The organism is Paraniabella hibiscisoli, from assembly GCF_022512515.1.
GTDB lineage: Bacteria > Bacteroidota > Bacteroidia > Chitinophagales > Chitinophagaceae > Niabella > Niabella hibiscisoli.
Window position 1 is genome coordinate 1 of the sequence record NZ_JAKWBK010000001.1, and the last position, 113,632, is coordinate 113,632.

At 42.4% G+C, this 113,632-nt stretch carries 141 protein-coding genes, 1 tRNA gene and 12 pseudogenes (1 of these 154 cut by a window edge); 67 read left to right on the plus strand and 87 right to left on the minus strand.

Annotation, left to right across the window (positions count from 1 at the left end; translation table 11 throughout):
• The 10 genes from MKP07_RS00005 to MKP07_RS00050 all read left to right on the plus strand — a co-directional run.
• Window positions 1-260, plus strand: a 260-nt coding sequence (locus tag MKP07_RS00005) for an NADH-quinone oxidoreductase subunit H (RefSeq protein ID WP_240844428.1), incomplete at its 5' end; no start/stop codon positions are given.
• Between the two features lie 287 nt (window positions 261-547).
• Window positions 548-1,039 (plus strand): NuoI/complex I 23 kDa subunit family protein, encoded by a 492-nt coding sequence (locus tag MKP07_RS00010; RefSeq protein ID WP_240844429.1) that lies wholly within the window; start codon window positions 548-550, stop codon window positions 1,037-1,039.
• Between the two features lie 4 nt (window positions 1,040-1,043).
• A complete protein-coding gene (locus MKP07_RS00015; protein ID WP_240844430.1) occupies window positions 1,044-1,544 on the plus strand; it encodes an NADH-quinone oxidoreductase subunit J family protein in 501 nt (166 codons plus the stop codon).
• 130 nt (window positions 1,545-1,674) lie between these two features.
• On the plus strand, window positions 1,675-1,893 hold the full coding sequence (gene nuoK / locus MKP07_RS00020) for an NADH-quinone oxidoreductase subunit NuoK (protein WP_240850589.1): 219 nt from the start codon (window positions 1,675-1,677) through the stop codon (window positions 1,891-1,893).
• A gap of 52 nt (window positions 1,894-1,945) precedes the next feature.
• Window positions 1,946-3,190 carry an NADH-quinone oxidoreductase subunit L gene (nuoL, locus tag MKP07_RS00025; RefSeq protein ID WP_240844431.1) on the plus strand — a complete coding sequence of 415 codons (1,245 nt, stop codon included), beginning with the start codon at window positions 1,946-1,948 and terminating at the stop codon, window positions 3,188-3,190.
• 32 nt (window positions 3,191-3,222) lie between these two features.
• On the plus strand, window positions 3,223-3,843 hold the full coding sequence (locus MKP07_RS00030) for a hypothetical protein (protein WP_240844432.1): 621 nt from the start codon (window positions 3,223-3,225) through the stop codon (window positions 3,841-3,843).
• Window positions 3,844-4,040: 197 nt separating this feature from the next.
• Entirely contained in the window at window positions 4,041-5,402 is a 1,362-nt protein-coding gene (locus MKP07_RS00035; RefSeq protein WP_240850590.1) for a complex I subunit 4 family protein, read from the plus strand.
• Window positions 5,403-5,412: 10 nt separating this feature from the next.
• Window positions 5,413-6,714: an NADH-quinone oxidoreductase subunit N gene (locus MKP07_RS00040; protein ID WP_240844433.1), complete on the plus strand. Its 1,302-nt coding sequence runs from the start codon at window positions 5,413-5,415 to the stop codon at window positions 6,712-6,714.
• Window positions 6,715-7,017: 303 nt separating this feature from the next.
• Window positions 7,018-7,434, plus strand: coding sequence for an ABC transporter permease (locus MKP07_RS00045; protein ID WP_240844434.1), 417 nt, complete (start codon window positions 7,018-7,020; stop codon window positions 7,432-7,434).
• Window positions 7,434-8,294 (plus strand): ABC transporter permease, encoded by an 861-nt coding sequence (locus MKP07_RS00050; RefSeq protein WP_240844435.1) that lies wholly within the window; start codon window positions 7,434-7,436, stop codon window positions 8,292-8,294. The genes MKP07_RS00045 and MKP07_RS00050 overlap by 1 nt, the downstream gene beginning before the upstream one ends.
• A gap of 11 nt (window positions 8,295-8,305) precedes the next feature.
• On the opposite strand, the gene MKP07_RS00055 is transcribed toward MKP07_RS00050, so the two are convergent.
• Genes MKP07_RS00055 through MKP07_RS00065 form a run of 3 tightly spaced genes read right to left on the minus strand, consistent with a single transcriptional unit; the run spans window position 8,306 to window position 10,060 of the window.
• Complete coding sequence (locus MKP07_RS00055) at window positions 8,306-9,007, minus strand: LytR/AlgR family response regulator transcription factor (protein ID WP_240844436.1); 702 nt, start codon at window positions 9,005-9,007, stop codon at window positions 8,306-8,308.
• Between the two features lie 10 nt (window positions 9,008-9,017).
• Window positions 9,018-9,590 carry a sensor histidine kinase gene (locus tag MKP07_RS00060; RefSeq protein WP_240844437.1) on the minus strand — a complete coding sequence of 191 codons (573 nt, stop codon included), beginning with the start codon at window positions 9,588-9,590 and terminating at the stop codon, window positions 9,018-9,020.
• A 35-nt stretch (window positions 9,591-9,625) separates the two neighbouring features.
• Entirely contained in the window at window positions 9,626-10,060 is a 435-nt protein-coding gene (locus MKP07_RS00065) for a hypothetical protein (protein WP_240844438.1), read from the minus strand.
• Between the two features lie 37 nt (window positions 10,061-10,097).
• Here MKP07_RS00065 and MKP07_RS00070 point away from each other — a divergent pair, with 37 nt between their 5' ends.
• The 7 genes from MKP07_RS00070 (at window position 10,098) to MKP07_RS00100 (ending at window position 15,070) form a co-directional block, all read left to right on the plus strand.
• Window positions 10,098-10,532, plus strand: a complete 435-nt coding sequence (locus MKP07_RS00070) for a hypothetical protein (RefSeq protein WP_240844439.1) — start codon at window positions 10,098-10,100, stop codon at window positions 10,530-10,532.
• A gap of 130 nt (window positions 10,533-10,662) precedes the next feature.
• Window positions 10,663-11,523: a TonB-dependent receptor plug domain-containing protein gene (locus MKP07_RS00075; RefSeq protein WP_317235910.1), complete on the plus strand. Its 861-nt coding sequence runs from the start codon at window positions 10,663-10,665 to the stop codon at window positions 11,521-11,523.
• On the plus strand, window positions 11,424-12,626 hold the full coding sequence (locus MKP07_RS00080) for an outer membrane beta-barrel family protein (protein WP_240844441.1): 1,203 nt from the start codon (window positions 11,424-11,426) through the stop codon (window positions 12,624-12,626). Before MKP07_RS00075 ends, MKP07_RS00080 begins: the two co-directional genes overlap by 100 nt.
• Before the next feature lie 169 nt (window positions 12,627-12,795).
• Window positions 12,796-13,176, plus strand: coding sequence for a hypothetical protein (locus tag MKP07_RS00085; protein WP_240844442.1), 381 nt, complete (start codon window positions 12,796-12,798; stop codon window positions 13,174-13,176).
• Window positions 13,177-13,220: 44 nt separating this feature from the next.
• Window positions 13,221-13,703, plus strand: coding sequence for an acetyl-CoA carboxylase carboxyltransferase subunit beta (locus MKP07_RS00090; RefSeq protein WP_240844443.1), 483 nt, complete (start codon window positions 13,221-13,223; stop codon window positions 13,701-13,703).
• A 95-nt stretch (window positions 13,704-13,798) separates the two neighbouring features.
• Window positions 13,799-14,245 carry an SsrA-binding protein SmpB gene (gene smpB, locus MKP07_RS00095; RefSeq protein ID WP_114789530.1) on the plus strand — a complete coding sequence of 149 codons (447 nt, stop codon included), beginning with the start codon at window positions 13,799-13,801 and terminating at the stop codon, window positions 14,243-14,245.
• Window positions 14,246-14,338: 93 nt separating this feature from the next.
• The gene (locus MKP07_RS00100; protein WP_240844444.1) at window positions 14,339-15,070 is read left to right on the plus strand and encodes a DUF481 domain-containing protein; all 732 of its coding nucleotides are present in this window, start codon (window positions 14,339-14,341) and stop codon (window positions 15,068-15,070) included.
• Between the two features lie 12 nt (window positions 15,071-15,082).
• Here the strand turns inward: MKP07_RS00100 and MKP07_RS00105 are convergent, their stop codons facing one another.
• From MKP07_RS00105 to MKP07_RS37340, 10 genes and pseudogenes are all read right to left on the minus strand, one after another.
• Window positions 15,083-15,730: an MgtC/SapB family protein gene (locus tag MKP07_RS00105; protein WP_240844445.1), complete on the minus strand. Its 648-nt coding sequence runs from the start codon at window positions 15,728-15,730 to the stop codon at window positions 15,083-15,085.
• Between the two features lie 58 nt (window positions 15,731-15,788).
• Entirely contained in the window at window positions 15,789-18,323 is a 2,535-nt protein-coding gene (locus MKP07_RS00110) for a DNA gyrase/topoisomerase IV subunit A (protein WP_240844446.1), read from the minus strand.
• Window positions 18,324-18,346: 23 nt separating this feature from the next.
• Window positions 18,347-18,808 (minus strand): IS200/IS605 family transposase, encoded by a 462-nt coding sequence (gene tnpA, locus MKP07_RS00115; protein WP_240844447.1) that lies wholly within the window; start codon window positions 18,806-18,808, stop codon window positions 18,347-18,349.
• A gap of 461 nt (window positions 18,809-19,269) precedes the next feature.
• Window positions 19,270-19,640, minus strand: a pseudogene (locus tag MKP07_RS41855) (DUF4260 domain-containing protein).
• Window positions 19,640-19,918: a DUF3658 domain-containing protein gene (locus tag MKP07_RS00125; protein ID WP_317235911.1), complete on the minus strand. Its 279-nt coding sequence runs from the start codon at window positions 19,916-19,918 to the stop codon at window positions 19,640-19,642. Before MKP07_RS00125 ends, MKP07_RS41855 begins: the two are co-directional and overlap by 1 nt.
• A complete protein-coding gene (locus MKP07_RS00130; RefSeq protein ID WP_240844448.1) occupies window positions 19,915-20,493 on the minus strand; it encodes a DUF1835 domain-containing protein in 579 nt (192 codons plus the stop codon). The genes MKP07_RS00125 and MKP07_RS00130 overlap by 4 nt, the downstream gene beginning before the upstream one ends.
• Window positions 20,494-20,587: 94 nt before the next feature.
• Window positions 20,588-21,118, minus strand: coding sequence for a toprim domain-containing protein (locus MKP07_RS37325; protein ID WP_317235733.1), 531 nt, complete (start codon window positions 21,116-21,118; stop codon window positions 20,588-20,590).
• Window positions 21,073-21,426 carry a hypothetical protein gene (locus MKP07_RS37330; protein WP_262919083.1) on the minus strand — a complete coding sequence of 118 codons (354 nt, stop codon included), beginning with the start codon at window positions 21,424-21,426 and terminating at the stop codon, window positions 21,073-21,075. Before MKP07_RS37330 ends, MKP07_RS37325 begins: the two co-directional genes overlap by 46 nt.
• A complete protein-coding gene (locus tag MKP07_RS37335) occupies window positions 21,423-22,214 on the minus strand; it encodes a DNA topoisomerase IV subunit B family protein (RefSeq protein ID WP_317235734.1) in 792 nt (263 codons plus the stop codon). The genes MKP07_RS37330 and MKP07_RS37335 overlap by 4 nt, the downstream gene beginning before the upstream one ends.
• A gap of 5 nt (window positions 22,215-22,219) precedes the next feature.
• Window positions 22,220-22,501, minus strand: a complete 282-nt coding sequence (locus MKP07_RS37340; RefSeq protein ID WP_262919084.1) for a hypothetical protein — start codon at window positions 22,499-22,501, stop codon at window positions 22,220-22,222.
• A 526-nt stretch (window positions 22,502-23,027) separates the two neighbouring features.
• Between MKP07_RS37340 and MKP07_RS00140 the strand changes: the two genes are divergently transcribed.
• Window positions 23,028-24,011: a bestrophin family protein gene (locus tag MKP07_RS00140; protein ID WP_240844449.1), complete on the plus strand. Its 984-nt coding sequence runs from the start codon at window positions 23,028-23,030 to the stop codon at window positions 24,009-24,011.
• A 1-nt stretch (window position 24,012) separates the two neighbouring features.
• Here MKP07_RS00140 and MKP07_RS00145 read toward each other — a convergent pair whose 3' ends face one another.
• A complete protein-coding gene (locus MKP07_RS00145) occupies window positions 24,013-24,432 on the minus strand; it encodes a type II toxin-antitoxin system VapC family toxin (RefSeq protein ID WP_240844450.1) in 420 nt (139 codons plus the stop codon).
• Between the two features lie 8 nt (window positions 24,433-24,440).
• On the minus strand, window positions 24,441-24,698 hold the full coding sequence (locus MKP07_RS00150) for a DUF6364 family protein (RefSeq protein WP_240844451.1): 258 nt from the start codon (window positions 24,696-24,698) through the stop codon (window positions 24,441-24,443).
• A 278-nt stretch (window positions 24,699-24,976) separates the two neighbouring features.
• Between MKP07_RS00150 and MKP07_RS00155 the strand changes: the two genes are divergently transcribed.
• The 10 genes from MKP07_RS00155 (at window position 24,977) to MKP07_RS00195 (ending at window position 33,251) form a co-directional block, all read left to right on the plus strand.
• Window positions 24,977-25,795, plus strand: a complete 819-nt coding sequence (locus MKP07_RS00155) for a 3-hydroxyacyl-CoA dehydrogenase family protein (protein ID WP_240844452.1) — start codon at window positions 24,977-24,979, stop codon at window positions 25,793-25,795.
• Window positions 25,796-25,818: 23 nt separating this feature from the next.
• Window positions 25,819-27,330: an enoyl-CoA hydratase/isomerase family protein gene (locus MKP07_RS00160; RefSeq protein WP_240844453.1), complete on the plus strand. Its 1,512-nt coding sequence runs from the start codon at window positions 25,819-25,821 to the stop codon at window positions 27,328-27,330.
• Between the two features lie 384 nt (window positions 27,331-27,714).
• A complete protein-coding gene (locus MKP07_RS00165; protein ID WP_240844454.1) occupies window positions 27,715-28,074 on the plus strand; it encodes a hypothetical protein in 360 nt (119 codons plus the stop codon).
• Complete coding sequence (locus MKP07_RS00170; protein WP_240844455.1) at window positions 28,071-28,757, plus strand: hypothetical protein; 687 nt, start codon at window positions 28,071-28,073, stop codon at window positions 28,755-28,757. Before MKP07_RS00165 ends, MKP07_RS00170 begins: the two co-directional genes overlap by 4 nt.
• Before the next feature lie 10 nt (window positions 28,758-28,767).
• The gene (locus tag MKP07_RS00175) at window positions 28,768-29,172 is read left to right on the plus strand and encodes a ribosomal maturation YjgA family protein (RefSeq protein ID WP_240844456.1); all 405 of its coding nucleotides are present in this window, start codon (window positions 28,768-28,770) and stop codon (window positions 29,170-29,172) included.
• A 60-nt stretch (window positions 29,173-29,232) separates the two neighbouring features.
• Window positions 29,233-29,478: a hypothetical protein gene (locus tag MKP07_RS41860; RefSeq protein ID WP_394803517.1), complete on the plus strand. Its 246-nt coding sequence runs from the start codon at window positions 29,233-29,235 to the stop codon at window positions 29,476-29,478.
• Window positions 29,418-29,972: a hypothetical protein gene (locus tag MKP07_RS00180; protein WP_240844457.1), complete on the plus strand. Its 555-nt coding sequence runs from the start codon at window positions 29,418-29,420 to the stop codon at window positions 29,970-29,972. The genes MKP07_RS41860 and MKP07_RS00180 overlap by 61 nt, the downstream gene beginning before the upstream one ends.
• Before the next feature lie 98 nt (window positions 29,973-30,070).
• Window positions 30,071-30,451 carry a hypothetical protein gene (locus MKP07_RS00185; RefSeq protein ID WP_240844458.1) on the plus strand — a complete coding sequence of 127 codons (381 nt, stop codon included), beginning with the start codon at window positions 30,071-30,073 and terminating at the stop codon, window positions 30,449-30,451.
• Window positions 30,452-30,615: 164 nt separating this feature from the next.
• Window positions 30,616-32,484, plus strand: coding sequence for a hypothetical protein (locus MKP07_RS00190; RefSeq protein ID WP_240844459.1), 1,869 nt, complete (start codon window positions 30,616-30,618; stop codon window positions 32,482-32,484).
• 101 nt (window positions 32,485-32,585) lie between these two features.
• Window positions 32,586-33,251, plus strand: coding sequence for a M10 family metallopeptidase domain-containing protein (locus MKP07_RS00195; RefSeq protein WP_240844460.1), 666 nt, complete (start codon window positions 32,586-32,588; stop codon window positions 33,249-33,251).
• 30 nt (window positions 33,252-33,281) lie between these two features.
• Here MKP07_RS00195 and MKP07_RS00200 read toward each other — a convergent pair whose 3' ends face one another.
• The 21 genes and pseudogenes from MKP07_RS00200 to mraZ all read right to left on the minus strand — a co-directional run bounded on the left by MKP07_RS00200 (window position 33,282) and on the right by mraZ (window position 51,471).
• Window positions 33,282-34,013, minus strand: coding sequence for a TIGR01777 family oxidoreductase (locus MKP07_RS00200; protein ID WP_317235912.1), 732 nt, complete (start codon window positions 34,011-34,013; stop codon window positions 33,282-33,284).
• Window positions 33,953-34,210, minus strand: a complete 258-nt coding sequence (locus MKP07_RS00205; RefSeq protein ID WP_240844461.1) for an NAD-dependent epimerase/dehydratase family protein — start codon at window positions 34,208-34,210, stop codon at window positions 33,953-33,955. The genes MKP07_RS00200 and MKP07_RS00205 overlap by 61 nt, the downstream gene beginning before the upstream one ends.
• A gap of 182 nt (window positions 34,211-34,392) precedes the next feature.
• Window positions 34,393-36,354, minus strand: a complete 1,962-nt coding sequence (gene ftsZ / locus MKP07_RS00210; RefSeq protein ID WP_240844462.1) for a cell division protein FtsZ — start codon at window positions 36,352-36,354, stop codon at window positions 34,393-34,395.
• A 187-nt stretch (window positions 36,355-36,541) separates the two neighbouring features.
• Window positions 36,542-37,930, minus strand: a complete 1,389-nt coding sequence (ftsA, locus tag MKP07_RS00215; protein WP_240844463.1) for a cell division protein FtsA — start codon at window positions 37,928-37,930, stop codon at window positions 36,542-36,544.
• Entirely contained in the window at window positions 37,927-38,094 is a 168-nt protein-coding gene (locus MKP07_RS00220) for a hypothetical protein (protein ID WP_240844464.1), read from the minus strand. Before MKP07_RS00220 ends, ftsA begins: the two co-directional genes overlap by 4 nt.
• A 197-nt stretch (window positions 38,095-38,291) precedes the next feature.
• Window positions 38,292-39,335 carry a cell division protein FtsQ/DivIB gene (locus MKP07_RS00225; protein ID WP_240844465.1) on the minus strand — a complete coding sequence of 348 codons (1,044 nt, stop codon included), beginning with the start codon at window positions 39,333-39,335 and terminating at the stop codon, window positions 38,292-38,294.
• 42 nt (window positions 39,336-39,377) lie between these two features.
• Entirely contained in the window at window positions 39,378-39,977 is a 600-nt protein-coding gene (locus tag MKP07_RS00230; protein WP_262919085.1) for a glutamate ligase domain-containing protein, read from the minus strand.
• Window positions 39,944-40,381 carry a Mur ligase family protein gene (locus MKP07_RS41865; RefSeq protein ID WP_262919533.1) on the minus strand — a complete coding sequence of 146 codons (438 nt, stop codon included), beginning with the start codon at window positions 40,379-40,381 and terminating at the stop codon, window positions 39,944-39,946. Before MKP07_RS41865 ends, MKP07_RS00230 begins: the two co-directional genes overlap by 34 nt.
• A gap of 117 nt (window positions 40,382-40,498) precedes the next feature.
• A pseudogene (locus MKP07_RS41870) lies at window positions 40,499-40,764 on the minus strand (Mur ligase domain-containing protein); the annotation flags it as partial.
• A 1-nt stretch (window position 40,765) separates the two neighbouring features.
• Window positions 40,766-41,209: a UDP-N-acetylglucosamine--N-acetylmuramyl-(pentapeptide) pyrophosphoryl-undecaprenol N-acetylglucosamine transferase gene (locus MKP07_RS00240; protein WP_240844466.1), complete on the minus strand. Its 444-nt coding sequence runs from the start codon at window positions 41,207-41,209 to the stop codon at window positions 40,766-40,768.
• Window positions 41,210-41,256: 47 nt separating this feature from the next.
• Complete coding sequence (locus MKP07_RS00245; RefSeq protein WP_317235913.1) at window positions 41,257-41,811, minus strand: UDP-N-acetylglucosamine--N-acetylmuramyl-(pentapeptide) pyrophosphoryl-undecaprenol N-acetylglucosamine transferase; 555 nt, start codon at window positions 41,809-41,811, stop codon at window positions 41,257-41,259.
• Window positions 41,812-41,847: 36 nt separating this feature from the next.
• Window positions 41,848-43,064: pseudogene (locus MKP07_RS00255) on the minus strand (FtsW/RodA/SpoVE family cell cycle protein).
• A gap of 169 nt (window positions 43,065-43,233) precedes the next feature.
• Window positions 43,234-44,358, minus strand: a complete 1,125-nt coding sequence (murD, locus tag MKP07_RS00260; RefSeq protein WP_317235915.1) for a UDP-N-acetylmuramoyl-L-alanine--D-glutamate ligase — start codon at window positions 44,356-44,358, stop codon at window positions 43,234-43,236.
• Window positions 44,330-44,569 (minus strand): hypothetical protein, encoded by a 240-nt coding sequence (locus MKP07_RS00265; protein ID WP_240844468.1) that lies wholly within the window; start codon window positions 44,567-44,569, stop codon window positions 44,330-44,332. The genes murD and MKP07_RS00265 overlap by 29 nt, the downstream gene beginning before the upstream one ends.
• Before the next feature lie 2 nt (window positions 44,570-44,571).
• Window positions 44,572-45,852, minus strand: a complete 1,281-nt coding sequence (gene mraY, locus MKP07_RS00270) for a phospho-N-acetylmuramoyl-pentapeptide-transferase (RefSeq protein ID WP_240844469.1) — start codon at window positions 45,850-45,852, stop codon at window positions 44,572-44,574.
• Window positions 45,853-45,921: 69 nt separating this feature from the next.
• On the minus strand, window positions 45,922-47,385 hold the full coding sequence (locus MKP07_RS00275; RefSeq protein ID WP_240844470.1) for a UDP-N-acetylmuramoyl-L-alanyl-D-glutamate--2,6-diaminopimelate ligase: 1,464 nt from the start codon (window positions 47,383-47,385) through the stop codon (window positions 45,922-45,924).
• A gap of 40 nt (window positions 47,386-47,425) precedes the next feature.
• Window positions 47,426-49,120 (minus strand): penicillin-binding protein, encoded by a 1,695-nt coding sequence (locus MKP07_RS00280; RefSeq protein WP_240844471.1) that lies wholly within the window; start codon window positions 49,118-49,120, stop codon window positions 47,426-47,428.
• Window positions 49,117-49,557 (minus strand): hypothetical protein, encoded by a 441-nt coding sequence (locus tag MKP07_RS00285; protein ID WP_240844472.1) that lies wholly within the window; start codon window positions 49,555-49,557, stop codon window positions 49,117-49,119. Before MKP07_RS00285 ends, MKP07_RS00280 begins: the two co-directional genes overlap by 4 nt.
• A gap of 40 nt (window positions 49,558-49,597) precedes the next feature.
• Window positions 49,598-49,936 carry an FtsL-like putative cell division protein gene (locus MKP07_RS00290; RefSeq protein WP_240844473.1) on the minus strand — a complete coding sequence of 113 codons (339 nt, stop codon included), beginning with the start codon at window positions 49,934-49,936 and terminating at the stop codon, window positions 49,598-49,600.
• 58 nt (window positions 49,937-49,994) lie between these two features.
• Complete coding sequence (gene rsmH / locus MKP07_RS00295) at window positions 49,995-50,987, minus strand: 16S rRNA (cytosine(1402)-N(4))-methyltransferase RsmH (protein WP_240844474.1); 993 nt, start codon at window positions 50,985-50,987, stop codon at window positions 49,995-49,997.
• A gap of 34 nt (window positions 50,988-51,021) precedes the next feature.
• Complete coding sequence (gene mraZ / locus MKP07_RS00300) at window positions 51,022-51,471, minus strand: division/cell wall cluster transcriptional repressor MraZ (RefSeq protein ID WP_240844475.1); 450 nt, start codon at window positions 51,469-51,471, stop codon at window positions 51,022-51,024.
• A gap of 431 nt (window positions 51,472-51,902) precedes the next feature.
• Between mraZ and MKP07_RS37355 the strand changes: the two genes are divergently transcribed.
• From MKP07_RS37355 to MKP07_RS00310, 3 genes and pseudogenes are all read left to right on the plus strand, one after another.
• The gene (locus tag MKP07_RS37355) at window positions 51,903-52,358 is read left to right on the plus strand and encodes an S-adenosylmethionine:tRNA ribosyltransferase-isomerase (RefSeq protein ID WP_262919086.1); all 456 of its coding nucleotides are present in this window, start codon (window positions 51,903-51,905) and stop codon (window positions 52,356-52,358) included.
• Window positions 52,355-52,917, plus strand: a pseudogene (locus tag MKP07_RS37360) (S-adenosylmethionine:tRNA ribosyltransferase-isomerase). Before MKP07_RS37355 ends, MKP07_RS37360 begins: the two are co-directional and overlap by 4 nt.
• Window positions 52,918-52,961: 44 nt before the next feature.
• Window positions 52,962-53,123, plus strand: a complete 162-nt coding sequence (locus MKP07_RS00310) for an S-adenosylmethionine:tRNA ribosyltransferase-isomerase (protein ID WP_240844476.1) — start codon at window positions 52,962-52,964, stop codon at window positions 53,121-53,123.
• 60 nt (window positions 53,124-53,183) lie between these two features.
• Here MKP07_RS00310 and trxA read toward each other — a convergent pair whose 3' ends face one another.
• The 3 genes and pseudogenes from trxA to MKP07_RS00320 form a co-directional block, all read right to left on the minus strand.
• Complete coding sequence (gene trxA, locus MKP07_RS00315) at window positions 53,184-53,504, minus strand: thioredoxin (protein ID WP_114789562.1); 321 nt, start codon at window positions 53,502-53,504, stop codon at window positions 53,184-53,186.
• 151 nt (window positions 53,505-53,655) lie between these two features.
• A complete protein-coding gene (locus MKP07_RS41875; protein WP_394803518.1) occupies window positions 53,656-54,042 on the minus strand; it encodes an MFS transporter in 387 nt (128 codons plus the stop codon).
• Window positions 53,936-54,972, minus strand: a pseudogene (locus MKP07_RS00320) (MFS transporter). The gene MKP07_RS41875 and the pseudogene MKP07_RS00320 overlap by 107 nt, the downstream one beginning before the upstream one ends.
• Before the next feature lie 188 nt (window positions 54,973-55,160).
• Here MKP07_RS00320 and MKP07_RS00325 point away from each other — a divergent pair.
• The 3 genes from MKP07_RS00325 to MKP07_RS00335 are packed head-to-tail and all read left to right on the plus strand — an operon-like array spanning window position 55,161 to window position 56,228.
• The gene (locus tag MKP07_RS00325) at window positions 55,161-55,427 is read left to right on the plus strand and encodes a hypothetical protein (protein WP_240844477.1); all 267 of its coding nucleotides are present in this window, start codon (window positions 55,161-55,163) and stop codon (window positions 55,425-55,427) included.
• Window positions 55,376-55,870 carry a hypothetical protein gene (locus MKP07_RS00330; RefSeq protein WP_240844478.1) on the plus strand — a complete coding sequence of 165 codons (495 nt, stop codon included), beginning with the start codon at window positions 55,376-55,378 and terminating at the stop codon, window positions 55,868-55,870. The genes MKP07_RS00325 and MKP07_RS00330 overlap by 52 nt, the downstream gene beginning before the upstream one ends.
• 13 nt (window positions 55,871-55,883) lie before the next feature.
• On the plus strand, window positions 55,884-56,228 hold the full coding sequence (locus MKP07_RS00335; protein ID WP_240844479.1) for a hypothetical protein: 345 nt from the start codon (window positions 55,884-55,886) through the stop codon (window positions 56,226-56,228).
• Here MKP07_RS00335 and MKP07_RS00340 read toward each other — a convergent pair whose 3' ends face one another.
• Window positions 56,229-56,636, minus strand: coding sequence for a hypothetical protein (locus MKP07_RS00340; RefSeq protein ID WP_240844480.1), 408 nt, complete (start codon window positions 56,634-56,636; stop codon window positions 56,229-56,231).
• 226 nt (window positions 56,637-56,862) lie between these two features.
• On the opposite strand from MKP07_RS00340, the gene MKP07_RS00345 reads away from it, so the two are divergent.
• The 3 genes from MKP07_RS00345 to MKP07_RS00355 all read left to right on the plus strand — a co-directional run bounded on the left by MKP07_RS00345 (window position 56,863) and on the right by MKP07_RS00355 (window position 58,503).
• Window positions 56,863-57,198: a hypothetical protein gene (locus MKP07_RS00345; RefSeq protein WP_240844481.1), complete on the plus strand. Its 336-nt coding sequence runs from the start codon at window positions 56,863-56,865 to the stop codon at window positions 57,196-57,198.
• Between the two features lie 166 nt (window positions 57,199-57,364).
• A complete protein-coding gene (locus MKP07_RS00350) occupies window positions 57,365-58,000 on the plus strand; it encodes a hypothetical protein (protein WP_240844482.1) in 636 nt (211 codons plus the stop codon).
• Window positions 58,001-58,074: 74 nt separating this feature from the next.
• Window positions 58,075-58,503: a CBS domain-containing protein gene (locus MKP07_RS00355; protein ID WP_240844483.1), complete on the plus strand. Its 429-nt coding sequence runs from the start codon at window positions 58,075-58,077 to the stop codon at window positions 58,501-58,503.
• Here the strand turns inward: MKP07_RS00355 and MKP07_RS00360 are convergent.
• The 7 genes and pseudogenes from MKP07_RS00360 to MKP07_RS41880 all read right to left on the minus strand — a co-directional run bounded on the left by MKP07_RS00360 (window position 58,500) and on the right by MKP07_RS41880 (window position 63,243).
• Complete coding sequence (locus tag MKP07_RS00360) at window positions 58,500-59,687, minus strand: carboxypeptidase-like regulatory domain-containing protein (protein WP_240844484.1); 1,188 nt, start codon at window positions 59,685-59,687, stop codon at window positions 58,500-58,502. The two genes, MKP07_RS00355 and MKP07_RS00360, sit on opposite strands and share 4 nt — an antisense overlap.
• Window positions 59,688-59,802: 115 nt before the next feature.
• Window positions 59,803-60,444: an alpha/beta hydrolase gene (locus MKP07_RS00365; protein ID WP_240844485.1), complete on the minus strand. Its 642-nt coding sequence runs from the start codon at window positions 60,442-60,444 to the stop codon at window positions 59,803-59,805.
• Between the two features lie 107 nt (window positions 60,445-60,551).
• Window positions 60,552-60,932 carry an ACT domain-containing protein gene (locus tag MKP07_RS00370; RefSeq protein WP_240844486.1) on the minus strand — a complete coding sequence of 127 codons (381 nt, stop codon included), beginning with the start codon at window positions 60,930-60,932 and terminating at the stop codon, window positions 60,552-60,554.
• Window positions 60,933-61,015: 83 nt separating this feature from the next.
• Entirely contained in the window at window positions 61,016-61,876 is an 861-nt protein-coding gene (locus MKP07_RS00375; protein ID WP_240844487.1) for an aspartate kinase, read from the minus strand.
• Window positions 61,877-62,160: 284 nt separating this feature from the next.
• The gene (locus MKP07_RS00380) at window positions 62,161-62,394 is read right to left on the minus strand and encodes an Ldh family oxidoreductase (RefSeq protein ID WP_240844488.1); all 234 of its coding nucleotides are present in this window, start codon (window positions 62,392-62,394) and stop codon (window positions 62,161-62,163) included.
• Entirely contained in the window at window positions 62,385-62,720 is a 336-nt protein-coding gene (locus tag MKP07_RS00385) for an Ldh family oxidoreductase (protein ID WP_240844489.1), read from the minus strand. Before MKP07_RS00385 ends, MKP07_RS00380 begins: the two co-directional genes overlap by 10 nt.
• A pseudogene (locus MKP07_RS41880) lies at window positions 62,720-63,243 on the minus strand (Ldh family oxidoreductase). Before MKP07_RS41880 ends, MKP07_RS00385 begins: the two are co-directional and overlap by 1 nt.
• Window positions 63,244-63,389: 146 nt before the next feature.
• Between MKP07_RS41880 and MKP07_RS00400 the strand changes: the two are divergent.
• Window positions 63,390-63,641 carry a GlsB/YeaQ/YmgE family stress response membrane protein gene (locus MKP07_RS00400; protein ID WP_240844492.1) on the plus strand — a complete coding sequence of 84 codons (252 nt, stop codon included), beginning with the start codon at window positions 63,390-63,392 and terminating at the stop codon, window positions 63,639-63,641.
• An 85-nt stretch (window positions 63,642-63,726) separates the two neighbouring features.
• Here MKP07_RS00400 and MKP07_RS00405 read toward each other — a convergent pair whose 3' ends face one another.
• Window positions 63,727-64,170: a single-stranded DNA-binding protein gene (locus MKP07_RS00405; RefSeq protein ID WP_240844493.1), complete on the minus strand. Its 444-nt coding sequence runs from the start codon at window positions 64,168-64,170 to the stop codon at window positions 63,727-63,729.
• 234 nt (window positions 64,171-64,404) lie between these two features.
• Here MKP07_RS00405 and mnmA point away from each other — a divergent pair, with 234 nt between their 5' ends.
• Together mnmA and MKP07_RS00415 are read left to right on the plus strand one after the other, a co-directional pair.
• Window positions 64,405-65,508 (plus strand): tRNA 2-thiouridine(34) synthase MnmA, encoded by a 1,104-nt coding sequence (gene mnmA / locus MKP07_RS00410; RefSeq protein ID WP_240844494.1) that lies wholly within the window; start codon window positions 64,405-64,407, stop codon window positions 65,506-65,508.
• Between the two features lie 207 nt (window positions 65,509-65,715).
• On the plus strand, window positions 65,716-66,456 hold the full coding sequence (locus tag MKP07_RS00415; protein WP_240844495.1) for a hypothetical protein: 741 nt from the start codon (window positions 65,716-65,718) through the stop codon (window positions 66,454-66,456).
• A gap of 49 nt (window positions 66,457-66,505) precedes the next feature.
• Here MKP07_RS00415 and MKP07_RS00420 read toward each other — a convergent pair whose 3' ends face one another.
• Together MKP07_RS00420 and MKP07_RS00425 are read right to left on the minus strand one after the other, a co-directional pair.
• Complete coding sequence (locus tag MKP07_RS00420; protein WP_240844496.1) at window positions 66,506-67,411, minus strand: ribonuclease Z; 906 nt, start codon at window positions 67,409-67,411, stop codon at window positions 66,506-66,508.
• Between the two features lie 31 nt (window positions 67,412-67,442).
• On the minus strand, window positions 67,443-67,826 hold the full coding sequence (locus MKP07_RS00425; protein WP_240844497.1) for an STAS domain-containing protein: 384 nt from the start codon (window positions 67,824-67,826) through the stop codon (window positions 67,443-67,445).
• 180 nt (window positions 67,827-68,006) lie between these two features.
• On the opposite strand from MKP07_RS00425, the gene MKP07_RS00430 reads away from it, so the two are divergent.
• From MKP07_RS00430 to MKP07_RS00455, 6 genes are all read left to right on the plus strand, one after another.
• Window positions 68,007-68,861, plus strand: a complete 855-nt coding sequence (locus MKP07_RS00430; protein ID WP_240844498.1) for a Clp protease N-terminal domain-containing protein — start codon at window positions 68,007-68,009, stop codon at window positions 68,859-68,861.
• On the plus strand, window positions 68,858-69,337 hold the full coding sequence (locus MKP07_RS00435) for a hypothetical protein (RefSeq protein WP_240844499.1): 480 nt from the start codon (window positions 68,858-68,860) through the stop codon (window positions 69,335-69,337). Before MKP07_RS00430 ends, MKP07_RS00435 begins: the two co-directional genes overlap by 4 nt.
• On the plus strand, window positions 69,334-69,513 hold the full coding sequence (locus tag MKP07_RS00440; RefSeq protein WP_240850597.1) for a UvrB/UvrC motif-containing protein: 180 nt from the start codon (window positions 69,334-69,336) through the stop codon (window positions 69,511-69,513). Before MKP07_RS00435 ends, MKP07_RS00440 begins: the two co-directional genes overlap by 4 nt.
• Window positions 69,510-70,532, plus strand: coding sequence for an AAA family ATPase (locus tag MKP07_RS00445; RefSeq protein ID WP_240844500.1), 1,023 nt, complete (start codon window positions 69,510-69,512; stop codon window positions 70,530-70,532). Before MKP07_RS00440 ends, MKP07_RS00445 begins: the two co-directional genes overlap by 4 nt.
• Window positions 70,533-70,775: 243 nt before the next feature.
• Window positions 70,776-71,237, plus strand: a complete 462-nt coding sequence (locus MKP07_RS00450) for a hypothetical protein (protein ID WP_240844501.1) — start codon at window positions 70,776-70,778, stop codon at window positions 71,235-71,237.
• A gap of 83 nt (window positions 71,238-71,320) precedes the next feature.
• Window positions 71,321-71,725: a hypothetical protein gene (locus MKP07_RS00455; RefSeq protein WP_240844502.1), complete on the plus strand. Its 405-nt coding sequence runs from the start codon at window positions 71,321-71,323 to the stop codon at window positions 71,723-71,725.
• A gap of 94 nt (window positions 71,726-71,819) precedes the next feature.
• Here MKP07_RS00455 and MKP07_RS00460 read toward each other — a convergent pair whose 3' ends face one another.
• From MKP07_RS00460 to MKP07_RS00485, 6 genes are all read right to left on the minus strand, one after another.
• On the minus strand, window positions 71,820-72,089 hold the full coding sequence (locus MKP07_RS00460) for a M28 family peptidase (protein WP_240844503.1): 270 nt from the start codon (window positions 72,087-72,089) through the stop codon (window positions 71,820-71,822).
• Between the two features lie 5 nt (window positions 72,090-72,094).
• Entirely contained in the window at window positions 72,095-72,244 is a 150-nt protein-coding gene (locus MKP07_RS00465) for a hypothetical protein (RefSeq protein WP_240844504.1), read from the minus strand.
• 26 nt (window positions 72,245-72,270) lie between these two features.
• Complete coding sequence (locus MKP07_RS00470) at window positions 72,271-72,495, minus strand: M28 family peptidase (RefSeq protein WP_240844505.1); 225 nt, start codon at window positions 72,493-72,495, stop codon at window positions 72,271-72,273.
• Between the two features lie 56 nt (window positions 72,496-72,551).
• The gene (locus MKP07_RS00475; RefSeq protein ID WP_240844506.1) at window positions 72,552-73,307 is read right to left on the minus strand and encodes a zinc-binding metallopeptidase family protein; all 756 of its coding nucleotides are present in this window, start codon (window positions 73,305-73,307) and stop codon (window positions 72,552-72,554) included.
• Between the two features lie 198 nt (window positions 73,308-73,505).
• Window positions 73,506-73,724, minus strand: a complete 219-nt coding sequence (locus MKP07_RS00480; protein WP_240844507.1) for a DinB family protein — start codon at window positions 73,722-73,724, stop codon at window positions 73,506-73,508.
• The gene (locus MKP07_RS00485; protein WP_240844508.1) at window positions 73,712-73,885 is read right to left on the minus strand and encodes a hypothetical protein; all 174 of its coding nucleotides are present in this window, start codon (window positions 73,883-73,885) and stop codon (window positions 73,712-73,714) included. Before MKP07_RS00485 ends, MKP07_RS00480 begins: the two co-directional genes overlap by 13 nt.
• Window positions 73,886-74,246: 361 nt before the next feature.
• Here MKP07_RS00485 and deoC point away from each other — a divergent pair, with 361 nt between their 5' ends.
• Complete coding sequence (deoC, locus tag MKP07_RS00490) at window positions 74,247-74,711, plus strand: deoxyribose-phosphate aldolase (protein ID WP_240844509.1); 465 nt, start codon at window positions 74,247-74,249, stop codon at window positions 74,709-74,711.
• A 305-nt stretch (window positions 74,712-75,016) separates the two neighbouring features.
• Window positions 75,017-75,394, plus strand: coding sequence for a hypothetical protein (locus tag MKP07_RS00495; protein ID WP_240844510.1), 378 nt, complete (start codon window positions 75,017-75,019; stop codon window positions 75,392-75,394).
• 3 nt (window positions 75,395-75,397) lie between these two features.
• Here the strand turns inward: MKP07_RS00495 and MKP07_RS37365 are convergent, their stop codons facing one another.
• From MKP07_RS37365 to MKP07_RS00505, 3 genes are read right to left on the minus strand one after another with little or no spacing between them, the layout of a single operon-like run.
• Window positions 75,398-75,961 (minus strand): 4-alpha-glucanotransferase, encoded by a 564-nt coding sequence (locus tag MKP07_RS37365; protein ID WP_262919088.1) that lies wholly within the window; start codon window positions 75,959-75,961, stop codon window positions 75,398-75,400.
• Window positions 75,958-77,733 (minus strand): 4-alpha-glucanotransferase, encoded by a 1,776-nt coding sequence (locus MKP07_RS00500; protein WP_262919089.1) that lies wholly within the window; start codon window positions 77,731-77,733, stop codon window positions 75,958-75,960. Before MKP07_RS00500 ends, MKP07_RS37365 begins: the two co-directional genes overlap by 4 nt.
• Window positions 77,706-78,083, minus strand: coding sequence for a carbohydrate-binding module family 20 domain-containing protein (locus MKP07_RS00505; RefSeq protein WP_240844511.1), 378 nt, complete (start codon window positions 78,081-78,083; stop codon window positions 77,706-77,708). Before MKP07_RS00505 ends, MKP07_RS00500 begins: the two co-directional genes overlap by 28 nt.
• 439 nt (window positions 78,084-78,522) lie before the next feature.
• Here MKP07_RS00505 and MKP07_RS00510 point away from each other — a divergent pair, with 439 nt between their 5' ends.
• The 4 genes from MKP07_RS00510 to MKP07_RS00525 all read left to right on the plus strand — a co-directional run bounded on the left by MKP07_RS00510 (window position 78,523) and on the right by MKP07_RS00525 (window position 80,642).
• Window positions 78,523-78,777 (plus strand): hypothetical protein, encoded by a 255-nt coding sequence (locus tag MKP07_RS00510; RefSeq protein ID WP_240844512.1) that lies wholly within the window; start codon window positions 78,523-78,525, stop codon window positions 78,775-78,777.
• Window positions 78,774-79,040 carry a hypothetical protein gene (locus MKP07_RS00515; protein WP_240844513.1) on the plus strand — a complete coding sequence of 89 codons (267 nt, stop codon included), beginning with the start codon at window positions 78,774-78,776 and terminating at the stop codon, window positions 79,038-79,040. Before MKP07_RS00510 ends, MKP07_RS00515 begins: the two co-directional genes overlap by 4 nt.
• Window positions 79,041-79,160: 120 nt before the next feature.
• Window positions 79,161-79,805 carry an LVIVD repeat-containing protein gene (locus MKP07_RS00520; protein ID WP_317235916.1) on the plus strand — a complete coding sequence of 215 codons (645 nt, stop codon included), beginning with the start codon at window positions 79,161-79,163 and terminating at the stop codon, window positions 79,803-79,805.
• Window positions 79,806-79,808: 3 nt separating this feature from the next.
• Complete coding sequence (locus MKP07_RS00525; protein WP_240844515.1) at window positions 79,809-80,642, plus strand: hypothetical protein; 834 nt, start codon at window positions 79,809-79,811, stop codon at window positions 80,640-80,642.
• Window positions 80,643-80,717: 75 nt separating this feature from the next.
• Here the strand turns inward: MKP07_RS00525 and MKP07_RS00530 are convergent, their stop codons facing one another.
• From MKP07_RS00530 to MKP07_RS00575, 12 genes and pseudogenes are all read right to left on the minus strand, one after another.
• Window positions 80,718-81,554, minus strand: coding sequence for a sugar phosphate isomerase/epimerase family protein (locus tag MKP07_RS00530; RefSeq protein ID WP_240844516.1), 837 nt, complete (start codon window positions 81,552-81,554; stop codon window positions 80,718-80,720).
• A gap of 67 nt (window positions 81,555-81,621) precedes the next feature.
• Entirely contained in the window at window positions 81,622-81,954 is a 333-nt protein-coding gene (infC, locus tag MKP07_RS00535) for a translation initiation factor IF-3 (protein ID WP_240844517.1), read from the minus strand.
• Window positions 81,921-82,256, minus strand: coding sequence for a translation initiation factor IF-3 (locus MKP07_RS00540; protein WP_240844518.1), 336 nt, complete (start codon window positions 82,254-82,256; stop codon window positions 81,921-81,923). The genes infC and MKP07_RS00540 overlap by 34 nt, the downstream gene beginning before the upstream one ends.
• Before the next feature lie 248 nt (window positions 82,257-82,504).
• Window positions 82,505-85,167, minus strand: a pseudogene (locus MKP07_RS40815) (efflux RND transporter permease subunit).
• 58 nt (window positions 85,168-85,225) lie between these two features.
• A complete protein-coding gene (locus tag MKP07_RS37380; protein WP_262919091.1) occupies window positions 85,226-85,639 on the minus strand; it encodes an efflux RND transporter permease subunit in 414 nt (137 codons plus the stop codon).
• Between the two features lie 125 nt (window positions 85,640-85,764).
• Window positions 85,765-86,031, minus strand: a complete 267-nt coding sequence (locus tag MKP07_RS37385; protein ID WP_317235737.1) for an efflux RND transporter periplasmic adaptor subunit — start codon at window positions 86,029-86,031, stop codon at window positions 85,765-85,767.
• 23 nt (window positions 86,032-86,054) lie between these two features.
• Window positions 86,055-86,819: an efflux RND transporter periplasmic adaptor subunit gene (locus MKP07_RS00550; protein ID WP_262919092.1), complete on the minus strand. Its 765-nt coding sequence runs from the start codon at window positions 86,817-86,819 to the stop codon at window positions 86,055-86,057.
• A 28-nt stretch (window positions 86,820-86,847) separates the two neighbouring features.
• Window positions 86,848-87,381: a TolC family protein gene (locus MKP07_RS00555; protein WP_240844519.1), complete on the minus strand. Its 534-nt coding sequence runs from the start codon at window positions 87,379-87,381 to the stop codon at window positions 86,848-86,850.
• The gene (locus MKP07_RS00560; protein ID WP_240844520.1) at window positions 87,279-88,196 is read right to left on the minus strand and encodes a TolC family protein; all 918 of its coding nucleotides are present in this window, start codon (window positions 88,194-88,196) and stop codon (window positions 87,279-87,281) included. Before MKP07_RS00560 ends, MKP07_RS00555 begins: the two co-directional genes overlap by 103 nt.
• Window positions 88,197-88,453: 257 nt before the next feature.
• A pseudogene (locus MKP07_RS41885) lies at window positions 88,454-88,710 on the minus strand (His/Gly/Thr/Pro-type tRNA ligase C-terminal domain-containing protein).
• Complete coding sequence (gene thrS / locus MKP07_RS00570; protein WP_240844522.1) at window positions 88,656-89,534, minus strand: threonine--tRNA ligase; 879 nt, start codon at window positions 89,532-89,534, stop codon at window positions 88,656-88,658. Before thrS ends, MKP07_RS41885 begins: the two are co-directional and overlap by 55 nt.
• Entirely contained in the window at window positions 89,525-90,388 is an 864-nt protein-coding gene (locus MKP07_RS00575; protein WP_240844523.1) for a TGS domain-containing protein, read from the minus strand. Before MKP07_RS00575 ends, thrS begins: the two co-directional genes overlap by 10 nt.
• Window positions 90,389-90,558: 170 nt before the next feature.
• On the opposite strand from MKP07_RS00575, the gene MKP07_RS00580 reads away from it, so the two are divergent.
• The 13 genes and pseudogenes from MKP07_RS00580 to MKP07_RS00640 all read left to right on the plus strand — a co-directional run bounded on the left by MKP07_RS00580 (window position 90,559) and on the right by MKP07_RS00640 (window position 100,033).
• Window positions 90,559-91,254, plus strand: coding sequence for an outer membrane beta-barrel protein (locus MKP07_RS00580; RefSeq protein WP_240844524.1), 696 nt, complete (start codon window positions 90,559-90,561; stop codon window positions 91,252-91,254).
• Between the two features lie 140 nt (window positions 91,255-91,394).
• Entirely contained in the window at window positions 91,395-91,655 is a 261-nt protein-coding gene (locus tag MKP07_RS00585) for a two-component regulator propeller domain-containing protein (protein WP_240844525.1), read from the plus strand.
• Window positions 91,652-93,730 carry a ligand-binding sensor domain-containing protein gene (locus MKP07_RS00590; protein ID WP_240844526.1) on the plus strand — a complete coding sequence of 693 codons (2,079 nt, stop codon included), beginning with the start codon at window positions 91,652-91,654 and terminating at the stop codon, window positions 93,728-93,730. Before MKP07_RS00585 ends, MKP07_RS00590 begins: the two co-directional genes overlap by 4 nt.
• Window positions 93,724-94,035, plus strand: a complete 312-nt coding sequence (locus tag MKP07_RS00595; protein WP_240844527.1) for a histidine kinase — start codon at window positions 93,724-93,726, stop codon at window positions 94,033-94,035. The genes MKP07_RS00590 and MKP07_RS00595 overlap by 7 nt, the downstream gene beginning before the upstream one ends.
• Complete coding sequence (locus MKP07_RS00600) at window positions 94,032-94,340, plus strand: sensor histidine kinase (RefSeq protein ID WP_240844528.1); 309 nt, start codon at window positions 94,032-94,034, stop codon at window positions 94,338-94,340. The genes MKP07_RS00595 and MKP07_RS00600 overlap by 4 nt, the downstream gene beginning before the upstream one ends.
• Window positions 94,341-94,432: 92 nt before the next feature.
• On the plus strand, window positions 94,433-94,723 hold the full coding sequence (locus MKP07_RS00605; protein WP_240844529.1) for a hypothetical protein: 291 nt from the start codon (window positions 94,433-94,435) through the stop codon (window positions 94,721-94,723).
• Between the two features lie 5 nt (window positions 94,724-94,728).
• Window positions 94,729-95,358: a response regulator transcription factor gene (locus MKP07_RS00610; protein ID WP_240844530.1), complete on the plus strand. Its 630-nt coding sequence runs from the start codon at window positions 94,729-94,731 to the stop codon at window positions 95,356-95,358.
• Window positions 95,359-95,422: 64 nt separating this feature from the next.
• Window positions 95,423-96,250, plus strand: a complete 828-nt coding sequence (locus MKP07_RS00615; RefSeq protein WP_240844531.1) for a hypothetical protein — start codon at window positions 95,423-95,425, stop codon at window positions 96,248-96,250.
• Between the two features lie 23 nt (window positions 96,251-96,273).
• Complete coding sequence (locus MKP07_RS00620) at window positions 96,274-96,975, plus strand: hypothetical protein (RefSeq protein WP_240844532.1); 702 nt, start codon at window positions 96,274-96,276, stop codon at window positions 96,973-96,975.
• Between the two features lie 121 nt (window positions 96,976-97,096).
• On the plus strand, window positions 97,097-98,164 hold the full coding sequence (locus tag MKP07_RS00625) for a hypothetical protein (protein WP_240844533.1): 1,068 nt from the start codon (window positions 97,097-97,099) through the stop codon (window positions 98,162-98,164).
• 332 nt (window positions 98,165-98,496) lie between these two features.
• Window positions 98,497-99,407: pseudogene (locus MKP07_RS00630) on the plus strand (serine hydrolase domain-containing protein).
• Window positions 99,408-99,435: 28 nt separating this feature from the next.
• Window positions 99,436-99,864 carry a hypothetical protein gene (locus MKP07_RS00635; RefSeq protein WP_240844534.1) on the plus strand — a complete coding sequence of 143 codons (429 nt, stop codon included), beginning with the start codon at window positions 99,436-99,438 and terminating at the stop codon, window positions 99,862-99,864.
• Window positions 99,812-100,033, plus strand: a complete 222-nt coding sequence (locus MKP07_RS00640; protein ID WP_240844535.1) for a hypothetical protein — start codon at window positions 99,812-99,814, stop codon at window positions 100,031-100,033. The genes MKP07_RS00635 and MKP07_RS00640 overlap by 53 nt, the downstream gene beginning before the upstream one ends.
• A gap of 73 nt (window positions 100,034-100,106) precedes the next feature.
• On the opposite strand, the pseudogene MKP07_RS00645 reads toward MKP07_RS00640, so the two are convergent.
• From MKP07_RS00645 to MKP07_RS40830, 11 genes and pseudogenes are all read right to left on the minus strand, one after another.
• Window positions 100,107-100,382 (minus strand): annotated as a pseudogene (locus MKP07_RS00645) (hypothetical protein); the annotation flags it as partial.
• Between the two features lie 58 nt (window positions 100,383-100,440).
• Window positions 100,441-101,394: a coiled-coil domain-containing protein gene (locus MKP07_RS00650; protein ID WP_240844536.1), complete on the minus strand. Its 954-nt coding sequence runs from the start codon at window positions 101,392-101,394 to the stop codon at window positions 100,441-100,443.
• Between the two features lie 47 nt (window positions 101,395-101,441).
• The gene (locus MKP07_RS00655) at window positions 101,442-103,637 is read right to left on the minus strand and encodes a chromosome segregation SMC family protein (protein ID WP_240844537.1); all 2,196 of its coding nucleotides are present in this window, start codon (window positions 103,635-103,637) and stop codon (window positions 101,442-101,444) included.
• Between the two features lie 353 nt (window positions 103,638-103,990).
• Window positions 103,991-104,569 (minus strand): GNAT family N-acetyltransferase, encoded by a 579-nt coding sequence (locus tag MKP07_RS00660; RefSeq protein ID WP_240844538.1) that lies wholly within the window; start codon window positions 104,567-104,569, stop codon window positions 103,991-103,993.
• Window positions 104,570-104,667: 98 nt separating this feature from the next.
• A complete protein-coding gene (locus MKP07_RS00665) occupies window positions 104,668-105,636 on the minus strand; it encodes a M23 family metallopeptidase (protein ID WP_240844539.1) in 969 nt (322 codons plus the stop codon).
• A complete protein-coding gene (locus MKP07_RS00670) occupies window positions 105,633-106,136 on the minus strand; it encodes a GNAT family N-acetyltransferase (protein ID WP_240844540.1) in 504 nt (167 codons plus the stop codon). The genes MKP07_RS00665 and MKP07_RS00670 overlap by 4 nt, the downstream gene beginning before the upstream one ends.
• Window positions 106,137-106,201: 65 nt before the next feature.
• Window positions 106,202-107,398, minus strand: a complete 1,197-nt coding sequence (locus MKP07_RS00675) for a hypothetical protein (protein WP_240844541.1) — start codon at window positions 107,396-107,398, stop codon at window positions 106,202-106,204.
• A gap of 39 nt (window positions 107,399-107,437) precedes the next feature.
• Entirely contained in the window at window positions 107,438-108,055 is a 618-nt protein-coding gene (locus MKP07_RS00680) for a hypothetical protein (RefSeq protein ID WP_240844542.1), read from the minus strand.
• Between the two features lie 89 nt (window positions 108,056-108,144).
• Window positions 108,145-109,643, minus strand: a pseudogene (locus MKP07_RS00685) (APC family permease).
• A 90-nt stretch (window positions 109,644-109,733) separates the two neighbouring features.
• Window positions 109,734-109,961, minus strand: a complete 228-nt coding sequence (locus MKP07_RS00695) for a hypothetical protein (RefSeq protein WP_240844545.1) — start codon at window positions 109,959-109,961, stop codon at window positions 109,734-109,736.
• 9 nt (window positions 109,962-109,970) lie between these two features.
• Window positions 109,971-110,286, minus strand: a pseudogene (locus MKP07_RS40830) (DNA-3-methyladenine glycosylase I); the annotation flags it as partial.
• Between the two features lie 95 nt (window positions 110,287-110,381).
• Here MKP07_RS40830 and MKP07_RS00710 point away from each other — a divergent pair.
• Window positions 110,382-110,456 (plus strand) — tRNA-Val (locus MKP07_RS00710).
• 362 nt (window positions 110,457-110,818) lie between these two features.
• On the opposite strand, the gene MKP07_RS00715 is transcribed toward MKP07_RS00710, so the two are convergent.
• From MKP07_RS00715 to MKP07_RS00730, 5 genes are all read right to left on the minus strand, one after another.
• On the minus strand, window positions 110,819-110,962 hold the full coding sequence (locus tag MKP07_RS00715) for a hypothetical protein (RefSeq protein WP_240844547.1): 144 nt from the start codon (window positions 110,960-110,962) through the stop codon (window positions 110,819-110,821).
• Window positions 110,959-111,129, minus strand: coding sequence for a MarR family winged helix-turn-helix transcriptional regulator (locus MKP07_RS40835; RefSeq protein ID WP_317235917.1), 171 nt, complete (start codon window positions 111,127-111,129; stop codon window positions 110,959-110,961). Before MKP07_RS40835 ends, MKP07_RS00715 begins: the two co-directional genes overlap by 4 nt.
• Before the next feature lie 175 nt (window positions 111,130-111,304).
• On the minus strand, window positions 111,305-111,805 hold the full coding sequence (locus tag MKP07_RS00725; RefSeq protein WP_240844548.1) for a GNAT family N-acetyltransferase: 501 nt from the start codon (window positions 111,803-111,805) through the stop codon (window positions 111,305-111,307).
• Window positions 111,806-112,186: 381 nt separating this feature from the next.
• Complete coding sequence (locus tag MKP07_RS41890; RefSeq protein WP_394803608.1) at window positions 112,187-112,357, minus strand: methyltransferase domain-containing protein; 171 nt, start codon at window positions 112,355-112,357, stop codon at window positions 112,187-112,189.
• Between the two features lie 86 nt (window positions 112,358-112,443).
• Window positions 112,444-112,965 (minus strand): inorganic phosphate transporter, encoded by a 522-nt coding sequence (locus tag MKP07_RS00730; RefSeq protein ID WP_317235918.1) that lies wholly within the window; start codon window positions 112,963-112,965, stop codon window positions 112,444-112,446.
• Window positions 112,966-113,511: 546 nt separating this feature from the next.
• Between MKP07_RS00730 and MKP07_RS00735 the strand changes: the two genes are divergently transcribed.
• A protein-coding gene (locus tag MKP07_RS00735; protein WP_240844549.1) for a hypothetical protein crosses the window boundary here: on the plus strand, window positions 113,512-113,632 show its 5' portion. It continues 53 nt past the right edge of the window; 121 of the gene's 174 nt are visible here — the first part of the coding sequence; the start codon lies at window positions 113,512-113,514; the stop codon falls past the right edge of the window.

A 113,632-nucleotide genomic window follows, 5' to 3' on the forward strand; every position in this document is an offset into this window, starting at 1 on the left:
CCCTGTATTTCGGTGGCTACGATATTCCATTTGTAAATGAAGCTTCATGGGGTATTTCACAAAACCTCCTGGCCTTTATCAGCTTTGCTGTATTAATGATAAAAGCCTGCTTCTTTGTATTTGTGTTCATGTGGATCCGCTGGACCATCCCACGTTTCCGTTTCGACCAGCTGATGCATTTAGGATGGAAAAGATTAGTACCGCTTGCTTTGGTGAATATGCTTATTACAGCGCTGGTGGTATTATGGTTACAAAAATAAGTTGACGGAGGACAGGCATTAGCTGACAGAAAGAGAACAAGGGAAAGCAGGATAATGTATACTGTGTTGTAGCAAAATCTGGCTGGTGACAAAGATTATTGAAAGTTAGTGTAGACAAGATGATAAATATTAGATGATTAGGCTATCAACCGTCATCTAAATACTAACAACTGAATTATATTTGCGAAAATTTAAAATACTTCTCGAAAACTAATGGGTATTCAATATACAAATAGAGCCAAACCGGTAGATCGCAGCCCCATGACCTTTGTGGAGCGCTTATACCTTTGGAATATTTTGAAAGGAATGGGTATTACGTTGAAACACTTTTTTCTAAAAAAGCTACAATTCAATACCCTGAAGAAACCAGACCTTTTAGCAAAGTATTTCGTGGTCTGCATATCCTGAACAGGGATGAAGAGGGGCGTGAAAACTGCACGGCATGCGGGCTTTGCGCCGTTGCTTGCCCTGCCGAAGCCATTACTATGGAAGCGGCAGAAAGACAGGAGGGAGAAGAGCATTTATACCGTGAAGAGAAGTATGCGGCCAAATATGAGATCAATATGCTGCGTTGCATTTTTTGCGGCTATTGCGAAGAAGCTTGTCCTAAAGATGCCATTTATCTTTCTCAAACATTTACCCCATCGAATTACGACCGCAAAGGTTTTATTTATAAAAAAGACGACCTGTTAATTCCGAATCCTGTAACAGAGCCAGAGGCTTACCAAAAGGCATTAGGAACTATTAATAAGGAAAATAAAAAAGCGGAAGCTATTTAAGGGCATGAGCATTACACAAATATTATTCTGGATTCTTACAGTGGCTGCTTTGTTAAGCGCCATCATGGTAGTAAGCAGCAAAAACCCTGTGCACAGTGTACTGTGGCTGGTTGCAACCTTCTTTGCCATATCAGGTCACTATATTTTACTGAATGCCCAGTTCCTGGCAGTGGTAAATATTATTGTTTATGCCGGCGCCATCATGGTTTTATTCCTTTTCGTGATTATGTTGATGAATCTGAATAAAAGCGCAGAGCCCATTAAGAACCGCTGGTTGCAAATTGTTGGAATAGTATCAGGAGGTTGTTTACTATTGGTTTTAGTAGCTGCTTTAAAAAATACAGAAGTTGCTAAAAATATAGCAGAAGTAAATACCGGAGACGCAGGCCTTATCAAAACGCTGGGTAAAGAGTTGTTTACCACTTTTGTTGTGCCATTTGAAATAAGCAGTATCCTGTTCTTAAGCGCAATGGTAGGTGCCGTGGTGATTGGTAAAAAAGATTAAAATCGTACATCGAACATTAAGTTATGCCTATTAATTATTATATCGTTCTTTCATTGGCATTATTCAGCATCGGAATAGTGGGGTACTCACCCGCCGCAATGCTATAATAGTGTTTATGTGCATTGAGCTGATGTTGAACTCAGTGAACCTTTTATTAGTTGCCTTTTCCAAAATGCAGGCCGCCAAGGACGCTGCGGTGACAGTTGCCGGAACAGACGGCCAATTATTTGTATTCTTTATAATGGTGGTAGCAGCAGCTGAAGTAAGTGTGGGATTAGCTATTATCGTTATGATGTATCGCAATATTCACTCGGTGGATATTAATTTTTTAAACAGACTAAAACATTAAGATAGCCTCTTGTTCTCTAAAGAGACGCTGAGGTTAGGCTAAATACTACCAAATGAACATGCAACTACTCTTAATACCATTATTGCCTTTGATCGGATTTTTACTAAATGGCTTATTAAGAAATTATTTGTCGAAAGGAGTGATCGGATTAATTGGTAGCGGTTCCATTTTAGGATCGTTTATTTTGAGCATCCTGGCTTTTATGCAGGTACGTTCAGGAACCATTGTTACGGCCGAATACTTTGAATTCATTAAAATAGCAGGCTTACGTATTCCTTTCGCGTTCCAGGTAGATCAGTTAAGTTCTATTTTCCTTTTAGTGATCACCGGTGTAGGCTTTCTGATCCATGTGTACTCTACCTCTTACATGCATGAAGAGAAGTCTCATCATTTTGCACGATACTTTGCTTATCTCAACCTGTTCGTTTTCTCTATGCTTTTACTGGTAATGGGTTCGAACTTTGTGATTATGTTCATTGGCTGGGAAGGTGTAGGGCTATGCTCTTATTTATTAATCGGTTTCTGGTTTAAAAAAGAAGATTATACCAAAGCAGCTTCCAAAGCATTTATCATGAACCGCATCGGGGATTTAGCTTTCCTGATTGCCTTGTTCATCTTAATCAACAAATTAGGTACTGTTACTTTCAGCGAAATATTTACAACTGAGGCCCTGGCTAAATTATCAGCTTTTGATATAACCATCATCACCACTTTACTTTTTGTGGGTGCTACCGGTAAAAGCGCTCAAATACCTTTGTATACCTGGTTACCCGATGCGATGGCAGGTCCAACTCCTGTATCTGCATTAATACACGCTGCAACGATGGTTACCGCTGGTATCTATATGATCGCCCGCAGCAATTTAATGTACTCCATGGCGCCGGGCACTTTAAACTGCATTGCTATTATTGGTATTGCTACAGCACTGTTAGCGGCAAGTATTGCACTCAAACAAAACGATATTAAAAAAGTACTGGCCTACTCTACTGTAAGTCAGTTAGGATATATGTTCCTGGCACTGGGAACCGGTTCTTATGTAGCTGCCGTTTTCCATGTAATGACACACGCTTTCTTCAAAGCCTTGTTGTTCCTGGGTTCCGGCTCTGTAATACACGCCATGGGCGGAGAACAGGATATGCGTAAAATGGGCGGCCTGTCTAAGTACATGAAAATAACCAATATCACCTTCTTATTAGGTTGTCTGGCTATTGCAGGTATTCCTGGCTTCTCTGGCTTCTTCTCTAAAGATGAAATACTGGCGGGTGCATTTGCCACCTCCCTATCTTATATGCATTAGGACTTTTTGGTGCTTTACTAACGGCATTTTATATGTTCCGTTTATATGCAACAACGTTTAAAGGAAGTTTCCGTGGTACGCATGAGCAGGAACACCATTTACACGAAAGCCCGGCAGCCATTACCATTCCTTTGATCGTGCTGGCCATTCTTTCTGTAATTGGCGGTTATATCGGTATTCCTGAATTTTTGATGCAGGGAGCACATAGCTTAAAAGACTATCTGCATCCGGTATTCGAACAATCTTATGCTATTCTGCCGGCACATCATGTAGCACATAGCACAGAGTGGGCATTAACCGGTGTATCTTCCTTGTTGATCATCATAATGGTAGTATTAGCCTGGAGCCGGTACAGCAAAAAACCTGATATGGAAGAGCCCAAAGGTTTGGGTAAATTATTGCAGGAGAAATGGTATGTGGATGAGATCTACCAATCGATTATCGTTAAACCGTTAAATGCGTTGGGCGCATTTTTCAATAATATTTTTGAGAAGAACATTGTAGATGGAATTGTGAATGGTGTGGGCAGATTAGTCAATTATGGTGGCAGACAATTACGCTGGCTGCAAAGCGGACAAACAGGTGCCTACATATTGATGATGGTGATAAGTGTACTGATTGTTTTTGCCCTACAGTTCTTTTTGAAAAAATAAAGCCTTTCTTTTCCTGTTAAAGGGAAGGTGTCTGGAGATTTGACATTTAATATTTAGAATTTATCATTTTAGCATGATCGCATTGTTGTTGATATTAATCCCATTGCTTAGCGGCATCGTAACTTTTTTTTATTAAAAAGGAAGAAGGTGCAAGAACCTGGTCCTTACTGTCGGCTATAGCAACTTTTATTATTGCCATAATAGGATTTACCTGCTATAGCAATACGGCAGCATTAAGCTTTAAAGCACCCTGGATGGGTATTTTAAACAGTAGCTTTTCGCTTAGTGCTGACGGCATGGGCGCCATGCTGTGCATGCTGACCGGTATATCCTTCCCACTCATATTTGTTTCGACCTGGAACACCCTTTACAAGAAAGCTAATAATTTTTTAGGATTGATGTTATTGGCCCAGGCTGGTTTGATGGGCGTTTTCCTGGCAATGGACGCTTTACTATTCTACTTCTTCTGGGAATTAGCGCTTATCCCCGTTTACTTTATCTGTTCTCAATGGGGTGGTGCAAAACGTATTAAAATTACTTTCAAATTCTTCATTTATACTTTTATTGGTTCGCTTTTGATGTTGGTGGGTATCCTTTATATCTACTCCAAAACCAACTCCTTTGATATAACAGCTTTCTACAATTCCAACCTTCCGCTTAAAGAACAAATGTGGGTATTTTGGCTCTTCTTCCTGGCTTTCGCCATTAAGATGCCGATATTCCCCTTCCATACCTGGCAGCCAGATGCCTACGAACAATCTCCTACAGCAGCTACCATGGTGTTAAGTGGTATCATGGTAAAAATGGGCGTGCTGGGACTACTCCGCTGGTTACTGCCGGTATTGCCATTGGCTTCTTTTAGCTGGGGCGACACGGTTTCTACCATGGCAGTTATCGGTATTGTATATGCTTCGCTTATAGCTTTTCAGCAGGATGATATAAAAAGATTGGTAGCCTATTCTTCCATTGCGCATATTGGTTTAATGTGCGTGGCAGTATTTGCCGAAAATAAAAGTGCTTTGCAGGGTACGATGATACAGATGTTCTCACACGGTATCAACATCCTGGGTATGTGGATCATTGTGGAGATCATTGAAAGAAAATTTGGTACCCGGAAAATGAGCGAGCTGGGAGGCATAGCCAAGAAAGCGCCGGTACTCACCATTTTTTTCTTTGTTATTGCATTCGCCAATATTGCTCTGCCATTAACGAACGCATTTATAGGCGAGTTCCTGATGTTTAACGGTATACTGGGTGTTAACCCGCAGATATCTAAATATGGTATACCGTTGGCAGTTACAGCAGGCCTGGGAATTATCCTGGGAGCGGTTTACACGTTGAAAATGGCCCGCAAAGTATTTTTGGGTGAAACCAATAGTCTTACAGAGAAGGGAACGGATATCGCCTTTCATGAAAAAGCTATTTTAGGAATCATTGCCGTAACGATCATCGTGGCAGGTGTTTATCCGCAGCCGCTGTTACACTCTTTTGAAGATATAACGAATTCTATTTTAAATAAATCAGATGTGCTTCACCTGCTGAAATCGGCGAAGCATTAAGCAATAAAGTATGAACGCATTAGTACTCTCTGCAATTTTTGGCGTTGTTATGATGTTTAGTGGTGTGGTGTTTCAAAAGAACGCAGCCATTAAAACCACAGGCATAGTGGCCATGATATTGCTTTTTTTAGCGAACTGCATGGAAATGCGGGGTATCAAGTTTTTTAAATTTGATGTATCCGGTTTTATGGCTTTTGACAGCTATGCTTTGTTTTTTAACGGCATTGCCATCTTCGCCACCTTGATTTATTTATTGATCACTTCCAATCAAATGGAAAAAGTAGGTAAGAACTTTGCAGACTACCTGGCTCTGATCTTCTTTATCATCGCGGGTATTACTATTACCACCAGCTTCAAGTCCTTGCTCACTTTATTCCTGGGGATTGAAATTATCTCTATACCCCTGTATATCTTAACAGGATCGGATAAAAAGAACCTGAAAAGTAATGAGGCTGCTCTGAAGTACTTCCTGATGGGTTCTTTCTCAACCGGCATTATGCTGATGGGAATTGCGCTCATTTACGGATCCCAGGGTACTTTTACCATCGACAAAATGGACTTTGTATTGTCGGCCAAGTCGAACCTGCACATCGCGGGCATGTTATTTCTATTGTTTGCCATGAGCTTTAAAGCTTCCGTAGCACCTTTCCATTTCTGGACACCGGATGTTTATGACGGAGCGCCGACGGTATTTACCTCCTTTATGGCCACTATTGTAAAAGCAGCCGTATTCATCGGATTTGTTCGTTTATTTGGGGGTGCGTTTGGCAGGCTGGAAGAGACCTGGTCTATTTGGGTAGCCATTATGATAGCTGCAACCTTATTTGTGGGTAACATTACAGCAGTGTTTCAGCAGAGCGTTAAACGAATGCTCTCCTACTCCAGTATTGCCCAGGCCGGCTTTTTATTATTTGGCGTTTACGCCATGAATGATGCTGCACGTGAAGGATTATTGATCTACTCTGCCGCTTATTGTTTAGCAACCATTGGCATTTTTGCAGTATTAAGCAAAATGACGGATTATAGCTTTGAAGGTTTTAACGGCCTGGCCAAGCACCAGCCGGTATTAGCGTTTACTACCACTATTTGTCTTTTATCTTTAGCAGGTATCCCCTTAACCGCAGGTTTCCTGGGTAAGTTCTATATGTTAAAGGCGGCTATTATGACGGGGCATCATCTGTGGCTGGTGATTTTTGCCGTGGTAATGGCAGCAGTAAGCGTTTATTATTATTTCCGTGTGATACAAGCCATGTATTTTAAAGAGGGCCTGTTCAATCTGTTACGGCCAGCAGCTTTGAAAAATATACGCTGATGGCTGTTTGCGTACTGATCATCCTTTTGGGCATCTTCCTGGCACATTTCTAAGCTGGTTGTATTTTTAAGATAAGAGCATTGCTCTGAAAAATAACCGACAGCACGTATTTTGAATACGTGCTGTTTTCATAATAGTCAGGCAACAATGGCCCGAATACAGAAGCTTAGCCAATTGTCGCTATCTGTTCCACAATAGAACTGAGCGTAGCAATTACGACGCTATTTGCTGCACCGCCCACCCAATAATAAATTTGCTGGTATTGCTTTATGCGGTTAGCTTTATATTACCGGTATTACGAACATGAAATTTAGCGACACATTTCTTCTGGCTTTTAGAACCGTTAAAGGAAATACTTTACGTACGGCCCTTACTGTGGCGATTATTGCTTTTGGTATAATGGCCCTGGTAGGCATTATTACCGCCATTAAAGCCATGAACCAGAAATTCACGGAGAGTTTCTCCAGCATGGGCGCTAATGCATTTACGATCCGGTTTAAAGAGCGTAATATACGCTTCGGCGGTGGTGGCGATGATCTGACCGTTTCGCAAAAAGGTAAGAAAGAAAAGAAATCGAACCTTGGACGCAATATCTCAAAAGAGGAAGCCGAATATTTCATCAACAACTATAAATTCCCCGGTGTTGTTAGCGGGTTGTCTGTGTTTGGTAACCGAAGTAACACCGTTTCGTTTGCTGATAAAAAACAAGTCCGAATGTAATGATGTTCGGCGGCGATGAGAAATACCTGGAATTGAACGGGTATACCTTGCTTAATGGCCGGAACCTGACCCTGCAGGAAGTTAGAAATGCACAGAACGTATGTATATTAGGATACGATGTAGCTCAAAAGTTTTTTGCCGAAGCGGCAGATAAAGCTGTAGGTAAAACAGTGCGTATCAATAACCTTCCTTACCTGGTTCTAGGTGTGCTGGACAGCCGCGGTTCTACCTTTGGTTTTAGCAGGGACAATATGGCCATTATAGGCTACCGCAACCTGGCCAAAAATTTTGCCGGCAATAACGCTTCATACGTGCTCGCGATAAAAGTGGATGATATTAATAAAATGAATGAAGCCATGGGCGAAGCCGAAGCGCTGTTCAGAGGTGTGAGGAAGACCATGATCACCGAGGAAAGTAATTTTGTAATGGACAAAAGCGATAGCATGGTAGAAAGGGCAATGAACAGTCTGGGCTTTTTGACGATATCCGCAACGGTAATAGGGTTGATTACGCTTATAGGCGCCGCAATAGGATTAATGAATATTATGCTGGTAAGTGTGGCCGAGCGCACTAAAGAAGTGGGATTAATAAAGGCTATTGGCGGCAAAAGTAATGTGGTAAAAAAGCAATTTCTGCTGGAAGCAGTCATTATAAGCGTTCTGGGCGCCCTTTTTGGCATTATCCTGGGCATCCTGGTTGGCAATAGTTTTGCTATAATATTGGGAACCGGATTTGTGGTACCCTGGGGCTGGGTATTGTATGGTATTTTAATTTGTAGCGGCGTTGGCCTGCTGGCAGGTTTGTACCCGGCCATAAAAGCCGGAAGGCTCAACCCTATTGAAGCGCTTCGGTATGAATAACCGGTTTGTGCTCAGCAATTTTTAAGTATGTTGAAAACAAAATCACGATAGCTTGCCCCAACGGGCAGCTCTGTTGTATCCACACTAACCGAGTAATTGTTAAACGCTGTGATTGCTTTTATGTTTACGATATAAGACCGGTGTATCCGTAAAAAAATGTTACCGTCTAGCTCTTTTTCAATGTCACTTATCTTATACTTTGCACTTATGAGCCCTCCATCTTTGGTATGTATTACAATCTGGTCGCGAAAGCTTTCTATATAACGTATGTCTTCTGCTGATAAACGAAGATATTTTCCGCCTGACTTTATATTCACAATAGTAATAGAAGGAGCCATGGCCGCTTTATCAACGGGTAAGGTCCGGTACAAACGAAGGTACTTTTCAACTGCTTTAAAAAACCTGTCAAAAGTGATAGGCTTTAATAGGTAGTCTACAATATCGAGCTCATATCCCTCCATGGCATGCGCTCTGAACGCTGTAGTTATAATTACAGGAGGCACTACTTTGGTCATGCGCAACAGGTCAAGCCCGGTCATTTTAGGCATCCTGATATCAAGGAAAAGCAGGTCCACCTTTACTTCCCGTAATATTTCGGCAGCCCTTATAGCATTATTACAGGTGCCCACTATTTCAAATCCCTCCAGGTTGGACAAATGGTTTTCGAGCAACTGAATAGCCAAAGGCTCATCGTCTACCAGCAGACACTTCACTTTCATAAAATCAAATAATGTCAATTTCAAGTTGTGCAACAAATATACCTTCTTGCTTTACCGTCTGAAAATTATAATTCTGTTGATAGATTAGAGACAATTGTTGACGTATATTTTTAAGTCCAATTCCGTTTTCATTATCACCGTGTTCATGAGCAGCATAAGTATTAACCACCAGAAATTTTAGTTGTTGCTGTTGCCGGCTCAACTTAATCTTTACAAACTGTTGGTTTTGACTATTAACGCCAACGTGTTTAAATGCATTTTCCACAAGCGAAGGCAAAATAAGAGGTGCGACCGCACCGGTTGTAATATCGTCTGCAACCAGCTTTACATCCAGCTCCTCTCCGTAACGTAGCTCTTCAAGAGACACATAATTCCTGATAAAGTTTATTTCCTGCTGCAGCGGAACAAAACGATCATGACTTCGGTACAGCACATGGTCGAGCATCGCCGACAAACCGGCAATAGCTTCTGATGTACTTGGAGAATTAGTGATAGAAAGCGAATAGATATTATTTAAAGTATTGAATAAAAAATGAGGATTTAACTGCGACTTGAGTGCTGCCAGCTCAATTTCCACCTTCTGCTTTTCCAGCCCTAGGGCACGTTCCCTTATCAGATACTGATCTTTAAACAGCTTGAAAAAATAAAAATGATGGCTATGGAAAAGGTTTGGATAAAATAAATAACCAGCCTATCCAGGTCAGTCATTATCTCAATAATAGATTCCTGGCCAAAGGGTCCTGTTCTTACAATAGGTTCAACCAGGTAGATAACTGTAATCCTGGAAATAACTGCTATAACATATAAGCCTACAATAAGCTCCGGAATTATAAGCAGGTAGTTACGACTTATAAATATACGCGGGAGTATCCTGTAAGAAACAAAATAAGCCTGTAGCATAGCAAAAAGTATCTGGAAGGCATTGGTAATAATTTCGTGAAACAAAGGATCCTTCTCCTCCTGGTAAATACCCAGTTGGGCAGTTCTGATCAGGTAGGCTAAAAGCCAGAACAACAGGTGCTGCCCTACAGAACGGCTGTGTAACACTTTATTGAAAAATTGCATCCTCAAAAATAAACCGCCTGTGGGTGAAAAAAGTTATTTGCCTACAAAGACGGCAAAATCACCTACGAACCCGGTTGAATCCATGACGAATAGCTATCCGGCTATTTTCCTTTTATTGATATGCCAAAGACATCTCTTTAGCTACCACCCCAATCTCCTATCGGCTAAAGCTATCAATTTAGCCGAAATATTCTATATGATCAAACTTTACAGTTTAGCGTTGCTATTAATTATAACCGGGCTATTCTTTGATGGCGCAGCCCAAACAATAAAGGTTTCTGTGTCGCTGATTGACGTGAATGGCATTGCTATCGGAAAAGCCACTATTCGTCTGAAATCGGCAACCGATAGTGTCATTTACGATGGTCAGTCTCATAAAGATGGGAAAAACATTTTCAATATTCCAGGGGAGTTTACCAACTCTCTTTTACACATGTATCGTATCAGCCATTAGTTATAAAACCCTTATCGATTGTAAAAGATACGTCTGTTGAAGTGGTACTATTTTCTTCAGCAAATACTACCCTGTCTAATGTCACCATAACTGCAACAAAACCTCCGGTGGAATATCATCTGGACAAAAAATATATAATGTAGACAAGGATATGCTGTCTAAAGGCGGTTCGGGATCTGATGTACTCAACAATATACCTTCGGTAAATGTAGACCCCACGGGTGTTATAAGTTACAGGGGCAATACAGCTGTGCGCATTTTAGTAAATGGTAAGCCTTCGCAGCTAACTGCCAATAATGGCATTGGACAAATACCGGCTTCCAACATTGAGAAAGTAGAGCTAATCAGCAATCCTTCGGCCCAATATGAGGCAACAGGCGGAGCAGGAATCATCAACATTGTGCTCAGGAAAAATAAGGCTTCCGGCTTTAACGGCAGTTTGCAAACCAGTATGGGCTATCCTGCCCATTATGGCATGAATGCCAACCTAAGCTATAAAACCAGCAGGTATAATTTGTTCTCTAACATTGGGTACAACTATCGCAATATTTATTTTAAACGGACCCGTTACCAGGAATTTAATAAGCAGGAAAGTTTTGCGAAACTGAATAACGAAGCTTTAGAGGGCAATAATGAGCGCAACCTCCTATTTTACGTTGGCGGAGACATTTACTTTAATGAAAACAATACTCTGACAGGCAGTTTTTATTACGATAAGCTGCAAAATGAGGATACCACCTTGTTTCTATTCGATTATTTTAATAGTAATCATATCAGGGACAGTAGCCTGTATCGGTTCGAAAAATACAGCGAACCACAACACTTTAACGAGTTAGAATTGAACTATGTGAAAACCTTCAAAAAGAAGGCGCCAGGTGGACCACTAATTTGTTGTACGATTTCTGGAACGATGACGAGAACCAGGTTATATCTGAACGAAAAACTTACCCCTTATCCGAACAGCAAGGCGAGCTTGTTACAAGGGACATAGAGAGTAGCAAAGATATTTATGTGCAAAGCAACCTGGTGCTGCCCATTTCAAAAGGCAAAAAGCTGGAGGCAGGCGTACGTGCCGACCTGAGGGCTTTACGCAGCGACTACCGGTCTGCTTTAGACAGTAAACTACTTGATCAATATACCAACAAACTTTACTATAACGAAAACATTTACAGCGCTTATATACAATTGGGTGACCAGCAAGGCAAATTCAGCTACCTGCTAGGCCTAAGGTCTGAATTAACTGATATCAGGATTTTCGATCGAAAGGAAACATTTGACAACCGAAAAAACTATCTCAATCCTTTTCCTACATTACATATAGGATATCTGATAGATTCTAATGTAAGTGTTCAATTAAGCTATAGCCGGCGTATTAACAGGCCCCAGTTTTCGCAACTTAATACATTCGGAGGCCTGTCTGATACCCGAAACCTGACAATCGGCAATCCTGATCTTGATCCCATGTATGCCGATTCCTATGAAATAGGTATTTTATCAAAAACCGGTAAATGGACGCTCAGTCCAACGCTTTACTACAAACATAGCACTCAAAATATAGAGTATGCCTTAAAAGAAACGCAGCCGGGATACCTTATACGTATGCCCTTCAATCTGGATAATGAAGACAGGATGGGTATAGAATTGGCTGTACAATATATTCCATTTAAATGGTGGCGTTTGATGCTGGACGCTAATTATTTCGGGTTCCGCCAGAAGGGCGATTTTGAGAATAAGATCTATAGGGCTTCGGGGCAAACCTGGCTAACCCGGCTAACATCCAAGGTAAATATTACCAAAGTTGCTGCAGTAGACCTTGGACTGGACTACCAGAGCGGCGTAAAGGGAATACAAACATACACAAAGCCGGTATTTAGTGGTAAATTGGGGGCTGGACGCGATTTCCGTGGTGATAAATTTTCTCTGAATTTAACTGTTACTAATTTATTCAATTCGAAGGTACGTACGCAAATAACCCAAACTGATACATATTATGTGCAAAACCGGCAATATTGGCCGCAAAGGCAGATTATAGCTACGCTTACTTATCGTTTTAATCGCAAGAAAGGAGAGGGCGACCGTTTACCAGGATCGTAAAATGATGAAAATCCGTTTTATAGTAATAATTAAGTAGTGCTTTTTGCCCCCGAAACTGGTCTTTTATTTGTTACAAAAACCAGCCCGGTGATGCAAATAAATGCTTGTAGGGGCGATTGAAAAATTTTATGTACGTTTGTACCTTATCTAAAAATATATTTATCTACTTATGGCTGAGGAGATAGAAGATTTTGATGCCGATCTGGCGGGTGAACAAGGTAAAGACCAGAAAACAGGCTGGTTTCGCAGGATTAAGAAAGGCATTTTAACAAAGACATCGGAGAAGAAGGAAACACAGGAAGGTTTGTGGACCAAATGCCCTGAGTGTAACTATATTTCTACTTTCGCTGAGCTGAAAGAGCAGCTATATGTATGCCCTAAATGCGATTATCACCATCGCCTGAACAGCTATCAATACTACGAGGTATTGTTTGACAACAACGAATACGAAGAACTTTTTACCAATATCAAAAGTAAAGACCTGTTAGGATTTACCGATCTGAAGCCTTATAAAAAAGGCTGGAAGACATCTGGTCTAATAGCAGCCTGAATGACTCTATACGGGTAGCCGTTGGAAATGTAGATGGTGAAAGGATGGTGATTGCCTGTATGGACTTTGAATTCATTGGTGGATCGCTGGGGAGTGTGATGGGTGAAAAATTTGCCCGGGCAGTAGACTACTGTATCAAACACAAACTGCCCTACATGGTCATTAATAAAAGCGGAGGTGCCCGTATGATGGAGAGTGCGTTCTCACTCATGCAAATGGCTAAAACAAGCGGAAAATTATCTCAATTAAGCGACGCTCAATTGCCTTATATTTCTTTGTTAACCGACCCTACCTTCGGTGGTGTATCAGCCTCTTTTGCCATGTTAGGCGACCTTAACATAGCAGAACCCGGAGCCCTCATTGGCTTTGCTGGCCCACGGGTTATTAAAGAAACAATAAAGAAAGACCTGCCGGAAGGATTTCAGCGAAGCGAATTTCTGCTAGAGCATGGCTTTCTTGACTTTATTATTAACCGTAAAGCTTTAAAAGAAAAGATCGGAACCGTTATCCGGCTTTTCAGAAACTAAAATAAGGTTAACAGGTTGATATGTTTACAGGTTAATAAGGATTTCCTCATTTCAACTTTTAAACATATAAACCTTTAAACTCTTAAACCGTTCCCTTGGCTTCACCCATTTCCATAAAGAACCGTTCTGCATTTCATGAGTATTTTATTGATGATACTTATGTAGCAGGAATGGTATTGCTCGGCACAGAGGTAAAATCCCTGCGGGAAGGCAGAGCCAGCTTTAATGATAGCTATTGTATTATTCACAAGGGCGAAATATGGATCAAGAGCCTGCACATCTCCCCTTACTCGCATGGCACGGTAAATAACCATGATGCAGACAGGGACAAGAAGCTCCTGCTTCAAAAAAGGGAGATCAGGAAGATTCAGGCCAAATTAAAAGAAAAGGGCTACACGCTCGTACCGCTTAAAATATTCATGAACGACCGCAATTTTATTAAAATAGAGTTGGGGTTAGGTAAAGGTAAAAAGCTGTACGATAAGAGAGAGAGCATCAAACAGAAAGATGTGGAGCGTGAAATGAAGCGCTTCTTAAAATAGTATTTCCTACCTTAGCCGCATTGGCAACAGTACAGTTGTTTTCATTTTTCATAAGTCCCGGTATATCCTGCCGGATCCCCCTTCAACATGTACATGAAAAAAGTTTACTTTCTTATCCTCCTTCTCACCTTTCAGCTCCAGCTTGAGGCGCAATTTACAGATAGCACTACCAAATTTGTAAAACTCGCTTCCGGCGGTACTTTCAACAAAACAAAAGACGGCTCCAATTATCTTTTTAATAATAATGCCCAGTTCAATGTACGCAAGAAGCGTACAGTACTTAATTCCACAGCCTCCTGGATCTACGGGATGAACCCTGAAAAATTAACCAATAACGATTTTACGGCTTCCAGTAATGTGAACCTGTACCGGCATTTTACCGATTTCTATTATTGGGGATTGATCAATTATACCACTAGCTATTCCCTGAACATTAAGGCACAGGGGCAGGCAGGGATTGGTATTGCCTATAATTTCCTTAACAAACCCAACATCTGGCTCAATGTAAGTAACGGAATGATTGGTGAAACCAGCCGCATTATACAGGGTGACACAACAGTTATCAATTACCAGACTATACGAAATTCTTTAAGGGTTCAGTTTCTGTTCAAAATGGGCGACCGCTTTACGTTACGCACAGGAAACTTCTTTCAGCCTTCGCTGGAATATATCAGCGATCATATTATATCCAGCGATACGGAATTTACTTACCAGCTTTGGAAGGGCTTAAATCTCCATACAAGGTTGTTGTATAATAAGATCAGCAGAACCGAAAAAGAGAACCTGATATTTACCTATGGCTTCGGATATCAGAAATATTTTTAGGGAGAGAAACGCTTACATTTCGAACTCAAGGATATAGGCCTCGTTAAGTAAGAAATCTTCCAACATTTTCATCTTTCGGCTTTTTACTGTGATGTCAAAATAAATACAAAGCTGGTCTCCCTTTGCAGATAGTTTCTTTTCTTCAATTTTCACCAGCATTGTTCTCATTTGAGCGATCAGCTCTTTACGATTCTCCGCATTTGATTTATGAAGAGAAATCATCAGCATACGGCTTATTTTATAACTAGGAAAAAACCTGTTGACAGTACTTCCGAAATAGATAAATAAGAGCGATACCCCCAGGAAAATTAATGCCAGGTATACTTCTCCAAAACCGATCGCCATACCCACTGCACTGGCCATCCATATTACACTTGCAGTGGTAAGTCCGCTTACATTTACACCATCTTTGAAAATGACACCGGCTCCTAAAAAGCCGATGCCACTAACTATATAAGATGCAATACGGGTAGCCTCGCTGTTAGGCTGCCCCACATTGTAAGAAATAATTGCAAACAAAGCAGAGCCCAGTGTAATGAGCGTAATAGTTTTAAGCCCGGCAGCTTTATCCTTCATTTCCCGCTCCAGTCCAAGCACAATACCTGCCGCAAGCGCTATCAGGGCCTTATACAAGTCATTAATATCCCAAAACTCAAACATTTTGTAACAAGATTTCCGTTAAGATACCGCTTATAGTTTATTCAAAAAACAATACCTGCTAATCTCCAAAAAGTTCCTGCTGGGGCGACTCATTCTCTTTCGTTTCAAGCCACTCCATAGATACACTCTTGTTGTAGTCTGTCAGTTTAGCACCAATAGCCTTCCAGCCCATTACATCGGTTACCTTGGCCAGTTTAAACTTAGCCTGGCGCACCTGTTCACCACGACCGCTTTGAACCTGCAATACCGGCTCTGCAGCAGTTGTTACACATTCCAGGTAATTGCCATCACCCTCCTTAATAAATAAAAACTTATTTTTTAAAGTTGTCGTTTCTATTTTAAAACGTTTTACATTAAACTGTAGTTGCTTCATATCCGCATAAACAGCCGTAATAATGCTTTCAGGGTTATAACGCTCAATGAGCAATACTTTTTCAGGATCAAATTTCTGCGTCATTTCCTGGTCTGTCAGCTCATAATGCCCGTCGGTGTAAATTACCAGCAACTGATCCGCAGGCTCAAACATGCCCAGGTACAACCCTTTATCGTCGGTATTCAACCGGCCAAACTTATCATCAAACCAGAGCTTTTTGCCGCTCAGGGTAGCCCTGCCGGCTTCTTTAAACTTAACAGATTTAATAGCATACTTGGAAACCTGGTTACCAATACTACTGCGCCCTTTAATAGCCAGCTCTTCAAAATAAAAATCCAGCTCCTTTACACGCGCTGTACTGTTGGGACTTAAAATAATTTTTACAATCTCCGTTTCTCCATTAGGATTTACTGTAAAATAATGAACCTTGCTTTTTTCATCTCCCTTGGTTAAATCATACACTTTATCCCTGGTAATACCTGTTACATTAAACCTCTTCGCAAAACTCACGCCGGTCTTACCATCTACATAGATCATATTATAAGTAGTGCGCTCGTCATTCTTCTGGAACACAGCTACATGAATAATGTCTTTACCGACAAAGGTTTTATCTGCTATTTTGATCACCTTCATGATACCCCGTTTGGTAAATACAATGATATCATCTAGATCAGAGCATTCAAATAGTAATTCATCTTTCTTCAAGCCTGTTCCAATAAACCCACCAGACCTATCTACATACAGCTTGGTATTAGCGATCACCACATGTTTGGCTTCTATAATTTCAAATTGCTTGATCTCCGTTTTTCTTTCACGTCCTTTGCCAAATTTCTTTAAAAGATTTTCAAAGTAAGCTACAGCATAGTCCACCAGATTATCAAGATCATATTGAGTCTGCTTAATATCGGCCTCCAGGCCTTTGATCTGGTTGATTAAATCATCGATATCTGTTTTATGGATGCGCCGAACAGGTTTATCAGTAAGCTTTAATACATCTTCCCGTGTCACATCTCGTTTTAGCTTTTTCCGGTAAGGAACAAATGCCTTTTCAATATTTTCAATTACCTTCTCCCAACTCGCCTTCCTGTCTTCCAGCTCCTGGTAAATTTTTTCTTCAAAGAAAATTTTCTCCAGAGAGGTATAGTGCCATTTATCGTTCAACTCTCCCAGCTTAATTTCCAGCTCTTTTTGCAGGAGATTCTTGGTATTATCCGCTGAAAATTTCAGCAATTCCTGTACAGACAAGAACACAGGTTTCGGGATATCATCTTCTTTTACAATAACACAGGCATTCGGCGAAATAGATATTTCACAGTTCGTAAACTTATATAACGCATCAATAGTTATATCCGGTGAAATACCGGCAGCCAGGTCTACCTGTACTTCAACATTAGCCGCCGTATTATCTGTAACTTTTTTGATCTTGATCTTACCCTGGTCATTGGCTTTCACAATCGATTCAATCAACTGATCGGTGGTAACACCATAGGGAACACTTTTGATTAAAAGCGTTTTTTTATCTGACTCTTCTATATGCGCACGCACTTTTACCTTTCCACCTCTCTTACCCTGGTTATAATCGGCAACATCAATCATACCGCCGGTCTGAAAATCGGGAAACAGCTCGAACTTTTTCCCCTTAAGGAACTTAATTGATGCGTCGATTAACTCGCAAAAATTATGAGGAAGTATCTTAGTTGAAAGTCCTACGGCAATACCTTCTGCGCCTTGTGCGAGCAGCAAAGGAAACTTCATCGGCAAAGTAACAGGCTCGTTATTTCGTCCATCGTAGCTTAACTGCCATTCGGTGGTTTTAGCGTTGAAGGCTACCTCCAGGGCAAACTTACTCAGGCGCGCTTCAATATACCTGGAAGCTGCTGCATCATCTCCTGTTTCGATATTACCCCAGTTACCCTGCGTATCAATCATCAGCTCCTTCTGCCCCATATTTACCAGCGCATCGCGAATACTCATATCGCCATGAGGGTGATAGGACATGGTCTGACCTACAATATTCGCCACTTTATGCAAACGGCCATCATCCATCTGCTTCATAGAATGCAGGATACGACGCTGTACCGGCTTTAAACCATCTTCTATAGCAGGCACCGCGCGCTCCAGTATTACGTACGAAGCATAATCTAAAAACCAGGTCTTAAACTGTCCCTGAATACCACTACTATCACTATGCTCGATATTATCTACAATTTCTTCTTTCATATTACTCGTCAAAAACTTTTAGGCTAATCTAAAAAATCAAATAAATATTTATGATCAAATTTAATGTCAAACTCCTCCAGTAACCCAATATATTCTTCTTTAAATGTTTTCTTTTGATGATGTTCCCGTTGGCTCAAAATATAATTAACCACGGTATTCGCCTGTGATTCACTATAAGAAAATGCACCAAATCCACGCTGCCATTCAAAATGCTCTTTTACCCATCCTTTATCATTGATAAAAGATGTTGTGTTGGCTTTCACATCTCTCACCAAATCAGAAATCGCCAAATCAGGTCCCATACTAACAAAAATGTGTACATGATCAGGCATACAATAAATGGCGTATAATTTCTGCTTTTTATGCTGAATAATACCTGTTATATACTTTTGCAATTCATCTCTAAAATCCTCCCGGATTAATGATGCTCTTGCTTTAACCGCAAAAACGATTTGTATATATAATTTGGTGTAGGTATTTGCCATTTTCTTTTATTAATATTTCGCCGCTACGCGGCTATCAACATACCACCGTCATACGGCTATTGATATTTCGCCGCTATGCGGCTATCAACATAACACCGCTATACGGCTATTGATATTTCGCCGCTATGCGGCTATCAACATACCACCGTCATACGGCTATTAATATTTCGCCGCTATGCGGCTATCAACATACCACCGTCATACGGCTATTAATATTTCGCCGCTATGCGGCTATCAACATACCATCGCCATACAGCTATTGATATTTCGCCGCTACGCGGCTATCAACATACCATCGCCATACAGCTATTGATATTTCGCCGCTACGCGGCTTATGAGACCGTCTCTGGGGATGCAATACCCATCACCGTTCTCTATGTAAGCACCATGGGTGCGAAATATAAATAATACAACATACTTTCCAGGCAATAGAGCCGCATAGCGGCGACATATCCATTCTATCACCCTTCGTTTCCGTTCTTAACCTTACCTATTACGCCCAAATGTGTGAAAGCAAATCCATTATTATATTTTAGCCCATATCCGGCCACCCTATCCAGCGAAGCATGACCAAATAAAACTACCCCAATTCTCAAAAGCCAATCAAGGTTCAAATACATTCCCGCCAAAAAATCAATATGGCTATGCCCTTATGATGAAAAAGATTATACATGGCTGCGCCCACTTTATTATTGACCAGGTATCCCAACATGCTTATATCAGGGCCCAATAAAACCAACACATACCAGTACCAGGACGCATCGCTATTCCACAACAGGAAAATGCTCAGCAATAACATCACCAACTCTTCCGTCTTTAACAGCCATTTCATTACTCTCCGTTTTCATTTAATTCAGATAATAATTCCATCTGCTTTCCTGGCCCCGGCAGCTTAACATCAAACGATTTCCAGTCTTTGTTAACATCACCTTCCGTAACTATTCTGCCTGCCTCAATCAACACTTTGATCCGCCACATTAGAAACACATCGCCCGTTTTTACTTTCATACGGTTCAATGTATTTTGTAATACACGTGAGGCCTTTTGCCATTCGCCCGTTACATTTTTTAGTATCTCTGCATCATAAAAAGCGTCTTCCCTGCTTACTATTTTTTACCGCCTTCCAGTATACGAACCATTGTATTCTCCACCGTCAACCTGTTCCATTCATCCGGATCTACCTCATATTCGCTCAACGTGATAGGCCTGGCTAGCTTTTTCGCTTTTAAAAATTCTGAAGGCTGAATTTCGCTCAACCAGGATGGATAAAATATTTGCCCTTTCTCATTAATAAAAGGCAGGTTATTCATATACAATACCATCACTCTTCCCTGAAATGCTCTTAATTGTGGCATCAGCCAGTAATAACCACAAACATCATGTTGGTTTTGTCCCATCCATATCCATGCCTGTTCTTCTTCGTTTTCCTCCAGCGCTTTCACCAGATTATGAACGGTCATTTTATCATCTACCAGGTCAGACTGTTCTTTATAAGGAGAGTTCTCCAGCAATTGTTTCCACCAATCCCGCCGCTGCTGATATCCCTCTGTTTCATAGATCTGATCGACGGGCCCCACAGCATAGTCGTCCTTTATCTGTATAACATTTCCTGCAAGTGTTTCATCCAACTCCTGCACTTTATGCATCAATTCAATCTCATCCTCGTTAAAAACTATGTGTATCATTTATTTAATTCTTAATTCAAATGAAAATTTTTAGCCGCTATAGCATTATTTCTCTTATCTGCAACTCTAATGCTCTATTAATAATTGCGAAGTATTAATTAACCGCCAATTCTTCTTCCAGTTCTTCGTCTTTGTCGATTTCTACCACCAGGTTATTAATGATAAAGGTTTGGCGTTCCATGGTATTCTTACCCATATAATACTCCAGCAATTGCTGAATATGATCTCCATGTTCTACACGCATCAGTTGTTTACGCATATCCGTACTAATAAACTGAGCAAACTCATCAGGACTAATCTCACCCAAACCTTTAAAGCGGGTTACTTCTGGTTTACCGGAAAGCTTTTTTAATGCTGCCTTCTTTTCTGTCTCGCTATAGCAGTAGATCGTTTCTTTTTTATCCCGTACCCTGAACAAAGGCGTCTCCAGCACGTATACTTTTTCCTGTTTTACAAGGTCCGGAAAAAACTGCAGGAAGAAAGTCATGATCAGTAAGCGAATGTGCATACCATCTACATCGGCATCAGTGGCAATTACAATATTATTGAACCTTAACCCTTCCATGCCTTCCTCTATGTTCAACGCATGCTGAAGCAGGTTAAACTCTTCGTTCTCGTATACCACTTTTTGGTGAGGCCAAAACAGTTCAAAGGCTTACCACGCAAACTAAACACGGCCTGTGTTTCCACGTTACGTGCCTTAGTAATCGATCCGCTAGCACTATCACCCTCAGTTATAAAAATGGTTGTTTCACTTTGTTTAGCTATAATCTCTTCTTTGTTTTTTGCAGGCGGCTCTTCATTTAAATGGTAGCGGCAATCACGCAGCTTGCGATTATGCAGGTTGGCTTTCTTCGCTCTTTCATTTGCCAGTTTTTTAATACCTGCCAGATCTTTACGTTCGCGCTCACTCTGCTCAATACGCTTCTTCAATGCGTCGGCAACAGTTGGATTTTTATGCAGGTAGTTATCCAGCTCTCTTGATAAAAAATCGCCCACAAACTGGCGCATGCTCGACCATTAATATCCACGTTTTGCGATCCCAGCTTGGTTTTGGTCTGGCTTTCAAAAACCGGTTCCACCACACGCACACTGATGGCCGCAACAATACCCGTTCTTATATCAGAGGTTTCATAATCCTTCTTATAAAAATCACGAATAGTCTTTACAAAGCCCTCTCTAAACGCTTGCTGATGTGTTCCACCCTGCGTAGTATGCTGCCCGTTTACAAAACTATACAGCTCTTCACCATACTCATTGCCATGCGTAATGGACAGTTCAATATCGTCCCCCTTTAAATGGATGATGGGATACCTTATTTCATCGGGATTGGTTTTGCGCTCCAGCAAATCCAATAAGCCATTACGACTTACGTAGGTTTTACCATTAAAGACAATTTTCAACCCTGCATTCAGAAAGCAATAATTCCATAGCAGGTTTTCGAGGAACTCCGGATGAAACTTGAAATTCTTAAATATCGTATCATCGGGTATAAAAGTAACCATGGTACCATTGGCGCCTGTAGTACTGGTTTCCTTATGTTCTTTCGTTAGGATACCTCTTTCGAACTCGGCCACCTTTTCCTTTTGCTCCCTGATTGAAGATACTTTGAAATAGGTACTCAACGCATTTACCGCCTTGGTACCTACCCCATTCAAACCTACCGATTTCTGGAAAGCACGACTATCGTATTTTGCGCCGGTATTAATCTTACTTACCACATCCACTACCTTACCCAGCGGGATCCCCTTCCGTAATCACGAACAGTTACTGTTTTGCCTTCAATTTTTAACTCAACAGTTTTGCCATGCCCCATGGTGTACTCATCGATACAGTTATCCATTACCTCTTTAACAAGCACGTAAATACCATCATCGGGACTACCTCCATCACCCAGTTTACCAATATACATACCCGGACGAAGCCGTATATGCTCCTTCCAGTCAAGGCTTTTTATACTATCCTCATCATAATCAGAACCTGGTGTAATAACTTTTTCCTTAGCCATTTATCATCTCCTTTTTTAAACAATTTTAATGGGCGCGTGGCCCAGTTTCCGCCTCGCACCAACAGTGCCGGGCTATTCCCTGCAAGTCCGCCACGAGCTTACACACCCGTCTTAAACTGGCTTACTACCTGCCGCGGGCAAGTTCGCTGCTATCCCCGCCCGCCGCAGCCATTGAAGCAAGCGCGTTAAAATTAATGTTAAACATTATAAACCAAACATTTAGAATTTAAAACCCTTCAGATTTTTATAACATGAACATAGCGAAACACGCAAATATAATAAAACTGAAACCCCTTAGGCCTCCGACTTTTATACACAGGGTGTGAAAAAAATGGTTTGGGTCACCTCAGGTTAAATTAATAGCCAATAGGCACCTTACAAGGACACCAGGAAGAGCGAAGCTAATGACGGATGAACATTTTATGATAAAGCTATTCTCTATTAAATACGATGCTAATAGAAAAGTAGCGGCTATGTTATATGAATTATAGGTTTTCATTAACTTCCGTGGGTAAAACCAATTAACATGTACACCACCCGATTTATCCGCTTAAAATACCTGGTGCCGAATACCGTTTATACCATTTTTATTCCAATGGTATCCAGTTTGCTGGTATATATATTATATGTAGTGCTGGGTTATCATGACGTAGCCATTCCGCTCCTGCCCATTACACTAATAGGCACCGCCGTATCGTTTTACGTCGGGTTTAAAAACAACTCATCTTACGATCGCATGTGGGAAGCCCGTCGCATCTGGGGTGGCATTACCAACTCCAGCAGGATGTGGGGCTCCATGGTGTTACAATTAGTAAACGATGAAGAAATCAGCAAAAAACTGATCCGCCGACATATTGCCTGGTGCAATATGCTGAGACTACAGCTTAGAAGAAATAAAGTATGGTCAGAAACCTACTATCAGCGGTATACCTCTCCGCTGCAGCGAAATGATGAAGACAGCTTTGAACAAAAAGCCGATCGTATACTCACTAAGTATCTTACCCCTGAAGACTACGCCCTGGTAAAAAAGAAGGGTAATATCGCCAGCTATTTACTAAACATGCAAAATGCAGACCTGAAAGCATTAAAAGCCAATGGCATTATTGATGGAATGGAATACATGACCATGTGCAATATTATACAGGAGTTGTATAATAACCAGGGCGGATGCGAGCGCATTAAAAACTATCCCTTTCCCAGGCAATATGCCGTGTTCAGCCGCTTGTTCGTGGATGTATTTATGTTTATTCTTCCGTTCGGACTCATCTCCCAGATCGTAGAGCTCACTCCGACCGTACCGTGGCTGATCTTTCCTGTATGTCTCGTTGTAGCATGGATCTTTAACTCAATGGAGCAGGTGGGCGATTTTAGTGAAAACCCTTTTGAGAATGCAGTAACCGATATCCCGATGTCGGCTATGTGCCGTAGTATAGCGGTTGATCTGCAGGAAATGATGGATGAGCAGGACATACAGGAACGGCTAAAACCCATTAATGGTATCCTGATGTAGCCTATTTCCGGTAATATTTTAGAAGGAAATTTTGAGCGCTTAATACGTCTACCGAAGAAAAATAAAAATCTCCTGTGTTTTCTGTAACAATACAGGAGCACCCGGCATTTAAAGCAGCGTAGTATTGCAAGCCGTCTTCAAAATCTTTTACTTTTTTATCGCAGGCAGCTAAAACCGTCTCGCCATTACCACAATCTGCTATCAAAATATACTGCATCAGCAGAACCATGCGAGCTTTGGCTGAGGTCGCACCATGTTTTTTCTCTGCAAAATAATACGTGATCCCTAATGCAACAGCACTTGAGACCAATTGATGTTTGTTTGCTGTAGCCCAACTTAACACCCGCGAAGCATAAGTAAACACGGGGTATTCCTTATTAACTACCGCTACCAGAATATTGGCATCTACGAAGATCTTCACTGCCGGGTTTATTTTTTGTCTTCGAAATATTTAGCTTTTTCCTTTTTCGAAAGAGGAGCGGTTTTATATTCGGCGGGACCTTCCGCAACGATGCTTACCCAATCCTCAATAGGTATATGCTCAATATTTTCATGTTGCCCTGTTGAAATCACCTTCTTTAAAAGTAACTCGGTAAGGCGCGACAAACTCAATCCCTGAGATTCGGCGTAGTCTTTAGCTTTCTTTATTACGGCAGCATTAAAGCTTAAAGTAACCTTGGCGTCCATAGCAACGTTTATACGACAAAGATAAAAAACTTATACGTATAACCGAGTTTTATTCTATCTCTCGTTTCATTCGTCAATAAATTGCTTACAATCAATTGCTGCAAAATAAAATTACTGCGCGAAATGCTTACCTTCATAGTAATAGTTGTTTAACTAACTAAATTTAAGCAAATCGGTTGCTTCCAGCTATAGGTTGAATTGCCAGTCAACATCTTCCAACAGAAGAGTATGCCTCAATTCTCCCAATTATAGAACCGGTTTCATAAAACTGAACACTCATGAAACGTATCATTAAAAATGTGGCTGTATTGGGTAGTGGTGTAATGGGTTCACGCATCGCATGCCATTTTGCGGGAGCAGGTATTCCTGTATTGTTACTTGATATTGCAGCAGAGGGTAAAGACCGCAACAAAATAGTGAATGATGCACTGGCTGCGGCTGTAAAGAGCAGCCCCTCACCTCTTTATACGCCAGACATCGTAAAAAGAATTACCACCGGCAATTTTGATGATGATTTAAAAAATATTACGAACTGCGACTGGGTCATTGAAGTGGTTGTAGAAAGACTGGACATAAAGCGGCAGCTTTTTGACAAAGTAGAACAGTTTCGCAAGCAGGGCAGTTTGATTACCAGTAATACATCGGGCATTCCTATACACCTGATGACAGAAGGCCGGAGCGAAGATTTCAAACAACACTTTTGTGGCACGCACTTTTTCAATCCGCCCCGCTATTTACGTTTGCTGGAGATCATTCCCACAAAAGACACCGCACCTGATGTTGTTAATTTCCTAATGGAATATGGCGACCTCATACTCGGCAAAACCACTGTGCTATGCAAAGACACGCCTGCTTTTATTGCCAATCGTATTGGCGTATATAGCATCATGTCTATCTTCTCGCTGGTGGATCAACTTGATCTTACTATTGATGAAGTGGAAGCCCTTACAGGACCGATTATCGGACGGCCCAAATCAGCAACATTCAGAACTGCAGATGTTGTGGGCATTGACACGTTGGTAAAAGTGGCTAATGGCGTATATGATAATTGTCCGGAAGACGAGGCTAAACAGGTTTTTAAAATTCCGAATGGCTGACTCATATAACCACGAGCAATTGGTTGGGTGATAAAACAGGGCAGGGCTTCTTTAAGAAAGTAAAAACGGAAAAAGGCTCAGAAATTCTCACGCTGGATCTAAAGACTTTTGAGTATAAACCAAGGGTAAAACCCAAATTTGCCTCGGTGGAAGCAGCCAAACCTATTGAAGATCTATCCGGCCGCATCAAAATGCTGATTGCCGGTAAAGACAAGGCTGCGGAGTTCTTAAAACAGTTTCATTATGGTTTGTTTTCCTATATCAGCCATCGCATTCCTGAAATAAGTGATGAATTGTATCGTGTAGATGATGCGATGAAAGCAGGCTTTGGCTGGGAAATAGGCGCTTTCGAAACCTGGGATCTGTTAGGTGTGGCCAAAACTGCCGAAGCCATAAAAGCTGCCGGCCGTAGCATTGCTCCCTGGGTAGAAGAAATGCTGGATGCGGGTCATACATCTTTCTATAAAGTTGAAAATGGTAAAACTTTGTTTTACGACATTGCGTCCAAAGGATATTTACCAATACCCGGAGGAGAAGCTTTTATCATTCTAAAAAATTACAGCGATAAGCTGGTTTGGAAAAACACTAGTTGTAAACTGTACGATATAGGCGATGAAGTGTTAGCCTTGCAATGGAATACGAAAATGGGCACTATTGGTGGCGATGTATTAAGTGGTATACAAACCTCTATTGAGAAGGCTGAGAAAGATTTTAGAGGTTTGGTAATAGCTAATGATGGCGCTAATTTTTCAGCAGGAGCCAATATAGGTATGATCTTTATGCTGGCGGTGGAGCAGGAATATGATGAGCTGGATTTTGCGATACGTGCTTTTCAAAATGCCATGATGCGGGTGCGGTATTCCAGCATACCGGTAGTAGTAGCACCACATGGCCTGGCATTAGGCGGCGGCTGCGAATTGAGCCTGCACAGCGATAAAATATGTGCGGCCGCCGAAACCTATACCGGCCTGGTTGAGCTGGGTGTGGGTGTAATCCCGGGTGGCGGCGGATCAAAAGAATTTGCTTTGCGCGCTGCTGATGAAATGCATGCTGGTGAGCCGGAGAACATTACATTGCAAAACAGGTTTTTAACTATTGCTACTGCAAAGGTGGCTACTTCTGCGCATGAGGCCTATAACCTGGGCATTTACAGGAAGGGACTAGATGAGGTTGTGATGAACCAGGACAGGCGCATTGCAGAAGCTAAACGAAGTGTCATCGACCTTTATGACGGTGGTTATACGATGCCCGTGCAACGCAAAGACATAAAAGTTTTGGGCCGCAGTGCATTAGGCGCTTTGCTCGCCGGCATTCATGCCATGGAGCAGGGCCAATACGCAACTGAGCATGACGCCAAGGTAGCACGCAAGCTGGCTTATGTAATGTGCGGTGGCGACCTCAGCGAGCCGACTATAGTTAGTGAGCAATACCTGTTAAACCTGGAGCGGGAAGCCTTTTTATCGCTTTGCGGAGAAAGAAAAACATTGGAACGTTTGCAAAGTGTTATTAAGACCGGAAAGCCAATAAGAAATTAGCAGGGCCAATCCTATAATGAACCGGTTGGATTAAATGAATGGCAGCAAACAGTAACCAGATTTGCATTTTATTTTATTTGCAATGGTAACAACTTAAGAAAAAGAGCAGTCGATGCGTTTATTAAGCGATATTAGCAGCTAAATCCTACTTATGAAATGTTGTCTATCATTATTTTTTATCCTCCTTATTTTTCACTGCAGCCATGCACAAACAAATAGATCCTCATTAAAAGAAAAAATAGACTTCACGTTAACCAATGGCAGCAAAGCTGTTTTCTTCGTAGAAAATCTTTCAAAAAAAGAGCACCCTTCTATTGGGGCACTCCATAAAAAGAACAGTGATAGTATTTACCGGATGTTTGGGGTGCCACCACTACGCTATTTGTGGGCCGCACCAATGCTCAGTCATTTAAATCAGTTACCAAACTAAAAAGCTGGTATGTATATGTAAAAGACCTGAAACACCGCACAGCCATGATCATGATTGATGGCAACACCCAACCCACAATTGAGTACGACCCGAACAAATATATCCCGTTGGTCAAAAAGAAATTTGTGGTAGAACTAACGCAAAGAAAAAGCAGTATGAAGCAGGAAAGCTGGGGTGAGGAAGCAGCGGAGAGCAGCCTGCAGTTAAAACTAAGCACTCACTTTACTCCTGACGCCTCTTATGCCGCTGCCTTGATCAGCAACGGCAATACCATAGAATACCCCTTCCTCCTTTTAAAGAAGATCCTGAAATGAAAGGACGCTATAGTTTTGTTAGCTATAAAGACAGTACTCAAAAAGAGGCCACTGTAAAAGCATCCTACGTTTATTTAAACGATGGAACCAATCGATTTCAATCTACCGAGATGGATTATATGAATGGCACTAAAAACAAAATGGTATATTACTACAGTTCTTTAGGACTGCTGGACTCCATGAAAAGCCTGACAAATGGCAAAGCAGACTTTACAGTAAAATACAAATACCTGCACGACCGGTACATCTCCTATACTAATAATAAAGACAACAGCAGACGAGAATTTATCTTCAATACATTGAAACAGGTGGCCACCATAAAAGACTTTGATAGCGACAACACTATCTCTATGTATCGCAGTTTTAAATTTGACAACAAAGGACGGATATTGACTGAAAGCCGCTATAAAGATTATTATACACTGGAAGGAACGATGGAATATACTTACAATAACAGCAACTCAAGAGTATTAGCCACATTAAAAACCTACGACAACAATAAACTCACTTACGAACTCAGCCGGGTAAAACAAGGTAGCCAGTTTATACAAAACAGCAAATCGGTATATGGATATGAAAGCTTAAGTGTAGACAGTTATTCTAAAAACGGGGCCGGTTCTAGTAAGAACTATAGCAACGGCAAAATGACTGGCTATTTTATAACACAAAAAGTACCTGATTAAAGTATATACAATGTTCACATTTAAGAAATCTTACTTCATCCTTTTTATCTTATTGTTCATTATCGAGATACTAATTGCTCTTTATGTGCACGACAACTTTGTACGTCCCTATATCGGCGATGTATTGGTGGTTATATTGATTTACTGTTTTGCAAAATCCTTTATTCGATTACCAGTTCTTCCTGTTGCAATTGGCGTACTGATTTTTTCTTTTATTGTTGAAATATTGCAGTATTGTAATATTGTCGATCGGCTGGGGTTAGGACACTCGCGCCTGGCCAGAACGGTAATCGGCACTTCCTTTGCCTGGGAAGATATCTTTGCCTATATAGCAGGATTTATTATTGTACTGGTTGCGGAGAGAAAGAAAATCTCAAACCAGACAAATCGCCAGGACCAGGTCATCCGATCTTAGTCAAATCAATATCTGGATATTTTTTACAAATAGTACATTTGCAGGTATTGAAGCATGCCAATGGACATTCAGCACCTAAAACCATTGTTGTCGCAGGGCGAAACGGAGCAGGTTATCGGCCGTTTACTGCAACTGTCAGCAACCTATCATTTACCTTCCGGTAATGAAATAGTATTGCTCTCCTCACGTTTTCATATCGTTACTAAAGAAAAAATGGCGGCCGTATCAGCTTCGATACTTATAAATTGGAAATTAACGCGATCAACGCTGCCATTTACCTTGTTATTGATGAGCTCTATACACTAAAATTTGAGCAACTAGGTATTAAGAGCCTCCCTCAAATTTTAGAAACCATTCAATTATTTGAAAAGGAATACGCACAGGCTGACCAGGTGCCCTACCTACCAGCAAGACTAAGACTTAAAAATAATGCAGCTAAAAGTATAGGAGTTTTATTGCAGAGTAATCCCGGGTTAATACAACAAGTTTCTGCCAACCCATCGACAGCGATAATCTGTGGCATTTGCAAGAAGATACAAATGAATCCTGAATCAGGCGACCTTAATACTATTGAAAAGTTCACACACCCCTCTTTGGGGATGTTTACAAAAGGCAATATTGTAAATGCCATTACAGAACTTATATACTTTCAAACATTATCTATTGGCGACGATCATCGTATTAACGTGCTGTTAAACAACCTCAAAACAAATGCAGACCAGCCACTCCTGAAGAATATTGAAAGCGCTGAAGCTGCCTTACAATACCTTCTACTTCCCAACGAGACCAACAAATACTAGCACCTACCTCAATTTAGCGATAGCCTGATTTGCAAGTTGCCTTTTAACAAGTGTAACTTCAATTCTCTTTCACCTCACCCTTTAATTATTTAAATGCCATGGAAAGACATTTGCTGCTTTTTATACAAAAGCAAACCACCAATTCAGGTAAAGATGCTCTTATATTTTTAAGAGATAAAAATGTAAAAGTACTCGCTCAATATGATGATACAGCATTGGAAGTGCTTGCCACCGATAAGCAGTTTAAAACGATATCGGGCTCAAAGCTGTTCTCTTCCGTACATGAGGGATTGATTAATGCAAAGGAACTCGGATTAAAAAGCCGGGAGGAAAAAGAGATTATAGCAGCCTGGAATATAGGTCAGAAGCCAGCCTCAAGAGACATTAAACAGGGGGATCCGAATAAAGGCATTTCATGGGGGGACAAACGCTTTGATGAGCCGATGCCTCACTCTAAATTAACAGGTGATTTTTTTTAACAACCCTGAAGGAGAACAAAATTGAAGTTCCCAAAACGAGAAAAATTCGCTCCCGTTCTATTTCCGGCATCGACTTTAGTTCCTTCGAACGGGCACTTACCAAGAAAATCAAGGATCCAACCAAAGCCTATCACCTGGCCCGGCTGGCGGTAACCAACCCCGAATTGAAAGAGACCATCGAAGGCCTTTCGCTGGAAACGATCGAAGAGCTTTTCAAAATACCCAAACAAAAAAGAGCCTTGGGCGAACGGGCCGTTGGCGCCGAAGAAACCTGCTGGCGCATGAATGGGGAGATTTCTATCGGCGTGGTTTTCGTAGAATCTTCAAGAACTGACGGACCTAAATTTACCGCCACCGAAAGAACCACGCTTCGTAGCGAAGTGCAAACGGGCTTAAACTGGCTGGCATCTCAGCATCCCACAGGTAACCTGACCTGGGTTTTCAATTATCAATATGTTTCCATTAATGTAGCCAATGGCAATAATAACAGTGCGGAAGATTACTGGCGTAATCCTGCTATGCAGGCGGTAAGTTATAATGGCAACAGTAATTATACAGGCGACTGGAACGGCGTGGCCAACTATCGTAAACACATGCGGGAAAATAATGAGTCGGCGCATGCGATTGTTATTTTTATTACTCCTTACGGAACTGACTGGCATGCTTACGCCAGCAATTCCAGGTTTACATTAGCCAATAGAAACAATTGGGGCGGTTGGGGTATTAATACCATTGATGCCATCACAGCTCATGAAATCTGTCATTTATTTGGTGCTGCAGATGAGTATACCGGTTCAGGTACGCCCTGCAATAGTTGCACCAGTAAACATGGCTGTAGTCAAACGGTGAATGGCAATTGCAAATCCTGCGCAGCCGGTGGTGGTGTGCCTTGCATTATGGATCAAAACTCTCTGCAAATATGCACTTTCACAAGAGCTCAGATCGGATGGCCGGTGCTGACCAGCCCAAGGCTACCAGCCAAAACACCGGTTCATGTAGTTTCAAGGAGTGCCAATAAACTGGACATTTTTGTTACTGATCTAAACAAAAATATTATGACAGCCGCATGGGAACCGGCATTCACTGATGGCTGGCGCGGATGGTGGGTGCTCAATGGTGGAAAAGCCAGAGCCGGGGCTCCTGTCATACCGGTATCCAGGAGTACAGACAAACTGGATGCTTTTGTTATTGGAACAGACAATAAAGTATATACGGCTGCATGGGAACCTACCTTTAAAGATTGGTGGCATGGCTGGTGGTTATTAAACCAGGGTATGGCGGCACCCGGCGCGGCGGTTACAGCTGTATCCAGAAGTAAAGATAAATTAGATGTATTTGTAGTGGGTACAGATGGTTATGTGTATACCGCAGCATGGGAACCCGGTTTTACCAGCTGGAGAGGATGGTGGCGCATTGGAAACATAAAAGTACCGCAAGGCGCTTATGTTCATGCAGTTTCAAGAAGCACCGATAAATTGGACATTTTTGTTACTGACGTGAATGGCCGGGTAATGACTGCTGCATGGGAACCTGCATTTAAAGATGGATGGCATGGCTGGTGGCATGTACAGGGAGGTATGGCTGCGCCCGGAGCTTCCGTTACTGCGGTATCAAGATCAAAAGACAAGCTGGACATTTTCGTTACCGGAACAGACGGAAGAGTTTGGACTGCAGCATGGCAGGCCGGCTTTACCAGCTGGAAAGGTTGGTGGGTAATTGGAAGTATTAAATTACCCCAGGGTTCTGCCGTGCATGCTGTATCCCGCAGCACCGATAAACTGGATATTTTCGCCACAGACGTTAACAGTAAAATACATACCGCTGCCTGGGAACCAGCATTTACTTCAGGGTGGAAAGGTTGGTGGACTTTAAATGGGGGCATGGCCGCTCCGGGAGCACCGGTAACCGCTGTTTCCCGAAGCAAAGACAAACTGGATGTATTTGTTACAGGCCTTGACGGCAGGGTTTGGACAGCAGCATGGGAACCGGCATTTACTGATTGGTGGCATGGCTGGTGGCCAATAGGCTTATAACCATCAGCTCGCTTCAGCAGCGTTAAAATATAATTTTTATTAAAAGCATCTGGTTGATTCCGGATGCTTTTTCGTGAGCTATCTTTAGATAAAATAATCGCATGGGCACTGTAGAAATTCAATCATCGGCCACGCTGCAAATCTTTTCGCATATTTATACTTACGGTAATGCGGCAAGTGTAGAACTCACCCACCAAATACGGGAAGAAATAGAAACCATGTGGAATGAACCCGCTGCCAACATCTTTTTCAATGATACTATTTATACTGTTCGATTTAAAATAACGGCCACTTATAGCCCGCAAATAGAACCAGAGGAAATACTAGCCAACGACAATCCTGCAAATAATTATTTCCGTATTGAAGAATTTGCGCATGGCAATATTTCATTTGTAGACGGGTTAGGCTGCAATACCGGCTATTTTAAGCTGGAGAACCTATACCCGGGATCTACTACTGCTGCTCATGAATATGGGCATACGCTCGGACTGGAACATCCTTCTGATATGGATCTTCGGGGCAAAGGTGTTCCGGGCATTATGTATCCCCGGGGCACCCTCGTGGATCCGGCCTTTCAATATGACCCTGCACAAGCAGCGGGCGCCAAAGGCGGCACCATGCATCCTATGTTTCGTAAAGTAACACAACAGGACATTGACCTGTTAAAAATCCATCGCCTGGATTTCACTAACAATAAGGCGATCATCGGGGATTTTAGCAGCGTATGGCATCCTGATCATAAGGACATCAGTATAGGGCTTGTATAGTTAGATGGAATGGGCAATCACATAAGTTATCTACCCTTTCCCTCCCAGTTGTAAGAGGGCAGAATGAAGGGTTGGATAAGAAAACTTAAACCCGGCATCCTGCGTTTTTTGTGAGCTGACTGTTGTGCTTTTCAGCACTTCAACTGCCATTTCGCCCAAAACCGTTTTAAGCGCCCATTTGGGAACAGGCATATTGATGTATAACTTCCCATTACAAACCCTTGCCAGTTCTGTCACCAATCGCCTGCTGCTTACAACTTCAGGAGCCACTGCATTATAGCTACCATCGGGCATATTCCTTTCTATGGACGCTATATATAATTGCACCAGGTCATTGATATGTATCCAGCTTACCATTTGCTTACCTGAACCTAAAACCGTTGCTACTCCGAATTTTAAGGGCTTCTGGAACTCTTTCAATGCGCCACCTTCTGTACTCAAAACAATACCTGTACGAAGGTGCACCAACCTTACTCCCATTGCCCTAACAGGTTCAGTAGCCCGCTCCCATTTATAGCAGGTCTCTCCAAGGAAATCAGCCGCATGCGGATCTCCTTCTGTAAAAGGATGTATATTAGGAATAGCAGGATCGGCACCGTACCAGCCAATTCCGGATGCACTTACCAGCGTTTTGACTTTATGTCTTGATCGCTTTAAAGATTGCACCAGCAGTTCACCACTTTTCACACGGCTATCAATAATTACCTGCTTTCTTTTATCAGTCCAGCGCTGCTCACTGATATTGGCGCCAGCCAGGTGTATATATGATCAGCAGATGCTACCGCTGCGTCATCTATCGTTTGCTTCTCCACATCCCAATAAGCATATTGAACATTGGGGTCCCTGGCGTCCTTTTCGCCACGTGTCATAACTATCACATGATATTTCCTCCTGAGTAATTCTTCTACCAGCACATTACCAACCAGTCCGGTACCGCCTGTAATTAAAACAGATTCCATATCCTATTATTTAAAAGCTCCAACAAATATTAGTTTATTAAGTTCTGAATACCCACGTCAATTCTTTCTTTTGATTCAATTATGACAAATACCATGCAATAAAAATACTGGCAACAAAAACCCCGCAAAGCGGGGTAACAACTATAAAACTAAACCAAACTCCACGTGAATTTCCACAGGATCTAATCTGGTTTTTTACCATCTAAAAACGTATTGATGGTATTGATTTGACCATGGTTTTGATCATCGGAAGAAATCTCAAACTTGCTATAATAACTTTCTATGTGAGAAGTGTTATTTTTCAGTTCCATATTACGCCTGATATAAGCTGGTACATTTTCAAACTCGTCAGTCGGATCATTGGAATTAACATTGAATGACAGGTTACGCAATTTTTGAATACGCTCCATCTGCCTGCGTTTGCGCATTTCTTCTTCTTCGTAAGCATCATTCAATGCATTAATGCTAGGTTCTGCCTCTTTCTCATTTTCCATGGCAGAAAAATTAATCGTAGTTTTTTCCACCTCTGCCACTTCTTCTTTTTCATAAACTGTGAACGGGTCCTTAGCTACCTCTTCCAACTTAACTTCTTTGGCTTGCACAGTAGCTTCTTCTTTTGCCTCTGCATAAATATTGGCAGGCTTAGACAGATAACTGGTCCTTAACGGCTCACTCTTTGCCTCTTCTGCCTGGATGTCCTGAGCTGCAGGCGCCGCTTCTTCTTTCACTACTGAAACGGTTGGCTCAAAAACCCTGTTTCCAGGAATTGCCGGAGAATAGAACACGCTCTCTGCCTGATCTTCAGTTACTATTTCTTTCTCTATATTTTCTACATCCTTAACAAATTTCAGATCTGCCTCGCCTGAACTCAACAGGAAGCTATTGGTTTTTTCTTCCTCTATCACATCTTCAACTGTTGGCATAGGCGCATCCATAAAAGAAAAATCATCCACCAATTTAGGCGCCATCGGATCTGGTTTCAGATCAATTGGCTCGTGTGCTACAGGTGCAGGTATTGCCGCTGGTGCAACTACCGTGATAGCCGTTTCTTTTTCTTCAATTGGAGCAGAAGCTACAGGTGCCGGTACTGACGCCGCCGGATTGTCACCGCTAAGGCGCATCACAATTTTTCCTTCAGCTGCTTCTTCTTTCTTCAGAACCGGTTTAACGAAAGGGTCTTTATTCTCAAAGCCTGTTGCGATCAATGTTATACCAATCTGATCACCCAGGGAATTATCATATCCTAATCCTAAGATCACATCGGTGTTATCGCCGGCATGACTTAACAGGTACGCTTGTATTACTTCAACCTCATCCATAGTAAACTCATGCTCACCTTCAGCAGAGTTGATATTGATCAGGATCCATTTAGCACCTTTGATATCATTATCATTCAATAACGGAGAGTTCAATGCTTCTTCAATTGCTTGTTGAGCCCTGTCCTCGCCTCTGGCAGCTGCATTACCTAAAATAGCGCGGCCTCCGTTCTTCATTACTGTACAAACATCCGCAAAGTCAACGTTGATCTGGCCGGTGGAATTAATTACATCGGTGATACATTTAGCAGCAGTAGCTAATACATTGTCGGCTTTCTCAAATGCTTCTCTCATTTTGAGGTTACCATATTGATGGCGCAGTTTATCGTTGCTGATCACCAACAGCGTGTCTACATATTGCTTTAACTGGTTGATACCTTCTTCTGCCTGTTGCTGACGTTTTTTACCTTCGTAAGCAAAAGGAGTAGTAACAATACCTACTGTTAATACGCCCAGGTCTTTACAAATTTTTGCGATAATGGGCGCACCGCCTGTACCTGTACCACCACCCATACCGGCTGTGATAAAGGCCATTTTAGTATTTACCTCTAAAATCTTTCTTATCTCTTCCAAAGACTCAACAGTTGCCTGGCGACCGATCTCTGGGTTAGCACCTGCACCCAAACCGGATGTCAACTGCGGCCCGAGTTGTATTTTATTAGGGATTTCGCTATTGGCAATTGCCTGCGCATCGGTATTGCAAATAATGAAGTTTACGCCATCTATATCCTGACTGTACATGTGGTTTACAGCGTTGCCGCCACCACCGCCTACACCTATTACTTTCAAAATAGATGATTGCTCGGTTGGTAAATCAAATTGTATCATAATTTAAATTTTTAGTACGCCTGTGGCGCACAATTTTGAAATGGGTTAGTAAGTTGTGAGACCTTACTCCGCCTCCCCTCTCCAACCTCCATCTTTTATTGACAGATCTGGAGAAGGGAAACAAGGCTTAAGGAAAATGAAAAACTATTAAAAAGAACTATTATAAAACCAATGGGGTCCCTTTTGATTAGTGCAACTGCTCATCGCCTTCTTCTGCAAAAATCTTGATCAAACCATCTTTAAACTTCCGCCAGAAACCGTCGTTCAAAGTCTTTTTAGGCTTGGCAACTACCTGCACATCTTCTTGTTCCAAAGAACCGGCCAAAGCGTCTTCTATCTCAGTCTTATCATCTTTTAAGCCCTCAGGTACTTCTACACTGATAAAGCTTTTTTCAAATACCTTACGGTTGTTCTCATAATCATCACAGCCCTTCAATATCAATCCCAAACAGGTAGAATATGTTGGTTTAGCCAACTCTTCAATATGACCTGCCGCCAGGTGTTCATTAGGCAAACCAATGCGGGCAGGCATACCTGTTACATATTCGGTAAGTTGGATCAGGTGTCTTAACTGCGATCCGCCACCTGTTAAAACAATGCCACCGTTCAACTGGCGGTTATCCATGCCAATCTGCTTCAGATGGTAGGTAACAAAGTCCAGGATCTCGCTCATACGCGCCTGTATAATATTGGCCAGGTTTTTAACACTGATCTCTTTGGCAGGCATACCACGTAAACCCGGGATCGTTATATAAGCATTTGCTTTTGCTTCGTTAGCTAACGCACTACCGAACTGCGTTTTCATTTGTTCTGCCTGGCTCTTCAATACGCCCAGGCCTGTTTTAATATCATTAGTGATATTTTCACCTGCAAAAGGTATAACAGCCGTATGACGTAAAACGCCTTCTGCAAAAACAGCGATATCTGTTGTACCACCACCTATATCTACAATCGCTACGCCTGCTTCCAGGTCTTCCTGCGCCATTACAGCGGCGGCAGATGCCAACGGCTGCAATACCAGGTCTTTGGTACGTAGGCCCGATTTCTCTACACTCCTGTTGATATTGCGAATGGCGTTTTTATCACCAGTGATAATATGGAAATTGGCGCCGAGCTTCACACCACTATAACCAATAGGCCTTACAATGTTAGGCATGTTATCGATCGTGTATTCCTGGGGAATTACATCGATGATCTGATCGCCGGCAGGAATATAAGTTTTGTACTGCTTGCTGATCAACAGATCCACCTCGGCCTGCGAGATCTCTTCCTCCTCTGTTTCGCGAACAATATCGCCACGCGTTTGAAGACTTTTAATGTGATGGCCGGCGATGCCCACATATACATCGTTAATATTAAGGTTAGGGTTCAGAGAAATGCAATTCTCCAAAGCCTGCCTGATCGCCTTAATCGTTTCATCAATATTTAATACCTGGCCATGCTTTACGCCATTGCTATTGGCTTTACCAAAACCAAGTATCTCCAGCTTGCCAAACTCGTTCTTACGACCGGCAATTACGGCGATCTTGGTGGTACCAATATCAAGGCCTACAATAATGGGTTGTTCGGAATTCATAGTATATCGTTTTTTAGTTGTTTTATCTTTAAGTACGTTATTCTTCTATCTTTTTTATCGCTGCTCTTCGACTGTGTCTTCTTCTCTGGTTCGGGCTTCGCTAACAGGTTCCTCTTCACTTCCTCCTTTTGGGGTTCCGGCCTTTTTGCCACGGTCTTTTTCACTTCTGCTTTCTTAGCCGTATTGCCGGAAGGCTTTGTACCTGCCGCCTTTTTTACTTCTGTTTTCTTTGCCGTCGTTTTAGTATCGGCTTTCTTCGTTTCTGTTTTTTTAACTGTCGTTGTTTTCTTAGGCTCCGTTTTTTTGTCGGGAGCTTTTGATGTAGCAGGTTTGGCTACTGTCGGCTTTATGGTTGCTTTTACTACAGCTGGCTTTGTTTCCTTTTTAACTTCAGTTTTCGTTTCTGCTTTTTGGGCGCTGCCGCAACTACCGGTTCTTCCTTCTTCAAAACCTCTGGCTTCTCATTACCCAGGTATAATAAAGAATCTTCTGTCTCATCATTTACATTATACACTTCCATTGTTTGGGCAGCAGAATCCATTGGGGGCAAAGCCGCATTAAGTGAAGGAGCTATTTCTAACATCTCATTAGATTCTCGGGATTGCTGTAAAAGACTTTCAATATTCTTCCTCAGTTGTAGCGAATCAACTTTTGAATAATGCCCTTTCACCCCTATCACCTGTCCATTATACTGTACATCAATTTTCTGGTATTTATCAAAGCCTGTGCGTTTTAATACCTGGTCGTAAAACAAGTATAACCGGTGAAACTTGGAGGCAATGTCTGTTCCATCACCCAGGTCCACTTTGTGATTGCCTACTACCGGTATCATCGACATCGTCCAGCAATCTGCACCACAGTTATTAATGTCAATCTGTGCTACCTGGGCATTCCAAAAGGGATCTTCGTTAATAAAAGATGCCGTTGCAATTACATTTTGAACTAACACACTGTCCGCTCCGTTCATTATTTTCTTGGATGGATAGCCTGTAAATACCGGCAGATCGAGGCTCACTTTATCTGAAAGCGGAATCTGTCTGGCAGCTTCATCAATATAGAAAGATGCACCCAGGTTCGTAAAAACTCTTGCCAACGGTTTGCGCTCGGTAACATTAGCATGCAACACATTATTATTGTCAAAATACAGGTCTGCATTATATACCCAGGCACTTTGCTCCAACAGGTCTTCAATTACCGGTAAATTAAACTCCGACTTGCGTTGTCCTTTTATCTCGCCTTTCGTAGCAGCTTTCAGCAAGGATGCGATCTGATCTTTCGAGGTAAAAAGCATTCCTTCTTTAAAGCCTTCGATCTGGATCGTATAGCCATTGCATACTCCCGCCTCCTGTGCGCGCATGGCGGCAGTGATAATAGTGCCCATGCCTATTGCTACCCCCAACCACATGAGCGTCAGAAAAATCTTTTTATGGCTCTCTTTCTTCTCACTTTACTTTGTTAAAATCTGTTTTATAGGTGCTACCAGTTTATCTATATCTCCGGCACCTGCTGTTATCAAAACTTCTCCCGGTTCCCTGTTGCGGTTTAAAGAAAACTCCGTTTCGATCCAATGCAGCAGCTGCTCTTTTGTATACAACGATCTATTTTCCAGTTGAACATGATCCAATACCATGCTGCTCGTAACCCCATCGATCGGCAACTCCCTTGCCGGATAAATGGGTAACAACACGACATTATCCACCCCACCTAGTACTTCTGCAAATGCTGTGGCGAAGTCCCGGGTTCGGGTGAATAAATGAGGTTGAAAAATAAGCGTACATCTTTTGCCCGGGAACACTGTTTTTACACCATTTATCAACGCTTTCAATTCCTCCGGATGATGCGCATAATCATCTACAAAAACAAGATCTTTTTGATTGATGATGTACTCGAACCGCCTCTTTACTCCTTTAAAAGTGGCCACGGCGGCTTTTATTTTTTCGGGTTCAATAGCCAGTTCATTAGCAACGCCAATGGCCGCCATCATATTCTCTACATTATGCATGCCTCCCATATTCAACCTGATATCGCTGATTTTATTACCCGGCAACACAGCGTCAAAGGAGTATCCACCATCGTGAATACGAATATTAGTCGCTTGAACATCCCCGTATCTGCCTGTATGCTATACGAAAGTGTTCTGTCTGCTACAATTTCCTGCTCCAGTCCCAGTTTTTTCAACAACAGCCCACCGGGCTTTATTTTGGCAGCAAACTGACGAAACGCATCTTTTACATTTGCTTCAGTTTCATAAATATCCAGGTGATCTGCATCTGTTGCAGTAACTACTGCCACATCAGGACTTAATTTCAAAAAGCTTCTGTCATACTCATCAGCCTCAATCACACATACATTATTATCGCTGCTCCAGAAATTGGTGCCATAATTGGCTGAAATGCCACCCAGGAAAGCATTGCAGCCGTACCCGCTATGGCGCAGTAAATGGGCAACCATCGTGGAAGTAGTTGTTTTCCCATGGGTTCCTGCAACACAAATATTAAAGGAACCTTCGCTGATCACCTGTAAAATATCGCTGCGCTTTACAACGGCATAACCTGCATCCTGGTAAAATACCAGCTCTTTATGGTCTTTTGGAACTGCCGGAGTATACACCACATAATCCACTTCTTTGGGGATCAGATCCAGGTTTTCGTTATAATGTATAGCTATGCCTTCCTGCTCCAACTGGTTTGTGATCGACGTTTCCGTACGATCATAGCCGCTCACCTTTTACCCAGCGACAGGAAGTAACGCGCGATAGCACTCATACCAATCCCTCCTATACCAATAAAGTATACTGCCTGAACTTCGTTTATATGTTTGCGTATTGCGCTCATTTTATTGTATCGTATTCAAAATTTCGCCGGCTACTCTTTCTGCAGCATCTGTTATAGCCAGCCTGGAAAGATTATCACTCATCTCTTTTCTTTTGACCTCATCTGCAGCCAAAGCCACCGCCATCTTAACTACATTATTTTTTGCATCAACATCTTTAACCATCAATGCTGCACTTTTATTAACCAGTTGCCGTGCATTAACTGTTTGGTGATCCTCTGCCGCAAACGGGTAGGGAACAAAAATCGCGGGCTTCTTCACCACACAAATCTCCGCCACTGTCATAGCACCGGCTCTTGCAATAACGATATCAGCTGCGGCATAAGCAAATTCCATATTTGTTATAAACTCATTCGCCCAAACTTCTTTATGTGCCGTTGCCTGTTGTGCAGCTTCAGCGGCCAGGCTTTTACCGGTTTGCCAGATCACCTGCAGACCAGCTTTCAATAATTCATCTATTCCAGCCAGTATTGCTTCATTTATAGACCGGGCGCCTAAGCTCCCCCTACAACCAGCAAAGTGGTTTTATTACCTTCCAGACCAAAAAACTCCAGTGCCTTCTCTTTTGTAATAGCAGATTCGACAATTTGCTTTCTTACAGGATTACCCGTAACGGTTATTTTTTCCGCCGGGAAAAATTGCTCCATCCCATCGGTACCGGTAAAAATGCGGGTAGCTCCCTTTGACAGCATTTTATTAGACTTACCTGCAAAAGAATTTGACTCATGAATAAAAGTGGGTATACCCTTTGCCTGCGCTTGCTTCAATACAGGGAATGTAGAATATCCCCCAACTCCAATCACAGCATCTGGCTGAAAATCTTTAAATATTTTTCTTACCTGGAAAAAGCTTTTGATAATTTTTACAGGCAGCCCAATATTTTTGATCAAAGAACTACGATTAAGGCCGGCAATGTCGATACCGACAATAGAGTACCCGGCTTGAGGCACCCTATCCATTTCCATCTTACCTTTTGCACCTACAAATAAAAATTCAATGCCAGGTTGTTTTTGCTTTAGCGCATTGGCTATCGCAATTGCCGGGAAGATATGCCCCCGGTTCCACCACCTGCTATGATTATTTTTTTACTCACTTTCTTCTTTATTTTCTGTTGCAACCGGCTCTATTGCTACTGTTGCAGGTTCCAGGTTTTCTACGTTTCTTGATACACTCAAAATAATGCCTATCGCCAGGCAGGTAAAAAGAAAACTGGACCCACCCATGCTTACCAAAGGCAGCGTTACGCCGGTAACAGGGAATAAATTAACGGTTACCGCCATATTGGCCAATGCCTGTATCGCCAATGTAAAGCTTAGTCCTAAGGCGAGGAAGGCGCCAAATGCAAACGGACATTTTTTAAAAATCCGTATACAACGATATAAAAAACCAGGTACACAAATACCAGGAACGCCCCGCCCAGTATGCCATACTCCTCGATGATGATAGCAAAGATGAAATCATTATAAGCTTGCGGCAGGTAATCGCGGGTAGTACTGTTACCAGGCCCCACTCCCAGGAAACCACCTTTAGAGATGGCGATCTTTGCCTGGTTTACCTGGTACATTTCGTCATTATCCGCCTCTTTACCACCATAGATAAAATTCTCCACACGACCCACCCAGGTACTTACGCGAACCAATATGCCGCCCGACTTCTTTACCGTTGCGCCTTCTACTTGTTCTGTTGCAACTACCGCGTCTGTATTCGCTTCTGAATTATGTCTTGCTACAGCTGCTATAATCAGCATCGTAATGGGTATTGCTGCAAGGCCTACCACCATTAATAAATGCTTTGTATCTACCCGGCCAATAAACAACAGGATCATACAGCTGGCGCCCAAAAGCAGAGCCGTAGAAAGGTTGGCCGGTGCAATAAACAAACAGGTAATACCTATGGGTAAGATTACAGGTAAAAAGCCCTTCTTAAAATTTTTAATCACCTGCTGCTTCCTGCTCAGTAAACGGGCGAGGTACATGAACAATGCCAGCTTAGCCAGGTCGGAAGTTTGCATGGTCATATTAATAATCGGCAGTTTAATCCAGCGACTTCCCTCATTTATTTTTGCTCCAAAGAACAATGTATAAATCAGCAGTGGAATACTCAACATAAATAACACCTGTGCCACTTTAGAGTATACCGTATAATTAACCCGGTGGGCAAAATACACCACACCAAATCCTAACAATATAAATACTACCTGTTTAAAAAGATAGATCTCTGTATTCCCTTTATAGTTTTTATACGCGAGAGAGCCTGTAGCACTGTACACAGCCAACAGCGACACCAGCGTTAGTAAAACCACCAATGCCCATATAACTTTATCCCCCGGGTATGGCGGTCAAGATTATCGCGCCAATCGGTAGAGGGAATCGTATTTGATATTTCGGATGTTACTGACATATATTATTATTGCTGGATGCTAGATACAGGTCACTGGATATTGGATACCTGGTACTGCTACGATATTTACACTAGAGTTCGATCACTGCTTTTTTGAACTGCGTGCCCCTGTCTTCATAATTTTTAAACAGATCGAAGCTGGCACAACCGGGACTCAATAGCACTACATCGCCTTTTTCTGAATAGCTAAAAGCTGCAGTAACCGCTTCCTGTGCACTTGCCGTATCCACTATTACAGGAACCACACTATCAAAAGCAGCATGAATTTTCTGATTGTCTAATCCCAGGCAGACGATAGCCTTTACCTTTTCTTTCACCATATCCATTAAAAGGCTATAGTCATTTCCTTTATCAACTCCTCCCAAAACCAAAACAGTAGGCTTATCCATACTCTCCAGGGCATACCAGGTAGAATTAATATTAGTAGCCTTACTATCATTAATAAACTCAACCCCACGTATGGTAGCCACATGCTCCATCCTGTGCTCCAGGTTCTGGAATGTTTGAACTGCTTCGCGGATTTTCTCTTTGCGAATTTCCATTGTGGTACCAGCCAGGCTCCCCGCCATAGTATTGTATTGATTGTGTTTACCCTTTAGTGTAAAATCATATACGCTCATTGACATAAAATCATCGCCTGTTCTAACGTACATTTCGCCATCCTTAATAAAAGCTCCGTTGTTTTCGTGTGCCATACTAATCGGTAATTGGTTTGAGTTGATTTTAAATTGTTCGATATATCTCATCGTTACTTCATCATCCATATTGTAAATGAAGTAATCGCCGGTCTTCTGATTTTCTATTATTCTAAACTTGCTCCTTATATAATTCTCGAAATTGTAATCGTAACGGTCCAGGTGATCTTCCGTAATATTGGTAAGCACTGCAATATCAGGCCTGAACGTACTAATATCATCCAGCTGAAAACTACTTACTTCCACCACGTAAACCGGCCTCGGATCTAAGGCAACCTGCCTGGCAAACGACTCACCGATATTTCCTACCAGCGCAGCATCTAATCCACCGGTAACAAGAATATGATAGATCAGCGAGGTTGTAGTGGTCTTCCCGTTGCTACCCGTTATCGCCACTATTTTACTATCGCCTTTATACCGGTAGGCCAGTTCTATTTCGCTGATGACGGGGATACCTTTTTGCGGATCTGTTTTACCAGTTCGTTTTTTCGGGTATCCCAGGACTTTTCATTACTTCATCAGCCTCAAGGATACGCGCTACACTATGCGCCCCCTGCTCCCATTCGATGCCCGCTGCATCCAATTCAGTACGATATACTTCTTTCAAAGAACCTCCGTCCGACACCAAAACTTCATAGCCTTTTTGCTTTGCCAGCACTGCAGCACCAACACCACTTTCTCCACCACCCAATATAACCAGCTTCTTTGCCACTGCTACCTTAGTTTAAGTGTTACCAGACAAATTACCACCAGCATTACCTGTATGATCCAGAAGCGGGTTACAATTTTCGCTTCATGATATCCTTTCTTCTGAAAATGGTGGTGCAACGGGCTCATCAGGAAAATTCGCCGGCCTTCACCATATTTCTTCTTGGTGTACTTAAAGTAAGTTACCTGTAAGCTCACGCTCAATATCTCTACAAAAAACACCCCGCAGAAAATAGGGATCAATAATTCTTTATGTACTATAATGGAGATAGCAGCGATAATACCTCCTAGTGTTAAGCTACCCGTATCTCCCATAAATACCTGCGCCGGATAAGAATTATACCACATAAATCCTACACAGGCCCCGATCATAGCGGCCAGGAAAATAGACAGCTCACCCAGGTTGGGTATGTACATAATGTTCAGGTAATCGGCGAAATACAAGTTACCACTAGCATAGGCAAATATGCCTAGCAACACTCCAATAAGCGCCGATGTTCCCGACGCTAATCCATCCAGTCCGTCTGTAATATTAGAAGCATTGGACACCGCGGTAATAATAAATATTACTACCAAAATATAAAGCACCCAAGTATATTGTTGAAATGACTCTGGCAACCACGCTAGTAATTTAGAGTAATTAAACTCATGGTTTTTTACAAAAGGAATGGTCGTTATCGGCTCTTTGGATTCTACAAAATATTTAGCCTTACCATTCACCATTTTGGTGATCACTTCAGGCTTTGAAGGATTACCCGTATACTCTCTCCAGATTTTAACGTTGCTGTTAAAGTACAATACAGAGCCCACCAATATACCAATACCCACCTGTCCAAAAATCTTGAACCATCCTGCTAATCCATCTTTATCACCTTTTTTATAGGCTACACCTTTCTCCTGAGCCAGGCGTTTGGAGCGTAGTTTCAGGTAATCATCAATAAAACCAATAATGCCTAACCAGATCGTGCAAGCCAACATTAGCAATACATACACCGTATTTAGCCGGGCAAATAATAAGGTTGGCACCAGTATACCCATTATGATAATGATACCACCCATGGTTGGCGTACCTTTCTTCGCCTGCTCACCTGCCAATCCTAAATCGCGAACGGTTTCACCCACCAATTTGGCGCTTAAAAGGTTAATCAGCTTTTTACCATACACCAATGTAATGATCAAAGCCAACAGCACAGCCATCATCACACGGAAGGTCTGAAACTCCATCAATTGCCTTCCGGGAAAATTAATCCCCTGCTGCTTAAACCATTCAAATAGGTGATATAACATGATTAAGTTGATTAGTTTAAAAGTTGATTAGTTGATAAGTACGTTCAACATTTCAACACGCTCTTTAACTTATTTATTTAATAATTCAAACATTTCGCGCACGACTTCTTTATCATCAAAATGATGCTTCACACCACTGACCTCCTGGTATTTCTCGTGCCCCTTACCAGCCACCAATACAATATCTTCCTTATTCGCCAGGGTTATAGCTGTCTTTATAGCCTCTCTCCGATCAGTTATCGAAATGCATTTTCTTTTAGAGCCCGCAGGAACACCGGCTTCCATATCCTTAATAATTTCAGCAGCATCCTCAAATCTTGGATTATCGCTGGTCAATATCACCCTGTCGCTATACTCGCAAGCAACTTCAGCCATAACCGGTCTTTTTGTTTTATCCCTGTTTCCGCCGCAGCCTGCTACTGTGATTACCTGCTCAAATCCTTTCTTCAGTTTCTTAATGGTGGCTAACACATTAAGCAATGCATCCGGCGTATGCGCGTAGTCAATAATGGCTATTATCTTTTCATTGGGGGAAATAATATATTCAAAACGTCCTTCGGCTCCGTTCAGCGTGCTGAGGGTTTGCAACACTTCGTACCTATCCTGTCCCAGGCAAATGGCAGCGCCGTAAACGGCTAAAAGATTATGGGCGTTAAAAGAACCTATTAACCTAAAGTGAACTTCCTGATCATCTACCAGCATGTGTAAGCCCATGATGCCGTTATCCAGTATCTTTCCTTTAAAGTCGCTAACTGCTTTAAGTGAGTAAGTTTTAGTGGCAGCCAATGTATTCTGCACCATCACCATACCACGCTTGTCATCTATATTAGTAATAGCAAAAGCTGTTTTAGGCAGGGTATCAAAAAACAGTTTTTTCACCCGGATATACTCATCAAAAGTTTTATGATAATCCAGGTGATCGTGAGAGATATTCGTAAAAATACCACCCGCAAATTCCAGCCCTTCAATACGATGTTGATTAATAGCATGAGAGCTTACTTCCATAAACACATAAGAACATCCCTCTTCTGCCATCTGCCCCAATAGCTGGTTCAACTGTACAGCATCCGGTGTTGTATGGGTGGCAACTACCACCTTACTACCAATATGATTTTGCACAGTGCTCAGCAAGCCACATTTATAACCCAACCCGCTGAACAACTGGTATAATAATGTAGCAACCGTTGTTTTACCGTTGGTACCTGTAACACCCACCAGTTTCAGACTAGCAGAAGGACGACCATAAAAATTATGAGCTATAATGCCTGCTGCAGCAGCACTATTTTCTACCTGTATATAAGTAACATCGTTTTGGATATTATCCGGCAATACCTCACATACAATAGCTACAGCACCTTTCTGTATAGCTTTTGAAATAAACTGGTGTCCGTCTACCGCCACACCTTTTAATGCTATAAATACATGACCGGCCTGCACATTACGGGAATCTATAGAAATACCGGTAATGGCAATATCCGTAGCTCCCGCTACCGACTGCATACTGGTCTTATATAAAACTTCCTGTAGTAACATTATCGCTATTGATCTTTTGTTTGACTAATTATATACTGAATTAAGCCAGACTCAAAACTATTGACTGTCCTTTCCGGAATGTCGCTCCCGGCTGAATGGACTGGATGGCTACCTTACCACTACCTCTTGCGTTTACCCTCAGCCCCATATCTTCCAACAATTTGATCGCATCTCTCAACCCCATCCCTCTTACATTCGGCATCAGATTATCCTTCACCACGTTGGTTTGCAAAACCCTTTTGTAATTAGTGGCGTACATGGTAGCCCAGCTGTTTTGCTGTAACGAGTCCACATACTTCATATCTAAAAAGCTCAACACACTTTTGATGCCTGCTGAATTTCCTGCGTAGAAATAGCTGGTACTATCCGCAGCCCCTTCATACATTTTAGGCGTTTTGCGATCTACATACATAGAGTAGATCTTGGTAGCGATTTCCCTGAACACCGGCGCAGCTAATTGACCTCCATAATACAAGCCAGAGCCGGCTTTGGTCCTGATCACTACAATGCAGGAATACTGCGGGTTATTAGCGGGAAAGTAACCAGCAAATGATGCCTGATAAATTCTATTGGCATATCCGATACCGCGGTCCGCCACCTGGGCCGTCCCTGTTTTACCAGCTACAAGGAAAGGCATATCTTTAAAAACGCCCTTACCTGAGCCCTCTGTTATCACCAGCTCTAACGCCTTTTTAGCCGCTTCTAAAGTAGCAGGCTTACATACTTGCTGCTCCAAAACAGTAGGCTGCATTTGCTTGATAACAACACCATTGTTCCGGATACTATTTACGAGATAAGGGCTCACCATTACGCCATTATTGCCTATTGCATTATACAAAGTGAGCAATTGCATAGGACTTACCTGTATAGCATATCCAAATGCCATTGTTACCAGGTTCATTACGCCTCCATGACTAGCTTCCAGCGGGGCCACACTCGGGCGCGGAATAGCCGACAGGTCAATAGGAGATTTTTTAGTGAGGTGATATTTATCAAGGTATTCTTTAAACTCTGTCGGTTCTTTACCAAAAGCTTTCAGGGCAACACGTCCCATTCCCACATTGGAACTGTGCGCTATACATTCTTCAATAGACAAAACTGGCTTGGGCATTCGGTGCGCATCTGTAATAGGACGTGGTCCTACCTGCATACGTCCCGTGCTTCCTACTTCAAACAGGTCTCCGGGCTTTACATTCCCTTTGTCCAGCGAAGCCAGAAAACTAACGATCTTAATAGTAGAACCAGGTTCTGTCACCCTTAACGCATAATTATCATTCTCCCAATAAGTGGTATCATTGCCGTTGCGCCCCAGGTTGGCGATCGCCTTTATCTTACCGGTTTTGGTCTCCATCACAATAGCTGTACCATACTCTGCATGTATAGATTGCAGCATGCGCAGCAAAGCTGTTTCTGCTACATCCTGCATATTAATATCCAATGTGGTATAGATATCACGACCATCCTCTGGCTCTACTTCGAACCCCTGTACCGGCACCGCACCGCCTGATGCATACCGAACCAGACGCTGACCGCTACGCCCGTTCAACAAACTATCATAGCTCATTTCCAATCCCACGTTCATCTTTTTCACTTTGCCATCACTGTTCACATACTCGCGACTCAAGCCGATAGTTCTGTTAGCCAGCAAACCAAAAGGCGCTATACGCTTGCTGGTTTGCTCTACCACAATACCACTCTTATTTTTACCTAAACGAATGAGCGGAAACTCCCTCAATGCCTTATAATCTTCAAAAGAAATTTTTTCTTCAGAGAGTAATACCTGTTTCCTTTTGCATAGGCCTTATCAAAGTCAGCTCTGTATTCTTTAGCCGTCTTATCTTTAAAATAGCCGGCCATAGCGATGGCGAAAGAGTCGATATAAGTATTATATACCTTGCCACCTTTATCCCTCAATCCATCGGCCTTGAAATCCATGTATATATCAAACTGCGGAAGCGAAGTGCTCAGCATCTGACCATCTTCGCTAAATATTGTACCCCTGTCGGCATTAATTTCTACGATCTTCTGGTGCATACTATCACCCATGCTCCTCCAGTGCTCTCCCTGTAACTTCTGGATCACTACTGCTTTTCCCAGAACCATTACAGACAGCACCACTATGCCGATAAAGCATAGATACACGCGCCATAATATATCCTTTTTAACCTCCATATTAATTCAACTTCCTAAATGAAGAATAATATTCTATTGTTTATTCCTGAACACCCGCCAGATAATCCTCCAGCGAATCCTTAAGTACGTAGGGTGTTTCGTTCAATTCGCTCAAACCTAATGGCTGCAAAGCTTTTGACAACTGGCTGGGTTTACTGCGAAACATCACTTCACTTTTCAAGCTTTTATATTCCCACTGCAACTCCTTCACCTCTTTGGCCATTGCATTTATTTTCCGAACGGTTTTATCGGCCATGTGCCCGTTATAGATATACACTACTGCTAAAAAAGCCAAAAAGAAAAGAAAAGGCACCTGTCTTACTATTGATTGATAATTCAACCACTTTTTCCAATTAAACTTAGACTGCCCTTCTTTCATTCCAATGTCTTTATGGGTTTTTGATCAATTACGTTCTGCACCATACCTGAAAAAGGCTTTACAAACGTTCGGCCACCCGCAACTTAGCGCTCCGTGATCTTGAATTCTGCTTCAACTCATCCTGCCCGGCCGTGACCGGCTTACGGGTTATCACCTTAAATATTTCCTGCCTTCTGGTATTTATAAACGGATTCTCTTCTATTTCTTCAAAACTTCCTTCCCTGAAAAAGTTCTTTACCACCCTGTCTTCTATGGAGTGGAAAGTAATGATGGCAATTCTTCCTCCCGGATTTAATAACGCCACCGATTGCTCCAGCATTTCTCTCAACACCTGTATCTCTTCGTTCACTTCCATGCGCAGCGCCTGGAATACCTGCGCAAAATATTTATTCGGATTTCCCTTAACCACCTCCCTTACAGCATTCTTAAATCCATCTATCGTTTTAAGTGATACTACATTACGAACTGACACAATTGTTTTGGCCAGTGTTTTTGCGTTGGTCACTTCCCCATATTGCTCAAACAACTTATGCAGTTGAGTTTCGCTATATTGCTGCAATATTTCAAATGCCGTTACCGATTGTCTCCTATCCATCCGCATATCCATATCCGCATTAAACCTGATGCTAAACCCACGGTCGGCTTCATCAAACTGGTGACTGCTCACGCCCAGGTCTGCTAAGATGCCGTCTACTTTAACTACTTCCTGAAGGCGCAAAAAGCGCTGAATATGCCTGAAGTTCTGCTGAATAAAAACAACTCTTTTATCGTCGGGCACATTCTTAGCCGCATCTCCATCCTGGTCAAAAACATACAGCTTCCCGTTTTCACTCAACTGTGCCAGTATTGCTGCGGAGTGTCCGCCACCACCAAATGTGCAGTCTACATAAATACCATCAGGCTCTATCGCCAGGCCTTCAATTGTTTCATGTAAAAGAACCGGTATGTGATAGTCGGTTGACTGGTTGATAGGTTGACTGGTTGACAAGTTGGCTGGTCGACTCGTTAACGGGGAGCTCTCTTTCCGAATATTCCGTTTTTTGTTCGCCATACTTTTCAACTTTTAAACTTGTAAACTTTTCAACCTATAAACCTCCCATTACCATGCTGGCCAGGTCACTAAACGATTCGGGTGAGAAAGAATCAAAGAACTCTTTGTATTTGCCACTATCCCAGATCTCCATTTTATTGCCCGCAGGTACCAGTACAATATCTTTTTGAAGCGCTGCATATTCCTTCAAGGTGGGAGGCAGCAACAATCTGCCGGCACTATCTGGCTCTACCATGGTAGCTCCATTTAAAAAGTAACGCTTAAACTGTCGCACTTTCGGATCAAAATCATTCAGCGCATTTACTTTTTCAGCAATAGGTTTCCAGGAACTGAGTGGGTACAGACTAAGGCATTTTTCAAACCCCCTGTTTATGACAAACTTTTCCCCATCTCCTTCCCCCAGCTGCTTTTTAAATCCAGCTGGTAAAAGAAAGCGGCCTTTGGCGTCAACCGTAGCCTCAAATTCTCCGAGGAAGCCTGTCATAAATGAAATAACTGTTATTTAATGCACTAAACTAACACAAAGTAACACTTTTTCCCACTTACCTACCAAATTTTAGCATTTTTGATTTATCCACAAATCAAATACAGCCCAAACCCTTTCCCACAAAGGATTCCAGACATTTTTTAGCCTCAACACAGAAAATCAATGTGAATATGATGTGAATTACTCGCAACAAAAAGTGGAAAGGTTCAAAAAATCCTGCTTTTAGTACCTGACAAAGTGGATTTATAGTTAGAAAACAGGAAATTTGCTGCGTTTATAAAGATAGTTGCAGTTTTGCAACGCACATCAATTACAGAAAAAACAGGCAATTTTCAGAATCTTGTTCGGCTTATTAGTGTCAAAGCGATCAAGAGGCATTAGAAATTGATAAAACTGACAATATCGAGCCTTTTAATAAATTAGATAATATGCACCCCAGGCATCTCTCCATAAAAGATTTCACCTACCACCTTCCTGATGAAAAAATAGCGTTTCACCCGTTGGAAAACCGCGATGACGCCCGACTCCTGGTTTTTAAAGATCAGCATATACAAACGGATACCTACCGGAATATTGCCTCGCATATACCTGAGGAAACTTTAATGATCTTTAACAACACCAAAGTAGTAGAAGCCAGGCTGTTGTTTAAAAAAGATACCGGAAGCATTATTGAAGTATTTTGCCTCCAACCCCATGAAATGTATGCAGACATTACCACTGCAATGAACCAGATAAGCAAGGTAAAATGGCTTTGCCTGGTGGGCGGTGCTTCTAAATGGAAGGATGGACAGATACTTTCCCTTTCGTTTGAAGCGGATGCGTCAACCCATGTACTGGAAGCGAGGTTGATTGAAAAAGAAGTGATTGTTTCGTCGTTGAACTGAGCTGGAACGGCACTTTCCCTTTTGCGGAAGTATTACACTATGCCGGGCATGTACCCTTACCGCCTTACATTAAAAGGCAGGATGAAACAGCCGATAAAAGCAGGTACCAGACCGTTTTTGCCAGGCACGATGGTTCGGTTGCCGCACCAACGGCGGGACTACATTTTACGCAACATGTGTTAGCATCGCTCCGACAAAAAATATAGGCACCAGCTTTGTAACGCTACATGTAGGTGCGGGCACGTTCAGGCCCGTAAAGGCAAACACCATGCAGGAACACGAGATGCACTCGGAGTTTATTGAAGTAGAAAAAGAACTGATTGAGCAATTGATCAGGCATGACAATAAGCCGCTGGTTGCCGTAGGCACGACCTCTTTAAGAACGCTGGAGAGCCTGTACTGGCTGGGCGTTAGGCTCATTATCAACCCAACGGCATTTAAAACAGAAATTCCTTTTTTAAATCAATGGGAAGCTTATGAGCATGCTAATGCCCCTTCAAAAAGGACGCCCTGGAGGCTTTACTGGACTTTTTATCGGAAGCAGGCAGCACCCGCCTGATTGCCAAAACACAGATCATTATTGCGCCGGGCTACACTTTTAAAATGATCGACGGATTGGTCACCAACTTCCACCAACCCTCCTCCACCCTCCTTTTACTCGTAGCCGCCCTTATCGGAGATAGCTGGAAGGCAGTGTATGATCACGCGCTGCACAATGATTTCCGCTTTTTGAGTTACGGGGACGGCAGTTTATTGTGGAAATAGCAATTAAAAAAGCCCCGCCTGTACTACAAGCGGGGCTCTTCATAATAAAACTAAAAAAACTTAGTTCAGGTGCGACTCAATTTTCTTTACAAAATTGCCTTTAGGCTGTGCACCCACCAGTTTATCTACCACCTGGCCATTTTTTATAAATAAAATTGCTGGAATAGAAGTAATACCGTAATCCATTGACACCTGAGGATTTACATCCACGTTTACTTTACCGATATTCACTTTTCCGTCGTATTCTTTTGATAATTCTTCAATTACAGGACCGATAGCACGGCAAGGACCACACCATTCTGCCCAAAAATCCACCACAGTTAATTTATCTGAATCCAAAACTTCCACCTGGAAGTTTGCGTCGTTAAATTCTTTTGCCATTATTGATAGTTTTAAAAGTTTTAATTATTTAATGCTAAGTAGATAACAAATTTAGCTCCTAAAACTAAATAACAGCAATTGTGGCATTTTGTTGTGCAGAAAATGTCAATTACCCTAACACCACCTGCCATTCTATCGTAGCAGATCTCTATTAATGCTTTACCGATTGCAATTCTGCCGGGTTATGCTTATGCCTGAACAGAAGGGCAAAAAATATGGATACAACCAGGGCGTAAATAGCAAATACCATCCAAATGCCTGGCCAGTCTTTCGTACCATCGGGTAGTAAATAAAATTTATCTATCATCCAACCGCTTAGCAAGCTACCCATAATAGAGCCGAAACCGTTAGTCATCATCATAAAAAGCCCCTGGGCGGAAGACCGGATCTGCTTATCAGTAGAAGTTTCTACAAACAATGACCCTGAAATATTAAAGAAATCGAACGCCATTCCATATACTATATTGGAAAGCAAAATCATCCAAAAAATCCTTCGGGGTTGCCGTATGAAAAAGCCCAAACCGCAATACCCAGGCAAACATGGAAATCAGCATCACTTTCTTTATTCCAAACTTCTTCATAAAAAAGGAATTGCCAGAATAAACAGCGTTTCCGATATCTGCGAAATAGAAATGATCATAGTAGAGTAACGCACTACAAACGAATCAGCATATTGGGGTATATTCTCAAAGTCTTTCAAATAGGTATCACCATACATATTGGTAAGTTGCAGGGCTGCACCCAAAAACATGGAAAACAAAAAGAAAATGAGCATTTTATAATTTCCTAACAATTTAAAAGCATTCAACCCCAGCTTTTCTGCCCACGATGTAGCTCCTTTACTTTTATTTTCAGGCGGACACTTCGGAAGCGTCAACGCATATAAGCCTAGCAGCACAGCAAACACACCAGCAATATAAAACTGATTGGCGTTAATCGCATGACCGGTAATGGCACTTATTCTTTCACCCAGTACTTTTCCCGCTTCCAATGGCGATTGCGGATCACTCACCAGGTTGGTGATCCACATAGCAGCAATAAAACCCACCGTCCCCCAAACACGTATAGGTGGAAAAACTTTAATAACATCCAGTTGATTATCGATTAATATGCGGTACGAAAGCGCATTAGACAACGCTATCGTTGGCATATAAAAGCACATACTCAATAACAAAACCCAGAAAAAGGATGAGGGTGCATCAATTGCGGGTAAAATAAAAAGCGTAATGCCATATAAAATATGCATCAATGCATACAATCTTTCGCCATTCATCCACCGATCGGCGATAATCCCAATGAGTGCGGGCATAATGAGCGAACCCAGGCCCAGCGTCATAAAAACCACTCCAAACTCCTGCCCTGTCCACCCCTTAAACCCAAAACCGTAAGAGCCCAAAGTGGTTAACCAGGCTCCCCAAACAAAAAACTGGAAGAAGCTTAAAACAGTCAGTTTGAATTTTATTGACATAAAATTTTATTTTATTTAACCTGCGACGGTAATATTATCATCGTATTTGGCTGTTCATCCAATGAGTGCCACCCAACGCCTCCTCCGGCAACACGAATCAACAACCCAACGAATCTAAATAAAAATATAATTAAAATACTCATAACTAAAATCAATTCTTAAATTGTACTTGCTAATTAAGAGAACCAATGAACGACAAATTAAAACTACTCATCGAACACTATGACAGTGAAGTAGCCACTTTGCAACTATTAATTAAGGAAGAGTTGGAAATCGAAGAAAACTATCAGGCCGCAAGCTGGTACCAAAGAGGGTTATCAGCTGCAAAAACGGAACTTCATATACTACATAGCTTTAACGAGCCATTCTATTCTCAAAAAGATCGAATATTGCAACGAATTACATGGATCAAAAAAAGCTTTCTGAATTTAAAGAGGAAGACGAAAGCCATTTGACATTTTCAACCCTGTTGCAGTTTACCGAGGAGGAATATAAGACACTATCACTTAGGGACCTGCCACCGGTAGCCGTTTCACAACCGCATCTTTTTGACAATGCTATTGACAAAGTATTCAGTAAAGAGATAAAAGGCGTTAATCTTATCATTAATAAAGATAATGGGTCTCGCTTTGAAATCCTCCGCAAACGCAGCGGTATAGTTGTTACGATACCTGGCCGAACAAGGCGCAACCAAGCCGACTTGTTTGATGAATATGAATTGAAGCGTCACGCAAAATTTGGCTTCGAGGTAAAGAAAAAGCCATTAAGATTCGTTAAATCCTTTCCCCGAACAAAAGACGAGGCCACCAACCTGAAAACATTTTTGGCTCGCTACTATTTTGAAATGCTAAATCCATATCCGGTACAAAATCAGGGTTATATTGAATATATCTATTAATAGCGATAAAAAAATGAACCGAATCAATTACAATAATAAAACTTTCAAGCCCCTAAGCAATACTGAAAACGGTGAAACCTCTGGTGAAACCATTTTTAATTATATACAGAATAGCAACATCCTCACCGCCAGTTATAGTGGCGGAAAAATAAAATCAGGGCATATAATTGGACTGGTGGATGAAAACGGAAGAATAGACATGCGATATCACCAGGTAAATGATAGAGACGAACTGATGACTGGAACCTGCTCTTCAGTACCAGAAATACTGCCGGATGGCAAAATCAGGTTGCATGAAACCTGGCAATGGACCAGTGGCGATCTTTCTTCAGGCAGCTCCATTATCGAAGAGATTTAATTATGCGGCAACCCGATTGGTTACCTTCCGGTTTAAAAGCGTCAATCCGAATACAACGGCACCAAAAGCAAGACCCCACAACGCTACAGCGCCTGTAGCGCACCTTAATCCCCTGCCCCGGATCAAATCAAAAAACAAGCTGGAAGCATAACCTGCGGCCAGTATTTCTGTAGTGATAAATAGTATGGTAAATAATAACCGCTGATATAAACCTACACTCCTGGATTTCTGACTATAAATAAACAATTGCAAAAGGCCCAGAGAAGTATAAAAAATGAGTAACCACAGCAGCAAAGACGTCATTTTAGCAACATAATAGGTATTAAATATACCATTCACGCTGTAGGTAGCCATTTGAAATCCTATAGCTAAGCCTTCCGCACCAGTCGGTTCCGGGAATTTTATCATCAACATTTCTGTTGCCGCAACCATTTACAGGCCTAAGCCGCGTGAGCGATGGAAGCGGTAGCCCACAGTGAGGAGGAACGACGAGCGAGGACTACAAGCGTACAGCGCGACCCGCCGTGCAGCGCAGCGAAACAAGGGGCACGCCATAAAACTGAGCATAATCATTAAAATTTAAACCTTTCGACCTGAAATCCGTTTTATCTTTGCACCTCATTTAATTTAGCAGATGATCGCGAATACCCTACCCCATGTTGACAGTGCACTTCAGGAAATTGCCGATAAAGTATATAACGGACAAAGAATCAGTGATACAGACGGTTTGTATCTTTTTGAGCATGCCAGCCTGGCTTTTGTAGGCGCTTTAGGTAACCACGTGCGCGAGCAAAAGCATGGCGATATCACTTATTTCAACAGGAATTTCCATATAGAACCCACTAATGCCTGTATTTATTCCTGCCATTTTTGTAGCTACAGTAAATTGTATGCCCACCGTGATGAGGCCTGGGAGCTGTCGCTGCAGCAAATGATGGATATTGTAAAAAATATGATAATGATCCGGTAACGGAGGTACATATTGTTGGAGGCGTTCACCCTAAAATGAACCTGGAGTTCTTCGCAGAGCTGCTGCGTAGCATCAGGGCACATCGGCCAGAGCTGCATATTAAAGGCTTTACCGCAGTGGAGCTGGATTATATGTTCCGCAAAGCAAAAAAACGGTACAGGAAGGTATGCAATACCTGAAAGATGCCGGCCTCGAAAGCCTACCTGGCGGCGGTGCCGAAATCTTTGCTCCTGAAGTGAGAGAGCAGATCTGCGCCGATAAAATTGATGGCACCGGCTGGCTGCATATTCACCAGACAGCACATGAGCTAGGCATGCAATCCAACGCAACTATGCTTTTCGGTCATATCGAAAAATATGAGCATCGTATCGATCATATGAGCCGGCTTCGCGATCTGCAGGATCAAACCAATGGCTTCAATACCTTCATTCCGCTCAAGTTCAGAAATGGCGACAATGACATGAGCCATGTGACAGAATCATCACTGATTGAAGACATGAAAATGTATGCCATTGCCCGCATTTATCTCGACAATTTCCCACATATTAAAGCCTATTGGCCGATGCTAGGCCGACAAAATGCGCAGCTAGCGCTGTCATTTGGTGTAAATGATATTGACGGCACCATTGATGACACTACCAAGATCTACTCTATGGCTGGCTCTGAAGAGCAAACACCTTCGATGACTACGGAAGAGCTGGTAGTATTGATCAAACAGGCACGCAGACGACCTGTTGAAAGAGGTACGCTGTATAATGTTATTAAGGATTATGGAACAGTTGAGGCCGCTGAGATAGTCTAGTTGACACATCCTTCGCCAGATTTGCAGGTGTGATTTTTTTAGGTATATTTAGCTATACTTAAATCAATTCTATTATGGGCAAAGTATCCAACATTCTTGCCAGGAAGGGAAACAACGCAGTTTCTGTGCAAAGAGACACCAAAGTTTACGAGGCTTTAAAAATCATGTCTGACAAAAATATCGGTTCATTAGTGGTAATGAGCGAGGGTAAGTATGCAGGTATATTTACAGAAAGAGACTATTCAAGAAAAGTGATATTAGAAGGCCGTCATTCAGATGAAGTAACTGTAGGAGAAATCATGTCTACCGATTTGCCCAGTGTAAAACCTGAGGACACGGTGGAAACCTGTATGCAGCTGATGTCGAACAAAAATGTACGCTACCTACCCGTTTTTGATGGAGATAACCTCTCCGGTATTATTTCTATAAGCGATGTGGTTGCCGAAACCATTCTTCAGCAAAAAGAGACCATCAGCCAGTTACAGAATTATATACAAGGCTAGGGAGTATTTGTAATTAATGCGGGGAAGTAATTAAGGGGCAACAGGTCTCCCACCTTTTCACTCCACCCCCAGTACCACTCCGACAGCAATCCCTGGGCAGGATACCAGTTGCCATTGGCGTCAAGTAGCAGTGCAGGCTCATTTTGCAACATAATCAGTGACCGGGCAGGATAGCGGGATCTACGCTCCATATGATGATCGAGGTAGCCCTGCTCTTCTATTTTGTGCTTATTCACTACCTGCAAATAATCAGGCCAGTAAATGAACTTTTGTCCATCTTCTACAATACGGAAGCTATCTACCGCCAGCGTAGCACCATACTCATAGCTGAAGTCTTTTTGAGACAGTATTTTCTGATAGTATTCTGAAGAGTCACCTAACCGTTGATCGGGATTGTGTCGGTACAGTGCCCGTATCCTGTCCTTCTCTACATTACGAAGCTTTTTTACGCGCCTTATTTCAAAGCCTTGGTCAAGACTATTTCCTTCGTAAACTGAACGAAAAAAATGCATCATGGAACCGGTATAGGCTTCGCGCCTGTTCTCCTGCCATTTTTTTACCTGCCGGCCATTGCCCCGCATATCAGTAAACAAAATGTGGCCCGCGAAGAAGTTCGTTCGCTCGTTAAAGTTAATTTCAAAATGCTCCAGCTGGTAGCCCAGTTGATAACCCAACCCCCTGTTTTCAATAATGATCGGCTCATCGGCAACTACTTCAAGCTTATTCAGTTTTTTATAAAAACGAAACCGGAGCGTTTTATGATTCTTAATAACCGTCTTCATGGAGTTAGCAGAGAGACCAATAAAGTAATCTGTAAAGGTTTTACCCCATTTCTCCCAGGTTTCTTTCACGTAACCACCCACCACCACGGCTTCCATAGCCACCACCTTAGGCTTCACCATCACTTTCAGCTTCGGGGGCATTTTCTCGGTAGAAAAATCATAGGTAACGGTTTCAAAGCCTACGTGGGTAACTATAAGCTTGTATATTCCAGCAGGGATATTGGGTATCTCAAAATGTCCATCTTTGTTGGTAATGCTGGCCAGCGATGTATTGGTAATAAAAACAGAGCTACCCGCTACAGGTATATTGGTCTCACCATCTACTACACTCCCTATTAGCTTATTTTGAGCTTGGGAGATCAACGCCAGCAATAATACACAAACAGTCAGGCAAAATTTCACGGTATAAATATATACGATTTCCCAGACAATCTACGAATATATCGTAGAAACTATTTAACACTCTTTAGCACCTCATTAATGATGGCGCTTATTTCGGCAGCACGGTTCACAATCATCATGTGTGTCCCCCTTTAATGATATGCGTAGGCTTTAAAGGTTTTATAGGAAAGATAAGGTCGGCATCGCCATGTATATGTACTACATTTTGTGGGAACTCGGTATTGCGCCAGTTCAGGATCTGGTTTAAAGCCCATATCATATAATCCTTATCAATAATCCGGCGGTAATTATTAGCGAAATCCTGCTCTTCCCTGGTAAAAGCACCCAATCGCTTATTGGCTGTTGCAAAAAAGCGCTCATTGGACTGTATTCTTCTGATGGGGAAAATATGATTCAGCCTCAGCCTTCCTATGAGCTTCCATTTACGCGGTAACTCGTCTGTATTTTTGACACTGGATACCAATATAACTTGCTTTACCGGCCGGGTTTTAGCAATCTCCAGGGCCACCATACCACCGAAAGAAACACCTATAATAATGGGCTCAGGCTCCTGCATCTTCCCGGCCATTCGCAATACATAGTCTTTATACAATTCTTTGGGCAAAGGCTTTAGCCAGTTGATGTAAACCAGCTCTGCATGATCGATGTGCAGGTTATTAAAAATTTTATCATCGGCACCAAAACCTGGAATGCAATAGATCTTTCTCTTAGGCAGCTCCTGCTTTTTTCTCCTGAAAATGTTTCGCAACCAATTCACGTTAGTATATTTTATTGGTCTCAATTTATAAAACATACCGCATAAAACAAAAGTGCGGGGAACATTCCCCGCACAAATAAAAACATATCCCGCAATCGTTTCGGCTTTTAGTTTAACCCAAACATACCTTTGTTGAGTTGCTGCAATAACTGGATCTTATGTTCTGCTGCAACCAGTAAAGAGATATTATGCCTGCTACCTCCATAAGATACCATACGGATAGGTATGCTTCTTATAGAGCCAAACAGCTTTTTAATAATTTCTTCTGTTTCGTTGATATTATGCCCTACTACTGAAATGATGGCCTGCCCTTCGTCCACTTCTACCGTGCCCAGCACTTCCAATTCCTTAATAATCGGCTTTAAAAATTCAGGGTTATCAATCGTAATAGATACAGCCACTTCCGACGTGGTGATCATATCGATAGGTGTTTTGTACTTCTCAAACACCTCGAATATTTTTCTTAAAAATCCGTAGGCCAATAACATGCGGCCACTCTTTACTTTAATGGCAATGATGTTATCTTTAGCTGCTACCGCTTTTACACCTGCCGCCGCAGCATCCTGTGTAATTAATGTGCCTTTTTAGCTTCGGGCTCCATCGTGTTCAATAATTTCACAGGAATCTTATATTGTTGTGCCGGCCATATAGAAGCCGGATGTAGGATCTTTGCACCAAAGTAGGCTAATTCAGCGGCCTCATCAAAACTCAGCTGCTCTACAGGTACTGTTTTATTTACAATGCGCGGATCGTTATTGTGCATGCCATCAATATCTGTCCAGATTTCACACACAGATGCATTAATAGCCGCTGCCACCAACGATGCCGTGTAGTCGCTACCGCCACGTTTTAAATTATCTACTTCACCTCTTGCGTTACGGCAAATGTAGCCTTGAGTAACTAATACCTTCTTATCCTTATTCTGATTGATTAACTGTGTAAGCCGGGTGCGTATGGTACCTATCTGGGGCTCTTCATTCTCATCAATGCTCATAAACTCCAACGCGGGTAACAGTGCATAAGACTCCCCTATTTCTTCCAGGTAGCAGGAAAATATTTTTGTAGAAAGCAATTCTCCCTGAGCCAGGATATCTTTACTTAATGCTTCGCTGAAAGATATTTTTAAGATGATGTTTAAAAAATCGAAATGTTCATCTACAATAGCTTTAGCTTTGTTATAGGTTGTTTCCGACTGTAACAGCTCTTTTATAAAACTGTAATAATGCTCCTGCAAGGTGGTGATCGTTTGCAGGGCAGAATGCCTGTCGTTAGCGGCAATATGGTTACCAATTGAAACAAGGGCATTTGTGGTACCGGATAGTGCAGACAGCACTACCAAAGCAGGTTCGGTTTCTTTTTGTAGCAGCGACGCGATATGCTTCATGCGTTCGGGTTTCCCCACACTCGTACCGCCAAACTTCATTACTTTCATTCGTATAGTTTTTGTTTGCGGCCAGGTGCCGCGATAAATTTTGTCGAATGCCTGCCTGAACGGACGGGCAGGTAACGCTTCAAAATTCTCCTTTTATGAGCATTTTATCCGGCGTTTCATTTCAGAGAAATATCGTTGTTAAAAAACTTTTTTGATAATGGGTTGCAAATATACGCCAGTACTCAATTAAGCCCGCAAAAATCATTGTCATGTGATCGTCTGAAATCTGCGTCCAGCTATCGTGTACTAACTACATCAGTAACATACTACTTGATAGGTAACTTTTACTCAATCCAGTTAACGCCCATTTTACCAGCCAATTGCCGCAGATCGGCTACCACAGCAGGTAACAACGGAATGCCATTCGCCTTCCTTTCCTCCTCCATTTCTCTCTCCGGATCGCCCGGCACCAACACTTTATCATGCCCCGGCAGCGTAGCAGCGGTTCTAAAACCGTTGATCCAGTCGTCCATATCCCTTTTAAATTCAGCTGCCGGCCGGAAAGCATCTACCCGCATCGCCCCGAAAAATGCCCGATCCCCTTTCCTGGTTGCCTGGCCGGCATAGGTACATAAGCAGGAAATGGTGGCACCCAGGGCGCATAATTAGCGCCGCTTAGTAAGGCTGAAAATATATCTACCATCGCCCCCAAAGCGTAGCCCTTATGGCTGCCATGATCCCTGTCCCCTCCAAGGGGTAATAATGCCCCTCCCTTTTTTAATATATTAGCATCGTTAGTCGAATTACCTTCAGCATCCTGCACCCACCCTTCCGGCGCCTCCTGGTTCTTTCTCTGCAAAATCTCCAGCTTACCATTGGCCGCTGTGGTTGTAGCGAGGTCCATCACAAAAGGGGTTGCTCTCCAGCTGGCGCTGCTACGCAAATAGGGTTCGTACCCAGCATTTTGGCGGTAGAAAATGTTGGCGCTACCAGCGGACTTGCATTAGTCATGGATATACCAATCATATCTTCCTGCAAAGCCATCATTGCGTGTACGGCAGCAATACCATAGTGATTACTATTTTGAACACTGACCCAACCCGTGCCCACATTGCGGGCTTTCTCTATAGCGATCTTCATGGCGAAAGGAGCCACCACTAAGCCCAGCCCCTGTCGCCATCCACCACCGCTGTTGACGGCGTTTCATGTACTATCTTAATATCTGGTTTTGCGTTAACCCTGTCGGCCTCCCAAAGTCTTATGTAGCCGCTTAAACGGGCCACACCATGCGAGTCAACACCCCTGAGATCAGCAGACAGCAATACCCGGGCTGCTGACGCTGCTTCCTCTGCAGGGCAACCCATTTTATTAAACATTGCTACGGTAAAATCGTAAAGCTTCTGGTACTGATATGTTTGCGTTTGCATGTAAACAAAGAAACATTTTTTATGATAACCAGGGAACAATTTGTTGCCGCAAACAAGAGCTTACACCAATCCGAATAATAACCTGCGATCTTTTGGCATTATAATGGCCTTACTTACAATATTATTCACCTTCAACCTTATTTCATATGGAAATTATATGGACACTTATTATCGGAGCTATTGCAGGCTGGCTAGGTTCCGTCATTTTTCAGGGCAGTGGCCTTGGTTTAATTGGAAATATTATTGTAGGCATACTCGGATTTTTCGTTGGTGGCTGGTTACTCGGCAAGCTGGGAGTAAGCCTGGGAACGGGTACCCTGGGCGCTATATTAAGTGGCGCTTTAGGTGCCATCATAATACTGGTTATCCTTAATCTGATTTTCCGGCGAAGGGTATAATAACAGCTTAGCACGAAACTCTTAAAAAAAGAAAATGCCCCTGGATTAAACGTAAACCAGGGGCATTTTAATGTCTTTACTTCTCTTAGAATGGCAGATCATCAACCGGTTCGCTATAATCGTTTACCGATGAAGCATTAGAAGATGCAGTATTAGATGGGGCCTGGTTGTAACCCGAGGACTGCTGTGGCTGTACAGGCGCGCCACCCTCTGTTTTGCTGCCCAGTAACTGTACCTCTCTTACACGCATAGACAATGCTGCACCCGCTGTACCATCACTCTTGGTAAAAGTGCGCACTTCCGGCTGTCCCTCAACAAACACCTGCGTTCCTTTCACGAGGTAAGGTGCAACCGCCGTACGATCCGTCCAGTAGGCGCAATCCACCCAAACCGTTTTTTCCTGCTGGTTTCCCTGGCTGTCTTTAAATCTCTCCGAATGGGCTACTGTGAAATTGATCACATTCTTGCCATTCACATTGTTTACCAAACAATCTTTCCCCAGACGGCCAATAACCTGCATTTTAATCATAGTACTCAGTTTTAATTAATATTTTAAAAATTGGACGAGCAATTTAGCATAAAAAATAAATATCAGTATACAAATTATCAAAATACCCTAAAAATTGTGCCGCTAAACAAAATAGCTGTTTTTGTGTTAAAGAAAACCGGGTAGATACAGATCATGGCAAATAGGGCTAGCAGCTTAGGCTAAAGGGCTGAATTTGACCAAAATCGTATCTTTGCCCCTTAATTTTTTTAGAAAATGAGCAAAAAAGGGAAAGTTCTCGTGGCTATGAGTGGCGGTATCGACAGTACCGTTGTGGCCCTTATGCTACATCATGAAGGGTATGATGTGGTGGGTATCACCATGAAAACCTGGGATTATGCCCAAAGCGGTGGTAGTAAAAAAGAAACCGGCTGCTGCAATGTAGATAGCTTTAACGACGCCCGGATGGCGGCGGTTCAGCATGGTTTTCCGCATTTTATATTAGATATACGGGAGGAATTTGGCGATTTTGTGGTAAATGATTTTGTGGAAGAATACCTTGCCGGACGTACGCCAAACCCCTGTGTACTTTGCAATACCCATATTAAATGGCGGGCATTGCTGAAACGGGCTGATGCACTGGGTTGCGAATTCATTGCTACCGGTCATTACGCCAAGATCCGTTTGCATGATAACGGACGATATGTGACCAGCAAAGCTGTGGACCATACCAAGGACCAGAGCTATGTACTATGGGGACTGCAGCAAGACCTTTTAAGCAGAACGCTGTTACCCCTGGGAGGATATCATAAAACTGAAATACGCCAGATGGCGATTGATTACGGCTACCCGGAACTGGCTAAAAAAAGCGAGAGCTACGAAATATGCTTTGTTCCGGACAATGATTACCGTGGTTTTCTGAAGCGCCGTGTTGAGGGATTAGAGGAAAAAGTAAATGGTGGCAATTTTGTAGACAAAGACGGCAAAATTCTGGGTAAGCATAAAGGATATCCCTTTTATACCATCGGACAACGCAAAGGGCTGGATATTGCACTGGGAAAACCTGCATTTGTAACAAAGATCGACCCGGTTGACAATACTGTAACCCTTGGTGATGAAACGGACCTGGATAAAAACGAAATGATGGTAGGCAAACTCAACATGATCAAATATGACGCGATCACGCCGGGTATGGAAGCCACTACGAAGATCCGCTACAAAGACAACGGTGCATTGAGCAATATTTACCAGGAGGGTTCAACTATGCGTGTAAGCTTCTATCAAAATGTGAAAGGTATTGCGCCCGGACAAAGTGCTGTTTTTTACGAGGGAGATGATGTTATTGGCGGAGGCATTATACAATCAGGCAGCATTCTCTAGCGGTAAATTAACTATATTATCTACGATGCAAAATAAATTCAAAATCCGCCAACCGGCGGATTTTTTGTTATTGCTATAAGTAGTTTTGGGAACAAGAAATTTCATGTAGGTTTGCAACAATTATGAGATGAGCGATAGACCAACTATGAAAATAAACGACTATCGGGCAATTCAACTGTAAATCATTATCAACTTAAAAGACATACCTTGTTTAAACATCTTTATTTACTTTTTTTAGCTGCGTTCCTTTTTTCCTGTACAGATAAAAAAGAAACGCTGGATGTAGAGCCTCTTACAGATTACGTTACTTTACAGGTAGGAAAAAGTATTACTTACCGGCTCGACTCTACTGTTTTTACGTTTAATGGCACCAGGATCGAAACACATAAATACCAGGTAAAGCATACGGTACTGCAAGAGGTGAATAATGATGGGCAAAAGTCGTTCGTAGTTCAACGACTGCTCAATAATGAAACCGCTACCGGCAGCTGGGCAAACAATGGCACTTACCTGGTTACGCCTTCCGAAAATAAAATAGAAGTAACTACCGATAACTTACGCGTCACCAGCCTGCAAGGTCCGCTGAGGGCAGGATTTAGCTGGAAGGGGAACAGTCAATTACCTTTTGCCCCCTATAAACCATTATTTGATTTTAGCCTTATCGGCTACGCTATGAACTCCTGGAATTTTTCTTATACGGGATTTGGCGATGAGACGATAGAAGGACAGGCCTATAAAAATATATGGACGGTAGAGCAAAATAATGAAGTACTGAACATGCCTCCCACTGCGAGCACAGAGGTGGCCACTAAAGAAGTATCTGTTGAGAAATATGCTAAAGGGATCGGCCTGGTTTATAAAGACTATCAGATGTACGAATACCAAAAAGGTACTTCAGCCTCTTACATGGGTTTTGGCATTACCATGTGGATGATCAGTCATAATTAAATCCCCAAAAACTGTTTGAGAGACTTGCCTTGTGATGATTACGCTGCCTTTAAGGCAAGAGATAACTCACCCCTTCCAAAGCCAGATCTGTATTAGGAAAAACCTCGCGGGTTTCTTTTTCAAACTCCTCCAGCTTGTCGTACTTGCTGCTGAAATGACCTATCAGTAACTTTTTTACACCTGCCAGTTGTGCAATCCGGCCCGCCTGCTTCGTGGTTGAATGAAAGCGGGTTATTGCCATTTCGGCCAGGGCATCATGATAAGTGGTTTCGTGGTAGATCATATCAGCATCTTTTATATGCTCAATGATCCGTTCGTCATAACGCGTATCTGCACAGAAAGCATATACTTTAGGATGTGGAGCTGGTATCGTTAATAACTCGTTGGTGATCATTTCGCCCTCTTCACTTTTGTAATCCTCTCCTCTTTGCAGGTTATCATAAAAGCTCACAGGAATTTGATGCGCTTTAACCTTTACAATATCCAGTCGCCTTGGATTACGTAGTTCCTTAAAAACAAAACCGTAACACTCAATGCGGTGGTCGGTTCTGAAACAGCTTACTTCAATATCAGGCAGCTGCAACAAAATACAATTTTGGGTTATAGAGATAAAATGCAGGTTAAAGCACAAGCGGGTATCTGCAACTTTTAACTGCAGCTCTATGATCTGGCGCAGCGGTTCGGGCGCTACGATGGTAAGGTCCTGTTGGCGACCTAATAATGCAAACGAATTAATTAAACCAATAAGCCCAAAATAATGATCACCATGCAGGTGAGAAATAAATATGTGCGAGATGCGGCTCCGCCTTACTTTATAGTTGATCAACTGTATTTGCGTTCCCTCTCCGCAGTCGATCAGAAAGCTTCTTGAAGCCATGGTCAATACCTGGCTGGTAGGGTGCCTGTCGAATGCAGGTACTGCAGAATTATTACCCAGTATGGTTACCGCAAACATGGTTTGTAAAAACTAAAATTAAAAATTAACATCACTCCAACACATCATCATCCATTAGCTCTCGCTCTATTTCTTCCATCTGCACAATGTCTGCAGCCTCGCTTTGGGTGGGCGCAACATTCAATAACTCTAAAAGTTCATTATCTGCCAAAAAAGCTTCTACGGTTTCGCTTACACAGCAGGATACAAACGAGGCATTGGCCTCATAAAAGTCGCGCTGAATTTGGAGTATTTGCTCGGCTGCTGCTGCATCTAAGGCAGTTACAGCATTCATATCAAACACAATATTTTTCACATCATTTTGTAAAAACGGAAGCAACGCTACTTTTATCCCATCTGTCATTGTAGCAGAAAGTATCGGCTCAATTGGCGTGATGACGTGAAATTTCTCTTTGGTATCTATTTTGACCTGCATGCTATGTACGAATTTGGAGTAATGGTATATTTGATAAACAAGGCGCTAAAAACTTCGTTCCTAAGGCTCTTAAAAGAGAGGTTGGGTTTAGCTAAAGTTTGGTGCTCATGTTTACAAATAACGTAAACCAGTACCAAATATATTTGTTAATATTGTAACTAATCACTTTATCTACAAAATATGGATAATAATTTTTCAACTCAGGTAAAAGAAATCATTTCATACAGCAGGGAAGAAGCCCTCCGGTTGGGAAATGATTTTATTGGCACAGAACATTTGCTGCTCGGTTTGATACGTGAGGGAGATAATACAGCTATACGAATTCTGAAAGGTTTTAATATAGATATTTTTGAACTGCGTAAGGAAATTGAATTAGCAATTAAAGACAAAACGGGAAAGAATATCGCTAACATTAATAGCTTGCCGCTTACCAAGCAGGCCGAGAAAGTGATACGCGTAACAGTGCTCGAAGCAAAGGCTTTAAAAAGCAACCAGGTAGAAACAGAGCATCTCATGTTATCTATCTTAAAAAACAAAGAAAACATCGCTACACAAATTTTAAATCAGTTTGATTTGGATTATGATATGTTTCGCCAGGAGCTGGGCATTGTGAAATCGAATGAACCCCGCGCAGAATTCGGAGACGAGAATGATGATGACTTTGAAGACGACAAGAAATATTCCCAACAGTCTAAAGGAGCCGCATCAAAATCAAATACCAAAAGTAAAACACCGGTTCTCGACAACTTTGGCCGCGATGTAACCAAGCTTGCAGAAAGTGGTAACCTGGATCCGATCGTAGGTCGTGAGAAAGAAATTGAAAGGGTGTCACAGATCTTAAGTCGTCGTAAAAAGAACAACCCTATTTTAATTGGTGAACCCGGTGTAGGTAAAACAGCCATTGTTGAAGGCCTGGCCTTACGCATTGTGCAACGCCGTGTGAGCCGTGTGCTGTTTGACAAAAGAGTTATTTCTCTGGACCTGGCTTCTTTAGTAGCCGCACCAAATACCGCGGGCAGTTTGAAGAAAGGATGAAAGCCATCATGAATGAGCTGGAGAAGAACCGTGATGTTATTTTGTTCATCGATGAAATGCATACCATTGTTGGAGCTGGAGGCGCAAGTGGATCATTAGATGCGAGCAATATCTTTAAACCTGCTTTGGCGCGTGGCGAACTGCAATGCATCGGCGCTTCTACCCTGGATGAGTATCGTATGCACATTGAAAAAGATGGCGCCCTGGATCGTCGTTTTCAAAAAGTGATTGTAGACCCTCCAAGCGTAGATGAGACAATACAGATCCTTAATAATATCAAATCGAAATACGAAGAATTTCACAGCGTAACTTATACTGATGAAGCAGTAGAAGCCTGTGTAAAACTGAGTGACCGTTATGTTACAGACAGACTTTTGCCCGATAAAGCTATCGATGTGATGGATGAAGTGGGTGCAAGGGTTCACCTGAAAAATATTAATGTTCCCGATAACATCGTAGAACTCGAAAAAAGATAGAAGACGTAAAAGAAGAAAAGAATCGTGTAGTTAAAAGCCAGAAATTTGAAGAAGCCGCTTCATTACGTGATACTGAGAAAAACTGGCGGAAGAACTGGAACGCGCCAAATTACAGTGGGAAGAAGAAAGCAAACACAAACGCTTTCCTATTACAGATGAAGACATTGCTGAAGTGATCAATATTATGACAGGTATCCCCGTTAGAAAAATGGTGGAAGCCGAAACTGAGAAACTTCGCAAAATGTCTGACGATATGAAAGGCATGGTGATCGGTCAGGATGATGCGATTCTCAAAGTTGTAAAAGCAATCCAAAGAAATCGTGTTGGTCTGAAAGATCCCAGGAAACCTATTGGCAGTTTTATTTTCTTAGGTCCTACTGGTGTTGGTAAAACCGAGTTAGCGCGTTCGCTGGCAAGATACCTGTTTGATTCTGAAGATTCGCTGATTCGTATAGATATGAGTGAATACATGGAAAAATTCACCGTAAGCCGTTTAATTGGTGCACCTCCCGGATATGTTGGTTACGAAGAAGGAGGACAGCTTACTGAAAAAGTACGCCGCAAACCTTACAGTGTCATCTTATTGGACGAGATTGAAAAAGCGCACCCTGATATCTACAACATACTGTTACAGGTGTTGGATGACGGACAGTTAACAGATGGTTTGGGCAGAAAAGTAGATTTCAAAAATACCATCATCATCATGACTTCCAATATTGGTGTACGCCAGTTAAAGGACTTTGGTGCAGGTGTAGGTTTTGCTACGCAGTCTCGTTTGGCTAATGAAGATGAGGAGAACAAAGCAGTTATAGAAAAAGCGCTGAAACGGACCTTCTCTCCTGAATTCTTAAACCGTATTGATGATGTAATTATCTTCAATAGTCTTACTAAAGAAGATATCTTCAGCATTATCGATATATCTATGAAAGGCGTGTTGAAACGTATTGAAAGCCTTGGTTATGGACTTACCCTGACTGAGGATGCAAAGGCCTTCCTCGCAGATAAGGGTTATGATCAGCAATTTGGCGCCAGACCACTTCATAGGGCCATTCAGAAATACCTGGAAGATCCTTTGGCAGAAGAGATACTGAACATGCATGTGAAGCCAGGAGATGTGCTGGAAGTAGGTTTTGACAAGGAAGCAGATAAGCTGGTATTTTCTGTAAAAGAAAGAGCAGACGCACAGGAAGCATAAACAACTATCCAGAATTTGAATAATATACGCCCCGCAGAAATTTTGCGGGGCATTTTTTATACCCCATACTTACGCTACTAATTGTTAAACTTTCTATAATAGAGATACTCACTTTAATTTATTACGAACAACATCGTACTTTTATTTCGTAATTATTCACCCCTAAAACAAGACCATGCATATTTCAAAACCAAAAGCCGCACTATAACCTTATTTGTAGTAGCCGTTGTTAGTATTGTAACATTGGCATCCTGGAGTGTTCCTATGAGCTCGGGCGTATTCAGCAAATTTTTCGATATATCAGACACCATTCCTAAAAAATGTAATTCCCGTATTGGCGAAATAAATGAGGCTATCGCCCAGTTAGAAAAAGCGACAGAAACATTGAAGGACCGTGATATTGCAAAGGAAGTAGCTAAAGCTATTGAGAGTATTAACCTGGATGAAATTCACAGTAATGTAGAAGATGCGATGATCCAGGCAAAATCGGCATTGGCAAAAGTAGATGTGCAAAAAATAAAAGAGGACGTAAGCTTAGCACTTGCAAAAATTGATAAAGAAAAAATTGAAGAGCAGGTAAAAATAGCTACAGCTAACCTGCAACCACAAATACAAAAATCATTGGAAGAAGCTAAAAGAGAACTGGAACAGGCTAAACAGGAACTGGAATCTGCCAAACAAAAAATAAGGAAAGAGAAAATATAAAAATAGCGGCTGTATCAAGACTACCAGTTGATACAGCCGCTATTCTATGTCTATTCATACCCCCTTTCAACACTTATATATTAATGAGTACCAGCTGGTTTGCAACTATTGAACCATTTTCATTCGTCATGCTTCAAAAAAGCCATGAAAAAATTGCTACCCTTGCCCTGCTAACGATAATGCTGAACGCAAACGCTCAAAAGCCAGTTCTGGTATATCAGTATTGCGAGTTAACAGCCAATCCACGACTAGTTACCAGTAATCCCAATATCTGGCTAAACTTTGGCAATAAAGTTTTACAGCGAAAGTTTAAGCCTCTATCTGACAGCATTCACAACATGTCGCAGCCGGTTGAAGCTTTAAACTTCATGGCACAAAACGGGTGGACACTGGTAAAATACTACATCGAAGAAGAAGGTGCTTCATCTTCCCGCTTTTACAGAATATACCTACTCAGAAAGAAATTTCAGCCGAAGGATCTGCGCTGATACTACATTAGCTAATCAAGTCCGCCACGCCTGGTTGGCGAAACCGGTTTAGGCCACTCCTTTGGCTTGCCTGTTTCGGGATCCACTGGCAATACTATTTTTCGCGTGAAGTTTTTTGCGGGTCTTCGCTTGCTGCATAGGCCAGGATAGCCGTCAGAATTGCATTGTTTCGCAAATCATCAAATACTATCTTATCATAAGTATCGCGGTTGGTATGCCAGGTAATGGTGCCGTAGTCCCAGCTTAAGGAGCTTAATGAAAAAGCCGGAGCGCCGGCGGTTACAAAAGAGACAAAATCTGATCCGCCTGTACCCGGTTGACCAGGGAACCCGGTTTCGATATATTGACGGATATTCTGGGGCACTTTAGTTAACCAGCGTCCCAGGTAATCATACGAGTGTAAAAACCCTGGCCCTGCAAATTGGTCACCCGGCCGGTACCATTATCCTGGTTAAATACGGCCTGTATATTGGCAACGATCTCGGGATGATCTTCAACAAATCCCCGGGAGCCGTTCAATCCCTGCTCCTCACTTCCCCAATGCCCTACAAGGATTGTACGTTTAGGGTTAGGGTATATTTTTTAAGAATACGCATCGCTTCCATCATTGTTAAAGTACCGGTTCCATTATCAGTAGCACCTGTGGCGCCATCCCAGGAGTCAAAATGAGCTGACAGGATCACATATTCATTGGGCTTTTCTACCCCTTTTATTTCCCCTATAATATTGAATGCATCTGCCACCGGCAGTGCTTTGGAATCGATCTTCATACTTAACTTAGGTATAGTACCCGATTGCGCGAGACGGTATAACAGTCCATAATCTTCTAAAGAAAGATCGACGGTAGGAATCTTTTTGTGTTGGCGCCGAATATCTTGTTGGCTCCCACAGCTTTTGACCAGTAGCTGCTGACAATACCCGATGCCCCGGCATTTTCCAAGGCTGCCGCCAGGGTACGGGCTGTATAACCTGTTCTGCGGATACGCTGTGTCCAGGCTTCTGTTAAAGCGTCTCTTTCTTTATTCATCTTAGCAACAGATTCAGCCGTGCCAAATTCTTTCCAGTTATTATCAGGACGCCCGGTTGGTTGCAGCATGGAGATCATTACGAATTTTCCCTTTACGGCAGGCAGCCATTTTGCAAATGTTACAGAATCTGTCACTTCCGGTAACAGGATGATTTCTGCGCTAACAGTTTTGCCATTAGTTCCGGGGCTCCATGCCAATTGCGTACCTTCCAAAGATTTAAGGCGGGGGTATACCATATCAATGTGAGCGGGGCCACGTTGCCAGCCACGCCATACGCCCCATTTTTCACTATGTGCAGCAATGCCCCAGCTTTTATACTTCGCAATAGCCCAGTCACCTGCCTGTTTCATTTCAGGTGTGCCTACCAAACGAGGTCCGATGCCATCGAGTAATTCATGTCCCAGCTGCTCCAGCTGCGAACGCTGACCGCCTTCGGCAACAATGGCCTCCACAATGGGATCTTTGAGCAACTCGGTCCGTTGTCTTGGTCCGCGCTGTTGTGCTATCATCGTGGTACCCGATAGCAAAAGAGGAAGAATCAAAGATTTCTTCAAACAAAGCATACTAATCAATTTAAACTTTTGTAAAATGAATTGACCACCGAATGTAAACATTTATCACCGTTAAAAATGCCAGGAATATTCCTCTGTCCCGTTATCAAAGTGGATGATCCGCTTCAACTGCAGCCAGTGAACCGGCACTGCATAAAAAAGCGGCCTGTAACAGCCGCCTCTCTAAAAAATATCGGTTTATTAAAACTTCTGGTCATCTGCCGAAGGCCCATAGCTTCCCGGAACTTTAATATCATTTAAACGGTAATAAACACCCAGCTGCGCGCGATGGTGCGTTACCTGGCTTAATGCATGTCTTATAGCCGCGTACTTGGTCCACTCTGCCAGCTTGTTGCCCTTGTAGGCCAGAAACCAGTTAGGTTCCAGGTCTGCTTCGGTTGCACCTGCTAAAGCTTCCATCGACTCGGCATAATTTTTTCAAAAGCATCCTGCAAATGCTGCCGGGTTTCATAAGCCGCAGGCCTATCGCCTTCCGCAAAATCCAGTCCTTCGGTTTTTAACATGTGGGCCGGCCAACCAAAGATCTCGGTAATATGCTGAGTAAGCGGCATGAGCTTCATGCTTTTTCATGAGGTGCATAATCGTTCTTTCCTTCGGGAAATTCATCGAGGAATTTTTTCGTTGTGTTGTACTCTGCGGTTAATTCTTCTTTTAATTGTTTTAAAGTATCCATAGCTTTCGATTTAAATGAGCTGTAATGTACAAAGTATTTAAAACAAGCAAATGTGATTTTTTTATATCCACTCCTTCGGTTTGACCGGGTATCACTTACTTTTGAAGCTAAAATCAGATAATTATGCAGCTCAACACTTATATAGACCATACCATCTTAAAGCCAACTACATTAATCAGCGATATTGAAAAGGTTTGCGCTGAAGCCCGCCAGTATGGGTTTGCATCGGCATGTGTACCTCCCCATTTGTGAAAAAAACCAAAGAGTTATTGCAGGGAACAGCTGTAAAGACCTGTACTGTTATAGGATTTCCATTTGGCTATTCAGCCATAGAAGCCAAACTTGCAGAAGTTCTTTTAGCTATTGTAGATGGTGCTGATGAATTAGATATTGTAATTAACCTGATCGCTTTAAAAAATAATGACTGGCAATACCTGGCTAATGAGGCCAACCACCTGATCCCTATCATTAAAGAAAAAGGGAAAACAGTTAAGATCATTATCGAAAGTGGCGTGCTAACCGATGATGAAATTATCAAATGTTGTGAATTATATGGTCCTGCGGGTATTGATTACCTGAAAACATCTACAGGTTATGCTGAAAAAGGAGCCAGCGTTCACGCCGTGGAATTGTTTAAAAACATTTACCTAAAGACACGGGTATTAAAGCAAGTGGCGGTATACGCGACTATGCCTTTGCAAAGCAACTGGTAGAAGCCGGTGCTACACGCCTGGGATGCAGTGCCAGCGTTGCTATTGTAGAAGGAGGTAAGGGAACAGGAACTTACTAGTAATTCATAACAGCGCTGTTGCGTTTGAATTCAACGCTACGTTTTGAGCTAAACATATAACCATCTTCTTGTTCAAAACGCATTGAAACAAATCGCTATGAAATTAATGACGCTGCTTGCTGCTATTCTTCTAACAACAGGTATGGGATGCGCTAACAAAGTGCACATCCAACGGAAAGAAAATACAGGTGCTGATTTTAGGTTCAGAGCGAAAAAGAACGGCACAAAATGGAAAGCGGTTCCATGGCAGCCACTTATAATCCGAAGGACAGCATGATGCATATTATGGCTTTCGGAAGCAATAATGAAAGACTCACCATTTCCTTCTTGAAGGAGCCACAATACACCAGGGCATCAAAGCAATTCACTGCGAACAGCATGACACCTACCTGTGAATACTGTGCCAGCATTGCCCAACAATACAGTATGGATTCGCTCAAACAGAACTCCTTCCAGGTTATGCGCTTTGATCATATCAAAAAGCGGGTTCAGGGTAAGTTTTCTCTTTACCTGAAAAAAGACAACCTCTACCAGGGTACCTTTGTCAAAGACTCCTCCTTCTTTGAGGGCGTATTTAGTGCACCTTTTGAAACCTTATCCTTTTAAACTTTAACGCCCGCTGTGTTGTACATATCCCTTTAACTCCTCATTAAAGTTTTTTTCTTTGATCAATTGCTCCAGGCTGATATGCATGCGGTAACGCCAGTAATGTTGGGGGTTGGCCGGAACATTGATCCGCTCATCTTCAGGGTTTTCCCTGCGCAGTTCGGCGCTCATACCCAATATATCCTGTAACTGGAAAATGCTCCACATTGCAGGTGAATATAAATGCTGTAATACAATAGCCCGGTTAATCCAGGGTTCGCAGAAATATGGCGCCTCTCCACTTTGCCCTAACTCTGTATTATAAAATTGCTGGGTTAAGGTCCTGTTTTCCTGCCACCATCCTCGTATAGTGCTCATATCATGGGTGGATGGCGTAACTACCGACAAATAAGGAGCTTTGGCTGGATTGAAAAAAGTAGTATCCTGTTGCTTAGGCATGCGCTGAATTTCTAAACTCAGTATTCCCAATTGTTTCATTACACCCGGAACGGTATCGGGCACCATGCCCAGGTCTTCACCGCATACCAGCATGTTCGTTACCGCCTTAAGCCGAGGTAGCTTTTTCAATGATTCTTTTTCCAGAAATCATTTTGCCGGCGATAGAAGTAGTCAACGTATAAAGCCCATATTTTCTCTTTTGCCTGGGGTGGCAGGTAACGGAATGAACTTGTTTGATCAAGGGCGATCCTGAAATGGAAAGCGGTTTTACCCGTTCCTTCCTGTTCAAACAAAATTACATTGCTGATCAGATCAAACAGCCCGTCACGCAATAAAATACTTTCACTATCTGCCAGGCCTTTAAAGTGAGTTTCTACTTTTTTCTGCGTATCAAATGCCGGACGTAACACGTACTGTTGAGGCCCTTGCTTCTGAAGAAAATGCGCCTTTACATGATCGGCCTTTTCCCTGAACAATTCTCTCAATATATTATCGGTAATATAAGGCAGGCAAAACCGCTCATAATCAAACCATATTCCCCGCTCGCCAAACTCGTTTACCTGAACAGGAATACAAGGGTCAAAACTGCCCATAATTCCCTGAACTGCATTTACCGGAATGCTCCATATCCGGAAGAAACCCAATATGTGATCAATACGGAAAGCATCAAAATAATAACTCATTTGCCTGAAACGTTCTTTCCACCAGGCAAAGCCATCTTCCTGCATGCGGGTCCAGTTATAAGTAGGAAAGCCCCAGTTCTGCCCTTTCACTGCAAAATCATCAGGAGGTGCGCCGGCCTGCACATCCATCTTATACAATTCAGGAGCTACCCAGGCATCAGCCCCGTAACGATAGACTCCAATTGGTATATCTCCTTTCATTACCAGCCCTTTTTTATGCGCATACGCCACTGCGTCGCTTAATTGCAAGTGTAGCTGGTACTGTATATAACAATAGAAATTTACCTGCTCCTGAGCTTCAGAATTTGCATCAAAAAAGAGATTGATTTTCGCCTCTTCATAAACACTATTCGTTTCCCACTCCTGCGGGTTAGGCGAACTAAATTTATCCCTCAGGTAACAGAATGCGGCATAGGGTTTCAACCACTGCTGATTCGTTTCAAAAAATGCTTTATAGTCGGAACTCTCCCGGCAAACAGCACCGTGCTCCTTATAGAGCTCTTTTAAAGTGGCCATCTTACATTGCATTACCGCTTCGTAATCTATATGCGCCAGCTCATTCAACTGCTTTCTCCTGGTTTTAATGGTGTCTTTTAGCTCTTTGCTTTTTTTACCTTCTATTGCATCGAGATTTATATAAACAGGATGTAACGCAAATGCCGAGATAGCTGCATAGGGATATGAATCTACCCAGGTGTTGGTCGCAGTGGTATCATTAATCGGTAATATCTGTATCAGCTTCAGTCCGGTTTTCACAGCCCAGTCGGCCAATAGTTTCAGATCGCTGAATTCGCCCACTCCTAATCCTTCCTTGCTGCGAAGACTAAATACGGGTATTGCTATACCGCTTCCCCTCCACTGATCATCTTTCGTACGTATAAACCCGTCCTGCAGCAGGGCTCTTTCACCCGGAGCAGCCGGTTCAAAACAGATCCTGTTACCACCTGCCTCAAAACTTTTGAATTGCCCCTGCGCCCTATCGTAGACCCCATACTTGTATGCAATGGGAAACTGTACATTACTCAGCTGCAATGCGGCTACCCATTGCTCACCATCGAACTTTAAAAGAACCGGTGTTTCCGTATTCCATTTACCCAGATCATCACTATCTCCCAGAAGACAAACCACCTCATCTTTATTGATCAAAGGAGCTTTTATCGAAAATACATGTGTGGTATCTTTCCTGAATTTTATATCGGAAGCCTTACGCTGGGGCAACAATACTTTTTGAAAGGGGCCGTAGAAAATGTATTGACGATATCGCCGGCATAGTTCCAGGTATCATATATCTTTAAAACAGCTACATCTTTATTTTCAGGCACCAGGTTTCTGGGACTTTGGAACTCCTCAGTTTGTGTACCATCGTTACCAATAAATATGTATTTGTATTGCAGCTTTTGCCCGGGTAAATCAGCTACATCGATATCGGCTTCCAGCTTCCAGTACTCATCGTTCAGGTACTGCATATCCGCATAGCCATTGGGGGATTGAAGTTCAGTTACATTGGCAACTATCGCCAAACGTTCACCGAAACGGGTATGATATTTTATATAGAAAATGACTTTCATGTGATACAATGGCATTTACGTTATTGTGTACAATATACACAAAACGAAAATAGGTGAATATCTATTTATTTCAAAAAGTTTCTAAAAGCATATTGCATATATGCCATTCAACACTTAAATTTGCACCAAACTATAAAAATATGGCTTCAGGTACAAAGAATAAGGGTTTGATGTGGATTTTATTTCTTGTGTTTACTGCATGGTTTGTATTTGCATGCTTTACACACTGGCCCTGGCTTACTTTGATCCTGCCTTTTGTTACTACCTTTTTTGTAAAGGCTATGGACATTATATAATATTATTATCCGTATAATAAAAAACGGCCCGTGGTTTAAACCACGGGCCGTTTTTTATTTGTCCTTGTTGCGTTCATATAAAAGATAACGTTATAGGTAATAGTTCTCTGTTGATTGAAAAACGAAACCTAATTAACTTACACATGAAACACAACAAACTGCTGATTGCTCTAGCCTTGCCCCTGCTGGTATTGTCCTGCAAAAAAGATGACAGCAAAGAGGTAATGGGATACGCGCCCATTTATGGCAGCGAAGCTGAACTCAATACTATTTCGCTTGCCCAACCGCAAGCGATCGAAAATGGCGGCAAAATATATGTATGGGGTAATACGCTCTTCCAGGTGGAAAGCGGAAAAGGCATTCATATTACCGATATCTCCTCCCCGCTGCTCCAGTGAGAAAAGCTTTTATCAAAGTAGCCGGCAGCCAGGAAGTAGCCGTAAAAAATGGCCTGATCTACACCAATCACCTGAATGACCTGGTAATACTGGAACTAAGCGGCTCAACCCTTAACACCATAAAAAGATTACCCGCCTTTAAGAATATGAATAACCAGACACTTCCTCCGGAAAGAGGAGTTTTTGAGTGTCCTGACAAAACCAGGGGAACTGTTATCGGGTGGCAGAAAAAAATGCTACAGGATCCCAAATGCCAATACTAATATTTAATTAAGCTATCATATGCAACCTAAATATATACTACTCATACTGGTCGTTTTACTCGGCCTTAGCTGCTCAAAAGGAGATTCGAATCTATCGGGGAACACGGGCGCGGAGGTTCTATTGCCCGAATGACTATATCCGGCAACTATCTTTATATTGTTAGTTCTACTTCTCTTTATACCTATGATATCACAAATCCGCAAACCACTGTTTTATTAAGCGAGCAGCCCATTGGCTGGGGCGACATAGAAACGATATTTCCTTATCGGGATAAATTATTCATCGGGTCGCAAGCTGGGATGTACGTGTTTGACAACAGCGATCCCAAGAAACCCAAACTACAGGGAAGAGCTCAGCACCTGCGTGCCTGCGACCCCGTAGTAGCGGATGATGATTTTGCTTATGTAACCCTTAGAAATAACAATATCACTTGCGGAGGAACCATTAACCAGCTACAGGTATACGATATTAGCGGTACTAATGTACTTACACCTAAAGTAACAGGAACCCTTGATATGCCTGAGCCCTATGGACTGGGTAGCAAAGGCAATACGCTTTATGTGTGCATGGGTAACAAAGGACTGAATATTGTAAATATTGCTAACAAAGCTAAACCAGTATCGCTAAAAATACTGACGGGAGAAAACTTTATTGACGTGATCCCTTATAATGATTTACTGATCACTTACGTTCAGGGAGGCATTGTATTATATGATATATCCAGCCCCACTGACCCTAAAAAATTATCTACCATACAAAACTAACTTATGAAAAAAATAATTGCTGTCATTAGTCTTTGCCTGGGCAGCTATTGGCTTCGGGCACAGGATCTCATCTATACTAAGAAAGAAGGTGTTCTCCAAACCAAAGTAATTGAGATCACCTCGTCGCTCATCCGGTTTAAGAAGTTCGAAAATATTAATGGTCCGAATTATAGTATTGCCAACCGCTATGTGGATTCTATACGGTATGAAAACGGCAGCAAAGAGCTATTCTCTTTCACAGGAAAACGATTAGCTGAAAAGTACATAAAGGAGCTGGAACAATTCAGCGGTTTGCCCAATAACCTGGTGTCAACCGGCTTTGAGTTGTCTTCTTTTAACCTACCCAATATTTTCAGCTCAAACAATGAAGACCAAACTCCTTTTGCTGGCTGGTATATAGCCTATGAAAGATTGTTTGCTAAACAAAAGCTGGGAATTTCAATCAGTCCTTTTGCCGCCTGGAACCGCCGGTACTACGGGGTTTCGGCCACCGCTCAGTTTTATACTAAAAATAAAGGCAGAACAAGGGTTGGTATAGGCCCGATGCTTAGTTATAGCGTGCAGGACCGGGTATTTTATTATTATCAAACCAATGCAAACAGTGGTGGAGGTTCAATCCGTATGCGAACCAAAACTCACATTACCTCCCTTGCAATAAATCTTTCTATAATGAGCAATATCAGCAGGAAAATATTTATAGACGGAGATATGTTCATTGGCCCTATACTTAAAGAAAAAGCTTTCAGGAACAATCTGCCTGACTACTGGACAACTTATGTAAGAAAGAATGAAGAACCTATGATGGGTTTCAGACTCGGTGTAGGATACCGGTTCTAAAAAAGCAAATGTATAAAAAACGAACAGGCCGCTCTTTTCAGATGCGGCCTGTTTTAGTTATAGAGATATCTTAATTTATTTACTTTTCGTTGTTCTTATCACTCCTCTGATATAACCGATAGACTCAGCAATACCTGCAAAAGGTGCTTTCATATTGCGTTCATGCTCCAGACTTAATATACCCGCGTATCCTACTTTACGCATCATTTTTACAAATGCCGGAAAGTCAATGATTCCCCGACCCACTTCTACAGAATAACCTTGCTTTGTCGGAGCTGTCACATCTTTCAGATGCATATCAAAAATACGGGTATGGTATTTTTTAAGATCCGCTACAGGATCTTTACCGTTACGGGTATCGTGCCCAATGTCCAGGCACATGCCCATACGTGCATCTAAATCCTTTACATTCTTCCACACATCATCTGCATCAGGATATAGTTTCATATCCGGGCCATGCAGATGTATAGCATACCTGGTATCATATTCCTGCACTTTTTTATTTACATAAGGAAGCAGCTCATAGTTGGGTACACCCACAATCAGCTTTACGCCTACCCTTTTGGCATATTCAAAAGCCCGGTCTACCTCTGCTTCCGTCTTCATGTATATGGGCCCAACAGCATACCCCGTTACACCTTTCGACTTTAATTTTTCGTGAAAAGCAGCAATAGTAGCAGCATCGCTATTAAGCGGTAAATGAAAATCTTTAATGCACAGGTAGTGTACATCACTTTTTTCCATAGTAGCCAAAGCTGTGTCTATTCCAAAATGAGCAAATGTGTAACCAGCTACGCCTACTTTAAATTTTTCGTAGGTATCAACAGGCGGTTGAGGGTCTGGTCGCTTTTCCTGGGCCTGTACCAGGCTGCTTATTAAAAAGCTGCAAGCAATGATTAGATTTTTTTTCATACTGGAGCTAAAAATAAAAAACCATCTGCAAATGCAGATGGTTTCTGTAAACTATTTCAAATATTTCTTATTTACTTTTCTTAACGCTTCCTTTGGGAGCTATCATTGCAAGCATTCTCCTACCTTCCAGCTTAGGCATATTTTCCAATGTACCAAATTCTGCAAGGCGTTCTGCAAACTTCAATAATAAAAGTTGCCCGCGGTCCTGGAACTGGATAGCGCGACCTTTAAACTGTACATAGGCTTTTACTTTATTGCCATCTTTCAAAAAGCCTTCCGCATGTTTAGCTTTGAAGTCGAAGTCATGATCGTCGGTATTAGGTGTAAAGCGGATCTCTTTGATCTCAGTCGCCTTACTCTTGGCCTTCATTTCTTTTTCCTTCTTCTTCTTATCGTACAAGAATTTATTATAATCAATGATCTTACAAACGGGGGATCAGCGGTTGGAGAAATCTCCACCAGATCCAGCTCCTGCTGCTGAGCAATCTTCAACGCTTCCTGGGTAGAATAAATTCCTACCTCAACATTATCCCCAACCAATCGTACTTGTGGAACTCTGATGTGATGATTAATACGGTGTTCTGCCTCTTTCTGTGGTAAGCGTCCTCTGAAGTTTCCTCTGTTTGGTTTATTGCCACCTGGCCTGAAAGGACCACCCGCTCCGGGCGGACGGTTAAAAGTTGGTTTTTGTGGTACTGCCATCTAAAAATGATTCGTTATGCCTCTTCCCCGTTGAGAAGCATTGTTATTTTGCTTTTTTTTTAATGCCATACGGGAATGGCATGTTAAAAAATTTTTACAAAGATGGGAATTAAACTTAGTATTTCAATTTTATTTTTAACAGATTCATATCAGCAACTATCTTACCAAATTGCCCAAAAAGACGGGTACAACATAAAATAGCCGAAAACTTCAGTCTCCGGCTATTCCCTTTTATTTAAACCTGACTATCAGGCAGTTTTTGCTTTTTTGCGGTACGCCATTTTAGTAATTAATACGTACAGCACCGGCACAATAAAAATGGCTAAAGAGGTCGCTGCAAGCATTCCTCCGAAAACCGTCCAGCCGATGGTACGACGGCTTACCGAAGCAGCGCCTGTAGCAATCATCAAAGGCACTACACCCAGTATAAAGGCCAGCGAAGTCATGATGATCGGGCGCAGACGCAATCTTACCGACTGCAAAGTAGCCTGCACCACATCCATACCCTTATCCACCCGCTCTTTGGCAAACTCCACAATTAATATGGCATTCTTGGCGGCCAAACCGATCAGGGTAATCAAACCGATCTGTGCGTATACGTTGTTGGACAGTTTCGGCAATAAGGTTAAAGCCAGTATTGAGCCGAAAGCCCCAATAGGCACTGCCAGTAATACCGAGAATGGCACCGACCAGCTTTCGTACAAAGCTGCCAGGAACAGGAATACAAACACAATAGAAATAGCGAAGATGGTCGTTTGCTGATCTCCTGCTGCAATTTCTTCCCGGCTCATTCCGGAAAACTCGTATCCATAACCCGCAGGTAGCGTTTTTGCAGCTTCCTTTAAAGCTTCGATAGCTTCACCACTGCTAAACCCATCTTTGGGCGAACCATTGATCTCTACCGAACGGTAAATATTATAGTGAGATACTACCGCGGGCGCTTCGATCAGTTTGGTGGTAACCAGCATATTCAAAGGCACCATACTTCCCAGGCTATTACGTACATAATAATCTTTTAAATTATCAATCGAACCACGATAATTGTATTCAGCCTGTGTCATTACACGGAAATTACGCCCGTAAACATTAAAGTCATTTACATAGCTACTTCCCAGGAAATTAGACAAGGTGGTATACACCTCTGCTACATTAACTCCCATTTTCTTTGCCAGTTCTTTATCAACATCTACCTGGTAACTCGGGGTACGGGCATTAAAGAAGGTATAGGCCCTTCCTATAGCAGGCTGCGCGTTTACCGTTTGCAAAACTTATTGGCTACCGTTTCAAATTTATTTACATCATCGGTTGAACCGGTTTGCTGTAACTGGAACGTAAAGCCTGCAGTCTGGCCCAGACCAGGTATCGCCGGTGGTGCAATAGGCATTACACGGGCCTCTTTAATATCTTTGGTAGACCCTATTATTTTACCAATCACGGCATTAACATCATGCTCGCTTCCTTTACGGTCATCCCATTTTTTCAGCTTAACGAACATAGTACCTACATTCGATTTATTACTAAAGCTGATGATGTTCAAACCTGCCAATCCACCCACCACATCAACTTCGGGTAAGGCTTCCACACGTGTCATAATATCTTTGATCATATTAATACTACGCGTAGTACTGGTTCCTTCAGGCAGTTCGTAAGTAACAAACATACGCCCTTCGTCCTCTGTTGGGATAAAGCCGGTTGATTTTGTTTTGAACAGGAAGATCATCGCGGCAATCACTATTATTAAAAGCGTTACCACATAAGGCGTTTTGCGGATCCACTTGCCCACGCTTCTTGTATAACCCAAGGTAACTTTATTAAACCAGTTGTTAAACCGATCGAAGAAACGATCTAACAGGTTCTTCTTCCTTGTGCCGGGAGCCGCTGTAGGCTTCAGCATTAACATACTCAATGCGGGAGTAAGCGACAAGGCAACAAAGGCAGACAATAGTACAGATACCGCAATGGTAATCGCGAATTGCTGGTACAACCGCCCCACAATGCCCGGTATAAAACCTACGGGTATAAATACCGCCGCTAATATCAATGCGATAGCAATTACCGGAGCAGATATCTCCTTCATGGCCTTAATGGTCGCATCTTTAGGCGACATACCTCTGCTGTCTATATTATGTTGAATTGCTTCCACCACCACGATGGCATCATCCACCACAATACCGATCGCCAATACGAAGGCGAAGAGGGTAAGGGTATTGATCGTAAAGCCCAGCAGGTTGAAGAATATAAAGGTTCCGATCAACGATACCGGAATGGCCAGTACCGGGATCAGTGTAGCGCGCCAGTTCTGCAGGAACAGGTACACCACCAATACCACCAGTATAAGGGCTTCAACCAGGGTATGCATTACCTCGTTGATAGACACCTGAACCACCGTAGCGGTTTCTAAAGGCACTTTAAAATCTATATCCTTGGGAAATGTGGGACGCAACCTGTCCAACGCTTCGTTGATACCCCTATAAGTATCTAATGCGTTAGCGCCCGGAGCCTGGTATATCAGAAGAAAGGCAGCCGGTTTACCGCTCACAAAGGCATTAGCCGTATAATCAAATTTACCCAGTTGTACTTTAGCCACGTCTTTGAGGTAAACTACCGTTCCATCTGTGGGCCTTGTACGTACGATAATATGTTCAAATTGCTCTGGTGTATTAATGCGGCTATTGGTTAATAAACTATACTCGAAAACCTGCTCGCCACTCTGTGGGTTACCGCCAACGGTACCGGCAGCGGCCTGCAGGTTTTGCTCCTGTAAAGCAGCGTTTACTTCTGCAGGCGTAACACTTAATGCCGCCATTTTTGACGGATTCAGCCACACGCGCATACTAAAATCATCTGCCCTGGAAAAGATATCACCCACACCCTTTACCCGGGCAAGGGCATCTTTTACATAAAGGTTCACATAGTTACCAATAAAAGTAGCATCGTGTGTTCCATTAGAGAATAGAAGGCCAGGGCCATCATAATACTGGGATTACGCTTACGAACAGTAAGACCCAGTCTTTTACCGCATCCGGCAAAGTAGGTTCTGCCACACTCACCCTGTTCTGCACATCCAGCGTAGCGATATTGATATCGGTACCTACCTGGAAGTTTACGGTGATACTACTCTGACCACTACTTGTACTGTTACTCGTCATGTAAGTCATACCAGGAGTACCATTGATCTGGGTTTCCATGGCAGTAGTAGTCGTTTGCTCTACAGTTTGTGCATCAGCACCGGTGAAGTTACCGGATATCTGCACCGTGGGGGGAGAGATATCGGGATACTGGGCAACAGGCAGGGTAAGCATCGATATAATACCCACCAACACAATTACGATCGATACCACTATGGCTGTTACCGGTCTTTTTATAAATACGTCTGCGATCATTGAATACTATTTTGAACAACAGGTAAAAGAAGAGATCGGGGTCTCAGGCTGTTTCCTGTCAACTATCAACTTATTTTTTTGCTTTGGCGGTATCAGCTGTAATAGCCGATCCTTCTCTCAGGTTCTCACACACCTTCTACTACAATCGATTCGCCTGGTTGTAACCCTTCTTTAATTAAAACATTCGGACCTATCTGGGTACCCAGCGTTACCTTACGTTGAGATACTTTGCTGCTGTCTCCCACCACATACACAAAGAATTCGCCCAATTGTTCCACTACCGCTTTGTAAGGCGCTAAAGTAGAACGGGAAGGCGCAGCATTTAAAACACGCACGGTACCGCTCATTCCGGCTTTCAGCATTTGATTATCATTAGGGAATACCAGCCTCACTTTTATAGCACCAGTCTGAGGGTCTACCGCACGGTCGATGATTTGTATTTTACCATGCTGCGGGTATACATCGCTGGCAAATGCCAGGGAGAAAGTAGAATCAACCAGATTTTTTCACCCTGTAGTTTGGAAAACCGGTAAATCTCTTTCTGATCAATTACAAAATCTACAGCCATCGGGTTATCCGTGGATACGGTGTTTAATATCGATTGACCAGCAACTACTGAAGTTCCCAAACGCACCTGCGAGATACCGATGGTACCGCTAAACGGAGCATAGATGGTGGCAAAGCTTACATTAGCTCTTACTGCATTGGCCTGTGCTTTGGCCGCAGCCACCTGCTTTTGTGCCGCAGCTAAAGCCGCATCAGCATAATCTACCTGTTGTTTGGCTATTGCATCCTGCTTATCCAATGCATGATATCTTTCTGCATCTTTCTGCGCCTTTACCAAGTTGGTTTCCTGTACCGCTACCTGCGCCAGGGCCGCCTGGTAGTTGGCCTGGTAGGTTTGCTGATCGATTGTATACAGCTTTTGACCTTTTGACACTTTAGCTCCATCTTTAAAATGGATGCCGGTAATATATCCCGTTACCTGTGGCCTTATTTCTGACTGATTCAAAGGAACCAGCGTTGCCGGATACTCGTCATAATAAGATGCGTTGCCGCTTTCGGTAACTTTTACCACTACCACCGGAACCGGAGCATTTGCCGGTGGCGGAGCCTGTTGCTTGCTTTTACATGCTACTACTGCGAGCATTAAAAACATATATATTGAAAACCTGGTCATACTTAAGGGATTTCGTTTAGTTTAAGTTTTATTTGGGTTGGATGGATCCTTCTGCTCTTTGCACATCTATTTTGCTGCTCAGCAAACCATAAACGGCATTGAAATAACTGATCTGCGATGCACGCAGGTCTGTTTGCGCCGTTATGAGTTCGAGGTAGGTTTTAATACCCTCCCTGTACTGCAGTTCTATAATACGTTGCACTTCCCTGGCCAGCTCCATATTTTCTTTCAAGGCCTGGTAATTCGCCATACTGGCACGATACTGTGCCATGGCAGTTTTGTATTCGCTGCTGGCCTGGTTGGTGAAGTCAACAAGATCTAACCGGGTTTGCTCCACCTGGCGCTCTGCGATCGTGATATTATGTTTTCTCTTTCCACCCTGGAAAATGGGAAAACCTAAAGTAATGGCCGCATAAGAGTTCGGAAAGCTTTGGTTAAACAGTTTTGCAAAATCATCATTTAAGAAGTTGCGGAGATAAGCAGCATTGGCCGATACCGTAGGTATATAGCTCCACTTATTATAACGCACATTAGCTTCCTGCAACCTAAGCTGGGCCTGCAACTGCTGATATTCAACCCTGCGGGTGTAAGCCGGAGCCTGTAGTGTATCAAAAATATTTCCTTCTCTAAAGTGGCGCTGTCGTATAACAAAGACAGTTCTTTTTCGCTCGGGTAATTGATCAGGAATTTAAGATTGGCAACTTTAGCATTAAGCGCTTCCTCAATCTCTTTTTTAGAAGCCGTAGCGTTGTTTAAAGCAATTGTAGCACGTTGATAATCTGTCTTATCCGTCACTCCTGCATCAAACCGGGCTTTGGCATCTTTGAGACTGCGTGACAACATTGCAATGTTCTCTTCCGTGATCTTACGCTGCTGATCGGTGGCCAGCAGGTCATAAAAATTCTTGGAAACACTGGCTACCAGGTTGATCCTGGCATTTTCCGTTTGTTTGGAAGCCACCAGTCTTACATCTTCTTTTGTGCGGCTTGCTAACAGTGCGTCGCGGTTAAAGATATTCTGCGTAGCTGTAAACTGTAATGCCGAGGTGTTAAATACCCCGAAACGAACCTGGTTACCACCGATGATATTAACCGGCAATTGAAAGTTACGCTGGTAATTGTAGTTGAAATTCACCTGTGGATACCAGTCTGCCAAACGATTTTTTATCTGCAGATCAGTAATTTCCTGGTTGATCTCAGCCTGCTTAACGCCTGGCTGGTGGGTTAACGCATAATCGATAATACCTGCCAGGGTTGCCTGTTGTAGTGTGCTATCGCTGGTTTGCGACTGCGCATTTAAATGAACACCGAATAAACAGGAGAGGCCGGTTATTGTTAAACCGATCCGGTGTTTCCATTTCTCAAAACAAAAAGTCATATAATATTATTTATCCAACGTTTTATTGAATAAAGTCTTCAATAAAAAACTAAAAACAACAACAGATCGAGTGGATTGTTTAATAAACTGATCTGCATTAAACACTTTTTTTTCGCAGGCAGGCAATGTTTTAGCAGCGGAGAAAGTTTAGACGCTCTTTATTTTCAAAGATTGCGCTGCTTTAAAAAAATTAAACAATCGTTTAAATCGTAACAAAAAAATAACCCGGAGTACACTAACCCCGGGCTGTCTGTTACTTATTGGTCAGTCTTTTCTTTTATTTCCTGTTGCAGGGTTGCGGTAAATTCTTCTACCGTTTTAGCCCCTTCATCACCGGTACCATGTTTGCGTACCGACACAATGCCTTCGTTCATCTCTTTTTCACCCAGCACCAGCATATAGGGATTTTTTGCAGTTCAGTATCTCTTATCTTCTTACCAATTTTTTCCTGCCGTTCGTCTATCTCCGCCCTGATCTCCGCTTTTTCAGCGCGTTGAGCACCTGTGCAGCGTATTCCTGATACTTGTCAGAAATAGGTAAAATTTTCACCTGCGTTGGTACCAGCCATAGCGGCAGTCTTCCTGCACAATGTTCCAATAAAACGGCCACAAAACGCTCCATGCTACCAAAAGGTGCGCGATGGATCATTACAGGGCGTTTCTTGGTATTATCGCTATCCGTATATTCAAGTTCAAAACGTTCGGGAAGATTGTAATCTACCTGCACGGTACCTAGCTGCCAGCTTCTGCCTAACGCGTCTTTTACCATAAAGTCGAGCTTAGGGCCGTAGAATGCCGCTTCCCCTCTTACCTCCACGGTAGTTAATCCTTTCTCCGAAGCCGCCTGGCGAATAGCATCTTCTGCTATCTCCCAGTTTTCGTCAGAGCCAATATACTTGGTCTTGTTTTCTTTATCGCGCAATGAAATCTGTGCCGTATAGTCTTTGAAACCCAATGCATTAAACACATATAATACCAGGTCTATTACTTTCTTAAACTCCTCCAGTACCTGATCGGGACGGCAAAACAAATGCGCATCGTCCTGCGTAAAGCCACGCACACGGGTTAAACCATGCAACTCTCCGGCCTGCTCATAGCGATACACCGTACCAAATTCTGCATAGCGAACCGGTAAATCTTTATATGATTTAGGTGAGGTTTTATAAATTTCACAGTGATGCGGGCAATTCATCGGCTTTAAGAAAAACTCTTCACCTTCATGAGGAGTCTTTATCGCCTGAAAACTATCTGCGCCATACTTTTCGTAGTGCCCGGAAGTTTTGTATAAATTAATGTTGCCAATATGCGGCGTAATTACCGGCAGATACCCTACTTCCAATTGAGCCTTTTGCAAAAATTCTCCAGGCGCTGGCGCAGCATGGCTCCTTTAGGCAACCACATGGGCAAACCCTGTCCTACTTTCTCAGAGAAAGTAAACAGCTCCAGTTCCTTTCCTATTTTCCTGTGATCGCGCTTTTTAGCCTCTTCCATCATGATATTATATTCCTCTAGCTCTTTATTGGAAGGGAATGTAACGCCATAGATCCTGGTGAGCATTTTGTTCTTTTCATCTCCACGCCAGTAAGCACCTGCTATATTGGTCAGCTTGATGGCCTTAATAAAACCTGTGTTGGGAATATGCGGCCCGCGACATAAGTCGGTAAAATCGCCCTGTGTATAAAAACTGATGCTTCCGTCCTGCAGATTTTCAATCAGCTCTAATTTATAGGGATCGTGCTTTTCTGTAAAATAAGTGATCGCGTCAGCTTTTGAAACCGCTTTGCGCTCGAACCTGGATTTTTTAGAAGCCTTTTCCTTCATCAGCTTTTCAATCTTTACCAGGTCTTCTTCCGTTATCTTTATATCACCCAGGTCAATATCATAGTAAAATCCTCTTTCGATGGGAGGGCCGATAGCGAATTTAGTATCCGGGAATAATTCCTGTATAGCTTCTGCCATTAAGTGAGCAGACGAATGCCAGAAGGTGGATTTCCCCTCATCGTTGGTCCATGTAAGCAGTTTTAAGCTGGCATCTGTGTCAATAGGCTTAAAAGCATCTACTACCACACCATTGACCTCGGCTGCTAAAACATTTCTTGCCAGGCCCTCGGAAATAGATTTGGCTACATCCAGCGCAGTAACACCTGATTCAAACTCTTTTTGGGCTCCATCAGGTAAAGTAATTGTGATCATCTGCAATATCAGTTTTTAAAAAGTTTGCTAAAATACTAAACTATTATGAGGAGGCAAAAGAGTAAAGCAGCATTTGCAAAAAGACGATGGTTTTCACCAGTTGAATTTTATGATTTTTGGCATGGTTTTGTTAGAATTTTATTAAATCTTAAACCCTTAAACCTTATTTTATGAAATTTTATTCTATCACAGCCCTATTTTTAAGTATATCCGTCGTAAGCCAGGCACAACAAGGCTGGGCGGTTAGCGACAAAGTAATGATCGGACATAGCTGGACAGTTGGCAACCGGACCAGCGATGACATGAAATACGCCTTTCACCCAACCGTTCAATTTGGCCGTGCCGCTTTTTATAATTTTAGTGACAACATAGGTATTGGCCTGGGTACCTTTTTTAGCACAGAAGGTGGCAGGTTCAAGATCTCAGATGGCTCTAACGAAGGTAAAGCCGAGCAACGTATGAACTATGTGCGCATTCCATTAGGAGCGATGTTTACTTTTGGCGACCCTGCCAGCAGGGTAAGACCCCGACTAGGCCTAGGCGGATCAGTAGGATTTTTAGTAGGTGGAAAAACTTACTTAATCAACGAGGAGGATGCATTTGCCGGAGCTAAAACAACAAAAATAATGAGCACTAAAATAGATGCCGGAGCGAACGCTTCGCTGGGTTTTAGTGTAAGAGTTGCGGATGGCTTTCTGATCAACCATGATATCAATTACTACCATGGCCTTGTGGAAAATAAATACGAGGCAACCAACCTGCCCTCATTTACCCATCGTAACGTAGGCTTAAGTATGGGTTTCAGCATTACCGGTGATGCTATGAAAAGATGGAAAGGTAAAATGAAAGGCATGCATCATAACTAAAAACATATCAACTAATATAACAACTTATCCCTGAAAACTCAGAAGCCGCTATGTATTTCACAAGCGGCTTTTTCGTGGAGAGACTGCTCTGTCGCATGTTTATGCGATATCAATTTTAGATTTTGGTTTACCTTAGTGCCATGGTCCTCCGGCTGCTGCTGTCGCTCACTTTACTAATTGCTTTATACACCCCGCTGTATTCGCAAAGCTATACTTTTAATCGTCTATCAATAACCGATGGGCTATTGTCCAACAACGTACTTACGGTAACTCAGGATCCCAGGGGTTATATATGGCTGGGGACCGAGAACGGCTTACAGCGATATGATGGCACCCATTTCAGAACCGTATGGAATGAACGGGCAGACCAGGTGCTGCTTAAAAAGATGGCAGGCTGTTGATTCGGTCCGGCACCCGGCTATGGACCCTTGACGCCCAAACATCGCAAATCACTCCTGTAAACTATGAAGGCAGCGGTGAAGTATATAATAACTCGAAAATATGGCTCAAAAAAGATGCTTCAGGCAATATCTTCCTGCTGCTTACCGGCAAAAATTGTCAGTACTTTAACGACAGCAGCAGCAGCTTCTCAAAGGCTAACAATCCATTTGTACTACCGGCCAACCTGCAGGTTATGGATATTGTGGAAGACCGCCGGAAAAAGCGGTACTGGGTAGTTTCCCGCAATGACTTTGGCTACTGGGACCAGGCAACCCGGAAATACTACAATCATGCTGCAAATACCCAAAGCGATCTCCTAATCAAAAGCATGCCACCGCATATACCAGTGGCAAGTTTGTTTATTGACACGCAAAACCGGTATTGGATACAAACCGGTAGCAACTCCAGCGCCGGCTTTCTTTGCTACAATGGAGATCAAAATAGATTCACCACGGAAGCCACTGGCTTACACAATATTGGCAGCAACGGCTACTTTGAAGTGTACGGCTTTAAACAGCTGAAAGATTCTACTCCCGCCTTGTATGGGTTAAATTGTTTCAGAGCCTGGGACCAACAGTCTTTTAAAGAGTTCAGAGCTCCTGTAACCCACCCTTACGGTATACAATTCAACTCGGTCGAAGATGTTTTTCAAAGCGATGATGGCACTTTATGGGTAGCTACCGATAACGGCTTGTATTACACAAGCCGTGTGCGCAACAATATTCATATCATTTTTAGCCAGGAAAAAGCAAGGGCTTCCATCAGCAGTTTGTTTGAAGACAGTAATGAAGATTTATGGATCGGCACCTGGGGAAAAGGTATTTTGGTTTTAAACAAGAGTAAAAATGGCCCGCGCGTAACACCACTTGAAAAAATCAACAACCTGGGCAGCAACACCAGGTATATATGGACGATTTGTGGCGACACCCGTAATCAAATATGGATTGGCTGCAATGAGGGAAGCCTGGTGCAATACCATCTTCAAACCCAAAGGGCCGTATTGCATCAGCCCCCAATATTTAATGGTAGCGCCATACGGCAGATTGTAAAAGACAACCAGGGCAAATTGTGGATAGGACTTCAGGATGGCAGATTATTCAAACACGCACCTTCCCCGGAGCCCGTTCACAATAATTCTTTTAAAGAAATACTTTCCCTGAACGGCCTCATTACGAGGATGGGCTTTTTAAATGATCGCCAGTTATGGATTACTGTAATTAACAGGGGTATTTGCATCGTTGACATACATACAGGAAAATTGATCCAATCGCTGACGGTTGATAAAGGACTACCGGGGTTTATAGCCAATGCCAGGGAGGTATTACCTGTGAATGATACGCTATGCCTGATCTCGGGAGAAAAAGCGGGCAGCCTGAATCCGCAAAATTTTCGTGTCAACTATAACTGGTTCGCCGGTACAACTCCATCCGGCAGTATTTTTACCTTACAAAAAGACTTGTACAACAATTGCTGGCTGGGAGGCAGTAACGGCATTTTTAAACTGAATACAGCTACCAGGACCATTACTAAATTTACGCAGCAAGATGAGCTGATCACTATTCACAACAATAGCTATGTGCCCGAACGCAGCATTCAATTGCGATCGGGCTGGTTGGCTTTCGGAGGCAATCAACACCTGGTGATATTTAACCCGGCAGAGTATAATAATTCAATGGCTCCTCCCAGGGTAAGTATCACAGGCTTTCAATTAAATGGTCGATATCTCCCTGAAGATTCTTTATCCTTGCCCGGAGGTATCGCAGTGCCCTATGAGCACAGAATTTTCAGCATTGAGTTTGCCGCCATCAACTTTATGCAAAAAGGCAGCTGCTGCGAGTACAAACTGGAAGGACTAAACGATGATTGGATCTCTCTTTCAACACCAACTGCAATCAATTATAACTTTCTCCCCAACGGGCATTATCGTTTTTTGGTGAGAGCCAAAAATGAACTGGGACAGTATTCTCCTGCCACCACTTCGTTGCGCATTTACATAGCTCCCCCTTCTGGAAAACTGCCTGGTTCTATATGCTGATCGGCCTGGTCATTGCGTCAATACTATTTTACCTTCACCGGTTAAGACTGCAAAAACTGCTTCATGTTGAAAAAGTAAGAAGCCGGCTGGCAAGAGATCTTCACGACGATATGGGGTCAACACTCAGCACCATTAATATCCTTAGTAATATGGCCCTGCAACAGCAATCACTGGACGAAGCTAAAAGCAAAGCCTATATGAATACCATCAGCTCCAGCACCTCACAAATGATGGAGGCGATGGATGATATTGTATGGAGCATCAATCCTATTAATGACAATATTGCAAAATTGTGGCACGTATGAAAGAAACAGCGGGCAATGTATTAGAGCCTCAGCAAATTGACTATCATTTCGACGTTAGCCCATCTGTTATGGAGCTACACCTATCTATGGATGCCAGGCGCGAAATATTTCTCATTTTTAAAGAGGCCATTAATAATATTGTAAAATATGCGAGGGCTACCCATGTGCTTTTAAGCTTTAACCGGAAGGGTAATAACCTGTTGTTAACTATTGAGGATAATGGCGCAGGTTTTGAGATCGCACACCCAGAGTCGGCAGTAAGAGGCAATGGTTTAAAGAATATGGAAAAAGAGCTGCTATGCTGAAAGGGAAATTATCGATCAACTCCCAGGTGGGTAAAGGCACCTCAATAAACCTGCTGATGCCCATCGCATAAATATGCGTTTGAAGTAACCGGATGGTGAGAGATATTTGCATTACCAAACCCAACCAATATGGGTTAAGCTCTAACAAAGAAATTAAAACGATGAATCAGAAACTCTATTCCATACTTCGGGTGCTACTAGGTATATTTATATTGCTCGGCATTTCAGAAACCGGCAAATCTATTGCAGAGGGTTCCACGAAAAGCGGCGAAGAGATTACCCGTCGTATGCTAACTGTTTTTCACAACCAGGAGCGACCGCTTCAACCGGTTATCTTTTATTGTTCACGCGTCATTGATTCAACTAAAAAACACTTGAGCTAACTCTTATGATAAAAGTATTATTATACGACGATTCCAACCAGTTCAGAGAGGCGATAGCGTTATTACTTGACGGATCAGGAGACTTCGAGATAGTGGGTAGTTTTAATAACTGCGAAACTGCCACAACTGATATCAGCATGCTGCATCCCGATGTTATTTTGATGGATATTGACATGCCTAATACTACAGGTATTGAAGGAGTCCGTATGATCAGGCAGAAAAATGACAGCATTAAAATTATTATGCTGACTGTTTTCGACAATAATAAAAATATTTATGACGCCATTCGTTTTGGGGCCAACGGGTATGTATTAAAGAAGTCGGCCCCCGCTGCTATCATCAATGCCATCAAAGATGTTTTTGAAGGTGGCGCCCCCATGAACTCATCTATCGCCACACAGGTACTTCAAATGTTTGCTGGCATGTCACCTGCCACGCAAAACTATGGCTTATCTGAAAAAGAAAAAGAGGTATTACAATCGTTGGTAGATGGCAACAGCTATAAAATGGTGGCTGCTTCCCTGAAGATCTCTATCGACACTGTTCGCACGCATATTCGTAATATATATGAAAAACTGCAGGTCAATTCCAAAAGTGCAGCAGTAGCCAAAGCGCTCAAAGACCGCATCCTCTAATATTTAACAATAAAAAAATGAAACGGCAAGCCGTAAGGGCGGTGCCATGCCTAAAACAAACAATATGAACCCTTATAACATTTTTTCAGCATTTATTTATTGCTGCCTGCTATTGATGTCTTGCAAGAAGACTACCATAATCCAGCCTGGTCCCGGTACTCCTTTGCCAACGGATACGAATAACCAACGAAGTTTCCAGGTAGCTTTTGAAACACTGCCCAACTATCAAAATACGCCTGAGGGGCTCACCGTAACAGTAGCTGTTGAGCCAGCAACGGGCGGGCAGGTTACTCATATATCAGCCAGGCTGGTTTACGACCAACAGTACCGAACTGCTGCTATCAACTTACCCAAAGGCTCCTACAAGATTAAAGGAGTGATCATTAAAAATCAAAACGGCAGCGCACTGTTTGCCACACCTGTCACAGGTTCTGTCAAAGCAGCGTTCGTCAACAAGCCCTTAAGTATAACAATGGTACTCGACGACCAGGCCGAAAAGCTGATCACATTGCAGGTTATTTCCGTTATTGCTTCAGATACACCTCAAAGCTTTGGATATGCTGACGGAAGTTTCGGCCATCGCCCCGGACAACCCGATTCAGAAATGGATAAGCAAATATTGGTGAGGCCTATTATACGTGTGGGCGATGTAATATATGACAGCATTCCAGCTCAGCTAATTGTAAAAAGCTGGGATGTCAAAAACGAGATGACTTATAATATTCATTACCTAAGGGGTGGAGCACAAGGGGTTTACCTGTCCGCTAAGGCAGTAAAGCATCAGCTATCTGTTTCCAAATGGGGTGCTTATGATGAGTTGATTTTAAATAAAGAAGATATAAAGGAGGGTGTGATATATGATATTGGCGGTAATGTGGAAGCAAAAAAATAAAATCGGTTTTTGAAAATAAGATCGTGAACGGCGTATCTACACCTATAACGAAAACGGATTATGAATACCACAATAATGGTTTTGTAAAACAAAAGCAGGTATGGGGAAAACGTACCGATATGTCTACCTATCTTGTACAGAAAGATATCTACGAATACATCAACAATAAAATAGGTATCATTAAAAGCTACAACGAAAAAGATGTGCTGATAAAAACAACAACTGTGCAGTATCAAAATACTGCAAAAAGAATTGCTTCGATAGAAGAAAAAACCAATACACAAACCATACACACTGCGGTCACTTATACGCCACTGGAGACCCGGTCAGGTATTAGCCAGGATTATCGTATAGATGCAAGCACTAATAACGGAAAGGGTTTACCCATGACTTATTTTAGTAAAACCATGCGTGGCGGATCCGTATTAATGGACCTTGCCACTACCGAAAACGGGGCCCATGCCGAAGGTTTATACGAATATGATTTCTGCATTAACCCCTATATACATCTCGAAATTCCGGACCGCCAGTTTTTGTTATACGAAAAGCACAACTTAAAATTTCAATGGAAAACCTGGCTGCGCGGTTATCCTGAAAATGAGCCTTATGCTTTTACATATACTTATGATACCGACGGCTACCCTAAAGAGCTCCTGACAAAATACAGATCGTTTCAAACTAAAAAAGAGGCTTATACGCTACGCACTGCTTACGTATACAACTAAACACATTCTTCAACATATAAATATTAAAACAAAAAATGAAACTGAAATTTCATCAGGCTCCTCTATGCCTGTTACTTAGCCTGAGTCTTATATATACATTAAGCGGCTGCAAAAAAACATAGTGCCACAGGAACCTTCATCCATTATCACTCCACTCGAGCGACCAACCGGTGTATCCATGGGCGCAACCATTACCAAAACTATAGGCCCTGGCGGTGGAACTTTGCAATCTGTTGACGGTAAAATAAGCATACAAATTCCGGAGGGAGCGCTTAGTGCGCCTACCACTGTTGGAGTGGAGCCTATTACCAACACAAACATAGCCGGTATCGGTGCTTCGTTTCGTTTAACACCACACGGCCAATTATTTGCAAAACCGATAACGATCAGCTATTCGTGGGAAGGATTACAGGACAGTATTGGACTTCCTCAGACACTGGGCCTTGCTTATCAAATGGATGACGGCATCTGGAAATTTGTTGGAGCCAGCTCTTTTAACGCTACTGCCAAAACCATCAGCTTCAACAGTACCCATTTCAGCGACTGGTCTTTAATGAACCGCATATCACTATCGCCTTACCAGGCTGACCTGGAAACCAGTGAGAAAAAAACCATACGGGCTATGATCTTTACCGAAGCGGACTGGGACAATCTTTTTGTGCCACTTGTTAATAATCCCAATGGGCCCTATAACGAACCCGGCTACCCGGTTGGCAACCCGGCACCACTACCATCGAAGTTCATTAAATCCTGGGAGCTTGCCGGGCCCGGCAACCTGAATAAAAGCAATCACCAGTCGGTAGAATACCAGGCGCCTGCATCGGTGAATGGAACAGCCACTGCCAATATCAGTCTTGAACTTAATGCGCCGGTAGCGGGCAAGTTCTTACTCATGAGTACTATAAACATTATGGGTGATGGTTGGATTGAGCTAAGCATTAATGGCAGCGCACCTGTGCGTTTTCCTGCATCACCTGTATCCAAAATGGGATCCAGGTATATCCTCGCTAATCCGGAAGATGAAGGCGGCGGGCATTTCCTGCTTACCTGGAAAGGAGAATTGGGAAGCCATGCATTCGACCTGGCAGCGGATGGCACCCGCTTTCACTTTTGCCCCCTGGCACCGGTTACAATAGCATGTATATACCGGGCCCCAATATGCCGCCTCAACCCAGTGAAGGCAATGTAAACGTTACCCGGCTGAGTAACGGTAAAGCCGAAGGGACTTTTACGATTACGAATGTGGGGGTTGGCGACAAATTCAGGCCTGAGGCAACGGCCAATGGAAAATTCAGCGCTAAACTTTTTATTCCATAAAACATCTACCCAAAAGACCTGTATCAAACAAATACAATGAAACAAATTATACCGATTACCCTCCTGTTCCTCAGTTCTTTTTTCCAGTCTTGTGAAAAGCATGATCGCCCGGTTGCCAACTTCAGGCACCTGGAGCAGGAAGTGGCAGGACTTATACAAGAGCGTACCAGAAAGCTTCCCTTTAAAGCGCCTGTCGCCTGGGCAATGGTACAGGATGGAGAGGTTAAAAGCAGTTACCAACAGGGATATGAAATACCTGATGCCAATACCCTTGTATCTGATCAGAGCCTCTTTCTGCTGGCATCCACCACCAAACTGTTTACCAGCGTAATGGTTATGAAAGCGGCTGAAGAGGGCAAACTACTCCTGAGCAGTAAGGCTTCCGAATTTATCGATAACTTACCTGCTACCTGGCAATCTATAACCATCAGCCATTTATTATCGCATACAGATGGCATAGCCGACGTGATGGATAACAGTTATTATAAAGCGTTAGATCCTGCAATAGCAGAAGGCATGGGCAGGCACGAATACCTGGAATATGCTGCTCAATTACCTCAGCATTTCAGGCCAGGTTATCAAACAAGATATGGCCAGAGCGGCTACGTATTATTATCGTTGGTATTGGAAAAACTTTATGAGCGGTCCTATGAAACCATTGTGTCTCAAAAATTCTCATTCCGATGGGTATGAGTCATACACACTTTTTTACAGCCAGCGATGTAATCGGAACTTACAAGCCGCAGGTTTTCGAGCCAGATGGAGCAACCGGCTTTAAAAAGACAACCCCTAATTATGTTTACGCCGATTATGCTACTGCCGGAATCTGTACCAGTATGGGCGACATGATTAAATTCATACAAGCTCTTCAAAAACAGGAGCTGTTAAGTAAAGAAAGCTTCCGGCGTCTTTATACACCATTAGAAAGAGTATCTGGCTATACATTAGGCTGGGAATACCGTTATAAAGATGGCAGGCTAATGGCAGGTCACAGCGGCGGGTTGTCGGTAGTGGTAATGCATATTCCTGATACTAATACGACAAGTATTTTCCTGTCAAGCGCTGCCGACGAATCTATCCTCAACACCGCTACCAGGTTGCAGAAAAAGCCTTAGCGTTCGCAAGACAATAAAATTTAAAAAGATGAAATTATTATTTATAGCAGCCTTCATCAGCGCGCTCCCAATTCTTTCGTATGCGCGGGAAAAGCCGCCCGGTCGTTGGGCTATAAAAACCGAAGTGCTCGCGCAGACAGCAGGAGCTTACGCTGAATCTATTCGTATTCCCGGATTCAAAAGACAGTTATCTGATGGCAAAGGCATTCAGTTAGGTGCTGAATATTTATACATCGATCATAAAAACTGGCAGCTTTTTCAAAGTACCGGGGTGATGCACTACTGGCATTCAAAACAGGAAAAAGGGTTGGCCGTCCACACTTCACTTGGCTACCGCAGAAAAATCGGAGCAGCCTATATAGAGGGGCTTATAGGCCCCGGCTACCTGGAAACTACCTTTGCTGATGGGCCAACAGGTACAATCCCGGTCGGGCGAAATACATATCAAGCCTTTTAAACTTACAGGTATTGCTCCCGCAATAGCATTGGGAGCAGGGTATTACATTAATAAAAAGTGGAGTGCTTACACGCGCTATTATCACCTGGCGCAAATGCAGGATGCTTCATCTTCACCAGCTGTAAGACTACACCGCACTTTAAACCTGGGCCTAGGATTAAACCCGTAAAAGGCAGGACGATATAAAAAGCCGCATGGTTTTTCAACCTGCGGCTTTTATGTTGCTACTTATTAAGACGATTTTATCCGGCTGCGGCAAGACTTCTAAAGTCCACATTAACCAGCTTACTTACACCCGGCTCCTGCATGGTTACACCGTAGATCACATCCACCGTGCTCATAGTAGTTTTATTGTGCGTAACGATGATGAACTGTGAGTTATCGCTAAACTCACGGATCATATTGGTAAACTTACCTACGTTCGCATCATCCAGCGGCGCATCTACCTCATCCAGTATACAGAACGGTGCGGGCTTAATCAGGTAGATAGCGAACAGCAGGGCTGTCGCAGTCAGGGTTCTTTCTCCCCGCTTAACTGCGTTAAAGAAGTAGGCCTTTTACCCTTAGGCCTTGCCATTACATCGATGCCTGTTTCTGCAAGATTTTCGGGGTTCTCCAGCACCAGGTCACACTGGTCATCTTCGGTAAATAAAACTTAAATACTTTCTGGAAGTTCTCGCGCACCTGGTTGAAGGTGTCGAGGAACTTCTGGTTAGCTGTTGACTCAACCTCCTCAATTGTTTTCAGTAAACTTTCTTTTGCGTTAACCAGGTCATTCTTTTGCTCTACAATGAACTCGTAGCGCTTCCTCATCTCGGTATAAGCTTCAATTGCCGTTGGGTTAACTTCTCCCAGGTTTTCCAATCGCTTTTTCAAGCGATCTGATTTCTCCTGTAGTTCTTCCGTGCTGGTTTCGGTAGAACGCTCTTCATCCAGTATATCCTCAAGCTGAATTTTAAACTCCACATTCAGGCGCTCTTTGGTGCCAGCCAATTGCAGCTTTAAGTCATTCAGCTTGTCTTTTATGGCTCCCAGCAGATGATCTACCTGCTCCTTCTCTTTTGTTTTATGACGCAGTTCACTTTCTTTTTCGCTCAGCTGGCTGCGCAGGTTGTAGTAAGACTGATCAGCCTCATCCAACACTTTCTTATCTGCCTCACGGCTGTGCATTAATTGAAGCAACTCTTCTTCAACTGCTACCAAAGCAGCAGCATTCTGCTCAATATCTTCGCTGGTGCTGGACAACTGCTGCATACTCTGTTCTACCTGTTTCTGCAAGGTATCCAGCTGGTTATTTTTAAAGTTCAACTCCTGTTTTAAAGCATTGATCTTACTTTGCTGACGGGTAACATTGAGGTTAAACTCGTTAAAATATCCCTGCGATTCTTCATGCGCGCTTTGCGCTGCTTTAAAGGTTTCATCTGCCTCGGCCAGCTTATTCGCATTTAGCTGTGTTACTTCATTAAACTCCTGCAATTCGCGACGAACACCTTCTACAGAAGACTGAGTTTGCTGTAATTGCTCATTCAAATCTTCCAGGCGGTTACGCGCAGTGCTTTGTTGCCCCTGTATATTCTCTAATTTATTCTGGAGGAAAATACCTGGTTGGCTAATTCCTGTATCGCTCTCTCTGTTTCTTTGATCGCATTTTCTCTAAGGTCTTCATTGAATGCGATCACTTCGTTATGTCTTGCCTGGATCTGCGTTCTCAGACTTTGTACCACGGCATCCTGGGCTGCAATATCCTTTTGTAGCTTTTCAAGGTTTTTAGCTCGACCGATCTTCTTTCCTTCAATCAGTCCCACGCTTCCGCCCGTAAGCGTATGTTTACCTTTTACGTAGCGACCTGTTTTTTCGATTACGGTGAAACCATTGGCATTCTCCAAAGCCTCTTCTCCTTCGGCGATAAACACATTACCCAGTAAGTGTTTGGCCAGGTTGCTATATTTTTCATCTACTTCTACCACACTCAACGCAGGCGTAGCATTTTCCAATGTATGACCCGAGTTAGCTGAAACCGCTTCACCGATCTTATCCAGTAAAAAGAAATTAGCCTTTCCTTTTTTATGATTGCCTAACAAATGAACAGCCTCTAAACCCTGTTGCAGGTCATTGATCACATAGTAATTCAAATAAGGCTCCAGTACATTCTCAAGTGCTGTGCGGTATTCTTCTTTTACATAAATGATATCAGACAGAATAGGGGCCTGGTAGTTCCATTCCTTATTTTTATGGAGAAATTTTACACTATCGGGATAGCCTTCCATCGAATCGATCATCGACTTTAACAGATCATGCTCATTCTTTTTCGCATCCAGCTTGCGGCTTTCTTCAGCCATTTCATTCCTTAAAGCATCTAATACACTTTGTGTTTGAAGGATCTGCTCTTTGGTATGTTCGTTATGCGCTAATAGCTGTTCTAAAGACTGCTTATGCTCATCCAGCACCTTTTCTTTTTGCTGGCGCTCTGCATCCAGGGTTTCAAAAGTCGCAGCCCTTTGTTCGGTCTCCTGCTCAATTTGCTGAACCGCTCTTTGCAGGTTCTGGATTGAAGTATCAGCTACGGCTACTTTCTTTTCTGCCTCAAACTGGCTACGTTGCACCTGCTGATTTTCCAGGCGGATCTCCTCCAAGGCATTACGTCTCGAATCAAGTATACCACGTTTCTCATCGGCTTCTATCTTCAGGTTTTCCAATTGCTCGTTTAAACCTTCATAGGCTTTTTCCTCCTCATCCAATTGCAATTGCGTAAAGCCAATACTCTCTTCTATACCTTTTAACTGGGCTCCCGATTTATCCAGGAACTCCTGCAAACCGGTTCCTTTTTCTTTTAAATACTGCAACCGCTGAACAGCCAGGTTCTTATCGCCCTCTTTGGTACGAACCTTTTGCTGCAATTCGTTAAAAGCGTGCTGCATACTTTGCAAAGCGCGTTCTTTTTCCACAAATACCAGCTTCTCTTCTTCCAAAGCCGCTTCGCCGGTTGCCACTGCTGCTTCCAATTGCGCTATACGCTCAGATTCCGACTCTTGTTTTTCAGTCAGGTCTTTATACGTAAGGTTAAATCCTTCCAATGCTGATTTAGCCAGTTCTATACTTACCTCGCGGTAATCGCGCTTAATCTCATGATATTTCTCCGCCTTTTTCGCCTGGTTTTCCAGGGCTTTCAACTGATTATTGATCTCAAATAAAAGATCTTCGATCCGGTTCAGATCGAGCTCTGTTGCATCGAGTTTTGTTTTGGCTTCTTTCTTCCTGGTTTTATAAATGGAAATACCGGCGGCCTGCTCCAGCATCTTACGGCGGCTGTTCTCTTTATCGCGAATGAGGTCATCCACCATGTCCAGGGCAATAATAGCATAAGAGTCGGTGCTGATACCCGTATCCATAAAAAGGTTCTGAATATCCCTCAAACGGCACTGCACATCATTCAACCGGTACTCGCTTTCCCCGCTTTTATAGAACTTACGGGTGATACGAACGGTATTAAACTCTGTAGGTAACAGGTTCTTCGTATTCTCAAAAGTGAGACTCACTTCTGCCAGGCCACTGGCCGAACGGGTTTTAGACCCGTTAAAAACCAGGCTGTCCAGGTTTTCGCTTCGCAAATTGCTGATGCGTTGTTCTCCTATCACCCAACGGATACTATCCACGATATTGGATTTACCGCAACCATTCGGTCCCACGATCCCGGTGATATTATCATCAAAATTCACGATGGTTTTATCGGCAAAGCTTTTAAAACCCTTTATTTCTAAACTCTTTAATCTCACGCTAAAAAACTTTTATTGCAATGGCGAATATAGACCAGTAAATACTAGCGGGGGCTTTGTTTTATGCACAGGTTTTAAAGAAGCCCTGTGGAAAATAGCCTATTAAAGAACCCGCTTTTTGATGGTTTTTAGCAAGGTTGGAGAAGCAGCCGTTTTGCTCACAAAAAGGCTATTATTGCTTTAATTTCACTGTTTTAAGTATGATTTCGACGATTTACAGACCCATAATCAGCAATCCTCATTTCAATTTTTCAGTGTAACATAGACAAACTGAACAGCAGTTATCCACACACTATTCACATATTTAAACATATCGAACATTCCCTAAACGAACAGATGTTATTATTAGAACCTCACCAGTCATCAATCAATACAACAATGATTGACGGATTCCCGATTTTATACAGCACGCAAGTTTGCAATCTCGCATTACCGGCTAGTAAGGGATGAGCAAACTCATAATATTTTTTCATCCCTATTTTTGTCATCACGCGCTCCGATTTCACATTGATCTTAGGCGCTATAGCATATACCTGCTCAAGGCCCAGGTTCTCAAAGGCATAATCCAGGCATCGCATCGCCCCTTCTGTTGCCAATCCCTGCCCCCATTCGCTGCTCTTTAATCGCCAGCCGATGTCAATACATGGCGTAAAGTCAGCATCATAAGCTTGTTCGGAGAGCCCTATAAAACCAACAAATGCTCCGGTTGAAAGTTGATCAACTGCGAAATAGCAAAACGACTTCTGTTCAAACTGGTTTTTCATCCGCTCAATAAATTGAGTCGTTTGCTCTCTCGTTGCGATAGATGGAAAAAACTCCATGACCTGCATATCAGCATTTATCTGAGCCATGGGATCGATATCCGCCGATTCCCAATTTCGGAAACCAGGCCGGTCAGATGTAAACAAGTATTTTTTATCGTCTTGCGACATTAGTATGCTCTTTGTTTTATTATTTGATCCGCCAGTAAACTATTTCCATTTCATTCATCTAGCTTACAATTTAAAGCCGGCGAACAGTACTACGTTGATTATTTCCCGTTACTGATTTTCTCCTTTTGAATGGGCGAATAATCCTTCTTTACCATGCCATTGACAATGATCTTATCGAAATAACATTTAATACCCGTCGCAATATTCATATCCTCTGCGTTCTGAATATGAAAATGCAGATGTGGCTCAGATGAGTTTCCTGAGTTGCCACAGAGCCCTAGGAACTGCCCTTTCGTAACCTTCTGGCCCTCCAGCACTTTTATGGAATGTTGTTTGAAATGAGCAAAGAACAAATACTCATCATGAACCGTTTTAATGATCACTGTATTACCAGGTACATAAACCGGGTTCATGGTTCCTGGCACATTATCCTTAATACCATCAACTACTAACATCACTTCCCCGTCACAAGGAGCAAGAAGCTCCTGACCAAAAGCATAATAATCCTTGTTAGAGGTTCCGTTATTCCTGTAAGATTTCCCTTTCTCATCAGTGATCACCAGGTCAAAAGCGTTCTTTTGCGCCTCGTGTTCTATGTGGTAGTTCAATGCTTTTGTATCGCCGCCCCAAACTACCGTCCACTGTCCCTTAAAGGGCAGTGCCATCAGTGTTTTATTTCTTTCAGGTTTAGGCAGGTTGTTTTCTTTAAAAGGTTTCACAAACAAGCCATTTATTCTAGCATGCTGATCAATTGAAATATTGATGGCGAATAAAGCTTTTTCGAAAGTTGTTTTATATGAGGCATAGGTTTGCTCATAGTTCACAAACTCCCTTTTCGTTATTTTTCCTGCCTGCTGTTTCAAACCCGCTAAGAACTCCCTGGTTTTGCCGATGGGTAAGCCACTTTGCATTTCCGGCGAAAACTTTGCATAGATAGCATCATAATTATCCGCATTGTAATTGAGCTCGAAGCTATCTGCTACTGTTTTATAAGATGGCTTTTCGGCCTGCCCGAGGGCAAAATTTACCAGTATCATAACCGGCAGGATTGTTAATATATACTTCATTCCGCTATCGTATTAATGGATGGATCATTTAAACGCCTCCTGTAAAAAATCGTATCGAAAGTATTGCCAACAAAATCTGCCGGCAAATCAGCAGGGCCACATTGCACAAACCCGTTCTTCTCATAAAATTTTTGTGCTGCTGTAAATTGAGACATGGTACCTAAAAAAATATGCTTGCAATTATTTCCCGTTCCCCAACTAATTACATGGTTTAATAACAAAGAGCTGGCTCCCTGCCCGCGAAAGCCCCTATCCACAAACATCGACTTCAATACAAGATTGCCTTCGGTTAGCCGAATTACCCCAATAGAGCCTATTACTTTATCTTGATGCATCGCCACCCAGAATTGATTTCCCGGCAACTCATGCACATCGATTATCTTTTGGGAGCCCACTGAAAATATAGGCTCTTTAAATTCCAGGGCGATGTTTTCCATCATGATATCGACATCATGCTGATGTGCCTTTTCAAACGCTATTATTTTAATTTCCTGGTTCAAATCTGAAAGCTTTTAAACAAATTGCCTTATACATTTTATAATCATCGCTCTTCATCTATTCACTATTAAAACTCCCTTAACTCATCAAACCATTTATCGGCTGTTTCTTGAGGTATATTTAAAGAGGACGCTTCAACCAGTTGCCGGACGGCTAGGCCGGTGTCTTCTCTTTCCACGGTTTCAATGCCTGGTATTCTGTTAATGAGTTGTACCAGCTCAGTAATTGAATGGTACACTTCTGTTTCAGCTTTAGCATTACCGATCGCTTTCAAAGCCGCTTTATAAGCCTTTGTAGCAGTAGCTGCTTTTTTGCCGTCCCAGTTAGTAAACGGTATTCCATACTCTGTGGTAAACCAAATCTTGCTGCGCAATTTAGAAACAGAAGAATAGTCCAGCTCTTTTTGTTTTGCCAACAACTTCAATTCTGCATTTAATCTTTTGCCTGTATCCGCTTCAATATTCCAACCGATAAAAGATTTCAATTGCCCCCAGGAATGTAGCAAAGGAAAATTTTCCAGGTCCGGTGTATACCTGATTCCTAATCGCTCCAGCTGGCGAAGCTCTTTTAGGCAATGTGTATTGACAATATTTCCCGATAAATTCAGACTGGCAAGATGCGGAAACTGCAACAGGCTTTCACAATCAAAAGCCTGACCTAATGGTGCAACAGTAATATCAAGTGCATTGATTTTAGCCAAAGATGCAAAAACCGGCAACTGGTAAGGAGTTGCTGATCTGGAGTGCAGGGTATCGGGATTGAGCTTCAGATATATGTCAGAACGATCTGTTTTGATTTTAAAATAATGAATATTGCCCGCTAAGGCCAGCGTTTGCAATGCCGACCGGTCGCTGGTCTTATTACCTAATACTAATTCTACAGGATGCTCATTTGCTTTAACGGAAAGATTACGAATACCGGCATTGCTTAAATCGACAGAAACGGACTGGCCGGGATGCCAGGAAAAGTCTTCAATAGCCCTTTTTGCTGACCATGTTACAAAGCCGGTATCCTTACCCCAATAATGAAAAAATCTGGGCCAGTCTCCGTAAGGATATTTTTCTGCATGTTGCTGTCCATGGGGTGTATAAAGTTCATTAAAAGCATCCCAATTCACGGGAAAATCGTCTTCTATTAATACATCAAACTTCTTTTTATCCATCCCCGCAAGGCCCATGGAAAAGCTCCCCTGCCCAGGCGGAATTTTTATCTGGTGGCTATTATTACCGGTTAATGAGATATTGATAGGTTTGTCTCTTTCCATGTTTAGCTTTTGAGTTTCTTATATGTTCGACTGACTATTTTATTTCACTTCAAGCCTGCCTATAGCTTTTAAAATTGCTTCCCGGTTTTTAGCTGTCTTTATAAAGTTGGGAAGCTTCCACGCCAGGCTATACTTCCCTCCACTTACGGCTTCTCTCAACTTAGCGCCAACATAGGTTTTCAAATAATCCAAATGAGCAAAATTGTACGCCCATAAAATATTGTTATCAAATGGAATTTGTAGCCAGAGTTGAAGGCCGAAATAAGGATCGGTAGCTTGTCTATTATTGGCATAAGTTAAAGAGTAATGGACGTCGTATTTCTTCTCCTGCTCACAGCCGGTACACTTCACTTCAATTTTGCTTTGCAGCTTGTCTACCATTTTCTTACTTCTTATCAATCGGGTTCCGCAATAACCACAATTGGCGTTAACTGGTCGAATGAAAATAGGACCATACCATAATTTTTCATCAATTGGTTTGTAACAATTATTACACCTGAATCTGGCCCTGAACCTTGTTGAATAGGGAACAGTATAGTCACCTTGATCTGCAAAAACAATTGCCCGTTTTTTGCAGTGCGGACATTCTACAGCAATTTCGTCGGCAAAAGATGCGAGGTTTTTGAAAGACTTGTCAGTCCGTGAATTATTATCCATAAGTTATAACATCACAATTTCAACAACTTAAATCCCGACTACTGTAACCCCTAGTGACTGAAATACACTGACACAATTAATTGAAGTATCTACTCTCCCACTTTTCTCCTGCTCATAAACACATAATAAATAGGTATTCCAATGGCTACTATCACCAGCCCAAATAAAGAAGTAGTAGGTTTATAAAACAACAACCCCAGGGCCATAGTACCTGCCATTAAGATGTAAATGATGGGTATAAAAGGATAACCAAAAGCTTTATAAGGTCGCTCCGCATCGGGTCGGGTTTTGCGTAAACGGAATACTGCTAAAATGGTAAGTATATAAAACAACAGGGTAATAAATACTACATAGTCCAGTAACAGCCCGTATTTGCCACTTAGGCACAAAAGGCTGGCCCATAAACATTGCGCCCACAAGCCCCAGGCAGGAACAGCGTTCTTATTCAAAGTAGCCGCCTGTGGCAGGAATAATTTATCCTGCGCCATGGTGTAAAACACTCTTGCCCCGGTAAGCACTAGTCCATTATTACAACCAAAAGTGGAGATCATGATCATAATGGCGATGATGGCCGTTCCGTAGTGTCCGAAAATATTGGAGGACGCCGCCGTTGCAACCCTATCCTGCACTGCAAAAGCGATGTTTGGATCAGCCACTTCCGTAGCATAGGCGGCAACACCTGCGGATGCATCAGGGGTTAAAGGCAATACAGCCGTATACATCACATTGGTCAGTACATAAATAATGATCACAATCAAAGTACCCAGGAACAAGCTTAACCCTACATTCTTTTTGGGATTTTTAATTTCTCCTGCGATAAAAGTTACATTTTCCCAGGCTACACTGCTGAATACCGAACCCACCATCGCGGAACTGATCAATCCAATCATCAGAAAAATGGAAGAGGGTTCTTTAAACAACGACCACCCTATCTGCTTGCCTGTGGCATCTGTAACCGCTTCGGTAAATTTAAAATCAAAAGCATTGGTCCAGTTATTATTCCAGATATCTGCCTTGGCGGCCAGCAAAAACCCAAACAACATCAATCCAAACAGAGAGAACAGCTTTATTACTGTAAATACGGATTGTATGATCTTTCCTTCCTTTACTCCCCGGGTATTTACATAGGTTAAAAAAATGATCAGTGCTATGGAGACCAGCTGGGCCGGGTACAATTTAAACCAGCCAGCCTGGAAGATAATATTCTCATCGGCCAGGGTTAGCGCCGGTATAAAATATCCTGCAAATTTGCTGAAAGCCACACCAACAGCAGCAATAGTGCCGGTTTGTATTACAGAGAAAAAGCTCCAGCCGTACAAAAAACCGGTAAAAGGATTATAGGCTTCTTTCAGGTATACATACTGCCCCCTGCTTTCGGGAACATAGAAGATAATTCGCCATAAGTTACCGCGGCAAAAACGGTCATCAAACCGGTTATGATCCACAAAGCAATCAGCCAGCCCGAGCTACCTACGCTGCGCGTCATATCTGCACTTACTATAAAAATACCGGAACCTATCATGGAGCCGGCAACGATCATGGTACCATCAAAAAGGCTTAAGGACTGTTTAAACTTTTCAGCAGACATAGTATTGTTTTAGTGAAGGACTACAAGATAACATAAAATGTAAAATATTAAATGATAAATGTAGCAAGTCTTTACCTATCGGCAGGCCGGTTACTTCTTCACTTTCATCCACATCGGTTTCAGCTTAGCAATCTTTTTATAGGTGGGACAGGTTTCGCTATGACAACCAGGGAGATAACCTGTACTCATGAGGAACTCGTTTACGATCTCGCCGCCGGTAAATTTAAAGGTCTTTTTAAACAGCTTCATCCACTCTTCTTTAGTCTTTGGATGATGCTGATCGAGCCAGTTTTTGAAGGAGCCGGATTCTTTTTGCAAGCCGATGATCGTTTTGGCATTTTCGATGGCTGCGTTTATTTTGAGCCGGTTGCGGATAATCCTGCATCCAGCATCAATGCATCAAACTTTTTCTGCTTATAGCGACTTACCTTTTCAATATCAAACTGATCGAAGGCATTGTAAAAGTTATCCTTCTTTTTAAAATGGTTTCCCAGCTCAAACCAGCCTGGTTGATCTCCAGCACGAGGCGGGCGAACAGCTCATTATCAGAATGCATAGGAAACCCGTATTCATGATCATGATAATGCTCATGTACCGTTCCCTTACCTTTTCCTTTTACAAAATCGCAGTAGTAATTTGACATAGCTGCAATTTGCAAAAAAATTTGTATTTTTTTTGCTGATAAAAAATAGGCTCTTATATTTGCACTCCCAATTACGAACAAAGGGAAACAAAAAAGGGAGTTTAGCTCAGTTGGTTCAGAGCATCTGCCTTACAAGCAGAGGGTCGGCGGTTCGAGCCCGTCAACTCCCACAAAGCCTCGCAAAATTGCGAGGTTTTTTTATTGCCCAATTTTTGGCAACACGCCGGGCGTGGCCCGATCTATAGTTAGCAATGACTTTTTTTAATTTTTCATGAGAAAATGCACATTCAAGCCATTGATACTATTCTATCGCACTGTAATTGCTCCTTTAGTCTTATACCATCCATTATTGGTTAACTAGCCGATTCATTATATACAAAAGAAGCCTTTGACAACACAAAAATCGATCAGCAAATAAGGGCTATTTACCTATTTTGATATTTATTTTTAACCAATTTTATCACTTACTTATTATAATGAATAGAGAAGAGTAGCGCCCAATTAAAAAGGGGCCTCTTCAGTTGATAATCAGTTACTCTTTTGCATCCTGCTTGTTGTCGTCGTTCAGGGACAGTAGCCCCATGATGGCCTGCATATGCGCCGTCAGTTGTTGCTGATCGTAATTGCTCAGTTTAGAAATCAGCGACTCGACCTGCGTGTTTGATGCGGAGTTCAATTCAGCGTATGTTTTTTTCCTGCGGCCGTCAATGAAAGCAAAGTAACTCGCCCGTCTGCCTCCGATGACTGCTTTGAAATTAGTCCTGTTTTCTCAAAGTGTTTCAGCACCTTGCTAAGATATCCTTTGTCAATACCAATTTCAGATATGATCTGCGAGGCACTGATCTCCCCGAGGCATGTATTTCAAAAAGAATCCGGGCTTCTACAAGAGAATATTGACTATCCAGAAGTCGGTTATCCAAAAGGCCAAGTAGTTTTGTATAATAGCGATTGAAGATCCTGATATCCTCGATGACGGCCTGCCTTATTTTCATTTTCATTGGTATTGGGTTGCGACTGATTATGCCAATTCCAGGTCATATCTATATTCACGGATGGATTTATTGAAAATATCGGAAGTAGTTTCTTCCGTAAGCTGGAACCCAAACCGGGTATACAACGCCATAGCTGCTTGTTGTTCTTCAGTTGTCCATAAATAAGCTTTTTTGATGCCTTTTTGCGTCATGAACGCCAAGAACTGCTGCATCAGGTACTTTCCTAAACCTATCCCGCGATATTCCGGGAGAAAGATAAAATAGCGAAATTGTATCTTTTCGGAACGATGTTGGGCAACTAAACAGCCAATGATTTTATTGTTATGTTCACAAATCCAAACTTTATCTTTTTCAGGTTGGTACTCCTTCGCAAAATCTTTTAAGCCATCCATCACATAGGCTTCGAAATTTATTCCATAACCACACTCTTTAGCATATAAATCACCGTGCATATAGGCAATATATCCCAAATCGCCAGGTAATAACGTATTCCTAATCTGGATGTCTGACAACACAATCGGTTCCATATTCCTTTTTTAAAGACAAATAGTTGAAAAAGTCAACAATACAAAGTAAGGCAATAAGGTTGAAAAAGTCAACTATTATTTTGGTAGAGGATTTTTTGCGGCGGGAATCCGCCCATCTGGTTTAAGTCTTCCGCAGGGCGACTTAAACAATTACAGCTAACGCTTCTGAATTCGCGATGGTTGGCAAATCGAATCCGAAAACCGTCAACTAAAATACAAGTTTCAACCGAAGCACAAAACTTGAATTATAGACTTTCCGCATGCCTTTGGCATTGACAGTTTTATTTCTTTTTCGCAACAATAATTGTTATAGGTGGAAAAGGGTCGAAAAAATAAGAGCCTTCATTTCTTACTATCATACCAAGTTCTTCAAATGTTTTTTCATATCCCTTGTATTTTTAAAATCTGAGTAATAACGATTCCATTGGGTTTAAGTATTCTAAATATTTCAGTACCCGCAGTTTTTCTTTCGTCGGTTTTGTACAAATTATGCAAGCATAAATTTGAACCAATTACGTCGAATGAACTGTCGTTAAAATTAGTTTTAAGTATATTTTCTTTTTTATTTCTACTTTTTGTGAAACATTTTCAAGTTCAGCAAAAGCTGATATTATTACAAAGGTTCAATTGAAAAACTGCTATTGAGTTTTACACTTCAGCCCGCCTAATGCAAAACCCTTGTTGGCAGCAGCTATTCTTCGTCTTCCAGAGTACTTCATAAACTTCTTTCCACAATTCAGCATCGCCACGCCAAATCCAAATAAAGGAGACATTAACAAGAAAAGCCCGATCTCGCCGGCTTTGCTCCAGTTTACCCCACCACCATAGTAGTAGGTAAAGCCAATACTGGCGCCTATCATAGATCCGATAGTGGTATGCGAACTCGAACAAGGTATACCCAGGTACCAGGTTCCCAGGTTCCAAAAAGTTGCAGAAACCAATACTGCCAGAACCAGGCATGCACCGGATGCAATAGGCTGGGCCATGATCTCATTTAAGGGAACTAATTTTAAAATCCCCATAGCAACGGCTATACCTCCTGTTAAAACCCCGGGGAAATTACAGAACCCTGACCAGGGCGCCGCTACCTGCGGCTTGAGCGCTTTGGTATAAATAACGGTTGCTACAGCATTGGCCGTATCTGAAAGCCATTCACAAATTCAAACCCGATACAAACGACCACACAAATGATGAATACAATGAAAAGACCGGTACTTAAGCTAGCTTGGTTTAGTTGGAGTAAAGTAATATAAAACATTTTCTTTATAAATAAGGGCTCGAAAGTATCCGTGATTTTTATGATAAGTACGCTCCATCACTTTGCCTAATTGTCAACTTTCTTCAATATCAGACAGAACTGAGACGCATCTTATGTTTTGACATGCAAATGCCAAAAAAATTCGAAGGCTGGTTTAATAAGGTTGGTAACCTTATAGGTACGCGCCGAAATCAATAATATGTCAGTATTTATTATTCACTAATAAGTGAATAAAAGAAAACCATCGTCGATGATACTTAAAATAAAATCACCTGAACGCTTTAAATATTTACAAGTAGGGTTGCCTTAAATACCTCTTAGGGTAGAGATTTGTCATATCCTCGTAATAATACCGGTGATATTATGGGTAAAGTTCAATCTTAAGACTTCTTTCACAAAGATTCTGGCATAAAAATGGTATATTGAGGTATTGATAAAAATTAATGATATGGAAAAATTGAAAGTAGGTGACAGAGTGACAATTGCAGGTCCATTACGCTCTGAAAATGTGTATGAAGTTTTAAAAGTAAGCTCTTTATATGTGAGCTTGGGTAAGGAGGGGTTTACTA

Bases quoted from the DNA above. Each gene is read 5' to 3' on its own strand.
- MKP07_RS00015 (WP_240844430.1), top strand. From the start codon at position 1,044: ATGAGCATTACACAAATATTATTCTGGATTCTTACAGTGGCTGCTTTG.
- nuoK (WP_240850589.1), top strand. From the start codon at position 1,675: ATGTTGAACTCAGTGAACCTTTTATTAGTTGCCTTTTCCAAAATGCAG.
- nuoL (WP_240844431.1), top strand. From the start codon at position 1,946: ATGAACATGCAACTACTCTTAATACCATTATTGCCTTTGATCGGATTT.
- MKP07_RS00030 (WP_240844432.1), top strand. From the start codon at position 3,223: ATGTTCCGTTTATATGCAACAACGTTTAAAGGAAGTTTCCGTGGTACG.
- MKP07_RS00040 (WP_240844433.1), top strand. From the start codon at position 5,413: ATGAACGCATTAGTACTCTCTGCAATTTTTGGCGTTGTTATGATGTTT.
- MKP07_RS00045 (WP_240844434.1), top strand. From the start codon at position 7,018: ATGAAATTTAGCGACACATTTCTTCTGGCTTTTAGAACCGTTAAAGGA.
- MKP07_RS00050 (WP_240844435.1), top strand. From the start codon at position 7,434: ATGATGTTCGGCGGCGATGAGAAATACCTGGAATTGAACGGGTATACC.
- MKP07_RS00085 (WP_240844442.1), top strand. From the start codon at position 12,796: ATGGCTGAGGAGATAGAAGATTTTGATGCCGATCTGGCGGGTGAACAA.
- MKP07_RS00090 (WP_240844443.1), top strand. From the start codon at position 13,221: ATGGTGATTGCCTGTATGGACTTTGAATTCATTGGTGGATCGCTGGGG.
- MKP07_RS00100 (WP_240844444.1), top strand. From the start codon at position 14,339: ATGAAAAAAGTTTACTTTCTTATCCTCCTTCTCACCTTTCAGCTCCAG.
- MKP07_RS00105 (WP_240844445.1), bottom strand. From the start codon at position 15,730: ATGTTTGAGTTTTGGGATATTAATGACTTGTATAAGGCCCTGATAGCG.
- MKP07_RS00110 (WP_240844446.1), bottom strand. From the start codon at position 18,323: ATGAAAGAAGAAATTGTAGATAATATCGAGCATAGTGATAGTAGTGGT.
- tnpA (WP_240844447.1), bottom strand. From the start codon at position 18,808: ATGGCAAATACCTACACCAAATTATATATACAAATCGTTTTTGCGGTT.
- MKP07_RS00130 (WP_240844448.1), bottom strand. From the start codon at position 20,493: ATGATACACATAGTTTTTAACGAGGATGAGATTGAATTGATGCATAAA.
- MKP07_RS37340 (WP_262919084.1), bottom strand. From the start codon at position 22,501: ATGGCTAAGGAAAAAGTTATTACACCAGGTTCTGATTATGATGAGGAT.
- MKP07_RS00140 (WP_240844449.1), top strand. From the start codon at position 23,028: ATGTACACCACCCGATTTATCCGCTTAAAATACCTGGTGCCGAATACC.
- MKP07_RS00150 (WP_240844451.1), bottom strand. From the start codon at position 24,698: ATGGACGCCAAGGTTACTTTAAGCTTTAATGCTGCCGTAATAAAGAAA.
- MKP07_RS00155 (WP_240844452.1), top strand. From the start codon at position 24,977: ATGAAACGTATCATTAAAAATGTGGCTGTATTGGGTAGTGGTGTAATG.
- MKP07_RS00170 (WP_240844455.1), top strand. From the start codon at position 28,071: ATGAAAGGACGCTATAGTTTTGTTAGCTATAAAGACAGTACTCAAAAA.
- MKP07_RS00175 (WP_240844456.1), top strand. From the start codon at position 28,768: ATGTTCACATTTAAGAAATCTTACTTCATCCTTTTTATCTTATTGTTC.
- MKP07_RS41860 (WP_394803517.1), top strand. From the start codon at position 29,233: ATGGACATTCAGCACCTAAAACCATTGTTGTCGCAGGGCGAAACGGAG.
- MKP07_RS00185 (WP_240844458.1), top strand. From the start codon at position 30,071: ATGGAAAGACATTTGCTGCTTTTTATACAAAAGCAAACCACCAATTCA.
- MKP07_RS00195 (WP_240844460.1), top strand. From the start codon at position 32,586: ATGGGCACTGTAGAAATTCAATCATCGGCCACGCTGCAAATCTTTTCG.
- MKP07_RS00205 (WP_240844461.1), bottom strand. From the start codon at position 34,210: ATGGAATCTGTTTTAATTACAGGCGGTACCGGACTGGTTGGTAATGTG.
- ftsZ (WP_240844462.1), bottom strand. From the start codon at position 36,354: ATGATACAATTTGATTTACCAACCGAGCAATCATCTATTTTGAAAGTA.
- ftsA (WP_240844463.1), bottom strand. From the start codon at position 37,930: ATGAATTCCGAACAACCCATTATTGTAGGCCTTGATATTGGTACCACC.
- MKP07_RS00225 (WP_240844465.1), bottom strand. From the start codon at position 39,335: ATGTGGTTGGGGGTAGCAATAGGCATGGGCACTATTATCACTGCCGCC.
- MKP07_RS41865 (WP_262919533.1), bottom strand. From the start codon at position 40,381: ATGGTTGCCCATTTACTGCGCCATAGCGGGTACGGCTGCAATGCTTTC.
- mraY (WP_240844469.1), bottom strand. From the start codon at position 45,852: ATGTTATATCACCTATTTGAATGGTTTAAGCAGCAGGGGATTAATTTT.
- MKP07_RS00275 (WP_240844470.1), bottom strand. From the start codon at position 47,385: ATGTTACTACAGGAAGTTTTATATAAGACCAGTATGCAGTCGGTAGCG.
- MKP07_RS00285 (WP_240844472.1), bottom strand. From the start codon at position 49,557: ATGGAGGTTAAAAAGGATATATTATGGCGCGTGTATCTATGCTTTATC.
- MKP07_RS00290 (WP_240844473.1), bottom strand. From the start codon at position 49,936: ATGAAAGAAGGGCAGTCTAAGTTTAATTGGAAAAAGTGGTTGAATTAT.
- rsmH (WP_240844474.1), bottom strand. From the start codon at position 50,987: ATGGCGAACAAAAAACGGAATATTCGGAAAGAGAGCTCCCCGTTAACG.
- mraZ (WP_240844475.1), bottom strand. From the start codon at position 51,471: ATGACAGGCTTCCTCGGAGAATTTGAGGCTACGGTTGACGCCAAAGGC.
- MKP07_RS37355 (WP_262919086.1), top strand. From the start codon at position 51,903: ATGCACCCCAGGCATCTCTCCATAAAAGATTTCACCTACCACCTTCCT.
- MKP07_RS00310 (WP_240844476.1), top strand. From the start codon at position 52,962: ATGATCGACGGATTGGTCACCAACTTCCACCAACCCTCCTCCACCCTC.
- trxA (WP_114789562.1), bottom strand. From the start codon at position 53,504: ATGGCAAAAGAATTTAACGACGCAAACTTCCAGGTGGAAGTTTTGGAT.
- MKP07_RS00325 (WP_240844477.1), top strand. From the start codon at position 55,161: ATGAACGACAAATTAAAACTACTCATCGAACACTATGACAGTGAAGTA.
- MKP07_RS00330 (WP_240844478.1), top strand. From the start codon at position 55,376: ATGGATCAAAAAAAGCTTTCTGAATTTAAAGAGGAAGACGAAAGCCAT.
- MKP07_RS00335 (WP_240844479.1), top strand. From the start codon at position 55,884: ATGAACCGAATCAATTACAATAATAAAACTTTCAAGCCCCTAAGCAAT.
- MKP07_RS00340 (WP_240844480.1), bottom strand. From the start codon at position 56,636: ATGATAAAATTCCCGGAACCGACTGGTGCGGAAGGCTTAGCTATAGGA.
- MKP07_RS00345 (WP_240844481.1), top strand. From the start codon at position 56,863: ATGATCGCGAATACCCTACCCCATGTTGACAGTGCACTTCAGGAAATT.
- MKP07_RS00350 (WP_240844482.1), top strand. From the start codon at position 57,365: ATGCAATACCTGAAAGATGCCGGCCTCGAAAGCCTACCTGGCGGCGGT.
- MKP07_RS00355 (WP_240844483.1), top strand. From the start codon at position 58,075: ATGGGCAAAGTATCCAACATTCTTGCCAGGAAGGGAAACAACGCAGTT.
- MKP07_RS00370 (WP_240844486.1), bottom strand. From the start codon at position 60,932: ATGTTATTGGCCTACGGATTTTTAAGAAAAATATTCGAGGTGTTTGAG.
- MKP07_RS00375 (WP_240844487.1), bottom strand. From the start codon at position 61,876: ATGAAAGTAATGAAGTTTGGCGGTACGAGTGTGGGGAAACCCGAACGC.
- MKP07_RS00380 (WP_240844488.1), bottom strand. From the start codon at position 62,394: ATGCGGGTAGATGCTTTCCGGCCGGCAGCTGAATTTAAAAGGGATATG.
- MKP07_RS00385 (WP_240844489.1), bottom strand. From the start codon at position 62,720: ATGGACCTCGCTACAACCACAGCGGCCAATGGTAAGCTGGAGATTTTG.
- MKP07_RS00400 (WP_240844492.1), top strand. From the start codon at position 63,390: ATGGAAATTATATGGACACTTATTATCGGAGCTATTGCAGGCTGGCTA.
- MKP07_RS00405 (WP_240844493.1), bottom strand. From the start codon at position 64,170: ATGATTAAAATGCAGGTTATTGGCCGTCTGGGGAAAGATTGTTTGGTA.
- mnmA (WP_240844494.1), top strand. From the start codon at position 64,405: ATGAGCAAAAAAGGGAAAGTTCTCGTGGCTATGAGTGGCGGTATCGAC.
- MKP07_RS00420 (WP_240844496.1), bottom strand. From the start codon at position 67,411: ATGTTTGCGGTAACCATACTGGGTAATAATTCTGCAGTACCTGCATTC.
- MKP07_RS00425 (WP_240844497.1), bottom strand. From the start codon at position 67,826: ATGCAGGTCAAAATAGATACCAAAGAGAAATTTCACGTCATCACGCCA.
- MKP07_RS00430 (WP_240844498.1), top strand. From the start codon at position 68,007: ATGGATAATAATTTTTCAACTCAGGTAAAAGAAATCATTTCATACAGC.
- MKP07_RS00435 (WP_240844499.1), top strand. From the start codon at position 68,858: ATGAAAGCCATCATGAATGAGCTGGAGAAGAACCGTGATGTTATTTTG.
- MKP07_RS00455 (WP_240844502.1), top strand. From the start codon at position 71,321: ATGAGTACCAGCTGGTTTGCAACTATTGAACCATTTTCATTCGTCATG.
- MKP07_RS00470 (WP_240844505.1), bottom strand. From the start codon at position 72,495: ATGAAGATCGATTCCAAAGCACTGCCGGTGGCAGATGCATTCAATATT.
- MKP07_RS00480 (WP_240844507.1), bottom strand. From the start codon at position 73,724: ATGGAAGCTTTAGCAGGTGCAACCGAAGCAGACCTGGAACCTAACTGG.
- MKP07_RS00485 (WP_240844508.1), bottom strand. From the start codon at position 73,885: ATGAAGCTCATGCCGCTTACTCAGCATATTACCGAGATCTTTGGTTGG.
- MKP07_RS00495 (WP_240844510.1), top strand. From the start codon at position 75,017: ATGGAAAGCGGTTCCATGGCAGCCACTTATAATCCGAAGGACAGCATG.
- MKP07_RS00505 (WP_240844511.1), bottom strand. From the start codon at position 78,083: ATGAAAGTCATTTTCTATATAAAATATCATACCCGTTTCGGTGAACGT.
- MKP07_RS00510 (WP_240844512.1), top strand. From the start codon at position 78,523: ATGAAACACAACAAACTGCTGATTGCTCTAGCCTTGCCCCTGCTGGTA.
- MKP07_RS00525 (WP_240844515.1), top strand. From the start codon at position 79,809: ATGAAAAAAATAATTGCTGTCATTAGTCTTTGCCTGGGCAGCTATTGG.
- MKP07_RS00530 (WP_240844516.1), bottom strand. From the start codon at position 81,554: ATGAAAAAAAATCTAATCATTGCTTGCAGCTTTTTAATAAGCAGCCTG.
- MKP07_RS00540 (WP_240844518.1), bottom strand. From the start codon at position 82,256: ATGGCAGTACCACAAAAACCAACTTTTAACCGTCCGCCCGGAGCGGGT.
- MKP07_RS37380 (WP_262919091.1), bottom strand. From the start codon at position 85,639: ATGATCGCAGACGTATTTATAAAAAGACCGGTAACAGCCATAGTGGTA.
- MKP07_RS00550 (WP_262919092.1), bottom strand. From the start codon at position 86,819: ATGACCAGGTTTTCAATATATATGTTTTTAATGCTCGCAGTAGTAGCA.
- MKP07_RS00560 (WP_240844520.1), bottom strand. From the start codon at position 88,196: ATGACTTTTTGTTTTGAGAAATGGAAACACCGGATCGGTTTAACAATA.
- MKP07_RS00575 (WP_240844523.1), bottom strand. From the start codon at position 90,388: ATGATCACAATTACTTTACCTGATGGAGCCCAAAAAGAGTTTGAATCA.
- MKP07_RS00580 (WP_240844524.1), top strand. From the start codon at position 90,559: ATGAAATTTTATTCTATCACAGCCCTATTTTTAAGTATATCCGTCGTA.
- MKP07_RS00585 (WP_240844525.1), top strand. From the start codon at position 91,395: ATGGTCCTCCGGCTGCTGCTGTCGCTCACTTTACTAATTGCTTTATAC.
- MKP07_RS00595 (WP_240844527.1), top strand. From the start codon at position 93,724: ATGCTGATCGGCCTGGTCATTGCGTCAATACTATTTTACCTTCACCGG.
- MKP07_RS00600 (WP_240844528.1), top strand. From the start codon at position 94,032: ATGAAAGAAACAGCGGGCAATGTATTAGAGCCTCAGCAAATTGACTAT.
- MKP07_RS00605 (WP_240844529.1), top strand. From the start codon at position 94,433: ATGGTGAGAGATATTTGCATTACCAAACCCAACCAATATGGGTTAAGC.
- MKP07_RS00610 (WP_240844530.1), top strand. From the start codon at position 94,729: ATGATAAAAGTATTATTATACGACGATTCCAACCAGTTCAGAGAGGCG.
- MKP07_RS00615 (WP_240844531.1), top strand. From the start codon at position 95,423: ATGAACCCTTATAACATTTTTTCAGCATTTATTTATTGCTGCCTGCTA.
- MKP07_RS00635 (WP_240844534.1), top strand. From the start codon at position 99,436: ATGAAATTATTATTTATAGCAGCCTTCATCAGCGCGCTCCCAATTCTT.
- MKP07_RS00640 (WP_240844535.1), top strand. From the start codon at position 99,812: ATGGGCCAACAGGTACAATCCCGGTCGGGCGAAATACATATCAAGCCT.
- MKP07_RS00660 (WP_240844538.1), bottom strand. From the start codon at position 104,569: ATGTCGCAAGACGATAAAAAATACTTGTTTACATCTGACCGGCCTGGT.
- MKP07_RS00665 (WP_240844539.1), bottom strand. From the start codon at position 105,636: ATGAAGTATATATTAACAATCCTGCCGGTTATGATACTGGTAAATTTT.
- MKP07_RS00675 (WP_240844541.1), bottom strand. From the start codon at position 107,398: ATGGAAAGAGACAAACCTATCAATATCTCATTAACCGGTAATAATAGC.
- MKP07_RS00680 (WP_240844542.1), bottom strand. From the start codon at position 108,055: ATGGATAATAATTCACGGACTGACAAGTCTTTCAAAAACCTCGCATCT.
- MKP07_RS00725 (WP_240844548.1), bottom strand. From the start codon at position 111,805: ATGGAACCGATTGTGTTGTCAGACATCCAGATTAGGAATACGTTATTA.